Origin of the sequence: Mesorhizobium sp. B2-1-8, assembly GCF_006442545.2 — a bacterium.
Taxonomy (GTDB): Bacteria; Pseudomonadota; Alphaproteobacteria; order Rhizobiales; family Rhizobiaceae; genus Mesorhizobium.
On the sequence record NZ_CP083953.1, the window covers coordinates 112,790 to 228,132 of the forward strand.

At 59.9% G+C, this 115,343-nt stretch carries 88 protein-coding genes and 10 pseudogenes (2 of these 98 running past the window's edge); 55 read left to right on the forward strand and 43 right to left on the reverse strand.

The annotated features are described in order from the left end of the window. The 8 genes from FJ970_RS31705 to FJ970_RS31740 form a co-directional block, all read right to left on the reverse strand. Positions 1-1,093 carry the 5' portion of a hypothetical protein gene (locus FJ970_RS31705; RefSeq protein ID WP_140764335.1) on the reverse strand. The gene continues 296 nt to the left of window position 1, outside the view, so 1,093 of the gene's 1,389 nt are visible here — the first part of the coding sequence; it begins with the start codon at positions 1,091-1,093; the stop codon falls past the left edge of the window. A gap of 621 nt (positions 1,094-1,714) precedes the next feature. Then, positions 1,715-2,728 carry an FAD:protein FMN transferase gene (locus FJ970_RS31710; protein WP_140764332.1) on the reverse strand — a complete coding sequence of 338 codons (1,014 nt, stop codon included), beginning with the start codon at positions 2,726-2,728 and terminating at the stop codon, positions 1,715-1,717. 44 nt (positions 2,729-2,772) lie between these two features. Continuing rightward, positions 2,773-3,348: a nitrous oxide reductase accessory protein NosL gene (locus FJ970_RS31715; protein ID WP_140764329.1), complete on the reverse strand. Its 576-nt coding sequence runs from the start codon at positions 3,346-3,348 to the stop codon at positions 2,773-2,775. Further along, the gene (locus FJ970_RS31720) at positions 3,345-4,175 is read right to left on the reverse strand and encodes an ABC transporter permease (RefSeq protein ID WP_140764326.1); all 831 of its coding nucleotides are present in this window, start codon (positions 4,173-4,175) and stop codon (positions 3,345-3,347) included. Before FJ970_RS31720 ends, FJ970_RS31715 begins: the two co-directional genes overlap by 4 nt. After that, a complete protein-coding gene (locus FJ970_RS31725; protein WP_140764323.1) occupies positions 4,172-5,080 on the reverse strand; it encodes an ABC transporter ATP-binding protein in 909 nt (302 codons plus the stop codon). The genes FJ970_RS31720 and FJ970_RS31725 overlap by 4 nt, the downstream gene beginning before the upstream one ends. Next, positions 5,077-6,351, reverse strand: coding sequence for a nitrous oxide reductase family maturation protein NosD (locus FJ970_RS31730; protein ID WP_140764320.1), 1,275 nt, complete (start codon positions 6,349-6,351; stop codon positions 5,077-5,079). Before FJ970_RS31730 ends, FJ970_RS31725 begins: the two co-directional genes overlap by 4 nt. Beyond that, positions 6,348-8,270 (reverse strand): TAT-dependent nitrous-oxide reductase, encoded by a 1,923-nt coding sequence (nosZ, locus tag FJ970_RS31735; protein WP_140764317.1) that lies wholly within the window; start codon positions 8,268-8,270, stop codon positions 6,348-6,350. The genes FJ970_RS31730 and nosZ overlap by 4 nt, the downstream gene beginning before the upstream one ends. Then, complete coding sequence (locus tag FJ970_RS31740; RefSeq protein WP_140764314.1) at positions 8,267-10,546, reverse strand: NosR/NirI family protein; 2,280 nt, start codon at positions 10,544-10,546, stop codon at positions 8,267-8,269. Before FJ970_RS31740 ends, nosZ begins: the two co-directional genes overlap by 4 nt. A 189-nt stretch (positions 10,547-10,735) precedes the next feature. On the opposite strand from FJ970_RS31740, the gene FJ970_RS31745 reads away from it, so the two are divergent. Continuing rightward, a complete protein-coding gene (locus tag FJ970_RS31745; RefSeq protein WP_140764312.1) occupies positions 10,736-11,659 on the forward strand; it encodes a ferritin-like domain-containing protein in 924 nt (307 codons plus the stop codon). A 135-nt stretch (positions 11,660-11,794) separates the two neighbouring features. Here FJ970_RS31745 and FJ970_RS31750 read toward each other — a convergent pair whose 3' ends face one another. Further along, complete coding sequence (locus tag FJ970_RS31750; RefSeq protein ID WP_140764309.1) at positions 11,795-12,238, reverse strand: pseudoazurin; 444 nt, start codon at positions 12,236-12,238, stop codon at positions 11,795-11,797. A 295-nt stretch (positions 12,239-12,533) separates the two neighbouring features. Here FJ970_RS31750 and hemN point away from each other — a divergent pair, with 295 nt between their 5' ends. Then, complete coding sequence (gene hemN, locus FJ970_RS31755) at positions 12,534-13,886, forward strand: oxygen-independent coproporphyrinogen III oxidase (RefSeq protein ID WP_140764307.1); 1,353 nt, start codon at positions 12,534-12,536, stop codon at positions 13,884-13,886. Positions 13,887-14,111: 225 nt separating this feature from the next. Here the strand turns inward: hemN and FJ970_RS31760 are convergent, their stop codons facing one another. After that, the gene (locus FJ970_RS31760) at positions 14,112-14,279 is read right to left on the reverse strand and encodes a hypothetical protein (RefSeq protein ID WP_181178796.1); all 168 of its coding nucleotides are present in this window, start codon (positions 14,277-14,279) and stop codon (positions 14,112-14,114) included. Between the two features lie 312 nt (positions 14,280-14,591). Here FJ970_RS31760 and FJ970_RS31765 point away from each other — a divergent pair. Both FJ970_RS31765 and FJ970_RS34005 read left to right on the forward strand, forming a co-directional pair. Beyond that, positions 14,592-15,481, forward strand: a pseudogene (locus tag FJ970_RS31765) (DUF1173 family protein). A gap of 244 nt (positions 15,482-15,725) precedes the next feature. Then, positions 15,726-16,107 (forward strand): annotated as a pseudogene (locus tag FJ970_RS34005) (hypothetical protein). Positions 16,108-16,419: 312 nt separating this feature from the next. Here FJ970_RS34005 and FJ970_RS31770 read toward each other — a convergent pair. Next, positions 16,420-16,527 (reverse strand): annotated as a pseudogene (locus FJ970_RS31770) (IS6 family transposase); the annotation flags it as partial. Positions 16,528-16,939: 412 nt separating this feature from the next. Here FJ970_RS31770 and FJ970_RS31775 point away from each other — a divergent pair. Then, positions 16,940-17,401 (forward strand): hypothetical protein, encoded by a 462-nt coding sequence (locus tag FJ970_RS31775; RefSeq protein WP_181178795.1) that lies wholly within the window; start codon positions 16,940-16,942, stop codon positions 17,399-17,401. Positions 17,402-18,255: 854 nt separating this feature from the next. Here FJ970_RS31775 and FJ970_RS31780 read toward each other — a convergent pair. The 10 genes and pseudogenes from FJ970_RS31780 to FJ970_RS34010 form a co-directional block, all read right to left on the reverse strand. Further along, a pseudogene (locus FJ970_RS31780) lies at positions 18,256-18,714 on the reverse strand (hypothetical protein). Between the two features lie 59 nt (positions 18,715-18,773). Then, entirely contained in the window at positions 18,774-20,921 is a 2,148-nt protein-coding gene (locus tag FJ970_RS31785; protein WP_140764302.1) for a ParB/RepB/Spo0J family partition protein, read from the reverse strand. A gap of 752 nt (positions 20,922-21,673) precedes the next feature. Then, entirely contained in the window at positions 21,674-23,329 is a 1,656-nt protein-coding gene (pgm, locus tag FJ970_RS31790; protein WP_140764367.1) for a phosphoglucomutase (alpha-D-glucose-1,6-bisphosphate-dependent), read from the reverse strand. Positions 23,330-23,345: 16 nt separating this feature from the next. Continuing rightward, complete coding sequence (gene tkt, locus FJ970_RS31795; RefSeq protein WP_140764298.1) at positions 23,346-25,457, reverse strand: transketolase; 2,112 nt, start codon at positions 25,455-25,457, stop codon at positions 23,346-23,348. A 106-nt stretch (positions 25,458-25,563) separates the two neighbouring features. Further along, a complete protein-coding gene (pgi, locus tag FJ970_RS31800; protein ID WP_140764295.1) occupies positions 25,564-27,219 on the reverse strand; it encodes a glucose-6-phosphate isomerase in 1,656 nt (551 codons plus the stop codon). After that, positions 27,219-28,316, reverse strand: a complete 1,098-nt coding sequence (gene tal, locus FJ970_RS31805) for a transaldolase (protein WP_140764364.1) — start codon at positions 28,314-28,316, stop codon at positions 27,219-27,221. The genes pgi and tal overlap by 1 nt, the downstream gene beginning before the upstream one ends. 63 nt (positions 28,317-28,379) lie before the next feature. Then, positions 28,380-28,625, reverse strand: coding sequence for a DUF982 domain-containing protein (locus FJ970_RS31810; RefSeq protein WP_140764293.1), 246 nt, complete (start codon positions 28,623-28,625; stop codon positions 28,380-28,382). A 422-nt stretch (positions 28,626-29,047) separates the two neighbouring features. Next, positions 29,048-29,923 carry a polysaccharide deacetylase family protein gene (locus FJ970_RS31815; protein ID WP_181178794.1) on the reverse strand — a complete coding sequence of 292 codons (876 nt, stop codon included), beginning with the start codon at positions 29,921-29,923 and terminating at the stop codon, positions 29,048-29,050. 455 nt (positions 29,924-30,378) lie between these two features. Further along, the gene (locus tag FJ970_RS31820) at positions 30,379-31,575 is read right to left on the reverse strand and encodes a DUF932 domain-containing protein (RefSeq protein WP_140764287.1); all 1,197 of its coding nucleotides are present in this window, start codon (positions 31,573-31,575) and stop codon (positions 30,379-30,381) included. A 316-nt stretch (positions 31,576-31,891) separates the two neighbouring features. Further along, positions 31,892-32,071 (reverse strand): DUF982 domain-containing protein, encoded by a 180-nt coding sequence (locus tag FJ970_RS34010; RefSeq protein ID WP_246682502.1) that lies wholly within the window; start codon positions 32,069-32,071, stop codon positions 31,892-31,894. A 273-nt stretch (positions 32,072-32,344) separates the two neighbouring features. Between FJ970_RS34010 and FJ970_RS31830 the strand changes: the two genes are divergently transcribed. Next, entirely contained in the window at positions 32,345-33,043 is a 699-nt protein-coding gene (locus FJ970_RS31830; protein WP_227792332.1) for a DUF309 domain-containing protein, read from the forward strand. Positions 33,044-33,323: 280 nt separating this feature from the next. Then, the gene (locus FJ970_RS31835; protein ID WP_140764278.1) at positions 33,324-33,788 is read left to right on the forward strand and encodes a MucR family transcriptional regulator; all 465 of its coding nucleotides are present in this window, start codon (positions 33,324-33,326) and stop codon (positions 33,786-33,788) included. Between the two features lie 136 nt (positions 33,789-33,924). On the opposite strand, the gene FJ970_RS31840 is transcribed toward FJ970_RS31835, so the two are convergent. From FJ970_RS31840 to FJ970_RS31860, 3 genes are all read right to left on the reverse strand, one after another. Further along, on the reverse strand, positions 33,925-34,122 hold the full coding sequence (locus tag FJ970_RS31840; protein WP_140764275.1) for a cold-shock protein: 198 nt from the start codon (positions 34,120-34,122) through the stop codon (positions 33,925-33,927). Between the two features lie 480 nt (positions 34,123-34,602). Continuing rightward, positions 34,603-37,029 (reverse strand): EAL domain-containing protein, encoded by a 2,427-nt coding sequence (locus tag FJ970_RS31845; protein WP_227792334.1) that lies wholly within the window; start codon positions 37,027-37,029, stop codon positions 34,603-34,605. A gap of 612 nt (positions 37,030-37,641) precedes the next feature. After that, on the reverse strand, positions 37,642-38,082 hold the full coding sequence (locus FJ970_RS31860) for a hypothetical protein (RefSeq protein ID WP_140765785.1): 441 nt from the start codon (positions 38,080-38,082) through the stop codon (positions 37,642-37,644). 83 nt (positions 38,083-38,165) lie between these two features. Between FJ970_RS31860 and FJ970_RS31865 the strand changes: the two genes are divergently transcribed. The 14 genes and pseudogenes from FJ970_RS31865 to FJ970_RS31930 all read left to right on the forward strand — a co-directional run bounded on the left by FJ970_RS31865 (position 38,166) and on the right by FJ970_RS31930 (position 51,000). Next, positions 38,166-38,636: a hypothetical protein gene (locus FJ970_RS31865; RefSeq protein WP_140765787.1), complete on the forward strand. Its 471-nt coding sequence runs from the start codon at positions 38,166-38,168 to the stop codon at positions 38,634-38,636. A 22-nt stretch (positions 38,637-38,658) separates the two neighbouring features. Next, entirely contained in the window at positions 38,659-39,051 is a 393-nt protein-coding gene (locus tag FJ970_RS31870) for a hypothetical protein (protein WP_140765789.1), read from the forward strand. After that, on the forward strand, positions 39,018-39,536 hold the full coding sequence (locus tag FJ970_RS31875; protein WP_140765791.1) for a hypothetical protein: 519 nt from the start codon (positions 39,018-39,020) through the stop codon (positions 39,534-39,536). Before FJ970_RS31870 ends, FJ970_RS31875 begins: the two co-directional genes overlap by 34 nt. Then, positions 39,511-39,993 carry a hypothetical protein gene (locus FJ970_RS31880; protein ID WP_181178852.1) on the forward strand — a complete coding sequence of 161 codons (483 nt, stop codon included), beginning with the start codon at positions 39,511-39,513 and terminating at the stop codon, positions 39,991-39,993. Before FJ970_RS31875 ends, FJ970_RS31880 begins: the two co-directional genes overlap by 26 nt. A 9-nt stretch (positions 39,994-40,002) precedes the next feature. Continuing rightward, positions 40,003-40,316, forward strand: a pseudogene (locus tag FJ970_RS31885) (Tn3 family transposase); the annotation flags it as partial. A 143-nt stretch (positions 40,317-40,459) separates the two neighbouring features. Further along, positions 40,460-40,621 (forward strand): annotated as a pseudogene (locus FJ970_RS31890) (IS1595 family transposase); the annotation flags it as partial. A 1,270-nt stretch (positions 40,622-41,891) separates the two neighbouring features. After that, positions 41,892-43,598 carry a DNA polymerase/3'-5' exonuclease PolX gene (locus tag FJ970_RS31895; protein ID WP_140765795.1) on the forward strand — a complete coding sequence of 569 codons (1,707 nt, stop codon included), beginning with the start codon at positions 41,892-41,894 and terminating at the stop codon, positions 43,596-43,598. A 944-nt stretch (positions 43,599-44,542) separates the two neighbouring features. Beyond that, positions 44,543-44,896 carry a DUF982 domain-containing protein gene (locus FJ970_RS31900; RefSeq protein ID WP_140765797.1) on the forward strand — a complete coding sequence of 118 codons (354 nt, stop codon included), beginning with the start codon at positions 44,543-44,545 and terminating at the stop codon, positions 44,894-44,896. Then, positions 44,811-45,185, forward strand: coding sequence for a response regulator (locus FJ970_RS31905; protein ID WP_140765799.1), 375 nt, complete (start codon positions 44,811-44,813; stop codon positions 45,183-45,185). Before FJ970_RS31900 ends, FJ970_RS31905 begins: the two co-directional genes overlap by 86 nt. Before the next feature lie 554 nt (positions 45,186-45,739). Beyond that, entirely contained in the window at positions 45,740-46,420 is a 681-nt protein-coding gene (locus FJ970_RS31910) for a GGDEF domain-containing protein (RefSeq protein WP_227792353.1), read from the forward strand. A gap of 240 nt (positions 46,421-46,660) precedes the next feature. Further along, positions 46,661-46,948 (forward strand): PilZ domain-containing protein, encoded by a 288-nt coding sequence (locus FJ970_RS31915; protein ID WP_140765805.1) that lies wholly within the window; start codon positions 46,661-46,663, stop codon positions 46,946-46,948. 520 nt (positions 46,949-47,468) lie between these two features. After that, complete coding sequence (locus tag FJ970_RS31920) at positions 47,469-47,774, forward strand: hypothetical protein (protein WP_227792336.1); 306 nt, start codon at positions 47,469-47,471, stop codon at positions 47,772-47,774. 291 nt (positions 47,775-48,065) lie between these two features. Then, a complete protein-coding gene (locus FJ970_RS31925; RefSeq protein ID WP_227792338.1) occupies positions 48,066-48,569 on the forward strand; it encodes a hypothetical protein in 504 nt (167 codons plus the stop codon). A gap of 2,221 nt (positions 48,570-50,790) precedes the next feature. Then, complete coding sequence (locus FJ970_RS31930; protein ID WP_140762517.1) at positions 50,791-51,000, forward strand: DUF768 domain-containing protein; 210 nt, start codon at positions 50,791-50,793, stop codon at positions 50,998-51,000. 164 nt (positions 51,001-51,164) lie between these two features. On the opposite strand, the gene repC is transcribed toward FJ970_RS31930, so the two are convergent. The 4 genes and pseudogenes from repC to FJ970_RS34015 form a co-directional block, all read right to left on the reverse strand. Further along, positions 51,165-52,370 carry a plasmid replication protein RepC gene (gene repC, locus FJ970_RS31935; RefSeq protein ID WP_140762514.1) on the reverse strand — a complete coding sequence of 402 codons (1,206 nt, stop codon included), beginning with the start codon at positions 52,368-52,370 and terminating at the stop codon, positions 51,165-51,167. A 154-nt stretch (positions 52,371-52,524) separates the two neighbouring features. Next, positions 52,525-53,556 carry a plasmid partitioning protein RepB gene (gene repB, locus FJ970_RS31940; protein ID WP_140762512.1) on the reverse strand — a complete coding sequence of 344 codons (1,032 nt, stop codon included), beginning with the start codon at positions 53,554-53,556 and terminating at the stop codon, positions 52,525-52,527. Next, a complete protein-coding gene (gene repA, locus FJ970_RS31945) occupies positions 53,553-54,734 on the reverse strand; it encodes a plasmid partitioning protein RepA (RefSeq protein ID WP_140762510.1) in 1,182 nt (393 codons plus the stop codon). The genes repB and repA overlap by 4 nt, the downstream gene beginning before the upstream one ends. A 1,213-nt stretch (positions 54,735-55,947) precedes the next feature. Beyond that, positions 55,948-56,640: pseudogene (locus tag FJ970_RS34015) on the reverse strand (transposase). 45 nt (positions 56,641-56,685) lie between these two features. Between FJ970_RS34015 and FJ970_RS31960 the strand changes: the two are divergent. The 4 genes from FJ970_RS31960 to FJ970_RS31975 all read left to right on the forward strand — a co-directional run bounded on the left by FJ970_RS31960 (position 56,686) and on the right by FJ970_RS31975 (position 58,527). Then, positions 56,686-57,075 (forward strand): MbcA/ParS/Xre antitoxin family protein, encoded by a 390-nt coding sequence (locus tag FJ970_RS31960; protein WP_140762508.1) that lies wholly within the window; start codon positions 56,686-56,688, stop codon positions 57,073-57,075. Continuing rightward, positions 57,072-57,584 carry an RES family NAD+ phosphorylase gene (locus FJ970_RS31965; protein WP_140762506.1) on the forward strand — a complete coding sequence of 171 codons (513 nt, stop codon included), beginning with the start codon at positions 57,072-57,074 and terminating at the stop codon, positions 57,582-57,584. Before FJ970_RS31960 ends, FJ970_RS31965 begins: the two co-directional genes overlap by 4 nt. A 308-nt stretch (positions 57,585-57,892) precedes the next feature. Beyond that, positions 57,893-58,126, forward strand: a complete 234-nt coding sequence (locus FJ970_RS31970) for an AbrB/MazE/SpoVT family DNA-binding domain-containing protein (RefSeq protein ID WP_140762504.1) — start codon at positions 57,893-57,895, stop codon at positions 58,124-58,126. Beyond that, on the forward strand, positions 58,123-58,527 hold the full coding sequence (locus FJ970_RS31975) for a type II toxin-antitoxin system VapC family toxin (protein ID WP_140762502.1): 405 nt from the start codon (positions 58,123-58,125) through the stop codon (positions 58,525-58,527). Before FJ970_RS31970 ends, FJ970_RS31975 begins: the two co-directional genes overlap by 4 nt. 57 nt (positions 58,528-58,584) lie before the next feature. On the opposite strand, the gene FJ970_RS31980 is transcribed toward FJ970_RS31975, so the two are convergent. Beyond that, on the reverse strand, positions 58,585-59,838 hold the full coding sequence (locus tag FJ970_RS31980) for a site-specific integrase (RefSeq protein WP_181178739.1): 1,254 nt from the start codon (positions 59,836-59,838) through the stop codon (positions 58,585-58,587). A 275-nt stretch (positions 59,839-60,113) separates the two neighbouring features. Between FJ970_RS31980 and FJ970_RS31985 the strand changes: the two genes are divergently transcribed. Then, entirely contained in the window at positions 60,114-61,067 is a 954-nt protein-coding gene (locus tag FJ970_RS31985) for a DUF1403 family protein (RefSeq protein ID WP_140762499.1), read from the forward strand. Between the two features lie 2 nt (positions 61,068-61,069). Next, entirely contained in the window at positions 61,070-61,768 is a 699-nt protein-coding gene (scpB, locus tag FJ970_RS31990) for an SMC-Scp complex subunit ScpB (protein ID WP_140762497.1), read from the forward strand. 41 nt (positions 61,769-61,809) lie between these two features. Here scpB (FJ970_RS31990) and FJ970_RS31995 read toward each other — a convergent pair whose 3' ends face one another. The 5 genes from FJ970_RS31995 to FJ970_RS32015 form a co-directional block, all read right to left on the reverse strand. Beyond that, entirely contained in the window at positions 61,810-62,334 is a 525-nt protein-coding gene (locus FJ970_RS31995) for an RES family NAD+ phosphorylase (RefSeq protein WP_140762495.1), read from the reverse strand. Then, positions 62,331-62,711, reverse strand: coding sequence for a DUF2384 domain-containing protein (locus FJ970_RS32000; protein WP_140762493.1), 381 nt, complete (start codon positions 62,709-62,711; stop codon positions 62,331-62,333). The genes FJ970_RS31995 and FJ970_RS32000 overlap by 4 nt, the downstream gene beginning before the upstream one ends. A gap of 286 nt (positions 62,712-62,997) precedes the next feature. After that, entirely contained in the window at positions 62,998-63,720 is a 723-nt protein-coding gene (locus tag FJ970_RS32005) for a toll/interleukin-1 receptor domain-containing protein (protein ID WP_140762491.1), read from the reverse strand. Between the two features lie 784 nt (positions 63,721-64,504). Then, positions 64,505-65,314, reverse strand: a complete 810-nt coding sequence (locus FJ970_RS32010; RefSeq protein WP_140762489.1) for a hypothetical protein — start codon at positions 65,312-65,314, stop codon at positions 64,505-64,507. Next, positions 65,314-65,559: a hypothetical protein gene (locus FJ970_RS32015; RefSeq protein WP_140762487.1), complete on the reverse strand. Its 246-nt coding sequence runs from the start codon at positions 65,557-65,559 to the stop codon at positions 65,314-65,316. Before FJ970_RS32015 ends, FJ970_RS32010 begins: the two co-directional genes overlap by 1 nt. 307 nt (positions 65,560-65,866) lie before the next feature. Between FJ970_RS32015 and FJ970_RS32020 the strand changes: the two genes are divergently transcribed. From FJ970_RS32020 to FJ970_RS32035, 4 genes and pseudogenes are all read left to right on the forward strand, one after another. Then, on the forward strand, positions 65,867-66,562 hold the full coding sequence (locus FJ970_RS32020) for a hypothetical protein (protein WP_140762485.1): 696 nt from the start codon (positions 65,867-65,869) through the stop codon (positions 66,560-66,562). Further along, on the forward strand, positions 66,559-68,556 hold the full coding sequence (locus FJ970_RS32025) for an ATP-binding protein (protein WP_210243065.1): 1,998 nt from the start codon (positions 66,559-66,561) through the stop codon (positions 68,554-68,556). The genes FJ970_RS32020 and FJ970_RS32025 overlap by 4 nt, the downstream gene beginning before the upstream one ends. A 10-nt stretch (positions 68,557-68,566) precedes the next feature. Next, positions 68,567-70,456 (forward strand): hypothetical protein, encoded by a 1,890-nt coding sequence (locus FJ970_RS32030; RefSeq protein ID WP_210243064.1) that lies wholly within the window; start codon positions 68,567-68,569, stop codon positions 70,454-70,456. 465 nt (positions 70,457-70,921) lie between these two features. Beyond that, positions 70,922-71,145, forward strand: a pseudogene (locus tag FJ970_RS32035) (ISNCY family transposase); the annotation flags it as partial. A 202-nt stretch (positions 71,146-71,347) separates the two neighbouring features. Here the strand turns inward: FJ970_RS32035 and FJ970_RS34020 are convergent. Next, positions 71,348-71,461, reverse strand: a complete 114-nt coding sequence (locus tag FJ970_RS34020) for a hypothetical protein (RefSeq protein WP_181178738.1) — start codon at positions 71,459-71,461, stop codon at positions 71,348-71,350. Positions 71,462-71,709: 248 nt separating this feature from the next. Continuing rightward, positions 71,710-72,447 carry a hypothetical protein gene (locus FJ970_RS34025; protein WP_415752070.1) on the reverse strand — a complete coding sequence of 246 codons (738 nt, stop codon included), beginning with the start codon at positions 72,445-72,447 and terminating at the stop codon, positions 71,710-71,712. Between FJ970_RS34025 and tnpB the strand changes: the two genes are divergently transcribed. Together tnpB and tnpC are read left to right on the forward strand one after the other, a co-directional pair. Further along, complete coding sequence (gene tnpB / locus FJ970_RS32055; protein WP_415752064.1) at positions 72,337-72,609, forward strand: IS66 family insertion sequence element accessory protein TnpB; 273 nt, start codon at positions 72,337-72,339, stop codon at positions 72,607-72,609. The genes FJ970_RS34025 and tnpB overlap by 111 nt on opposite strands. Positions 72,610-72,653: 44 nt before the next feature. Continuing rightward, a protein-coding gene (tnpC, locus tag FJ970_RS32060) for an IS66 family transposase (RefSeq protein WP_140762478.1) occupies positions 72,654-74,341 on the forward strand; the annotation gives its coding sequence in 2 pieces (ribosomal slippage) (positions 72,654-73,284 and positions 73,284-74,341; 1,689 coding nt in all). 64 nt (positions 74,342-74,405) lie between these two features. Here tnpC and FJ970_RS32065 read toward each other — a convergent pair. Continuing rightward, a pseudogene (locus FJ970_RS32065) lies at positions 74,406-74,675 on the reverse strand (ISNCY family transposase); the annotation flags it as partial. 322 nt (positions 74,676-74,997) lie between these two features. On the opposite strand from FJ970_RS32065, the gene FJ970_RS32070 reads away from it, so the two are divergent. The 8 genes from FJ970_RS32070 (at position 74,998) to FJ970_RS32105 (ending at position 85,093) form a co-directional block, all read left to right on the forward strand. Next, a complete protein-coding gene (locus FJ970_RS32070) occupies positions 74,998-76,323 on the forward strand; it encodes a CapA family protein (RefSeq protein WP_140762475.1) in 1,326 nt (441 codons plus the stop codon). A gap of 458 nt (positions 76,324-76,781) precedes the next feature. Then, entirely contained in the window at positions 76,782-77,819 is a 1,038-nt protein-coding gene (locus tag FJ970_RS32075) for a transporter substrate-binding domain-containing protein (RefSeq protein WP_140762472.1), read from the forward strand. A gap of 46 nt (positions 77,820-77,865) precedes the next feature. Continuing rightward, entirely contained in the window at positions 77,866-79,074 is a 1,209-nt protein-coding gene (locus FJ970_RS32080) for an ABC transporter permease subunit (protein WP_140762469.1), read from the forward strand. After that, positions 79,074-80,045, forward strand: a complete 972-nt coding sequence (locus FJ970_RS32085; RefSeq protein WP_140762466.1) for an amino acid ABC transporter permease — start codon at positions 79,074-79,076, stop codon at positions 80,043-80,045. Before FJ970_RS32080 ends, FJ970_RS32085 begins: the two co-directional genes overlap by 1 nt. Further along, positions 80,045-80,827: an amino acid ABC transporter ATP-binding protein gene (locus FJ970_RS32090; RefSeq protein ID WP_140762463.1), complete on the forward strand. Its 783-nt coding sequence runs from the start codon at positions 80,045-80,047 to the stop codon at positions 80,825-80,827. The genes FJ970_RS32085 and FJ970_RS32090 overlap by 1 nt, the downstream gene beginning before the upstream one ends. A gap of 226 nt (positions 80,828-81,053) precedes the next feature. Beyond that, positions 81,054-82,025 (forward strand): asparaginase, encoded by a 972-nt coding sequence (locus FJ970_RS32095; RefSeq protein WP_140762459.1) that lies wholly within the window; start codon positions 81,054-81,056, stop codon positions 82,023-82,025. 124 nt (positions 82,026-82,149) lie between these two features. Next, complete coding sequence (locus FJ970_RS32100) at positions 82,150-83,604, forward strand: M20/M25/M40 family metallo-hydrolase (RefSeq protein WP_140762456.1); 1,455 nt, start codon at positions 82,150-82,152, stop codon at positions 83,602-83,604. 115 nt (positions 83,605-83,719) lie between these two features. Next, positions 83,720-85,093, forward strand: coding sequence for an amidohydrolase family protein (locus tag FJ970_RS32105; RefSeq protein ID WP_140762453.1), 1,374 nt, complete (start codon positions 83,720-83,722; stop codon positions 85,091-85,093). A 191-nt stretch (positions 85,094-85,284) separates the two neighbouring features. On the opposite strand, the gene FJ970_RS32110 is transcribed toward FJ970_RS32105, so the two are convergent. Further along, positions 85,285-86,076 (reverse strand): IclR family transcriptional regulator, encoded by a 792-nt coding sequence (locus tag FJ970_RS32110; protein ID WP_140762450.1) that lies wholly within the window; start codon positions 86,074-86,076, stop codon positions 85,285-85,287. A 494-nt stretch (positions 86,077-86,570) separates the two neighbouring features. On the opposite strand from FJ970_RS32110, the gene FJ970_RS32115 reads away from it, so the two are divergent. The 7 genes from FJ970_RS32115 (at position 86,571) to scpB (FJ970_RS32145) (ending at position 96,615) form a co-directional block, all read left to right on the forward strand. After that, entirely contained in the window at positions 86,571-87,734 is a 1,164-nt protein-coding gene (locus tag FJ970_RS32115) for an aminotransferase class V-fold PLP-dependent enzyme (protein WP_140762447.1), read from the forward strand. A gap of 191 nt (positions 87,735-87,925) precedes the next feature. Continuing rightward, complete coding sequence (locus tag FJ970_RS32120) at positions 87,926-89,350, forward strand: aspartate ammonia-lyase (RefSeq protein ID WP_140762444.1); 1,425 nt, start codon at positions 87,926-87,928, stop codon at positions 89,348-89,350. A 58-nt stretch (positions 89,351-89,408) separates the two neighbouring features. After that, complete coding sequence (locus FJ970_RS32125) at positions 89,409-90,536, forward strand: S-(hydroxymethyl)glutathione dehydrogenase/class III alcohol dehydrogenase (RefSeq protein WP_140762441.1); 1,128 nt, start codon at positions 89,409-89,411, stop codon at positions 90,534-90,536. A gap of 66 nt (positions 90,537-90,602) precedes the next feature. After that, positions 90,603-91,172, forward strand: a complete 570-nt coding sequence (gfa, locus tag FJ970_RS32130; protein WP_140762438.1) for an S-(hydroxymethyl)glutathione synthase — start codon at positions 90,603-90,605, stop codon at positions 91,170-91,172. A gap of 738 nt (positions 91,173-91,910) precedes the next feature. Further along, positions 91,911-94,886, forward strand: coding sequence for a Tn3 family transposase (locus tag FJ970_RS32135; RefSeq protein WP_140762435.1), 2,976 nt, complete (start codon positions 91,911-91,913; stop codon positions 94,884-94,886). A gap of 74 nt (positions 94,887-94,960) precedes the next feature. Next, positions 94,961-95,914 carry a DUF1403 family protein gene (locus FJ970_RS32140; protein WP_140762522.1) on the forward strand — a complete coding sequence of 318 codons (954 nt, stop codon included), beginning with the start codon at positions 94,961-94,963 and terminating at the stop codon, positions 95,912-95,914. Between the two features lie 2 nt (positions 95,915-95,916). After that, positions 95,917-96,615, forward strand: coding sequence for an SMC-Scp complex subunit ScpB (gene scpB, locus FJ970_RS32145; protein ID WP_140762433.1), 699 nt, complete (start codon positions 95,917-95,919; stop codon positions 96,613-96,615). 10 nt (positions 96,616-96,625) lie between these two features. Here the strand turns inward: scpB (FJ970_RS32145) and FJ970_RS32150 are convergent, their stop codons facing one another. Further along, positions 96,626-99,910: a UvrD-helicase domain-containing protein gene (locus FJ970_RS32150; RefSeq protein WP_140762430.1), complete on the reverse strand. Its 3,285-nt coding sequence runs from the start codon at positions 99,908-99,910 to the stop codon at positions 96,626-96,628. Then, entirely contained in the window at positions 99,907-102,609 is a 2,703-nt protein-coding gene (locus FJ970_RS32155; RefSeq protein WP_140762427.1) for a PD-(D/E)XK nuclease family protein, read from the reverse strand. The genes FJ970_RS32150 and FJ970_RS32155 overlap by 4 nt, the downstream gene beginning before the upstream one ends. A 95-nt stretch (positions 102,610-102,704) precedes the next feature. Between FJ970_RS32155 and FJ970_RS34030 the strand changes: the two genes are divergently transcribed. Continuing rightward, the gene (locus tag FJ970_RS34030; RefSeq protein ID WP_415752065.1) at positions 102,705-103,085 is read left to right on the forward strand and encodes a DUF2813 domain-containing protein; all 381 of its coding nucleotides are present in this window, start codon (positions 102,705-102,707) and stop codon (positions 103,083-103,085) included. Positions 103,086-103,313: 228 nt separating this feature from the next. Here FJ970_RS34030 and FJ970_RS32165 read toward each other — a convergent pair whose 3' ends face one another. From FJ970_RS32165 to FJ970_RS32175, 3 genes and pseudogenes are all read right to left on the reverse strand, one after another. Beyond that, entirely contained in the window at positions 103,314-104,144 is an 831-nt protein-coding gene (locus FJ970_RS32165; RefSeq protein ID WP_140762424.1) for a hypothetical protein, read from the reverse strand. Positions 104,145-104,158: 14 nt separating this feature from the next. Next, a pseudogene (locus FJ970_RS32170) lies at positions 104,159-105,075 on the reverse strand (nucleotidyl transferase AbiEii/AbiGii toxin family protein). Then, entirely contained in the window at positions 105,065-105,883 is an 819-nt protein-coding gene (locus FJ970_RS32175) for a type IV toxin-antitoxin system AbiEi family antitoxin (protein ID WP_181178736.1), read from the reverse strand. The pseudogene FJ970_RS32170 and the gene FJ970_RS32175 overlap by 11 nt, the downstream one beginning before the upstream one ends. 261 nt (positions 105,884-106,144) lie before the next feature. Here FJ970_RS32175 and FJ970_RS32180 point away from each other — a divergent pair, with 261 nt between their 5' ends. From FJ970_RS32180 to FJ970_RS32205, 6 genes are all read left to right on the forward strand, one after another. Continuing rightward, the gene (locus FJ970_RS32180) at positions 106,145-108,706 is read left to right on the forward strand and encodes an SIR2 family protein (protein ID WP_140762418.1); all 2,562 of its coding nucleotides are present in this window, start codon (positions 106,145-106,147) and stop codon (positions 108,704-108,706) included. Continuing rightward, positions 108,672-110,174 carry a hypothetical protein gene (locus tag FJ970_RS32185; protein WP_227792340.1) on the forward strand — a complete coding sequence of 501 codons (1,503 nt, stop codon included), beginning with the start codon at positions 108,672-108,674 and terminating at the stop codon, positions 110,172-110,174. Before FJ970_RS32180 ends, FJ970_RS32185 begins: the two co-directional genes overlap by 35 nt. A gap of 250 nt (positions 110,175-110,424) precedes the next feature. Further along, entirely contained in the window at positions 110,425-111,027 is a 603-nt protein-coding gene (locus FJ970_RS32190) for a restriction endonuclease subunit S (protein ID WP_140761701.1), read from the forward strand. 35 nt (positions 111,028-111,062) lie between these two features. Continuing rightward, positions 111,063-112,580: a type I restriction-modification system subunit M gene (locus FJ970_RS32195; RefSeq protein ID WP_140761704.1), complete on the forward strand. Its 1,518-nt coding sequence runs from the start codon at positions 111,063-111,065 to the stop codon at positions 112,578-112,580. After that, positions 112,573-113,829 carry a restriction endonuclease subunit S gene (locus FJ970_RS32200; protein ID WP_140761707.1) on the forward strand — a complete coding sequence of 419 codons (1,257 nt, stop codon included), beginning with the start codon at positions 112,573-112,575 and terminating at the stop codon, positions 113,827-113,829. Before FJ970_RS32195 ends, FJ970_RS32200 begins: the two co-directional genes overlap by 8 nt. Continuing rightward, positions 113,822-115,343 carry the 5' portion of a DUF6119 family protein gene (locus FJ970_RS32205; RefSeq protein ID WP_140761710.1) on the forward strand. The gene runs 146 nt beyond the window's last position, so the window shows 1,522 of its 1,668 coding nt (coding positions 1-1,522); it begins with the start codon at positions 113,822-113,824; the stop codon falls past the right edge of the window. Before FJ970_RS32200 ends, FJ970_RS32205 begins: the two co-directional genes overlap by 8 nt.

Below are 115,343 nucleotides of genomic sequence, written 5' to 3' on the forward strand. Positions count from 1 at the left end.
TCTTGCCCATGACCGGACCGAAACATTCCAGCCAAGTCAGGAACGGTACTATCTTATAGAGTTGCGACAGCCCAAGTCCGGTCAGCCAGCCGAAGGCGACGAGATAGAGCAGCGCGCCGAGGTGTCGTTCCAGTGTTCCAGTCTCAAGAAGAGCAAGGAGCAGCAGCCCCGACAATGCGAGCGCAAAAAAGGCCCCTTGAGCTGCGCGGCTGTTCAACTCGATGGTGCGACGCTTGCGGTGGCGGTAGAAGAAGCCGAGATCGAAGCCATAGATGATGACGCAAGCCATCCCGAACACGACCGCCAGCAATGGGGTCTGGTTGGTTGCCTCCCGGAGGCCTGCTTTTTCCACGAGGGCGGCGATTGGCGAGGCGAGCGCCGTCAGCGCCAGCGCGGCAACCCCGCCCCACCAGACTGCACGGCTGCTAGCGCGCTCCCTGTCCGGCGACAGCATGAACATCGGCAATAGCCGATAGGAGACGCCGAGCGCGGTGAAACTTAACCACCCGCCAAGCCCCATGGCGATATGGACGGGAAGCGCTTGCGTTCGGAAGTCGATCTCTGCCAGCGCTGGAAGAAAGCCCGAAAGCAGCAGCGCGAAGAGCCCACCGAGCAGCGCCGTGACGAGGACACATGTCAGGCCCACGGCGACGAAACGCGCTGGAAGCGGCAGGCCGCCACCCCACAGCGAGGCGCCGAGCACTCCGGCGACCATCAGGAAGCCGGCGGGAAGAAGCGTGCCTGCGAGGGCAAGCAAGGATATGCCCGTCTCGAACACGCCCGCCAGTTGCAGGAACCCCGCCAGGAGAAGAGCGAGCCCAGCCAAAAGACATATCAGGGCCGGCAACACCAGCCGTTCCCAGCGCAGCGGCCGTGCGACAAGCACCGGGACGAATTGAAACAGGGCGCCACACATCAGCAAGCTGAGCCACCCGATAGTCACCATATGCACAAGGACCAGCGTTTCAGGCGCCTGCGCCGCCACTGCGGGGAAGCCGTAACCCGCGACCATCAACACTTGGGCCGCGACAAGAAAAACCAGCGCCGCGGTGAAATACGACATCGTCCAGCGCGAAAGCGCAGTGCCCATCATGGCCATTTCCTCTCAGCGACTTCCAGACTCGGGGGCGCATCAGAACCGTCGAAGCTTCGCCAGGGATGCTCCAGAGAACAGGTTTTGACACCATCGACCATAGAAGACTCCTCCTGAACGAGGGGACGCGCGCCAAAAAAACGGCAGCTGAACCCAAAGCTAAGCCGGCGCGGCTCGCCGGACTTTGTCGAAGCGCAAACTTGTTTGCAGAGCACTGACTGTTCGATGTCCAGCCAGGCCGCTGAGATACTGGCGTGAGGCCCTTTCCTCCCCTTGTGGCCGAAGCTGCTCATTATGTACTCTGGACGAGAGTAAATGCGAGCTTGCGGCCCGGGAATGCGCCGGCTCCAGGTGACGTGGAACCCGTTGCACATCCTGGTCAGGTCTCGGAGGATTCGCTCCAAAACCGCGCCGAGTTAGTCGGGCGATCGGCATCCTCTGTTGTTGATCCAATTGTAGGAACCAAGAATATTTAATGCGCGGATACACAGCCCGGCGGCGATCTGCCCGAGATCAGTACAGCCAACGTCAAACAGGCATGGAACTGCGCCGGCGCAGGTCGAGCGACCTGTGGAGGCTTGGCTGCAGGCGGCGAATTCCGCTCCGCGAACCCGCCTTGGCCTAGGCGCTCCGGTCGATGACGCGTCCGTCAGGAAGCACGAAATAAGCCCGCGTCGCTCCGGCGTTGGCGAGAGCTTGAGAAGCGCGGTCTATCGGCATGAGGGAGAGGGCGGTCGAAAGCGCGTCGGCGCAGGCCGCGGTTGGCGCGATGACGGAGACGCTGAGATAGCGATTCGCACACGAACCCGTCGCGGGATCAAAGATGTGATTGAACCTCCCTGCGGCATCGAATTGAGTCCCGTAGCCGCCTGATGTGGAGATGGCTTGGTTGTCGAGAGCAAGTTTTGCAATGAGGCGATTCTCGGCGCGCGGATCCTTTATCCCGATCGACCAGGGCCGACCCTCGGGGTGGGCATCGAGAGCACGTGTTTCTCCCATATCGACGAGTGTGTGGGTAACCCCACGGGCGCGTAGCAGCTCGGCGACCCGATCGGTGATGTAGCCCTGGGCGATCCCATTCAGAGTCAGCCCCATGCCGGACCGCCCGAATGCCACTTTCCCTGCGTTGACCGTCACTTGTTGGTAGCCGCATTTGGCCGCGGCACCTCTGATGTCCGCCAGTGACGGTCCGTTTGGGTCGGCGTTCTCCACGCTGAAATGCTTCGCGTACAGCGTCCAGAGCGGCTGCACCGTCGGGTCGAAGGCGCCGTCGGTTGCGCGAGCATAGCGCTCGGTCGTCCCCAGAAGCTCGACGAGTTCCTGCGGCGGATCGGCGAGTTCGCCATCGCGGTTCAACCTGGATAGAGCGGAGGTGTCATCGTAGAGGCTGAACACACGCTCCAGTCGATGCACCTCGGCGACCGCATCCGCGATAAGGCGCTCGGCCTCAGCGGCATCGGGATGATATAGCTGCAGCGAGGCATCGGCGCCGAGTGCGACACCGCGCCATTCGTGGAACAGCGGCGATGCCTGGCCCGGCCGCGCGAAACCGGTTCCAAGCGCCGCAAGGCCCAGGCCTGTCACGGCGCCGCTGATATGGATGAAGCGGCGTCGGGTTATCTGGCTGGCCAGCATGCCCTCCTGTTTCAGCCCGTCGCGCAGGATTGTTGAAGGCTTTGTCATTGCTTCACCGCAGGTTTAGGCAAAATGGAATCCTCGGCCGAGACGTCGAGGCCGTGACTGCTCTCGTCGCTGTCCAGGATGTAGTTCTCCGGGATGTCATCGAAGCGCACGATGGTACCGCCGTGGGCAGCTATGAATGACCGGGCGGCCTTTTCATCGGAGAAGGGCACCGCTTCCTTGCCGCCCATGCCGGCGTTGTAGTCACTGCCGAGCGCGTACCATGCCTCATGCGCCTCCACCCAGGCTCCGGCCTCGGGGCGCTCCCAGTTCCTGGCCTTCGCCATGTCGTTGACATAGATAGCGACAACGTCCTTTGGCTCACCCGGGAGAATCGAAAAGGCGACGGCATCGCGAACAGACGAGAACCAAAGCGGCTCGGATTTGCCGACACGGAAAGCCTGCGCCTTCGGACCGCCGTGTTCTAGCAGGCCCATCGAACAGAAGTAGGCGACAGATGTGGCCGTCGGCTCCTGCGGTGGCGGCTTGGGCAGGCTGGCGATGTCCTGATTGCAGCCGGCAAGCAGGATGAAGAGGGCAGCGACCAGTGCGCCGAGAAAAGTTGCGCGTATCATGGCTCTTTCCTTGAGAAGACGAAGGCGGCGAGGGCGAGTGGCACGGCCACCCAGGCCGCCAGCGCGGTCAGCAGCACGGCCCGGCCGAACTGCATCTGCTCGGCAAGGCCGGCCATCCCGGCGAACAGGCTGGTTTTAGACAGCCCAGCAAGATTGAGGAGCCGGAAGATGTCCGCGGGATCAAGGAGCAGCAGCCAGTTGAAGGAGGCGGCGCTGATTGTCCTGCCCTGATCCGCGACGAGCAGGCCGAGGAGCGCCATGTCGTAGAGAAGGACCAGAACCAGCCAGATGCCGATGGCGAGGCCTGCCGCGGTCGCACGCTCGCGCACAGTCGCGCTGATCAAGTATCCGAGAGCGACGAAGACCGCGCCGAGCAGGATTGATGAGCAGACCATCCGCGCGAAGCTGCCGAGGCTGTCGGGATCGAACTCGCCGGCCGCCAGGGCGAGTGCTGCTCCGGCGGCACCGTAGCCGACCACGGTCGCGACCGTCAGGATCGAGAGGTGCCCGAGGAACTTGCCGAAGAGAATCTGCCAGCGCGACAGGGGATAGGAGAGAAGAAGCAGAAGCGTGCCGCGATCTCGCTCCCCGACGATTGCGTCATGCGACAGGAGGAGCGCGATGAGGGGAACCAGGAAAATCGTCAGGCTCGACAGGCTGACGACCGTGACTTCGAGCGGGCTTGCGCCGACCACGCCTGTGGGGGCGCTACCGACAAACGCAAGCGTCAGCGCCAGGCCGGCCATCAGCAGGACGGCGCCAAGGGCCCAGCGGTTGCGCAGGCCGTCGCGTATCTCGCGGCCGGCAATCGTTGCTATGGCATTCATTCAGCGGCCTCCCGTGTAAGCTCGTCGCAAAGATCGACCAATGTCGGCGGCATCACTTCGATGTCGGAAACGCCTTCCAGGAGCGAGACGCTGCGGATCGCCTCCATCTTGCCATCGTCGGCGCAGGTGAGCTCGAAGCGCAGCTCGTCGAGCCACTGCACGGCGCGCCGGGCGGTGAATTCCCGCGCCGCACTCCCCTCGGCAATTCGCACCCGAATCCGAAGCGGCAGGTCCGCCAGGCGGCGGAGTTCCGGAAGCGCGCCGCATGCAACCATACGTCCGGTCTTCATGATGGCGATGCGGTCGGCCTGCTCGATGTCGCTGAGCGCGTGCGAGGAAAGCAGCAGCGTCGCTCCGGCACCGCGTAGCTCCGCCATGACGTCGTAGAACATCTGGCGCGACTCGATGTCGAGGCCGGTTGTCGGCTCGTCGAGGAACAGGACGCGCGGCTCGCCAAGAAGCGCCTGCGCCAATCCGAGGCGCTGTCGCATGCCTTTCGAATAGGTGCCGACGCGGCGGCATGCGGCGGCGGCGAGCCCCACCCGTTCCAGGAGCTGGTCGGCGATGCCGAGCGGCACCTGCTTGAGACGGCCATAGAAACGCAGCACCTCGCGGCCAGTCATGGCCGGAGAGAAGGCGACGTTCTCGGGCAGGAAGCCGATCCTGCGCCGGAATGCCATGGCCTGGCGACCAGCCGGGTTCTCGCCGAGCAGCGTGACGCGTCCGGCGGTTGGCGTGAGCAGGCCGAGAGCCATCTTGACCAGCGTGCTCTTGCCGGCTCCGTTGTGCCCGACTATCGCAACGCACTCGCCGGGCGCGACCGAGAGGTCCACGTCGCGGACGACATAGGCGTCCCCATATCGCTTGGACACGCCCTCCATGAATATCGTTGGTGACAAGGTCATGGCTTCACCTCCAGCGCTGGCGGGATGGGCGCCATCAGCGGCGCGCTGTCGATGACGCCGCCGGGATGGAGCGCGGGGAATTCCGTTTGGGCCCAGCGGATGACCTGCACGGCCGGGCTGTTGATGAGGAGTTTGGCCGTCGGATAGGTCCACACGACCTTGTCGAAGATGTCGTTCGGGCGGTAGGCCGTATCGGCGATGCCGTCGCCATTCAAGTCGAAACCCGGATTGTCGCTCCAGTAGTTGCCGCGCCCGTCCGCAGACCAGTCGAGCGACCGTGTCCCCACGTAAACGACCTGCGAGCGGTTATGAACAAAGGCATTGCCGGTCATCCGGTTGCGCTCCGAACCCGCGGTGAAATGAATGCCGACAGCGCAGCCCTCGAACCAGTTGTCGGCGAACAGGTTCTTGTTGGCGTTGTAGATGAAGACGCACTGGTCGCTGCGCCGCACGACATTGTCTCTGATATCCGCGTCGTTGGCGTAGTTGAGCAGAAGGCCGTGATCGCCATCGTCTTCCGACAGGTTGCGGCGGATCACCAAGCGGCTCGAATACATGATGACGTAGCCGTCATGGTTGCCGCGCGAGACGTTGTCGCTGACCTCGCTGTCGTTCGTGTACATGTAGTGGACGGCGAAGCGGACGTTCTCGATACGGTTGCCGCGAAAGACGTTGTTGCGGCTGGCGTTGGTGAAAATGCCGTCACGTCCGCCAGTGATGTAGTTGCCGATCACCTGCGCCCCCGGCGCGTTCCAGACATAGACGCCGTTGCCGAGCTCGTTGGTCCTCAGGTCCGTTCGTCCGACGATGCGGTTGTTCCGCACGATCGCGTTCGCGGCGCCGTGAACATAGACGCCGACCAGGCTGTTCTCGATCCGGCTGTCCTCGATGATTGCGCCCGCGGCGTCGTCTTCGAGGAAGACCGCCGCGTCCATAGGATCGTCGATGCCGGAATTCCGTATCGTGAGGCCGCGCATGACGACGTTCGGGGCAACCACCTCGACGGTGCGGCCCCGACCCTGCCCGTCGAGCACGGCGCCTGACTCGCCCTCGATCGTGAGAGCGTGGTCGATCCTAATCGGGCCCTGGTACACGCCGGCGGCGAGCCTCAGCGTATCGCCGGAATGCGACGCGGCGATCGCCTGGCGAAGGCCGTCCCCCCCCGCAGGGACGGCGAGGGTTTCTGCCCGCCCCGCCCCTGGGAGGAGGAAGGCGCAGGCGGCGACGAGGGCCGCCGCAACTGCGCTCCTGCTATGCCGGTGCCGGATCATGCCGGCTGCGGCTCCACGATCATGCGCCCGGCCATTTCCATATGCAGGGCATGGCAGAACCATTGGCAATAGTACCAGTGGACGCCTGGACGATCGGCGACGAAGGTCACGGACGCGGTCTGCTGTGGCCCGATCTCCATTGCAACGCCGTGGCGCACCATGGTGAAGCCATGGGTCAAATCCTCGACATCGTCCATGTTGGTCACGGTGATGGTGACCTCGTCACCCTGCTTCACCGTGAACTTGTCGAGGCTGTAGGCCGGCGCGACCGAGTGCATGTAGACGCGCACCTTGTTGCCGTCGCGGATGACGTCGGCGGCTTCCTCGAGCTTGACGCCGTCCTTCGCCGCCTGCTGGCGCGCATCCTCCCACATCGGGTCGTCGCGCTTCCAGATGATCTCGGGCCGGACCTTCGAGCGATGGACCAGGCAGATGTCGTGCGGTTCCGCGAAGCTCGGGCCGTCATGGACCAGGCGCATCTCGTCGCCCGAGATGTCGATCAGCTGATCATTCTCCGGATGCAGTGGTCCGACCGGCAGGAAGCGGTCCTTGGAGAACTTGTTGAGCGACATCAGCCATTTGCCGTCCGCCTCCTTGGTCTCGCCCATGGAGGTGTGGTTGTGGCCCGGCTGATAGTGGACATCGATTTTCTGGATGATCGGGTCGACCTTGGCACCGCCGTAAGCCTGGATCGCCTTATCGAGGTTCCACTTCACGACCTGACTGTCGAGGAACAGCGTGGTGTAGGCGTTGCCCTTGCCGTCGAATGCCGTGTGGAGCGGTCCGAGCCCCAGCTCAGGCTCGGCGACGACGACGTCGCGCGGCTTGATCTTGTCGTCGAACAGGTCGTCGAAGCGGCGTACGTCGAGAAGCGTGACGGTCGGCGAGAGCTTGCCGGCGATCGCGATATGGATGCCGTCGGGCGCTGTGTTGCAGCCATGTGGATTATTGCCGGCCGGGACGTAGCGCGTGTAACGCGAGCCGTGCCGCCCGTCCACCACACGCACGCCGTTGATCTCCTTGTAGTCGCCTTTCTTGATAGCATCCTCGATGCGCTTGATGTTGAAGACCACCACCCAGTCCTGGTCCGCGGACGTCATGTCGGCGAGCGTAACGCCCCGCTCCGAGTTGTAGCAGGTCGAGAAAGCGTACTTGCCCTGATAGTCGGCGTCGGTGTTGTCGAGATTGCCGTCGACCAGTACCTGCCAGGCGATTTTCATGGTATCGCCGTCGATCGCCGTGAAGACCGACCAGTACTGCTTGGGATCGTCGAGGATCTTGCCGTCGTTCGGGATCGGGATGATGTGCTCGCTGTTGGCGAACACGTATCCGGTCCGCGGATACTTCTGCGGGCGCAGCCCGTGAATGTCCGATGCATTAGGAACCTCGATGATCTTGTCGCACTTCATCACGTCGCAACGGATGCGTGCGACCCGGCAATTGGCCTTGTCGTTGACGAACAGGTAGCGCCCATCATACGTGCCGTCCGTGAACGACATGTGCGGGTGGTGCAGATCACCGTTGTGGTAGACGCCGCCGCGCGTGGCAAGGAATGCCTGCGTGGTCGGCATCAAGCCTTCCGTCAGCACCTTGCGGCTCTCGTTCGTGATTCCCCAGCCGGTTGCGCTGCAACGGTTGAAGACCGGAATGCGCATGATTTCACGCATGGAGGGCAGACCGATGATGCGCACCTCACCGCACTGGCCGCTCGAGCTGAAACCGTAGTATTCGTCCAGGTCGCCCGGCCGGATTTCGCTTGTGGCCTCCTTGGCGTTGGCAGGCCTGGTGAATCCGGCAACGCCAACGGCTCCGCCGCCGGCTGCGCTGGCCAGGCCGGCCAATATGGCAGCCTTGCCGCTTCCCGTCAGAAGCTTGCGGCGGCTTACTCCCGGTTCCTCCGGCCTATCATCGTTGTTCATTGGTTCTCTCCTTCTGTTGACGCGGCCTGGCTGGCCGCAGGTTTCCGTTCCACGGATGGCTCGCGACCGTTGACGGTCACCAGGACCCTCGGTTTGCGCTTTGTCTCCGGCAGCATGGACGGTGACTGCAGGGCCAGGAACTTCTCGCGCTTGATGCGCTTCTGGATCACCACCGGACAGCGTTGGTCGTCGTGGTAGAGCACCTGGCAGTTGAGGCACTGGATGCATTCGTTGGGATTGATCGTCCCCTCCGGATGAATCGCCTGTACGGGGCAATCGTTCGCGCAGCGTTGGCAGGGCGAGCCGCATTCCTTGTAACGCTTCAGCCAATCGAACATGCGCACACGGGCCGGGATAGCCAGGGCGCCGCCGAGCGGGCAGAGGTAACGGCAGTAGAAGCGTTCGATGAAAAGTCCCGGCGCAAGGCAGCCGACGGCGAACAGGACGAACCACCACTCGCGCGCGAAATGCAGGATGATCGCGGTCTTGAAGGGCTCCACTTCGGCCGCTTCCTCGGCAAGGCCGAGCGAGCCGAAGGAAAGGCCGAAAAGCGCGAGGAAGATGATGTATTTGAACGGCCACAGGCGCTGATTGAGCCAGAACGGCACGCGGATTTGCGGAATATGCGCCCAGCGCGCCAGCCGGTTCGTCCACTCCTGCAGCGCGCCGAACGGGCAGAGCCAGCCGCAATAGGCGCCGCGGCCCCAGAACAGCAGCGCCGCAGCGACTGCCGCCCACAGGATGAAGATCAGCGGGTCTCGCAAGAAATAGTCCCAGCGGAAATCGCCGCGCAGCGAGTTGAAGAATGTGAGGATGTTCACGACCGATAGCTGCGCGTGCTCGTACCAGCCGAGCCAGAGAAGCGTGAAGGCGAGGTAGCCAAGCCGGATGCGCTCGTAGGCGCGCGGCCATTTGACGAGGAAATCCTGGAAGAAGAAGATGCCGGTGAGCACGCCGATTGCGACGAGCATGATGGCGATGTCGAACATCCGCGCTTGCCACATCCGCTGCCAGAGCGGCGGCTCGTCGTCCGCCGCTGCCGTGGTTAGCACGGTCGCCGATGTCGGTGCGGCCGCTGCCAACGGCGTGGCCGTCGTCGGCGACGAAACGGGTGCGGTCAGGTACTTGTCGGGGGCTGAGTAGTCGAGCCCAGTCGTGACGAACGCCTTGTCGAGCGCGCCGGTCGCACGTTGCACCAGAAGCTGGAACCGCCATGGCGCGCCAGGATCGAGGTTCGACCCGTCGGGCGTGACGAAGATGCCGATCTCGGGGAAGTCCGGCGCGCCTTCTGCGGCCAACGCGCCGATCCGCCGATAGTTGCGATCGCGAAACCGTATGCTGCTTTCGCTCTGGATCATCTCGATGCGATCGAAGATGCCGCCACGCACATAGCCGGAGCCGCGAAAGGAATAGGGTCCGTCGCCGGCAACGAGGATCGCCTGCTGGCCGGGCTTCAGATCCTGGCGAAGGCGATCGTATTCGGCATCGCCGAGCATCGAGCGCCCAACCGTCGGCACGCTTGCCAGCGCAACATAGACATCGACAAATGGGGCATTCGGGTCCCCGTCCTGCGGACGGGCGATCGCCGCGGCATTGCCCGTCTGCTGGAACAGGTCGTTGAGTTCCTTGTTCGTGATTGCAAGCCTGCGGACCGATCCGTCGCCGAGCAGGGCCTGCCAGGTTTCGACAGCGCCTTTGGTCTGATCGATCGAGCGGTGGGCCGGCTGAGCCGCGACATTTGCGGCGCCCTTGTCCAGGCCGCGCGACCGCGCGATTTTGATTGCCGACTGCGTCATGCTGTCGGCGATAACCATCATGGTCACCGTCGCGCCACTGACTATGTCGACAGGTGTGCGGCTCGCCTCGACCGGGTCGAGGACACGCCGTCCGACGAAACCGTCGATGTAATGGTCGATTTTGGCTTGAGGGATGCCGACCAAAACAATTGGCTCGTGATGCTCGACGAGCTTTGCGCCCGTGACCTTGGCGTCGAGGTCGATTCCGACAACGATATTGATAGGTTTGCCGGAATAGCCGGTTGCATCGACAACATCGTTGGTGAGGAAGACGTAGCCGACGAGGTAACCGCCCTTGAGCAGCTGCGCTGCGGGCGGATTGCCCTCGACGTCGCCGAAGCGATCGGCGCCAGGATCGATGTCGGACACATTGACCCTGCTCAGGAATTCGCCGAGTCGCCCCGCCGCCCTCGCCTCGTCGGCCAGCCATAGAATAGACAAGAGCAGCAGAAGGATGGCCGCAAGAAGCTGATGCGGCATCGGTTTCCGCCCGAATTCGATATATCGTTTCATTATCGCTGCCGGTCGTGGACATCTGAGGCCCAGTCGACGGTGACCGGGCAGGCGCTATCCTTGGACCGAGCGCAGGAACCACTCTTTGATCCAGCGCAATGAAGAACCATTTGGAATTGACGTTAATTTGTCCGTCCATCGCGGAGGCGAACATCCATGAGGCGGCTGAACGAAGAACCCAGAGCGCGACCGCGCGATGTCCTTGCACTTCTTGGTCTGGCCATGACCATGGAAGAAGCGTCTGCGCGGCGCTACGTCGAGCTGGCGACGCGTATGGAAAAGCTGGGCGCAATGGAGATGGCGGGCGCTTTCCATGCGCTCATCGAAGAGCAGAGCGACCATATCGAAGAAATCGTCCGCCGTGCCAATCAGTTGACGGGCGCATCGCCGCCGGCACTTGCCGATCCGCGCGGGTTGCCTTCCGAAATCGCCCGATCGTGGGACGAGGCGGAGGCGAGCGCGCTGCTCAGCCCGTACCGGATCCTTGGCGTTGCGGTGGACAACGAGATGCTGGCTTTCGCCTTCTATTCTTATGTCGCAGCGCAAAGCAACGATGCGACAGTCCGGGCGACGGCGGAGTGGCTCGCCGGAAAGGCGCTCGATCACGCGGCAACACTGCGTGCCGAACGGCGTCGCGCCTATCGACGCGAAGGCGCCGGGCGAGCCCGCGACGAGAGGCCGATGCTTGATGCCTCCTCTCTGCCGGAGTTCGCGCGACAGAGTCGACGACTGGAATCGCGTGCCGCAGCCTTCCACCGACGGATTGCTTCACGGCTTACCGCTTTGGGTGAGGATGCGGCGTCGAAAACGGTCGCCGAGGTTGCCGAGCGGGAGAGCGCGGCCGGGGTTGAAGGCGCCAACGAGACTGATGAGGCAGCGACAGTGGACCTAGCGCATGCTGCCACGCCGTCGCCGCTTCTGCGCTCGGCGCTCGGTGAGGCCGAACGGCTGCACCAGGCCTATCTCGACCTCGCCGATCACACGCGCGACGAACAGGTGCTGGTCGCCGCCCAGCAGGCCGCGGATCGAACCATGCAGAGCCTGGCCGCCATCGCAGCGCGGTGGCACCTGTTCCGCTGATGCTGCGGGCACCAATTCTGGAAGCGGGTGCGTTCAAACCTAACTTGGCATCCCGCTCCATCTGTTTGAATAAGCCGCATTTTTTGCAACGTCAGCAAATACCCGCCTGGCTGAAAAAATTCCCGGCGGGGCGTACTATTGACCGATCTGCTTGAACAGATCGTCGAAAACCTTCTTGGCCTTGCCGGCCTGATTGACCGACTCAGCTGCCTTCAGATTGCTGCTTGGATCGCCGACCACGACAAGCGCGACCATGCCCATGCCATAGTGGGGATTGCACTTGACTCCGTAGACGCCGGGCTTGGTGAACGTGACGGTGAGATCCTTGTTCATCTGCCCTTTGAACGGCTCGGCACCTTCCGGCAGCATACCGGGAATCGATTCGACATCGTGCCCCTTGTCCTTGGCGACGAAATGGACCGTGTCGCCGGGCGCTATTTTGAGGAAGGATGGTTCGAGCTGAAACATGCCGTGCTTGCCCATGTTCAACGTGGAGACCTCGAATTCGGCGGCATTCGCAGCGCCGGCCCACGTTAGAACAGCGGCGGCGATGAACGGTATAAGTTTGAACGAGCGCATTTCTTCTGATTCCCTGTTTGATGTGGATAACGAACTTTGCGTGTGGCCGGCTGTCTATCAGCCGTATCCGTCACGAACTTTGCGCCAGGACAAACACGCTCCTGAAAATGTGGCTTCGCCTCGATAGCCAACGACCCTCAAATCGAGCGCAACGGCTTCCCACTCAGTCGTCACCCCGCTCGATGGGGTGCGTTCTGAAGAAACGAAAGAGCGTGTGTGACTTTGGCATATCGCAAAGAAGCGCGGATCGTCGCCGGCTAGAGTGCTTCCAGCAGCACCGAGCAGGAGAACTCCATTGCAAGCCTCAATCCTGGCGAAATACGGCGAGGCACGCCTGCCCCGCTATACCAGCTACCCAACGGCACCGAGTTTCTCCTCGGCGGTCGGCGCCCACGAATATGGAGACTGGCTGGAGAACCTGCCGGCCGGCGATCCGGTATCGCTGTACCTGCACATTCCGTTCTGCCGCTCGATGTGCTGGTATTGCGGTTGCCATACGACGATAACCCGGCAGGACCGCCCGATCCTCGACTATCTCGACGTCCTGCGTGAGGAAATCGAAATGGTAGCCGCTCGGGCTCGCGGCCGCTTGCCGGTGGGGGAAGTGCATTTCGGCGGCGGCACGCCGACCATCATCTCCCCGGCGGAATTCCTCGCGCTGATGGCGCTTATGCGGGAGCACTTCGCGTTCTCCGACACGACCGGGACCGCCGTCGAGATCGATCCACGCGGGCTTACCGCCGAGATGGCCCATGCGCTGGGCGCCGCAGGTGTCAGCCGCGCAAGCCTTGGCGTCCAGAGCTTCGATCCCGTGGTGCAGAAGGCCATCAACCGCATCCAGAGCAAGGCGCAGACCGCCGAGGCCACCGACCGTCTGCGCAGCGCAGGCGTCGGCGGCATCAATTTCGACCTGATTTATGGCCTGCCGCATCAGACGGTGCAGTCTTGCGTCGAGACGGCCAGTGCGGCAATCGCCATGCTTCCGGATCGCCTGGCCGTGTTTGGCTACGCACACATCCCAACGTTCAAGAAGCACCAGCGGATGATCGATGAAACCAGTCTGCCCGATACCGCGGCACGCAACGAACAGGCTAGAGCGATCGCCGAGACGCTGGTCGCGGCAGGCTACAGGCAAATCGGCCTCGACCACTTCGCGCTGCCTGGAGACGATCTCGTCCAGGCGCAGGAAGCGGGAAGGCTGAGACGCAATTTCCAAGGCTACACCACGGACAATTGCGACACGCTGATCGGCTTCGGCGCTTCGGCAATCGGCCGCACGAAGAACGGCTATGTGCAGAACGAGGTGGCACCGGGCCTCTACGCCCAACAGATCGCCTCCGGACGTCTGGCGACCACCAAGGGTTACCGCTTGACCGAAGAGGACAGGGTCCGTGGCGAGATCATAGAACGACTGATGTGCGATTTCAGCGCCGACATTGCGGCAATCCGCAACGCTCACGGCTTTGAGCCGTCGCGACTTCTCGGCAGCAAGGAGAAGCTGGCGGAACTCGAGCGCGACGGCGTGCTCGACGTTCGGGATAGCGTGGTCCACGTCAACCAGGAGTATCGCTTCGTCGTCAGGGCGGTCGCTGCGGTCTTCGATGCCTATCTTGACCAGTCCAAATGCGCACACGGCAAGGCAGCATAACGCGCGGGAAGGCGATCGAAACTGCCTGAAAACCTGCAATTCGCGACAGCAGGCCGCATCGACACAAGGTTCCGCGATGACCACAGAACCAGCCGTCGTTCAGAGGTGTGCAAACTCACCCTGAGTTCGTCGATCGAGAGGGACGAGCCGGCAACGAATGCCAGCTCTCCCATCCGGCGATCGGCGACCACGAGCGAGCCGGCAACGAGCAGCAGACTTCTTTCTCTACACGAAAGCCATCACGACCACGCCACCCAGGACAATTAGGGCGAGCCCAGCGATAAGCATGGGCAGCAACGTGTTGTCCGCCTTTGCGCCGCTCGCTGCTTCGGTGCTGAACACAAGGCTTGGCCATTCTTCGATCACTTCTTCACTCTCGGCATCTATTTTCATTTTCGCCTCATTTCGCGCTCTCGCCTGCCTGGCGTCGCAACGGCAGCGGGGCCACTCGTCGCTCGAAGAGCGCCTCGCGTCGCGTGGACATCTTCCGTCTTCAACCTCGATCGACGTCGATGGAGAGAAGGTGCGGGACATCAAGCGTCTAGTCTTTGCGCTGGCGCAAATTGAACCGAGATAGTTCAGAGCGCGAGGCAGATCACAGAACTCCCGGGGGTGGGAGCGTCACGAAGCAGCAACGCCGCCTGAAAGCTCACGTGGGCTCTGTCGCTGGCGGTGGGTGCCCGCGTGCCGAGGGGAGCGGCCGGCATGGCGGCGCTAGAGCTGGATTTCAGCCTGTCGAAGACCGGGAACCGGGCAGCGTCCATGCCTGCTGGCCAGAACTCCGCCAGCGTGGCCGGAGATCCCAGGAGGATGTCACTGCGTGGCCTCCTTCACTATCTCTGGCACGAGGCCGAATTGACGGTCTGGACATCCAGATGGGCCGGCAAGCGAGATTGGTGGAACGTCCGCTGGCACCTCATCGAGGCGGCCGGGCAAATGACAGTGAGAGGCGGAGCGCTTTCGGACATCCTGTTCGTCCCCGAGCCGTTCCGGGCCGAGAACAAGGAAGCGATCGAACAGCGTCGCAACGCGGTTCTTGGTACAGCACTTCCGCCAAAATCCGGACCGCGGAAGTTGCTGCTCCTCGTAGGTGAGGTGAAGGAGATCGTGTCTGCTCGATCGGGTCAGAAACTTGTCGTCAGGCCTTCATCATGGACGACGCAATGCATCGGCGTTTGCAGGCACGCTTCGAGAGAGAATTGTCGCTGTGGGGAGCGGAGGCGAGCTCACATCTCATGGCTATCGCGACGTTCGGACTGAATTCGGCCGGCCTCGCCATTGTCGAGGAGATCGCGTTGATGGTCGTGTCCGAGAACTGGATTCCTTACGAGACGGTCCCTGAAAAGTGGCTCATCGACGCGCTTGCCCGTCTTCGTGAGAAGAGCGTGAAGGGATTGCGCTACGACCTGCAACCCGACCTGCCGATTGCCAACGCCTTGCTTCAGAACAGGCAGGAGCCGATCGCGCTCTTTGTAGTTCCAGCCGGAGCGGACGAAGCGTTCGAGGTTTCACTGGAGGATATGATCGCGAACCGGCCGGAGATGGGTGCCTGGACCTGGCGGGTCGGTGACGAGGAGATGCCGGCCCTTCCATAGGGCTGGCGACGACATCTCAGATTTGCATCAATGTCGTGAACCGGTGGAGGTCATCGATTCAGACCATGCGTTGGACAAGCATCTCCCGCCGGTCCTTTGTGTGGCTGCGACAGGGAAGCCGACATCGATGTGCGCGAGAGACGCAAGCAGGATGGCCGACGTTGCGGTTTCAGCTAAAGCAGCAGACTTGTGAATGTTCCGCATTAGCTATTGCTAATCGCCGTGGATGGCGCACTGTCGCTGGATGGTGGCTGGGCACGTCGAAATGGTTCTCTTCGAGCAGTCGATCGCCAGCACCGATGGCATCCAGCGTCCGTTTTCCGACAGGGTGATAGATGCGGCTGAGAAAACCGCGGGATCTGTCCTGTTCGATGTCCGCGTAGATGGTGACACCTACATTCAGCGAATGGCCGCAATAGGGTATGGTGAAGCGGACGCGGCACGTAGTCGTGCTCGAGAAGAGCGGCCACCTAAGATGCGCCTCGGTGAACGGCGACGCATCAACTTTGCTGGCGACCTTAGCTACTTGGGAATCGTCTCCCTTGAGCGAGCATGTGCAAGCGAAGTATCACGGGACTGCACTGGTCCTGCTAGCAAAGCTTCGCAATTCCGGCCACCTGAAGTAATCAGAACCTACGCCTCAATCTAGCTCTGGGGAGTGCCGTTGGCGGCCATCACACGCAGGGCCACCTGCTCCTTTACTGGATCCACATCAGCCCAACCCGCACACGCAAAGCTCAGCCTCGGCGATGCTCTGCGCGTCGCCCGTCTCGCGGCGTTGACCAAACCCCTTCACCGCCGGTCTTGTTCCACGGCGTCTGCGCCTCGGACGCTTGTCGGCGTCGACCCGGGACACCAAGCCAGCGGCGTGGTCGAGTGCGCCTCATGGTGCGCTCTTCCGTCGGTAGCGGCTGCTTACGAAGGGTCCCCATCGTTGCCAGCGGCGAGAACCTCACGACCCAGCGGTGGATTGTAGAATGATCGACGTGAATGCCGCGCTCAGCCATCATCTCTTCCAGATCGCGCAAGCTGAGATTGTACGCCAGACCCGTTCATATCGCAGGGCTACAGCGTGCAATGACTTGCGCCGTGCGGTTTCGTCTCCCCAGCTGATTGCCAATACAGGCCTCCGGCGGATGCAACCGATCGCCATCGAGACGGGCCACGCGCATCTTGCAAGTGACGGCGCTCAATTTAAGGAACGCCGGTTGGCCGGGGCCATCATGCCTTCCGACTCGGATTCTGGTGAGTCCGTTCGGAAGACAATAAAAAACTGAAACCAGAAGCGATACTCAGGCGTGTCGCCATCGCAGTTCGCCGCCAGAGCGCCCCAAGCGATCGCCGTGACTGCCAAATCGCCCCATAGCGCTTTCGCGGTCGGCGATTTCGACAACGGACCGATCGCCAAGAACCGCGTCGGTCTCTGCTATCTCGCGGCGAAAAGGAGATCCCTCGAGGATGATCGGCGAACGATCGGTCAGCTTTTTCACGCTGCGCCTCCATCAGCCTCGGTCAAGACACGCAAGCCGTCCCCTCCCGCTTTCGAAGAGGTGCCGGCTGGAGCATGTCGTTTGGAAACATCTGCTCAGGAACCAGCCGCTGGCTAATGCGGATAACATCATCGAGTGCCGAGCGGATTTGCGGCCAGGGAAACTCGGCACCATCTTCAGAGACCAACCCTTCCCTAAGCACAGCATCAAGCTTCGCCGCCACACCGGCAAGGCAAACGGCGGGGGTTTTGGACAACGTCTCAAGGAGGTCCTCCGCCTGGTCGCCAGATTCAAGCTCGGCCTGCAATGCCGCCGAGTAGCCAATTTCCCGGTCGGCGGCGTCCCAGCGCGCCTGATGATCCGCAAAATCGGTTTCAGCCTTCGCGTGCTTTCCTGTGTCTTCCAGACCAAGATCGAGAGTGCTTCGTGAAGAGCCTCAAGTGAATGCAGCGTCACGATCTCACCATCGGAAAGCTGGATGGTCGCGCAAGGAAAGCCAACTGTCTCGACGAGTTTCCGCTCCAAGCGCTGCTGCTGATGGCACAGCCGTTCAGTCCGGTCGTGGGCCGCCTGCCATTTGCGCCACACCGCCACCGCGGGATCGGCGGGTTGGTCCTTTTCAAAATCGCTGGCGGCAAACGCTGTTGGCTGCCGTCCCGCAATTGCAATTGCCGTTCCTGCAAGCAGCGTCCTCCGGGTGACGAAAGGCAAAGTCGTGCTATTGTCGGAATCACCCATGATCCGAGCTCCCAGAAGCTTAGGTTGTGGGCAGGCCGATCAGAGTGTTCGCGCACGCGGATCGGTCTCCGCACGTACGATGCAAGTGCAACGCACGTGCATCCCTTATGGACCATTCCGACGCCCAGTTCAAGCCGCAAAGCGAAAATGACAAAGAAGCCATTCACGACGCGTTTGGATCCATCTGTGCTAGCTTTGGCCGAACAACTCGCAGCAACCGAACGTCGCTCGGTTACCGCTGTCATTGAGCTCGCATTGATCGAGTATGCGGAACGTCGTGGCGTTAAGGCGCGAGACGTCGAACACGGCGGATAACTAACATCGCGAAGCACATCGCCCGAAATGGGCCGACAGAGGACTGGCAGGTTCAGGCTGCGGATCTTCAAAGAGCGGACATTGCGGTAGGCCCGGACACTGTCGCGGCATGACCCCAACCTGTCACTGTTGACACCGTCGGGTCATTCGAAAGCTGACCTTTAATCGGGACCGGCACCTCTCACCCATCGCTATCGACCGGTTCGCGCGCAAAGCAATCTTCCAGTCCGGTCACTCGCTGATCCCGTCGGCCTCCTCGAGATAGGCGCGGCCGTAGGATTTGCCGGCAAGCCAGCGCTTGGCCGCCTCGGAGTTTTCGGCCAGATGCAGAAGCTCCGGTCTGTCGCCGAGGGCCTGCAGCACGCGGACCATGCCGATTTTGGGGCGCTCGACGATTTCGAACCGCAGGTCGCTCTCGACGGACCAGGTGCGTCTGATCGAGACGACGATGATGCCGCCCTACCCGAAATCACCCTCAAGCAGAGTGAAGTACGCGGGCGAGGAGTAGGTCGTGTGCGTTCGCGGTGGTTCCTTCTTGACCAGACGGCCGACGCCGTTGCGGCTCTCCCAAGCGGCGAGCTTTTTGGTGAAGCGCGACGGTGATTTCGCCGCGCCGTCCGAGTAGCGGATGGCGCTCCCCAAAGGGGCGGATTCGTAGATGATATGTTGCGGACATGCGAATTTCTCCATCTTGGAAAACAGAATGGGCCCGGCGCAGGTGCCGGGCCTGATACGGAGCGGGAGGCCAACTATTCGGCGGCCTGGAGGTGGTCCGTCTCGTCGCCGTCGGTCACCGGCTCGCCGGAGGACGGATCCGCATCGTCGGCGAGAAAGGCCGGCAGTTCGGCGGCATCGCTATCGAGCGCCGCCTCATCCGGCATCTCGCCGGCGAGGGCGTCGACAGCATCGTCAGCCACTTCGTCAACATCGAGGCGCAGCGGCTCGGGCAGCCAGTTCGATCCTTCGAGAAGACGGGCGGCTTCACGCGCCATCATGTCCTTCTTCATGTGGTCGATCAGCTGCGCGGAGTCCGCGCCACGGGCTTCGCGGACAGCCTGCAGAATCCGCGCCTTGGTAAGGCGCCCAAGGAACTCGACCGTGGGCGTCCAGCCGGCGTCGACCATATCGAACTGCAGCGAACGGCCGAGCACGTCTGCATGCTCGAGCGCCCGCGGCCGCCTGTTCCATGGTTCGACCACCGCGTTGAGGGCCAACGAGACGCAATGCGCGAACAGCGCCTTGCGACTTGCCTCGTCGAGGCCGAGAAGGAAGTCCCACAGGCCATCCGCCTCATCGGGAAGATCGCGGTCCCAAGCTTCGTGCCGCTCCGCGATCTCCTTGGCCCAGGACGTCTCGGCAAGACCGTCGACCTGGGAGAAGCTGCCGCTCTTCAGGCTGATTTCCAGGCAGGTGTCCGGCGCGAAGCGATAAAAGATCTGCAGCAGAAAGGCGTGGAGTGCCGCGAGGAAGGCGATGTCGACGTCACCGGCGAGCGCGTTGCGCAGTGCCAGCGTCCGCTGTGCCGTCAGATCGAAGACGAGCCGGTCAGGCAGCGGCTTGATGCCATCGTCCTCGCCGTCATCGCCGGAACTGTCATCCACCGGCTTGCCGTTCACGACAACACCATGGCCATCGTCGTCACCATTGGATCGGGTTTCGCCCTCGGCGTCGCCTTCCTCGCGCTCATCGCCATCGCCGGTCTCGGTCAGCGGCTCATCCTCTGACCGCACAAAACCGGCGTCGACCTGGAGCTTGCCGTTCGCGGCAAGCGTCACGAACACACCGGCAATGGTCTTCTGGGCTGGATCGTGGCTTTGAGGACGATCGTCGATCGCATCGAGTTCGGCCCCCAGCTGGTGGAGCTTCGCCTCGATTGCCTGGTCGGCGTCCTCGGCCGCGGCATAGTCCGCATCGAGCTTGTCGTATTCCGCCTTCAGCGCATCGTAGCGTTCGATCTCCTCGGCGCTGAGCTCCTGGGCCTCGGCGTAGATGCGCCGCAGGCCGGAGGTGTGGCCATAGGGAAAGCTGATCGCGGCCTCGACCCACTTCCAGCCTTCGGCGCGGATCGCCTCGGCATCAACCTTTAGCCTGTCGAAGACCAGCTGCTCGAGAAGTGCCGCATCCTGGAACCAGCCGCCGGAGTCCTGCTCGAACAGGTCGCGCAGGATGACGCCGCCCGCGGCCTCATAAGCTTCCGCGCCGACATAGATGGCCCGGCGATCGTCGGCCCGGACCGTGGTCTCCGTCAGCAGGCGCCTGATGTAGTAGGGTTCCTGCGTGTGCGAGCCGGAGATCCGTTCCCAGACCTGCTCCTGGCGCGCGTGGTCGTCCGAGATCGAGAACGCCATGATCTGTTCGAGCCGGATTTCGTCTTTCTCGTAGAGCTCGAGCAGTTTTGGCGACACCGATGCCAGCCGCAGGCGCTGCCTCACCGTCGCCGGCGACACGAAGAAGCGGGCGCCGATCTCGTCGGGATCGAGACCCTGATCGCTGAGCGCCTTGAAGGCCCGGAACTGGTCGAGGGGATGCAGGTCGGCGCGGCGCAGGTTTTCGGCAAGCGAGTCTTCTTCGGCCGAGGTCTCCTGCCTGCGGTTTACGACACAGGGGATCGGCTCATTCTTCGCCAGGCGCTTCTGCTTGATGAGTATGCCAAGTGCGAGATAACGCCGGCCGCCGGCGGGCACCTCGAACGTGCCGGTCTCCTCGCCCTCGCCGTCGAGTATGGGACGGACGTTCAAGCTCTGGATCAGCTTTCGCCGTCCGATGTCTTCGGCGAGCTGCTCAATCGACAAGCCGTCCTTGATACGCCGGACATTCTTTTGTGACAGCACCAGCTTGTCATAGGGGATGTTCTCCGCGGCGTTCATCGCGATCTTTTGAATGGCGTTCTTAGCCATGGTCAGGTTCTCCGTGACGGGGGGCCCGGGGCCTCTCCCCGAACCTCCAAGCCCGTCAGGAACCCTCCCCTCCCCCCTCTACCTCCAGGCCTCGCGCCAGCGCCATCCACCTGCCGCAACGATTGATGATGGGTCGGGATAAGGAGCGCTGCTCTGGTTCGGCTCGCGGATTTCAAGGCGGCCGAGCCGCCGAGGGCCTGCAAGGACGTTGGCGCGGTCCATCGGACATATGGATCAGCGCCTGCCGGTCGACGGTGACGGACTGGCTCGTGTTGCGCACCCCCCGCAACCAGCAGAGCTTGCCGGCAACATTGGCGCCGTGGCAGATCGGTTATGAGCATCTAGCCGAGCTAGCGGTCTTCGAGGAAAGACGCGCAGCGCGGAGCCTTCCCCCAACACATATTGGCGGGTCCGTAGCTTCCGCAACTACGCTGACTACGCCTTGACAGTGCCCTTCCGGCTTGGCTTTGCCCGCCCCGGGAGCTAGGCGCGCAGCAGGTGTGCACGATAATGTGCACCTAAACAGTCTGGTGGCGGTGCCACCGGCGGATCATCGCAGACTGTCCCCTCGCAGCAGGCAAGCATGTAGTGCACATTCTCGGACCGTCACATGTCGACGAGGCGCATCTGACACCTGGCGCCGTCGTTCGCGACGATGCCACGGTCCTATATCCCGCCGAATTCGTTGCCGAGCCTGCTGCCAAATGCGGGATGCTGCAAGCTGCGCCGGACCAGACCTGCCGCCCGCCAGTTCAGGTCTTTCCGGCTCCACCAAGCGCCTGGTCGACGATCGTTTGCGCCTCGGCCAGGATGGCGCGCAGATGGTCCTGTCCCCGAAAACTCTCTGCGTAGATCTTGTAGATAGCCTCGGTGCCTGACGGGCGCGCGGCAAACCAGCCGTTTTCCGTGGCCACCTTGACGCCGCCGATTTCCGCATTGTTGCCCGGTGCGCGGCTGAGCACCGACTGGATCGGCTCGCCAGCCAGGGTCTTAGACTTGATCTGCTGCGGCGAGAGCTTCGACAGCTTGTCCTTTTGTGCCGCAGTTGCGGCAGCCTGGAGCCGGTCGGCGACCGGTTCGCCGAATTCTTTTGTCAGATCGTGATAGACCTCGCCTGGATCCCGGCCCGTTCTCGCCGTGATCTCCGCCGATAACAGCGCCGGGACGATGCCATCCTTGTCGGTCGTCCAGACGGCGCCGTTGCGGCGCATGAACGTCGCTCCAGCACTTTCCTCGCCGCAAAAACCCAGCGAGCCGTTCTGAAGCCCCTCGGCGAACCATTTGAAGCCGACCGGGACTTCATACAACCTGCGCTTCAGCCTGGCGCTGACGCGATCGATCATCTGGCTGCTCACCACCGTTTTTCCAATGGCGGCGTCCTTGCGCCATTCAGGGCGATGCTGGAACAGGTAGTCGATTGCTACCGACAAATAATGATTGGGGGGCAGCAGCCCCGCTTGGCGCGTGACGATGCCGTGTCGGTCGTGATCGGTGTCGCACGCGAAAGCGATGTCGAATTGGTCCTTCAGGCTGATCAGGCCTTGCATGGCGTAGGATGACGACGGGTCCATGCGGATCTGGCCATCCCAATCGACCGTCATGAAGCGAAAGGTCGGATCGACCTGCCGATTGACGATGGTCAGGTCGAGTTTGTAGCGCTCGGCAATGGCGGGCCAGTAGTGGACTCCTGCGCCGCCGAGCGGGTCGACGCCCATGCGGACATGGGCGCCGCGAATGGCGTCCATGTCGATCACGTTGCCGAGATCGTTGACGTAAGCGTTCAGGAAATCGTGGGCATGGGTTGTCGGCGCATGGAGGGCTTTCTCGAACGGCATCCGCCGCACGTCTTTCAGGCTGCTGCCAAGCAGATCATTGGCCTGTTTTTCGATCCAGCCAGTGACGTCGGTATCGGCCGGCCCGCCATTGGGCGGATTGTACTTGAAGCCTCCGTCGCCGGGCGGGTTGTGCGACGGCGTGATGACGATGCCATCCGCGAGCCCGGTCTTGCGGCCCTTGTTGTAACTGAGGATTGCATGGGAAACGGCCGGGGTGGGCGTATATTCGCCACCCGCCGCCATCAAAACCTCCGCACCGTTCGCGGCGAGCACCTCAAGGGCGCTCGCAAAGGCGGGCTCCGAAAGCGCATGGGTGTCGATGCCGACAAATATGGGGCCGTGGATGCCCTGTCGCTTGCGGTACAGGCAAATGGCCTGGCTGATTGCCAGAACATGTGCTTGGTTGAATGTTCTCTCGAACGCCGATCCGCGATGCCCGGATGTCCCGAATGCCACCCGCTGCAAGGCGATGGAAGGGTCCGGCGTCTGGCTGTAGTAGGCCGTGACGAGCTTGGCTACATTGACCAGTATGTCGGGCGGGGCCGGCTTTCCGGCCAAGGCGCTGATGGTCATGGTCATGCTGGTCGCCTCATTCGGTTCGGGCAATCCCGACTTGTTTGATTGACCGGCGGCCAGCAATTTGCCCCTTGGCAGCCGCAACGACGTGGGCCGGCTCGAATCCGAAGTGTTCTGCTACAACTTTCGACGGCGCCGACAGGCCGAAACTATGCAGAGCGAGGATGGCGCCGTCGAAGCCGGCATAGCGTTCCCATCCGAAACCGGATGCTTCCTCCACCGCCACGCGGGCGGTTATCGTTGGCGGCAGGACAGTGTCGCGATACTCCTTTGGTTGGCTTTCGAACAATTCCCATGACGGCATGCTGACGACGCGTGTCTTGATGCCCTCCGCCTTCAGCTGTTCATAGGCCGTCACGCAGAGCGCGACCTCGCTGCCGGTCGCCAGCAGCAAGACGTCGGGTCTGCCGTCGGGAGCATCGGCCAGCACATAAGCGCCCTGCGCCACACCACTTGCGTTCGCATAGGTCGAGCGATCGAGCGTCGGCACTGCCTGTCGCGTCAGCACGAGGCAGACAGGCCTTTCCTTGAGATGCATGATGGTTTTCCATGCCTCCACGACTTCATTCGCATCTGCGGGGCGCAGCACGACCATGCCGGGCATGGCGCGGAATGAGGCAAGCTGCTCGATGGGCTGGTGGGTTGGCCCATCCTCGCCGAGACTGATGGAATCATGGGTCCAGATGGAGATGAGCGGCAATTCCATCATCGAACTCAGCCTCAGCGCCGCGCGGCAGTAGTCGGTGAAGATCAGGAAGCTGGAGACGAACGGCCGCAGCTTCGACAAGCTCATGCCGTTGCCGATGGCGCACATGGCATGTTCGCGCAGGCCGAAGTGGAAATTTCGTCCGCGGTAGCTGACGGCCTGTTCACCCGCTTGCGCCTGAAAGTCGCCGGCAAATTCAAATTCGAGGTTCGTTTTGGTTGATGGCGATAGGTCTGCCGCGCCACCCAGCAGCCATGGCATGTGTTTCGCAATGGCGTTCAACACCTGGCCGGAGGAGTCGCGCGTCGCGAGGCCCTTTGCATCGGCTGCGAAGGCGGGCAGCGCGGCGTCCCACCCCGCGGGAACTTCGCGTCGCCGCATCTGGTCGATCTGCTCGGCCAGGTCGGGATATTGCTTCCGGTAAGCCGAAAACAATTTCCGCCAGGCCGCATGAGCGGCGCGCCCGCGCTTGCCCATATGTGCGCGGAAATGCGCCACGACCTCCTCTGGAACCTTGAAATTGGCGTTCGGATCCCAGCCGTAGAATTCCTTCGTCAGCCGAACTTCTTCGGCCCCCAGTGGCTCTCCGTGAGCTTTGTTCGTATCGTGCTTGTGCGGCGCGCCATAACCGATATGGCTTTGAACGATGATGAGCGTTGGGCGGTCATGCGTATCGATGAATTTCTGATAAGCGCTACCCAGCAACACCAGATCATTTGCATCGCTTACCCGCTCGACATGCCATCCGTACGCGATGAAGCGGGTTGCCACGTCTTCGCTGAATGTAAGGCCAGTCGGCCCCTCGATGGTGACGTGATTGTCGTCGTAAATCCAGCAGAGGTTCGACAACTTAAGGTGTCCCGCCAGCGATGCCGCCTCGTTGCTGAGCCCCTCCATCATGTCGCCGTCGCTGCACAGGGCGTAGATGTTGTGCGAGAACAGATCATAGTCGGGTCGATTGTAGGTGGCGGCCAGCCACCGTTGCGCAATTGCCATGCCGACGCTTGTCGCCGCCCCTTGTCCGAGTGGACCCGTGGTGGTTTCCACGCCTGACGTCCAGCCATATTCGGGATGCCCCGTGCAATGGCTGCCAGCCTGGCGAAAACTCTTCAGATCGTCCAACGTGACGGCAAGTCGATCGCCCGATGGATAGCTCGCGCCCTTTGCCTTGACGCCGCAAAGATGAAGCAGGCTGTAGAGCAGGGCGCACGCATGACCGGCCGACATCACGAAACGGTCGCGGTTGGGCCAATCGGGGTCGCCAGGGTCGTAGCAAAGGAAGCGCTGCCACAGGCAATAAGCCATCGGGGCAGCGTCCAGCGGCGTTCCGGGATGGCCGGATTTTGCTTTCTGAACCGCGTCAATGGAAAGCATTCGCAGCGTGTTGATGCTGATCTGGTCGAGTGACACCTGCTTCATTGGGAATCCTTTGATCGGATTTATGCGACCCGATTTTCCAGGTGCTGGCTGGGCCGGGCTGCGGTTTGGTAAGGTCGCCGCCAGAGGAGCGGCCGGCTCACTGCCTTTACCTCTTTCGTTTCCGGAATCGGCGATAGCGCTCGATCAAAGTGTTGGTCGAGCTGTCATGTTGGAGGTGCCGAGTTTCGGAGGCTTCCAGCTCCGGAATTGTTTTTTCGGCCAATGCCTTGCCCAGCTCAACACCCCATTGGTCAAATGAATCGATGTTCCAGATGACGCCTTGCGTGAAGACGCTGTGCTCGTAGAGCGCCACCAGGCTGCCGAGAGTTTTTGGGGTGAGGCGCTCGGCAAGCAAGGTATTGGTCGGGCGGTTACCTTCGAAGGTGCGGTGCGGAACCAGCCAATCCGCGGTCCCTTCGGCCTTGGCCTCCGCTGGCGTCTTGCCGAAAGCCAGCGCCTCGGTCTGCGCGAACAAGTTTGCCATCAGGAGGTCGTGATGACGGCCAAGCGGATTCAATGCCTGACAAAACCCGATGAAGTCGCACGGAACCAGCTTGGTGCCTTGATGAATGAGTTGGTAGAATGAATGCTGGCCGTTGGTGCCAGGTTCGCCCCAATAGATCGGCCCTGTCTGGTAATCGACTTTCGTGCCGCCAAGGGTGACGTGCTTGCCGTTGCTTTCCATCGTCAGTTGCTGGAGATAGGCAGGAAAGCGCTTCAGATATTGCTCATAGGGTAGTATCGCGACCGTCTGCGCCTCGAAGAAATTATTATACCAAACTGCGAGCAGGCCCATCAGCGCCGGCAGGTTCTCACCGAGCGGCGCGGTGCGGAAGTGGTGGTCCATGTCATGGAAGCCCGACAGCATCGCCTGGAAATTTTCCGCCCCGATGGCGAGCATGGTGGACAGCCCAATCGCAGAATCCATCGAATAGCGGCCGCCGTCCCAATCCCACATGCCAAACATCTGATTGGTGTCGATGCCGAATTCAGCGACCCCTTCGGCATTGGCCGAGACGGCGACAAAATGCAGGGCCACTGCCTGCTCGTCGCCCAGCTTGCGCAGGATCCATTCCCGTGCGGTGTGGGCGTTGGTCAGCGTTTCCAACGTCCTGAACGTCTTCGAGCAGATGATGAACAGCGTTTCTTCAGGATTCAGATCCCGCGTCGCTTCCACGAAGTCGGTACCGTCGATGTTCGAGATGAAGCGGAAAATCATGTCGCGCCGGCCGTAGTGGCGCAGCGCTTCATAGGCCATGACCGGCCCGAGGTCCGAGCCGCCGATGCCGATGTTGATGATGTTGCGTATCGGCAGGCCGGAATGGCCGCGCCACGCGCCGCTGTGAATCCTGTCCGTGAGATCGGCCATCTTGCCGAGCACCGCGTGAACTTCCGGCACGACATCGATACCGTCGACTAAAATTTGCTCGCCGGCAGGCGCGCGCAGCGCCACGTGAAGCACCGCGCGCTGCTCAGTGACATTGATCTTCTGACCGCTGAACATCGCTTCGATGCGCTCGCGCAGCTGGCAAGCCTCGGCGAGTTGAATGAGAAGCTGGACGGTCTCAGCCGTGATGCGGTTTTTCGAATAATCGAGATAAATTCCGCAGGCGTCGATGGCGAAACGCTTGCCACGCTCGCGATCGTCGGCGAACAGCTGCCGCAGATGCAAAGGGCGCACTTCCTGGCAGTGCGTCAGCAACGCCTTCCATGCCGGAAGTTCCGTGAGCGGCAATGTCCTGGTCGCGAGAGGCGCGGTCATCATCCGCCGGCCGAACCGTGGCGATGTAACTGCTCGCTCTTCGACGCAATCACCGCCATCAGATCGGTCCATGATTTGGTGAAGGATTGGGCGCCTTCCAACTGGAGCTGCGCGGCAAGCGCCTGAATGTCGACGCCGGCTTTTGCGAAGTCGGCAAGCACGGTTTCGCTTTTGCCACCGTCCTCCCGCATGACGCCGTTCACCTTCCCCTCTTTCGAAAATGCATGGAGCGTCTTCTCCGGCATGGTGTTGATGGTGTCCGGTGCGGCGAGCGCTTCAATGTAATATGATTGCGGAAGCTGCGGATCCTTGGTCCCGGTGCTCGCCCAAAGCAGGCGCTGGGAAAGTGCGCCGGCATCGGCCAGCTTGCGCCATTCGGCAGAGGCAAGCCGCTCCCGGTAGGCTTTATAGACTTGCCCGGAAATGGCGATGCCGAGGCGGTTCCGCAGCGCTGGGCCAACCTTGTCCATTACCGCCTTATCCCAGCGGCTGACGAAGATCGAGGCGACCGAGGCGGTCTTGGGGTCGAGCCCGGCGTTGATCCGGCGCTGAATGCCTCGGCAATACGCGTCGGCTGCCGCTATGTACTGCTCGCACGAAAACAGCAGCGTCACATTCACGGGGACGCCGGCGAAGATCGATTCCTCGATGGCCTCGACGCCTGCGGGTGTGCCCGGGATCTTGATAAAGAGATTGGAGCAGTGCGCCTGCGCGTGCAACCGCTTGGCGGCCTCGACAGTGGCGCCGGCGTCGTTAGCCAGCAAAGGCGACACTTCCAGCGAAACCCAGCCATCGATGCCGGCCGTCGCTTCATGGACCGGGCCGAACAATGCTGCGGCCTGCGTCAGGTCTTCCAGCGCCAATTCGAAGAATTGCTGCTCGCCCGCTTTCCCTCCTCTGGCTTTACGATGAAGGGCCTCGTCATAAGCAGTGCTGTTTCTAATAGCCTCATCGAAGATCGTTGGGTTCGACGTCAATCCAGTCACCGAAAAGTCGGTGCAATAGCGCTGGAGGGTGCCGCTGCTCAACAGATCGCGCGTGATGTTGTCCAACCAGAGGCTTTGGCCGAGTTGATGCAATCGGGTTGTTGCGTTCATGGCGACCTCGCTAGTGGGCGGGAAGTGATGCACCCCGGCCAGTCTCATATGCGGCGAGCAAATTCACTCGACCAATATGCGTGCTTCCCGCGCTGCGTCGACGAACGCATCTCTCGCGACATCGGGCGAAACGCTGCCGTTCAAGGCCTGTTGGCATGCTCGCTTCGCAGATCGGTGCTTAGCGCTACCACCGGCGCGCCAACGGTCGTTAAGAAGGTCAAAAGCCTGTCGAGCGTTGGTCAGGTTTCGAATGTCCCCGGTTATGCCGGTGGCAACGGATATCGGCTTGGAAAACCACGCATCATACATGGGGCGGGCCGCCTCGAACTGGCTGAACTCCCACAACGCGCCTTGTCGGGTGAAGTTTCATCGACAGGGATCACCCTTGCGTGAGCCCAAGCAGTGTGAATAGCAGCGGCGCGTTTGGGAGCGGTCAAACCCGGCCCGCCTGGCCAAGTCTCTTCTCCGCGACGCGACATTGAAAACAATCAAGCTGAGCAGACGCTTGATTGCGTAATAGGCGTCATGAAAACATGATCCTGTGCAGAAAACGTTCCATTGCAGAGAGTCTTGCGATTAACTGCAAAACGACACAACCATATCGATGAACGCCGGGACCTTGCGTCTAAAGTAGCGCCGAGGCGTTCACTCAGCAGGTGATATACATCTGGAAACAAAAGCCGGCGCCGCCTTGGGGTGATAGTTTCTCAAGCGGACATCTATCGGGCGGTCTAAGCAACGATTCTCATGGTTTCGCGGAAGGCGCGCATTCCGACTAAGTCAATGCCAGCGGCATTGAGCAGCTCCTGCACTTGCCCGGATCGGAAGACGTCGTATTCGCCGAGACGAGTTGCGGCATCATCGGAATACAGGGCGATGTCACCGGGTGCAGTGAAGTGGAACCCGCCCCAATTGAGACCGGGGGCAGCCCGGTTAAAGATATCGGCATAGGTCGCGTGATCGGGCGCGAAGTTGCCAAACGGAGTGGTGAGGAAACGCTGGAAATCCGGGTTGCCACGAGCGGCTAGACGCTCAAAATAAGGCGTGTAGTCGAAATCTCGCGGTGCCATGTTGTTTACGTCGCGTGACAGAATGACTGGAAGCTGGAAGGCCTCGCCTAGGCGCAGATAAAGATCAACGAATGCGGGCTGCCATACGGTCCCCATATGCGCGTCGAGATGTGTGACGTCCACTCCCGCTGCCAAGGCCGTTTCGACCTGAGCGCGCAACTCTGTCTCCACCGCAGTGAGGTCCGCATGAACGGCCTCGGTAACGCTCCCCCACATGAACCCGTCTCGATCGGTAAGGCCATTGGGATGGACTCCTGTGAGTGGTCGCCAGCGGAAGCGCGAAAATTCGGCGGTCAATGTCAGGTGTACACCCACATCAAGGTCCGGCCGATCCCGGCAGATGGCCGCCATCTCGGGAAACCACGGGCAGGGAACCATGACCGAACCCGAGGTGACAACCCCTAAGTCGAATAGCTCGACGAATGCCTTGTTGCCACTATGACTGGCCCCCAGATCATCATGATGGACGACCAGATGTCTCACTGGAGCTGCGTCGTCCTTTGTTTGATTGTCAGGGGCGCCAATGCCAAACGTCATTCTCGATCCTCTATGCCGGGCGGCCGCACGGGCCATTTTGCCAATTTATCAGCCTAGGGGAACCCCTTAGCTGGGTGATCGGCATAACCTGCCGCCTTCATCGGAGGCTTGCCAGCGTATCGGATGGGGGGGCGCCCGCAACGGGGCGTAGGAAAGGCAGTTCGACTGTCTAGGTTTGGTTCGCGACCAACGCATTGCCGTGGACCTTGCACCGGCGGGGACGTGCCCTGCGTGTGGTTGTGCCGCCGGCGAGGATGTGCTCGGCAAAATCTTATGAGCGAAAGTTCGTCCGTCGGCTTGCTCCGCGACGGGCGACCGGATGCTTCTTGCGGCACCTCATCCGTCCCGAAAAAAGCGCCGTCCTCGTGCTTCGAAGGACGGCGCTGGGATTGATGCAGATGGCGAACCGGACGTGAGGTCAGTAACGAGAGTTTTCGTTGCCGGCCTCCGCAGGATCAGGCGGCGAAATCGAGAAGCTTCTTGGCCTTGCCTTCCATGTCCAGGCGAACATCCTGATGCGCCTTGTCGCGCGCGATCCGCGTGATGCCCTGTACGAAGTCGAAAATCGATTCCGGGGGCCGGCCTTCCTCCAGCAGCACGGTATCGATGATCTTCGTGGTCTCGGACTTTGAGAAGCCGCGCTTGCGCAGGAAGCTCTGGCGATCTTCGTCGTCCCGAGCGACGATCCGTTGCCGGGCCGCCTTGATGCCGTTGACGAACGGCATGGGCGAGGAATCGGCGAACTGGATCAGCGCCGGCTCGGCTTCCAGGGCGAAACGCGAGGCGGCATACTTTGAATGGCGGATGGTGACTTCCTCGAAATCTTCAACGCCCCACAGATTGCGGTTCTGACACACGGCGCGCAGATAGAAGCTGGCGATGCCGAGGGTGCGGGCTCCGACTTCGGAATTCCAGCAATAGAAACCGCGAAAATAGCGATCCGGTTCCCCATTCGGCAGCCGCCCGGCCTCGATCGGGTTCAAGTCATCGACGAGGAACAAAAAGACATCGCGATCAGACGCGTAGAGCGTCGTGGTGTCGCTGGAGATGTCGACGTTCGGATTGTAGATCCCCGTCGACCAGTCGAGCACACCTGGCACCTTCCAGCGCGTATCCCCGGTGCCATTGCCGGCAATCTTCTGCACGGCCTCGACCAGCTCATGGTCGAAAATCCTCCCGTAGTCGGGACCGGTCACCGCTCGCAACTCGAGGCGACCGTTTTGGATTTCGAGTGTCTTTACCTGCTCTGCCCGCTGCGAATTCAGCCCGTACTGGAGATTGATGGCGGCGAGCGGGGCCGGGAGCTGGCGCAGGTATGCAGCCGGTGCGCCGACCAGACTGGCAAGCTGACCAAAACTCCAATGCGTGGGGGCAACGGGTGCCTCGGCATCGGGCAGCATGAGTAGGAGGCGTTCCGCGTCGTCGCGGCTAGCTTCGACGCGGATCCGTTCGCTTTCGACAATGCGCGTGCGGCTGCGCTGCGATCGCGCCCTTACCGATTTCCGGAGGTCGGTGAGGGACAGGTAGCGCTCGTCGGCCGGTCGGTTGAACCACTCCGACGACACGCGGCCGACGCACTGGCCGCGGCTCACATCCACCTTGTAGCCTGCACGCGCGTTCCGCGTCGGTGCCTGAATTTCCATCTGTACCATGGGTTTGCTCCACGGCGGACGCCGGGAGCCTCTCTCCCGGACCTTCATCCGCCAACCGCAACCCCGCCTGCCCTCTTCCTCTGCTGGCCGCACCGTCGCCTATCGAAGCGCCGCCTACGCGCTTGCTTCCGCGCTGCCCCCGAAGAGCGGTCCCAGAAAACTGATGATACTCGTCGGCGAGGTCAAGGAATTCGGCCCGGCTCGGAGCGGCCACAATGCCGACATTGCCAGTTCGGCAGGACCGGCTGCCCCACACATAAAGTATCTTTGACGGCGATGCCGAGAGGGACGAGATTCATGAGCGCCGTCATAGCTCTCAATCGCCACGCAAAATCTTTGCTTCGAGCGCGGCAGCGACGAAAGCACGCCGAGCGGATGTTGGATGAGCCTCTCCACGCAATACGCGCAGACAGGCGTCCATCGCTGTCTTGCTCTTCTCAGTCTGACGATCGAGATGTCGCAGCAAGATATTGGACGCGTCATTGATGTCGAACACCACACGCTCCGAGCTGTGGCGACTGATCTGGACAACGACTGGCCTTTCAAATCTGCTCGAGCCGGTCATCACTCCCCCTCTAGACCCAGCGGCGAAAGCCTCGCTCGCACATATTTCCTCAGCCGAACGATTCGGCTGCATCCCCGACTGCTAAGCTTGATCGCTAAGCAGCGGTGGTCATGAACGCTGTCTGGTTAATGTCTGGTGGCGTGGGATTTGGCTAGCTCAATTTCTGAGAATGTGCCTTGGGGCAGTCTCGCACAGTGGAAGCCTATGCCTGCACTTTTCCGCTGCCCGCCGCGACCCACTCCATACCGGCGGCCAGGTCGTCCCACGGTATGCTATACGGCTTTGATGGCTATTGGTTCGATGTTGCGCCGGCGCTGGCTGCCGGAAAAGACCTTTCCGCTCTATGCGTATCTGCCGGGCAGGCAACCGCATCCCGTGCGCGATCCCGCGGGACATAGCTACAACAGCGAAGCCATGCCGTTGGCGGCAAAGGCGCCGCTGGATTCAGACATATTCCTCTGGGGTCTCGACCTCTTCAACCACGGCTATTACTGGGAAGCCCATGAGGCATGGGAAGGGCTGTGGCAAGTTGCAGGCCGAGGCGTTCCGCTTCGGACGCTCTTCAAGGGATTGATCCTGTTATCGGCAGCCGGCGTGAAGATCCGCGAGGGCAAGCACGTGGCAGCGATACGTCATGCCGGACGCGCCGCGGCGCTCCTTCGTCGGCTGAACACGGCGGATCATACCTTCGAGCGCTCGCTCGGCATGTCGCCCGCAGGGCTCGCCGACCACGCAGAAGCCGCGGTACGGACCCCGGCAGCCTTGCAGGCGACAGTGCTCGGTCAGCCCCAACCCGTGTTTGACTTCATTCTCGGACCGAGCTCCGGCCACAGGCCAAACGGTTCGCAAAAAAGAAGAAACGGTCGTCCGCAGAAGACGCCAGGAATAGACCGGGCTCGTTGAGCCAACGTCACTGGCGAGCGAGGAATGCCAGGTTTCATTCACTGGCCGTATTTTCGTGTAGCGCGGAATTTCGTTACGTTATTTCGGAGTTACAAAGCTCAAGATCGCATGGCTGCACATCGGTTCCGGCGCCCGGCAGCCGAAACGATTTCCATGCCGACGCCTATCAGCGATAGCTTATGGCGATACTTAAGCTGCTGAGACATTTATTGCCTTCAGCCACAACCATCACTATATACCGAGACTTCCCCTGCCCCCTTCAAACGACCTGGAGAATTTCATGACAGAAGAACCCGACCACAAGCTCGATGCCCTCATCGAGCTTACCGCCGAGGTCGTCTCAGCCTATGTCTCGAACAATCCGGTTCCAGTGGGGGATCTCTCTGCCCTGATCGGCCAAGTACATGCGGCGCTGAAAGGAACGGCCGGCAGCGCTTCCGCAGAACAGCCGCAGGTTCTCAAGCCTGCTGTCCCGATCAAAAAGTCCGTGATGGCGGACTACATCATCTGCCTTGACGATGGGAAGAAGTTCAAATCGCTCAAGCGCCATCTGTCGACCCACTACGGGCTGACGCCGGACGAGTACCGCGCCAAATGGGGCCTGCCGGCGGATTATCCGATGGTCGCGCCAAATTACGCCGCTGCGCGCTCGGCGTTGGCCAAGACGATGGGGCTCGGCCGCAAACCGAAAGAGCCGGAAAAGCCGGCGCCGGCGAAGCGGACGAGCAAGAAGGTCGCAGCCTGACTTTATCTCTCGAGGGTCGTGCGGGAGCGCGGCTGCTATCGGCATGATCTGCTCAGAATGTGAAAGATAAGGCGGAAGACCAACCTCCGCCTTATCTCGCGTATCATTCCCCTCTTGCTGGGACGCAGGAGAAAATTTAGCCGGCTTTACTGAGGTTGCCGGCAGAGGACTTGCCATTCGATCTCATAGTTGACTTCTGACCTTCATTCAGAGTCGAGAGGCCCGCGCGTTCGACAGCGGAAACGTGGACGAAAACATCCTGACCGCCGTTGTCAGGCTGAATAAATCCAAATCCCTTGGTGCTGTTGAACCACTTCACCGTTCCAGTAGCCATATGCGTATCCTGTATACCATTGCAAATTGGGCCGGCGGTTTGGCCATTCCGTTTTTGGGTAGTGTCTCAGTTTGAATTGCGAAAACGCCTATTCTGTTTGATGAGGTGCGCAAACGCCTTAGAGGAAAGCATGGAGGCCACTCATGTCGGTGTGCGCCCGCGAACTGTTCGACAGCTACGTCGCGAACAGCCTCAACCATCCGAACCTGAAAGGCTTTGGGGTTGGAACCCATGTGTTCAGTCTTGCCTGTTTGGCAAGCGAGGCTCACATCCAATAGCGAAGGTCATCGCAGAAGCCGGCCCGATCGCTGCTGCACTTACAAAGCGGGTTGTCTAACGATGCCGGCGGCGCGGGATCTTCGCAGGAGCAAGGCAATTTCGTCCGAGGGAGGCGAGGACCAAATGTGGCTACTCAATCTCCAGGTCCACGCTAACCCGAGGCGCCCGGCGCCCCCGACTTTTTTATGCTCCCGTTCCGGCCTAGGCCGCGCTGCTCTTGACCACGTGCAATTCGTGCTTGTTTGGCCGTCGGGGAGCGGCTGACGAGTCTTCACCGCTTGTATGATGGACGAACTCGGCTATCGGGCAAGGCCGGCCGAGAAGATAACCCTGCATGGCGTCACAGGCTTCTGCACGCAGAAAATCTAACTCTGCGTCGGTTTCGACGCCCTCCGCCAGAACCGGCAGGTTGAGGCCCCGAGCGAGACCGAAGACGGCGCGCAGAACTGCGGCGGCCTCATCGCTCGCATCCACAGAATGCACCAGGGACTGGTCCACCTTGATCTTGTCAAACGGGAACGCCCGCAGGTTCGATAAAGAAGAGTAGCCAGTGCCAAAATCATCCATCGCGATCTGGACACCAAGGATTTTGAGCTTGTTGAGCACTGCGAGCGCTCGGCCAATATCCTTGATCAGCGATGATTCTGTAATCTCCAACTCAAGTCGGGATGGATCCAGACCCGTTTCCTTCAGTATCTCTTCCACCAGTTCCGGAAGATTCCCGCCATGGAGTTGTACGGCCGAGACGTTGACGCTGATCGCTAACGGTTGTTCCCATGACGCCGCTTCGGTGCAGGCGGTGCGCAGCACCCATTCACCGATCTTCAGAATGGCGCCGCATTCTTCCGCGATCGGAATGAACACCGCCGGGGATACGGCGCCCTTGGTGTTGTGATCCCAACGAAGCAAGGCTTCGAAGCCGTAGACCTTGTTTGATGGAAGCTTTGCCTGCGGCTGGTAGACGAGGCGGAACTCGTTGCGCGAGATTGCAAGACGAATGTCGTGTTCCATCTGGCGTCGGTCGCGCAGATGCTCACCCATGGCCGGCGCAAAGAAGCGATACACGCCACGCCCTTCCGCCTTAGCCTCATAAAGCGCGGCGTCTGCATGGCTTAGAAGCGTCGCGCGATCAGGCGCATCATTCGGGAATACAGCGATGCCGATGCTTGTGCCGAGCGTGACCCCGGCGGGCAGAATCATCCCTCCTCCGTCGCTAAACGCCTCCAGGATGGCTTCAGCGGTTCGCGTTGCATAAGCGGGGCTCGGCAGGCCCGGAATGATCACCGCGAACTCGTCGCCCCCAAGGCGCGCGAACATGTATTGTGGCTTGAGAATACTTTTGATCTTCTCGGCAACCAATTGAAGCACCTCGTCGCCGACGAGGTGACCGAAGAGATCGTTGATATCCTTGAAGCGATCGAGATCCAGGAAGAGGACGGCAAAGCAGCGGTCGGCGCCACGATGCGCCACGAACTCAGCGTCCAGCCTCTCGTTGAAGCTTCTGCGATTTGGCAGACCGGTCAGGGGATCGTGGTTGGCGAGGAAGTGAATCTCCTCCTCGGCCCGCTTGCGACCGCGGATGTCGCGCACTGCAAGAACCTTGTGTGGCTTGCCGCTAAAGACGATGCTGCGGCGGATCAACTCCACCGGTATCGTGGTGCCGTTCGTCGCCCAAAGCCCCGCCTCCAGTGGCTTCCGTTCCGTGTTAACGAGTTCGTCCTGCGACAGCGTGGGGAAGAAAGAAGCGAGCGAGCGGCCGACCACTTCCGATCTGTCGACGCCGGCAAGTGCGGCGAAGCTTTTATTGGCTGCAACAATCCCGGCCTCGTTGCACACAACCAGCCCCTCGACGGTGGCGTCTGCCAGTTCCTGCATACGCGCAGTCTCACCCGCGCGGCGAAGGTCTCGCAGATCGAGGCCGAGACCGACAAGGGCTAAAAGGATGATGACAGTCGAAGCGAGCGCCACACCGATCGCCATCCATTCGGCAGGCAGCGCCGAGGCCGAAACCACAACACGCGGATCAGGTATGATCGCTGCCGCGGCCATCGCCGTGAAATGGTGGCTGCAGATCGCAATTGTCAGCACCAGGGCGCCGAGCGCCTTCCACCTGACGTTGTTTTCCCGAAGCGCGACCGGCAATGCAGCGGCGCCGAACATACCGCCGAGGAGGATGGAGGCGGCAACGAGCGGCGGATCCCAGTCGATGCGGCCGGCGATCTCGAACGCGGCCATGCCGGTATAATGCATAACGGCGATCCCGCCGCCCACGATGGCGCCGCCAATCCAGCGGCCATGCTGCACGCGTGGTGAGATGCCAATGGAAAGGCCAGTTCCCGTCAAAATGATAGCCGCGACCAGTGAGACGATCGTCAAGGCGATGTTGTAGCCGCTCGGCACCGCGGGCTGGAAGGCCAGCAGCATGGCGATGAAATGGGTAGCCCAGATGCCGAAGCCGGTGGCGACGGCAGCGACCGCGAGCCAGAACCGTTGCATCGCAAATTCGCTGCGCCGGACATGATGGAGAAGATTAACCGCAGCGAAGCAGGCCAGTGCGCAAACGAAGGCCGCTAGCGCAACCAGACGCAAATCATGCTCCGTTGCAATGCAGGTGTAGACCTTCAGCATGCTTTTTTCTCGAAGCCCGCACACACTTGCAAGAAAAATGCGCTTGAGTAATGAATAAGTGCTTAAACTGCTTGCGCACTGTTTAAGAAATGATTTGTTGTTGCTATAAATAGCTCATCTGACCAGCAGCGACGATGCTTCTCATGCAGGCGGGCGTGGCAGACGCTCCAAGGCGGTGTCTGAGGCCGGGCGCCGCGACCGGCGACGGCTATGGCGAGAAGAACCCGCGCCGGCTGCGCAACGGCTACCGCGACCGCGACTGGGAGGCACGGCGGGGACCGTCGAGCTGCGCATCCGAAGCTGAGGAAAGGCCATGCCGGATAGGGCGGCCACACTGACGCGCCACCGCACCGCATCCGATCTCTTCCCCTCGTGGGGATCGTCTGCGTCACTGCGTCAGCGCGGTGTCCGAGGGCCGCTTGTTGAAGTCGCATTTGCCGGTGACGTTGTAGAAGAAGTCGGCGTTGGTGACAGGCGCCGGGACCGCGTTGCCGCCGTCTTCCCAGGCCTGATAGGCTGTCGCGCCGCAAGGGATCGCCGAAGATGTCGACGGGCTGGCCGGTGGCGGTCTCGGTCAGGTTGGTTGCGCTCAACCCGCTATAGAGCCGGGCGCTATCCAGTCGCCCGCAAAGCTTCTGACGAGTAGAACATTCCTCCAAGAGCCTTGCGGCTTGAAAGCGTCCTGTTTTTCGCGAGATCGAGAAAGTCATAGATGAAATACGGGGCGTGGAACCGATCAGCGCCACTGCTTTTTCCGCTAATCCGGGCCACGCGGGCAAAGAATGCGGCAGAAAAGATTGAAGTCTGCATTGGCTGCTGGCGCGATTGGCGCGGCCTCGGTAGGTGGCAGTGGGAAGGGCGGCGGCGGTGGCTAGTTTGCAAGCCGGACCGGAGGCGGGCAGATTTCGTCTGGAAATGTCGAGTTTTTAATTTTCCCACCGGGAAAATATCAAATTTCCCGGGCGAAGTATTATTTATAATTCTTTTCTGGATTTCCGGAAACAACCGGCTACTACCGCCGGGTTCATTCAGGATGGCGTTCCGTTTCTTCATTTAAGTTTACGCTAATTTAACCATGCTAAAGCGATGATGACCCAATATTAACTCCGGCAGTCCGATTTAATAGGAGGGTCTCGATGACGTTGTTCCGCACCGCTTTTGGTGCAGCCTTGCTGGTCGCGTGCCTCGACCACGGCGCGATGGCCACAACGCAGAACGTCATCTTCAACGGCACGGTCACCGCGACCTGCACGCTCGTTGTCGGCTCCAACGGCACGATGACGGTAAGCCCCGACCTCCAGTCCCTGAGCTCGCACAACAGCGGCGGTTCGGCTGGAACGGTCACGCTCACCACCACCGGAGGTGTTTCGCTGAGCGTCGATCCGGTGACCCTCACCACCGTGCCGGCCGCCGACAGCACCGCCACCACCTGGACACCGACCTATTTGGCCAGCGGCGCCCACACGATCGCAGAAACGGGGGCGTCCACCGCCCTGGCCATCCCTGGCGCCGACCTGGTCTCGGTCCATCTCGCCGGCACAAAGGGCGGCAGCAATCGCTTCGCCTCAGGAAACTATCAGGCAACGGTAACGCTGCGCTGCGAATGACGTCCCCGCAAAGGAGGGGTCCTTGAAACATATTTTCAACCTGGCGACGGCGCTGGCCGTTGGACTGATGCCCATTGCCGCCGGCGCCCAGTCGATGTCGCCGATGCGTGGTGAGGTCAACAGTTTCACCGATGCCTTCGCGGTCCGTGTGTTCCCCGCCAATCCCTACGGCCAGAAGATCAAGGTCGAAATCCACGTCTACGATCAGGATTTTCAACCGGTGGACGCCAGAATCTCTCCGAGCGTCTTCCAACTGGGCTCGCAGGCCTCCCGTCCTGTCCTTGTGGTCGTGCCCTTCGGCGGCGCTGCCGAGCGTAAAGTGCGTATCTGTACCGAGAGCATCCCTTTCCCCAATGAACAGACGCAGATAAGGGCACAGATATGCGGAAGGTTTTTTGGGCACCGCAAGTCCTGACAGTCGCGTTTGCGGCAATGTGGACGGGGATCTCTCCGGTTCTGGCCGAGGATGTCTACAACCTCAATCAGAACGAGAGCGGCTTCAATCTGCCCGGCGTGACCTTGCCCCAGGGCCAGGACGAAGTTCACGCTTCCGACGGCACGACCTGCCGATCGGCCGTCTCCGGCAGCGGCGCCTATCTCGACCTCGGCGTTATCAGAGGCAACAACCAGTCGAACAACGACGTCGCCACCTACGGCCGCGTGGTGATCCCGATCGGTCGCACGCCGAAGCGTGTCGATTGCAGCCGCCTCTATGAGCTTGAGGTCGAGCGCCTGCAACTGGAGCTGAAACTGCTCAAGATGGGCCTCGGCGGCGACGGCCAGACCGGGAGCGTGACCGCCAGCGCTCCCGCTCCCGTGGCCGCATCACCCGGATGGGCCAATGAAGGCTGGAGCATCAGGACCGGAACCGGCGATGGCAAGAAAAAGAAGAAGAAATAGCCCCGCGCTGCTTGTGATAGCTGCACTTGCCGGCTTCTGCCTTCCGGCGCAGGGGGCGATCATCGGCACCTGCACCGTCATGGTCGGGGCATCGGGGACGATGACCGCAAATCCGGCCATCGGCATACTGAGCTCCAAGCAGGCAGGCGGATCGAGCGCCAGTGCCACCGTGGTGGCAAGCTCCACGCTGTGCTCATTGTTCAACTTGCTGGACTGTTATTCGGTTTCGGCGCCGGCGCCTTTGGCATTCTCGTCCGCGCCGAGCGGCGGCGGCACCAACGTGACCTTCGTCTCGGTCTTCCGGCTCGATGGCTCGGGCGTCGACAACAATGGGGGCGTGCCGCAAAGGGTCGTCAACGGCACCCACGCCATGCAGGTCGACCTCACTGCCACCAAATTGAGCGGCATCTTCCCGGCCGGCAACTATCAGGGCATCGTCACCGTGCTGTGCGAGTGAGGCGGCAAATCGCGCTCTAGCTTTCTCCACGAGCGTGGTGAAATCCGTGACCGATCGTTCGAAAGCCAGGCGTTCCGCGCCTCCGGCCTCAATCTCGTCGTCAGCGCGATCGTACACTGGAACACGGTTTATTTCGAGCGGGCCGTCACCCACTCACGCAAAATGCATCGTGAGGTTCCGGATCACCTGCTCAAGCACGTATCGCCGCTGAGCTGGGAACAAATCAATCTGACCGGCATCTACACCTGGGAATGCAGAACATCAGATGCCTGAAGGCTTCCGGTCGGTCAGGCTTCCGGCTCGGTTACGTTAGGCCCGCATGACGTTCATGCTCCGTTCGACCTTAGCGTGTCGGGCCTTTATCAACGAAAGACAGCAATCCCCTTGCTGCACACGGTGTTTCATGGGATTCTTTGGACCTGATCCGAAGGAGATGAGAATGCCTGAAGCGATGCTCGCCGCTCTTTCCAGTAAGGGCTTGTCCTCTGTCCGGCTCGCCGAGATCCTTGGAGTGAGCCAGCCGACGGCCTGGCGGATGGGTCACGCACTGCGGCTAATGGTGGCGCGGGAAAACATGCTCGACGGCACGGTTGAGATCGACCATTTCCATCTCGGTGGAAGAAAGCGGACCCCAATCCACCAATGCATGGTCGGGGCTGAGCGCTTCCGCAGGCGGATTGAACGGCGTTAACGCCGGCGCAGGTGCCTCCTTCGGCGGTTCAAGCGCCGCGCCTCTGAGAATCGTCCATTAAAAGATCGCGCTGACCTCGCTGGGAACATTACCCAGGTTGACACCGGCACGGTGAAAGAATGGCTGAGCCTTTGAGACGGCAAGTTTCCAATGAGTGAACGAGGTCTCCGTTGACCAACTACCCGGCTGCCATAGTTTCGATTAAGCGACCCCAGTCATTGTAAGAGGAAAAGCTCATCGATTCCGCGCTCTGGATAGCATTTGTTGGAACGGTCATCCTAATGTAGATGCCACCGGGGCCAGATAGTATCTTGGTGACGGCGCGAGGCATTGGACAGGGGCGCGCGACCGCGCTGTTCACCGTTCTTGGCATGACAGTTGGCGCGGGGATGGTGCAACTGCCGCTAATCGCTTGGGGATTTCCTCGCTCGTGAGCGCATCCCACCTCGCATTCAAAATGCTGCAATGGGCGGGAGCCGCCTATCTCGTTTGGCTCGGACTACGGCTAGCGTTCACCTCATCCGCTACGACCGGCCTGGCAGGTGGGAGATGTGACACCGCTCGCCGCCGCGCGGGAGGGCATGATTGCCAATCTGGTAAACCCCTGCTGGTAAACCCCTGGCCGATCGCCTTCATGGTCGCGTTCCTGCCTCAGTTGTCGATCCGCATGGGACTCAGTGACGTTGCAGCTTTTGCTCCTAGGGGCGACCCAGAAGATGACGGGCGTTTTGGTCTTAGGAACTTACGCCTTGGCGTCCGGCACACTTGGCGCGTGGATAATGAAGCGGCCTCGCGTACGGCTCTGGCAGCAGCGGATCGCAGGCCTATTCATCATTGGCCTTGGATTTCGAATGGCTTTTGGCGGCGGAGCTAGCCGTTAACACGCACGACTACCTCTTTCGGCGAGGCCGATGATGCGGCGATCTCCCGCGTTGGACGCCATGAGATGGTCGCGCGGTGCTCCGGTCGCGGCGCCGATTACTTGGGCGGAGATGGAGACGCTTGATGCGCCATCGGATTTCCACGTCGGCGATGCTCCTGAATTGACGAAACGCGCAACCAGCAAATTTCTGGTGGGATGGGGTCGAGCCGACCAATCATTGCCAAGTCTGAAGCCCCGCTCCGCGAAAGGCAGCAAGGCTGGGTCAAGGGGTTCGCTGCCTTGGCCTGATGGAACCTGCGAAGATCGGCCCCGTTTGCCTCAACCATGGCAAAAACCGATGCGCGGACAGTCGCCAGCCTCCTAAGGGAATACGGACATCGCACGGCGCTGCGCGGTGACAACGCCTATCGCACAAAAGCATATCTGCGCGCCGCCGATAGTCTGGCTGCGTTGTCGCAGCCGCTCGACCGGATCATCGCCGCCGGCGCCCTCACCAGAATCCCGGGGATCGGCGACGCGATCGCGGACATTGTGCGCAAGCTCTATGAAACGGGCACGCACCCACGCCTTGAGGAACTGCGCGAGGAGGTCCCGGCGGGGGTGATGGAGCTTTTTGCCATACCAGGGCTTCGGCCCGACAAGATACTGAAGCTTCATCAGGCGCTCGGCGTGAACTCGTTGGCTGAGCTCGAAGCCGCCGCAAAGGCAGATCGCATCCGGCCAGTCAAAGGCCTCGGTGCTTCGCTTCAGACAAAAATCCTGCAAAACCTGGCTATCGCTCGAAGCGGCGAAACACAGCTACACCTCCACAAGGCCGCGGCTCTCCTTGAGCATGCCGTCATTTCCGTGAAGCAAGAGCATCCAGAGTTTTCGCGCGTGGAAATTGCCGGTGATTTCCGGCGCGGTTGCGAACTTGTTGCCGACCTCGCGCTGGTAGCGCTGGGGAAGAAGCCGACCGAAATCGAGCGGTCCAGCCTCCAGCTTGTCGTCACGGATAAGAAGCACTTTGGCGCCAGCCTACTCGAAGCAACCGGATCGGCGGCCCATCTTGAGCAGTTGAAGATGTATGCGACCGAGAGAGGGTTCGCCCTCAAACCCAACGGGCTCTATCACGGGAGAAAGCTGATCGCGGCAGGGACAGAGAAGGAAATCTACGAAGCGTTGGACCTACAGTTCATCGAACCCGAACTGCGCGAAGGCAGGGACGAGATTGAGCGGGCAGCGAGGCAGCAGTTACCTCCTCTTGTCCGGGACGAAGATCTGCGTGGCATCCTGCATTCTCACACGACCGCATCCGATGGCACCGAGACGCTCGAGGCAATGGCTGAAGCGACCCGCAAGCGTGGGTTCGAGTACTATGGTGTCGCCGACCATTCGCAATCGGCCCACTACGCGGGCGGGCTCACGCTGCGAGAGATTGCTGAACAGCACCGCGAAGCCGATCGGCTAAACAAGAAGTATGGTGGAGAATTCCGTATCCTGAAGGGCATCGAGGCAGACATCCTGGTCGATGGCTCGCTTGATTATCCGGACCACGTCTTGAAGCAGTTCGATTTCGTTGTCGCGAGCGTGCACAGCCGCTTCAACTTGCCCAAGAAAGAGCAGACGGACCGTATCATTGAGGCAATCGCCAATCCCCTCACGACAATCATCGGCCACATGACCGGCCGCCAGTTGTTGCGTCGTCCCGGCTACGATGTCGACGTCGACAAGGTCATCAGAGCGTGCGCGAAATATGGCGTCGCTGTCGAAATCAATGCGCATCCGTGGCGGCTCGATCTCGACTGGCGGTGGCATCAGAAGGCACTCGACTACGGCTGCATCTTCAGCATTAATCCGGACGCTCATTCAATCCGCGAACTCGACCACATGCATTGGGGGGTCGAGATGGCCCGCAAGGGAGGTGTCCCAAGGACACGGGTTCTCAATGCGATGGGATCGGCGGCTCTGCTTGCGAAGCTTTCAGAGCGCAAGTCCGATTCCAGAAACGGCGGAAAGTGCCCCTCGCCTGCCCGGAAAGCTGTCGGATGAGGATCGAGATCCTGGGGCCGTAAACAGGTAACGGTGCTCGGGCGAGTCGCTGTGGTTTTCCCTACCAGCGCCGCAACGCGAACAAGGGACCTTACGATGCACCATCTCTGCAGCGATCGCCAGGCCCTTACCGAGGCCTTGCGCGTCAGACCGGCTATGCCGGCGGCCGGGCCGGGGATAACGGGATCTCGGGAGGATCCGATCGGAGCCTGCGATCCAGAACTTGTTGTAGGCGGTGACATGACAGGCATTCGCGCGCGGTCTTTTTCGCGCACCACGGTCCCACGCGGGCGCGGGATGATGAGGGTACGGGGGGGCGGGGCGCGTGCCAGTTATCCGATCACCCGCTCAGAATTTTCTACCAAACATTCCTCTGCTTTGGTACGATTCCGGCTCTTGATTTTTTCAAGAAGTGGCGCACGAATCGAGGCTTGGGGGAGGAAGACGACCATGGGTGCTCAGACATCCCGTCTGCCGTCACACACCGCTCAGGACGTCATCAGTGCAGTGTTGAAGGACGCCCCCGTGGGCAGTGTGGTCTCCGTTAAGGCAACCCTCGAAGCTGTTCGTAGGGAGTGTCCTCAGCTAACCAAGACGGACTGTGAGCTGATCGAGTTGATGATCAGTATAGCAACCATGGATGACGTGTTCCTGGTGTTCGATCTTCACGAGGAAAGGGTGGAACTCTCAGGGCCAACCCAAGTTAGGCCTAATGGTTTCAGGAAAGCATCGAGCATGGCTGCTGCTCATCAGGTCGAGGGTCTTTCGGAAACAGCTCCCGGGGGTCCTGGGTCTGCCCGTAGAACCAACCCTGACCCATTGCCGACCCTGTTGGATGACCTCGACAAGGCCGAGGCCGCCAAAGAACTTGCGTCCAAAAGGAAGCCGCCATCTCCCTCCATTGGTTCACCCCCCCGATCACGATAAGGACCACCGAGCCAGGCATGCGGTTCAACGTCAGCAATGCTGAGGCTGCCGCCGCAGAACTTCTGAAGTGGACCAAACGTGGCTCTGAGTGGCACCGTGCAGTGAGCGTTTGCATGGCCGCTCTGGCCGACTTGGCGACACCCCAGGAAGCCCGAAGGTGCTTCAGCCTGGCTGCCAACGAGGAGGGTGTCCTGCTCTCCGAGTATTTGTCGGATAAATGGAACCAACCCACACTCCAACCGTTGCGGGCGGTGGTGGGATGGGTCTCCAACGGTCTGATCTGGCATGACATCAACAGTTGTCCTCCTAGTGGAAGACGAGGGCGTAGTTCTTATCGACGTCGAGCATTCACTCATGGAGGCCGGCTTTGACGTGGTCACCGCAATGAACGGATCGGCTGCTATACAGGCCTTTGATCGGGACCCCGAGCCCATCCGAGCACTCGTGTCGGACATCAGGCTTGGGGCCGGTCCAACCGGGTGGGAGGTGGCCCGTCACATGCGTAGCGTCAACCCCGATCTGCCGGTGATCTACATGAGCGGCGATGGCGCAGATGATTGGGCATCACAAGGGGTGCCAAACAGTATCATGATCTCGAAGCCGTTCGTCATGGCCCAGATCATCACTGCGGTGGCCGCCTTGCTCAATCGGACAGCATGAGAGTTGGTTGCGAGTGATATGTCGCTTGGACTAAAGACTGCGCCCCAGCGAGGGAATCGGCCGAGCCGGCAGTGTCTTACATCGAGAGCGGCGGCACCCCGAGAAATCGATCACTAACCGTCTAATCGCTAGGCGGTGAGATCGTTCCACTATGGTACACGCTATTCTCGTCGCACTGGGCTGCCCAAGAGGCCCGAGCGCGGTCACTCACTTCGAGATAAGCCATATCGATTAAATAGGTGAGCAGGCGCTCCCCATCTGCATGAGTCACTTGCCGGAGCTCGCGCAACATCGCCTGCGCGAACCTCAAGTTATCCAACTTGCTGGGCAGCCCCATCGCCCTAAGCCTCCCCTTCACGATATTAGAGAAAACTTAAGTAAAAAGCTATCCCGCTATTGCGGTCAGCTGAGAAGGTGTTGCATGGGCGGACGCCTGTGAGACACGAGACACGAGCGGTTAACCATTGGCTCAAATTATTCATGCCGCGTAATCTTTCGGTAGTTCGCGGCCAGGACAATGTTTCGATATCAACGCCGAAAGCACCGTGGTCGCCATGTGGCAACCTCTCCTTGGAAACCTTGCCCTTGCCGCAGTCATGCTGGTGGCAGCAGTCATGCTGGTGGCGTGGTGTTCGGTCGGTGATTTCGTCCCCCGGAAAGGCCGACGGCACCAACAGCTCTTGTTCGGCGTCGTAATGACCGCCGGCACAACCGGCTCGATGATGATGGCGTTCGAAGCGTCTCCCGGCGTTTACAGCCTGCGCCAGCGGCGGCTCGTTCGATATAGAGACCTTATCCTGCTGGCGGTCGCGGCGGCGCCGAGCGGCTCCCTGATCGTTCTGAAGGAGGTGAACGACAATTTCGGTCATGCCGCAGTAGACGTCCCGCTGGTTGAAGTCTCACGGCGTCTGGAGAAGGCGATCAGGCGAGGCGATCTGGCCGCACGACTTGGTGGCCATGAGTTCGGAGTGCTGATGTACGGCAATACCGACGGAACCGGCGATGTCAGCTTGGTGACCCGGATCATGAAGAACCTGGCGCAACCGTTGAAGATCGACGATGTTACGCTGCTTCCGGGCGGCGATCGGCTACACCATTTTTCCCAAGGACGAAGCGGACCCGGAAGGCTGCTCAAGAACGCCGACCGGGCACTTTATCAGGCCAAGGCGAAGGGCCGAGATAGTTGGAAGGCGTATGAACCTGAAGCGGCTGCGGTCGCAATGAGGCACAGGTAAGCTGCGTGGATCGAATGCCCTCAAAGCGCCTTCCGTTGGAATACGCTGCCATCATCGCGATGATCGCATTTGCGGTATGGCTCACGGCCAGAATTGAACGACCATAATACGCAGTTCAAGCAGAGGTCATCGAGTGGGGGGCGGCCAGCTTAGGCTTTTGGTAGTCTTCTTCATGGGCATTCCGCCGGTTGGCTAGTTTGTTTAGTTTATTGTGGGCGGGGTGACCTAACGGAGGTCACAATGGTTGACGAAGCCGGGAATCGCCGCGAACGGCGGCAGCGAGTGCTGAAAGGCGCGGCGATCATCAACGGCGTCACGAACTCAGAAATCAGTTGCACGATTCGGAACCAGAACAGCGGCGGCGCTGAACTTAACGTATCCGTGGAAGCGCGTGTGCCTGAACGGTTCGTCCTTTACGTGCCAACCGACGGTGTTGCCTATCAAGCTGTCCTGCGGTGGCGCAGGAATGACCGGATCGGCGTCCAATTTACTGGAACGTCGCCGAAGCCTCGTCTTCACTACGGCTGAAGTTCCCGCGCGGATGGCCAAACCGGAAGCGCAACCCTGGTCGGCTATTTCGACAAATTTGAAAGTTATAATACTGAGACGAGAAACTATAGCGCCGGAAGTTCCTCGCTGTTCTGAAACCAAGTGACGCCTTAGCACGTACTAATGTGAGCCGCTAGCGTAGCGCTTGTTGCGCGTTAGTCAACCACAGGAGAGTGTCATGGCTAGTATCTTCGCGAGAACCGCCAAAGCATTGGCGAGTGGTGTGATCATTGCAGTTCTGTGTGTCCCCGCAAACTCCGGTGGAATCGGCGTAGGCGCCGGCGCGTCTGTTGGCGGGAGCGGCGGCGCTAATGCTGGGGCTGGGGCTTCTATCGGTGGCTCGGGTGGCGTGAATGCCGGACTAGGCGCGTCAGCCGGCGGCTCGAGTGATGCGAACGCTGGACTCGGTGCTTCGGTTGGCGGATCAAGCGGCTCCACCGCTGGTCTCGGAGCCTCGGTTGACGGGTCCAATGGGATAAACGCCGGCGCCGGGACGACAATGGGCGCAGCCAGCGCCGTCACGGCAGGCGTGGGCGCGACAGTAGGCGACACCAGTGGGATCGGCGTTAGCGTCGGCAGTGGCATCGATCCGGGCGTCGGGGTTGGGATCGGAACCAATCCAAGCAGCCTAAGTATTCCCACGGCCCCCACCAGCCCGACCAGTCCCAAGTTAGCCAGCGTCGTCGCCGACATGTCGGGTGCAAAGTTGGCTCGGATGAAGAAGCGCTGCGCTGACGTGCTCAGCAGTCAAGAGACTTATGATCGCGATCTGCGCCAGCTCTGCCTGCTGATAGCCCGTCGCTAATCGGCCCCGCCGGAACGGAAGTGCGAACCAGCCACGAGGCAGGTGTTACACGATGGCGCTGGTCGTCACCGACATGCTGCGCGATTTCGCCGATCTTTGAGGCGACTGGAACCAACTATGGCGCGGGGGATTTCTCGGAGGAACTGCAGTTGTTGGAGTCGAGCACGCGCTGGGGGAGTTTGCTGAAGCACCCACCAGCCCACAGACCCTGGGTATGTGAGCAGCGCCTGAGTTAGTTGAGTTCTCTTGACGCAACGGGCAGCTGAGATGCCTTCGCGGACTGGAGAGCACATGAAACGCGAAGCCGAGGTTCGCCATAGATCGGAAGAGGTGGATGACAATGTGTTGGGGGACGTCGTCATGGCTCTCCATCGTCGTGTCAAGATCAGCCATGACTTCGATATCCCTTACATTGCAGGCTACAGCATTGATCGACGCACGGTCTACATTGACCGTCACCTGCCACGCACGATGCCGTGGAAGGGTCAAAGAGTGAGGCTGTCCCCTTTCTTGCTGACCCATGAAATTATCGAAAAGGCGCTGCTGGATGAACTTAGGCTGCACTATCTACATGCCCATCAAATCGCGCTACGTGCCGAGCGCGATGCAGTCATGGCCGCAGGCGTCCCCTGGCAAAGATATCAGTCGTTGATGAAGCTCAACGAGAAGCCGATAGACCAAGAGAAGCTCAGGAAGGTGCCTCCCGACCTCGATCTTACACCCTATCGGGACCTGCAGGATTTCGCCGTGCTTGATCGGTTGGTCAAAACCCAGAGCGCCCAGGATAAGTCGTAGTCTGCGCACGTCGCGCGGAGGGTCTGGGAAAATCGCGGCAGAGCGCCGGCACATCGGTGCGCACAACGACACCTGCGACAAAAGCCGATCTCAATCGGCTCAGGACCTATCGCTTATAAGGCAGAAAAGGGCGGCGGCTGCATGCAGATTGCCCAGAGGAAGGTGTGGGCAGTCGTTGGATAGCGAATGGCGATTCGCCTCCAATCCTCAGTTCGTGTGAAACTTTGCGGCTCGGCCCGACGGGTGTGTCTCGCGAGCGCCCTCGCCGGCGAAAGCTTTTCTTGCCGGGGAGGTTGGTTAATGCTTTCTTGCTGCCGAACCTTGGGGACGGCGCTTATGGCGAATGCCAAATACCATGTCGCGAAGAACGCAGACCGTTGGAACGTCCGTTACGACGGCCAGGATTATCCTTATGAGTCCCACGGCTCCGCAGTTCTAGCTGCGGTCAAAGCGGCGATACGCGCTACCGAACAAGGCCACGAGGCGGAAGTTCTAGTCCAAGGCGTCGACGGTAAATGGCGTACCGAATGGCCTGACACTAAACAGGGGAGCCGCTCCCGCTCTTTTGGCCAATCCAGTAATTTGAATTTGCAGTCCGGAGCAGCGAGCATATTGCGGCCAATAAAAACCGCCTCATCTGGCGGGTTGCCGGCGCAAGTTGCGACCGGGCAATCAACAGCATAGTGCAACTGTGCCGTGATGCTGGCTGCGATCCATTACCAAGCGCTCCAGCTCCTACGCAGCCAACCGCGAGGCAGCGGTGCTCATGCGCGGCGGCGGGCCAACTACAACTGTGTGGCAGGGTAGATGTGCTTGAGCAGGCCGAGACGCCTCCTCTGTTTGAATGACGCCGCGCCGGCAACGACAATGCTAGCTTCGTGTAAGCTGGCGATGTCCCCCCTTACCCCCCCGCCAGTCAGGCTCGGCGATGAGCCCCCCTCAACCGCCGGGCCCACTACTACGTCGTACATGCCGACATGCCGAGTAGCTCGTACGTGTCAAAAGCCCCGGTGCTGACCAAAGCACCGGGGCTTTTCCTTTGTGGACCCCGATGGCTGGCGTTCTTTTGGGACGATGGTGAGCTTTGGCGCGTGGGCTTCCGAAAGATCTTGGCGGCTTCATCTGTCGTGATACCGCACTTGCGAGCATAGTAGGCGGCTTCCGTTTTCAAGCTCGCCTCTCCATCGGGATTTCAGTCACCTACTTTGCTTTGTGCTTGGCCTTCTTCCCCATAGGATGAATCACCACAAAAATGATGCGCCCCGAATAAAGCGGCGTGGCGATTGTTCCGTCCGTTACTTTCTAATGACCCAATCCAGCAAGACTGCGTCAACGCACTCGCACCCGGTGAGCTCGAAGATGAGGCTCCTAGCCAGGTTGCGCCATTCACACTCGGGCACGTCAGTTTCCGAGACCAAATTTCGAAATACAGACCGGACAATGTCTGCATGGAACGCGGACACTCGGTGCTTCTCAGCCTCCCTGGGCGCCTCGTCCGCCTTGCGCTGGCGTAACCGCTTTAGAAGGTCGCGTGATGCTGCGATTGCACGGCGGGATTGGTCTAGATCGCGACGAATTGAGGCGATGTCACTTAAAGAGCGACGCTGCGAGACGAAGCTGGCGTCTATCATCGCACGCGCGACGTCTGTACGGCTTTCGATCATAGCTACCTCCCAATAGCTACAATTTTAACCAGTCGAATCTAATGCGGTGCTCAGAAGGATTCAAATGTCGGTTTGATACCGAGAAAGGCAGCCTTTCGCCAAGCAGACCGCCGGCCGCGGACTGGGACGCGATATGCCGCGCCTCCGCACCGGCCAAACCGACCCTCCCAGGTCCGCCGCGAGGTCACAACATAGGACCGCGGCCACGCCGTCAATCGATGGAGCCGATCTCGCCAGCGTATGTGGCGTTTCAGGACGCCCGTTCTGGCACCCATCTTGCATGACCATTTCATCTTGGGAGAGGGATGGAATGAGTTTATTTAATCGCCTGCTCGACAAGGATCTGACCCTGCAATGTCCAAGCTGCAGAGCCAAGCTGGTTAGGAAGGGCTCCTGGGTCAAGTCCGTCGCGATATTCACATGCGAACGATGCGGTGAGAAGGTACGGCTCTCTTACAGCGAGAAGCTTGAGATTTTTAGGCGGGGCGCCTCCAACTGACTGGGCCGGACTTAAGCGGAACCTAGTACCTCCCGGCGTCTCATGCCGGATTGAGCACATGGGGCATCAACTTTTTTTAACGCTAGCGAATAACGTTCCTGAGACGACCCACGCGGATGTCATCTCAGTTGACGAACTGACCCACAAGCTCATCGCCGGCGCCAAGGCCCTCGGCATCAAGCGGAGCGAAATCGATGAGGAGGTGGACAGCATCTACCGCACAATCCTCGACGCGATTGTGCACTTCGATCCTGGTCTGCCCGAGTGACGTGTCAGCTTGACTCGTTCCCACTGCGTTCCCATTTTGGTCTTCCCCCGACGGAACTAAGCCGGCCCCATCGGCCGGCCTGCGCACACGCCACTGTCGATCGTTGTCGACGTAATGAAGGCAATTGCGCATCGCCTGCACACCGTCTGTGGGATTGGCGATCGTCATCCTGCCATCCTCGCCGTTACGCCATTCGCCTTCAGTGCCGCCATCAGCATCGGCCCGACCGAAAACGCCCCCGCCCTCGCCTTGTCAGTCAGCACGCGCAGATAGCCGCCGGCGGAATTGATGTGCTGAGCACGTTGCAGGATACAGGCAATCACGATCGCAGCGGTTTCCTGGCCCATCGCATGGCAGGCCTCCTCATATGCAGATGGCGAGACACCAAGGTAACCCCGCACCTGGGCGGCGGTGATCATGAGATCGCGCCAGTTGCTGATCCCGTCGACGGCATAGTCCACAATTTCCGGGCAGGCTTTCAGCACAAGCCCAAGCGGAAAGGCCTTCAGGGGCTCTGCGGTTCTCGTCCTTGGCTCGGCCGGCGCCCCGCTTTTCTCTAAAGCAGGTTCAAATTCAAAAATAGAGTCGGTATTTGAATCAGATTGCTGCCGCTCGTTTTGAGAGTCATTGCCGCTCGGAATCGCGGATTTCATATGATTGTCCAGCAGCTTAGTCACTTCCTCGTGTAATTCCGCGAGATCCGAGACAATCGGCTCGAGCTCGGCAATGCAGGCTCGGCGCGGAATTGCCCCCACAACGCCGCGGAAGCGCTTCCACAGGCCTCCCCAGTGGCCAGGGACGTCTTCGTCAAGAGCCGCCTCTATCAGCTTGTGGATGTCGCGGCGGTGCAAGGTGACCCGCTCCCGCATAAGCCTGAGCGCCCTGTTGTCGGCGCGAACACGCTCGGCGGCCGCCTCGAACTCGTAAGCACGGGCCAGCAGCGGTGCCAGGGAGAAGCCAAATGCTTCCTCGATCTCCCCTCCTCTGCCCTTGCGGGCGTAACGCTTGCCGTTCGGGCTATCCCGACGGATGATCAGCCCGCAGTCCACAAGAGCCGCCAGGTGGCGCCTGAGCGTGGCATCAGGCATTCCGTGCGCTCTGAGCGACAGCTGAGCGTTCGAGGGAAAGACGATGAGGTCGTTTTCCTCACTCAACTCACTGTCAGGATAGAACGATAACAACGCATTCAGGACGGCCAGAGCACGATCGCCGATGCCGACGATGCTCTTGCCTTCGCAGAGATTGCGGTAGATCTGCCACTTGTCGACGACCCTGCCCTTGGGGATTTCACGTGAATCGTTTTGCGCTGCCAGCATGGCAAGCGACATCGGCCGCCGCCCAAAGGGCGTCGTTGCAATACCCGTCTCCATTTTCTTTCACCCTCGATTAGGCAAAAGAAATCTGCTCGCCAAAACGACGCCAATGACTCTTGACAGTGATTCGTGGAGATGCGATTCTCGGAGTGCTTAGTTCAGAGAGAGGCTTCCACGGCTTGCCGTTCGGGGGCCTTTTTCTTTTGCGGTTTCAGACTCCTTGTTTCGTGGTGGACTTCCGAAAGGCCTCAAACAGGTCGTCCAGTTGTCCGGCGATAAACGCTGCGAAACGCGATCCTTCGGCCTCTCCCACGGCAATCATGGTAGTTTTTCCGTTGTCTTTGAGGCTGACGCTGACCGTTTTATCTGGAGCAGCCCAGGATTTCATAGCAATCATGGGCTTTGATGGCTTCGTCGGAGCCGCAGGTCCTTTAATCGGATTGGTATCCGACGGCAGCGTCTCAAGCAGCATGATGAATCTGTCATCGGACGTTGCCTCGCGGAATTTGTTTTTGTGAGTAAGATCGAAGGCTTTCGCGAGTGAGCCGTCGACGGAATAGCGGTTTGAGAATTCCTGCCATCGTCCTCGACCAATCCCGGGGGCTTTACCAATCGATTGCAGTATCTCCTTGTCGACCGAGGAGGCGATTTTGATCATCTCGGAGACGTGCGATTTTCCGGTCGACAACGAAGCGCAGATGGTATCCCGTTTGTATCCTGCTTCCTGTTGCGCAAGCGCAAAAGCGCATTTTTCGATGTATGAAAGATCCTCTCGAGCTGTGTTTTCTTCCCCTTGGAAAATGACTGCTTGTTCATCAGTCAGATCGCGGACGGCCGCTTTGAACCCGATCCCAAGCTGCTTAGCTGCCGCTAGCCTTCTGCGACCATAGACGATTTGAAACTCGCCATCCTTGCCTTGTACTGGTCGAACCAATCCGGGCACAATTTGACCGCGCTCCCGCATGGATTCTGTGATTTCAGCAATGGCGGAAATCTCGTAAGCGTCATCATACCGATCGGTGATAGATGACGGCCGTATTTTGTCGGGATCGAGTTCAATGATTTGTTCGCCTGACTTCAATAACTTGTCGGCGATATCGCTACGCTCTTGCATTTGGCGAACACCAGCCGCTACCTTCATCAGGTGTGGGGATGACGTGCGACGGCTGAGGCCCTCCTCCGAATCCTCCCCAAGTTGCCCCAAAACAGCAGCAAACATGCCCTTAGAATCTTTGCGGCTCACTGTTCACGCCTCCATGCCGTTGTGATGAGGCTTTCTATTTCCGCGTTCGCGGCATTGATCGATTCGATTGCACGATCATAGGTTTTAGGTGCGGAGAACCTCGATCGTTGCACTTCGTAGAGGCTCTGCTTCCAAGTGAGAGCGTCGGCAACCGCAGTTGATTTGGAGACTGAATTCAGAAGTAGATCCTCGCCAAAAACTTGACGCATTAGGGCCTGCATGTTGGCTTGCGGGTGGTCGTTCGCCTCAAATTTGGTGATGAGGAACTTGGCGAAATCCCAACGCGCACCTGCACCAGCCTCATCCAGGATTTGCATATAAGACGCGGCCAGCTCCAAAAACTTGCCTGTGGAATCGACATCGAGCATGTGAGCCGGAACTGGGATGAGGACCCCGGTGGCGGCCGTGAGCGAGGAAAGCGTCAGGAAATTGAGTGACGGCGCGCAGTCGAGAAGCACGATGTCGTAGCGATCAACGATCTGTTCTAGCGCCTGTGACACTCGAAGAAGGAAACTCGTTCCACCGCTCTTGCGCATCTCAAGGGTAACGGCGGTTTCGAATTCTGTCAGCTCAAGACCGGCGCAGATGACGTCGAATCCGATGACATGTGTCTGATGCACAATTTTTTCTGTTGGCACCGGATCATCAAACCGGATCGCCGAGTAAAGCGTGTCACCTTCTCGGTAGTCAAATCCGGGTAATGCTCCTTGCAGACTGGTTAACGAGGCCTGAGGATCCATGTCGACTGCGAGAACGCGATACCCACGAAGTGCCAGCCAGTGACCCAAGTGAATAGTGGTCGCTGTCTTGGACGATCCGCCTTTGAAGTTGGTGATCGCGATGATCTGGCAATCTTCGCCATCAACGCGACGAGGATTGATCCACTTCTTTCGCGCCTTTTCCGCCAGATGCATCCGAAGCTCAAGCACCTGCCCCACGGAATATAGGCGCTTTCCGGTGGTTGTTGTTTCTGGCTCGGGTCCCTGCCCTTTCAAGGAAACCTGTCTTATGTAAGCTTCGGTCACCCCCAGCAATGCCGCCACTTCGGTCGAAGTGAATTTGCGCATCGTACGAACCGCGTCAGGAGGATACTGAGCCAGCGAAAGATTGTTGAGTGCCTTCTCGAGTTTCGTCGAAAAGGTATTCATGAATTGAAGGCTACTTAGATGCCGCGTCACCCAGATTCTCCTCTTGCACCCAGCCACAATGATAGCGACTGTGGTTAACAAGCCGTTAACGCCACGCCAACTACGCCAACTTTTCGAATTACGCGGTTTTTCCGTTACTGGGCTTATGCCCGATTCGGAGTATTCGGGCAAATGGACGCACGGGCAGTTCCCAGCTGGGAACTTTTCGTGATCGCTGGCTTCCTGTACCTCAAAGTTGCACTCGACGTCGGTGTCTCTGTTGGCCTCTAGCTTCCCGCGTTCGGCGGCGAGCGACCTACAACAGCGCAGGCAGCTTTCGGCGCCCGGAGAGACCCCCACATTGGCGCGTCGGCGAAATTCCCCGTTGTGACGCCAGGCGCGGAGCTCGCGCAGTTATTCGCGTCGGCAACGATCGGTTATGTTATGGTGCCGGCCATGCCACGCTCTTCCGATGTCCCTTCGTGATCGCCCCGCCAGGCTGGCCAGTTAGGCGCCCCACAGCCCCCTTCCCGCCACGAGGCATTCTTTCCCGGGCCGAGAGGTTCCCGCGAATGGCAATTCAATGGCTAGGATTTGTCGCCCCAGCCGTCACATGCGATTTGCCAGCAATCGACACCGTTTGGCACGTGGGCGCCCTGTCCACGCGCACCCTCCTCCGGTGCGTCGACGATGAGGCAAGCAAGAGGCTGCTGCAGTCGCCAGGCAACTTCCCTCTGTGTCTAGTCCAAGTGTTGGCGAAGGATCCTGATGACGTATCGAGAACCAAACTTCTCGCACAACTCGTCCGCCCGTACTTTGAGTTCCCAGCTGGGAACAGTCTTCCAGTTGGAGGCTTGCACGGCGCCACCTAGACACCATCAACTTTATGGTTGGGCATGTGGCCCTCGGGTGGGTTGGCGCTTCCACAGTCACCCGCGGCTGGGGACGAACCGGACCCTACAATCCTTAATTAGATTCTCATGTTCCGCGTCAAGTTGAAGGCAAGAAGGCTCACCTGCTTGGCAGGTTAGCGCAGCAATCGGATCGGCCGAAGCCGCACAGGGCTGGGGGGTGAGCTCAGAGACGACGGTTGATCAGACTCTCATCCGCGGGTTGGGCACCGGCCTTCCGTGTCTTCGTCTCGGGGCTGTCCTCGGTCTAGAAGGCGGACGTCAAGCGCATCGGCTCGGCCACATAACTTGCGACGGAGTTCCCCACCGTGGCCCCACCCCCAGCACTGCGCAGCGGGTTGGGTCGAGACCGGCTATGACGGCGCGACCTCCCGGCCGATCCCACAAGAAGGCGGCCATCTCGCGTGCGATCGCCGCCACGACCACCGGCGGCTTCTTGCCGGCGGCGCTGAGGCGGCAATAGCGGGCGCAAAGCCAGACCTGCCCCTTCCAGGCAAAGTTGCGGACAGCCTTGGGCAACCCTCGACCCGGGCCCTCAGGGCCTCGCTGATCCTGGCGGGGTAGCGGCAAGTCCATGCCGCGTCGACCAGGGCGCGGCGGGCGCGTCGATTGCCGGCGAGCGTACGGCTCGACCGGCGAACCGTGTCCCGGTTGACCGTTCCCCCGGGACAAGGCCGAGAAAGGCCTTCAACTGCGGCGGCGTATCGAAGCCTCGGTCGAACGCCCGACCGCGTTGCGTATTGTGCCAGGTCAGCGACGACAGGCAGCACTCGATGGTCGACGCCGACTTGTGTCGCTTGCCGATGCCGAGGCCTGGGCCGTGATGTAGAGGCCGACGTGGGTCTGGTGGCTGCGGATCAAATCGCTGACGCCGGCACCGGGCTCAAAAGATGCTTCTAGCTGGCGGTATAGGCGCGACGGGTGTTTGCCGAACTCGCTGCTTCGACATAAGCGCGCGCACGGTCAGCTTGATCCGCGTGCGTGCTAGGGCGGTGACGCTTGAATGGTTCGGTCCTAAGCTTGAAAGGTGCCGAGAACTGCCATATCTTTTGCACAAGAAATATGACTCTCAATATGGTAGGATGAATTCTGTGGCCCATGCACTCAAGATCCCCGAGCAGAATGGACCTCTCATCTTGTCCTATATGGACCGGAATGGGAAGATTGCGATCGAGCAGGTCGCGGACGGTTTTGGCATGTCCAAGGGTCAGTTGGCCCAGACCGCCGGTCTTGCTCGCGAGACCCTTTATCGCTCAGAGCGCAGCGCTGCGGTTAAGACACAGGGGCGTCTGCGGGAAATGCTTGAGATCATCAGTCGTGTGACGGATTGGGCGGGCGGCAAGGAGCAGGCGATGGCTTGGTATCGAGCTCAGCCGCTTCCTGCATTTGGCGGACGCACTGCTGAAGCGCTGGTGAAGGAAGGCAAGGCCGCTGCGGTCCGTGATTATCTCGATCACATGGCCGTTGGTGGTTTCACTTGAGGTTCGTTGGAACCTGCTACCGCGCACACGATCCAAGTTGGGCATTCAAGCCGACTTCCGGCGAAGGGGCGGCGATCAGAGGTGCGCGATTTAATCCCAAGGGCGTGCCAGCGCTCTATTTGGCGCTGACCATCATGACAGCGGTCAAGGAAGCCAACCAGGGGTTCGCGCACCGGATCGATCCTTGCGTGCTGTGTTCCTATGAGATCGACTGCGATGACATCACGGATCTGACGACGGACGAGGCGAAGGGAGAATCTTCTATCGCGCTCGTGGACATGGCCTGCGCCTGGGCGACGGCGCTCAGCGACGGAGAGCGCCCGGCGTCTTGGTCCGTCTATGACCGGCTGCGATCCCAGGGTATTGCCGGCATTCTGGTGCCGAGCTTTGCACCAGGCGCCGAAACAGACGATCGCAACCTCGTGCTTTGGGACTGGGGTCCGTCATCGCCGCATAAGGTGACGGTGTTCGACCCGAGTGGACGATTGCCGAAAGACCAGTTGTCCTAGCGGTAGGGCTCGGTGGCGAACAGCTGTTGGACTTTCGGCGCGCATGCCAATTTGGTGCCGGCCTGACTGAGTAAGGGGGAGGAGCCTTCTTCTACAATCCGTTCGCCTTGATGAAATTGACGCGGAACCGATCGCGCGGGCCCTGGTCTTCGCGCGTCATACGCCTTTCGTCAGGTCGCCACCGGCGCCGGCGGCGAGTGCCGTGCGTATAGGCCGCTGCGCTCTTTGGTGATTTCGATTAGCTTGGGATTGAAATTTAACGTCTGAGGTAATACCTTCTGTAGATCCGGTATTACAAAGGTGCAAACATGGCTACGACAGTCACAGCCAAGGGCCAGGTGACCATCCCGAAGCCCGTCCGCGATTTTCTCGGTATTATTCCCGGCAGCAAAGTTGATTTCCACCGTGCGGCCGATGGTAGTGTCGTGCTGGCGCGCTCTGACAAAAAGCAGCCCGCGAGTCGCTTCGCAAAATTGCGGGGTCATGCCGGCAAGGGGCTCGACACCAATGCGATCATGGCATTGACGCGTGGCGAAGCGTGACGCTGGTCGACACCAACGTTCTGCTCGACCTTGTCACCGATGATCCGAAGTGGGCGGATTGGTCGATCGGTCAGCTTGAGGCGGCGAGCCTCGATGGGCCTCTACTGATCAACGACGCAGTCTATGCCGAGCTTGCCGTTCGATATGAGCGCATTGAGGATCTCGACGCGTTTGTCGATGAGGCGGGTCTCGACCTCGCTCCGATGCCGCGCGCTGCCCTGTTTCTTGCTGGAAAGGTATTCACGCAATATCGCAAGTCGGGCGGATCGCGCACCGGCGTGCTACCCGACTTCTTCATCGGCGCCCATGCCGCCGTCAACGGGCTGCCGCTGCTGACCCGCGACATCGGCCGCTATCGCACCTATTTTCCATCATTGAAACTGATAACCCCGAACCGCTGAGCTAACCGTCCGGACGGACGGTCTTGTGGTCGGGCAGGGGAGGGGGCCAAATTGTCCCTACAGTCCGCTTGCCTTGGTGAGATTGACACGGAAGCGATCGCGTCTGCGCTGATATTTGCGGGTCATTTCGGCCGAGGCATGGCCAAGCTGCTTCTGCACATAGCGTTCGTCGACCTCGGCCGAGGAGGCCAGGCCGGCGCGCAGCGAGTGGCCGGCAAACATCATGCCGCGCTGGCCTTCCGGCAGATCGCCACGCACGCCGGCGGCGAGCGCGGTGCGCTTGACAAGGCGGGCGACCTCCTGATCGTTGAGCCGATCGGCTCCGATTTTTTTGCCTTGCCCTGTCACTCTTCGGAAGAGCGGCCCGTGTCCGATGCGTGCTAGCTTGAGCCAGGTCTGCACCGCCACGACCGGGCAGCTCGCATCGGACGAGCCGCGCCCAACTTCGACCTCGCGCCAGCCAGTCTTGCCGCGCAAGGTGACCAGAACGCCCTTGTCGGGGAAGAATTCGACCCAGCCGCGGCCGTCTTCGGTCTGGTCGCGCGAAACATCGAGGCCGACGATTTCCGAGCGGCGCAGGCCGCCGGCAAAACCGAGCAGCAGCATGGCCCGGTCCCGCAGGCCGCGCAACGTGCCGCGGTCGAGCGTTTCCAGCATGGCGATCAGATCCTCGGGCAACACCGCCTCCTTCTGCCGGGGTGGGGCGGCGTGAGTGTTGCGGATGCCGGCCATGACGGTGGCGATGTGGCGGTCCTTCCTGTCGAGCGGCTGGCCGCGCTGCGCATAGTTCCAGGTCAGCGAGGAGAGCCGGCGCTCGATCGTCGACACCGAGTTTGGCTTCTTGTCCCCGGTTGCCTTTCCGGAGGCTTGAGCCGTGATGTAGAGGCCGACCAGCTGCGGATCGGGCGGCAACACGTCGAGATGCTGCCGGCGGGCCCAGGCGCAAAAATGCTTCCAGTCGGACGCGTAGGCGCGGCGGGTGTTGGCGGAGCTCGCCGCCTCGACATAGTCGCGCGCGCGATCGGCCAGTGCGTCGAGATGCGCCGGCGGGCGCTCGGTCGAGACGACCGGAAGGGGAGGGGGTGAGGGGTGGTCGGCATCGCCGGCGGAAAGCCAACGATTTGGCTTTCCGAACTCCGAACGGTGAGCGTCCGGTTCGCCTTCAGGCGAATCGGAAGGTCCGGTGGACCTTTCGAAGGATGGCGAACGCCCGAAGGGCTGGGAGCCATAGCGGAGGGCATCGGCCTCTTCCGCCGCCGGCTCTTGTGGCGCGCGGCCCATCTCCAGGACGACGTCGATGATGTCGGGCATGTCGTCGACGAACGTGGCGTCGGGCTCGGCCGAGCCTGCAGCCACGTTCTGGTTGACACGTTCCCGATCGACAGGCGGCGCCATTTCCTGTGGTCGAGCGGAGCCGCGCCGAGTACGTTTTTGCGGGTTTTGAGCGACGTGAGAGGCCATTTCTCCTATAAAGAACAAAACGACTGATAATGCAACATTATCATTCATTTTGCTGCGCCGACACGCTGTGCGTTTCGGGCTGAAATTGATGGCGCAAAGCGCACGCGCGATTTACCCTCGAAAGCATGATTCGCCTCGATCCCGCGACCGCCAGCTCCTCTGCGCCGCCATCTGTTCCGGCCTGGGCGCTCGCAAGCGCCGGCGCGCCGAGCGATGGCGACGCCGCCTTCCGGGCCGGCGCCGCACTGGGTGCCCTCGATACGATCGCCCGCGCGCAAGCCAGTTGGGCCGGGGCTTGGCGGCAGCGGCTGGCGCTCCGCTGTGCGGCCGCCAGCATGCGGCTCGCCGGCCGCGCCGAGGATGAGGCCGCCTTGCGCGATGCCTGGCATTTGCGTCCCTCAGGTGCTGATCCCGGTCCCGCCGGCGCCGTTTTTAGCGCCTGGCGGCAGTTGGCCATGCAGCCGCCCGCCGCTACGCCCGACCGGCTCGAGAACATACTCGACCAGCTTGGGTTCCATTGGGACGGCGATGCGCTCGCCGACCTTTGCACGCAGATCGAAAAACTCGCGGTATCGCAGCGGTCGGCGCCGTTCGTCGCCGCGGCGATCGCCGCCCGCGTCGTCGCCATGCGGCCCGATGCCGAGCTTTTTGCCTGGTGGCTCGCCGACTTGGTGCTGGCGCAAAGCTTGCGCTGGCCGCGGCCGTTGCCGCTGCTCATGACCCAGGTTTTTTCGCCAGCCTCCCGCGCTGAAGTTGGCGGCAAAAGAATTCGGCCGGGCGAAAAAAGTTTCGAGCGTGCGGTCTGCGTCGCCCTGGTCCAAGCGGCGGCGGAGGCCTGCCGGCTGGCGGCCGAGTTGTCGCGCCGCGCCGAAAAACTCCTGGCGGTGGCGCCGAAACTGCGCGCCAAGGGCGCTGGCGATGTGATTGTTTTGCTGCTGAATGAAGATGCCGTTTCCGGCTCGCTCGTGACAAAGAACCTGTCGCGGTTTGCGGCGCGGCGCCTGTTCGAACGGCTGCAACAGCTCGAGGCGGTGCGCGAGCTTTCGGGGCGCACCAGCTTCCGGCTTTTTGGACTTTAGCGATGAGCGAAGCGTCCGCCCGCCGCAAGCCGAACGGCCAGCCGGCTTTGCTGGACACGGAACTGGACCACCTGCCGCCGGAGCTGCGCTGGCGCGAATGGATGGGCCGCGTCGAAGCGGTGATCTTTGCGGCAAATGAACCGGTGACACGGAGTGTGCTGGCGCGGGTGGTGGGAAAGAACTGCAACGTCGAGCTGATCATCGACGACATCCGCACCGAGCTCGCCGGCCGCCCTTACGAACTGGTCGCGGTCGCCGGCGGTTGGCAGCACCGGACCAAAAAGGCTTTTGGCGACGCCATCCGCAGTGCATTTGGCACAGCCGGGCAGGAGGCGAAAGAATTATCGCAGGCGGAGGCCCTCGTGCTGATGTGCATTGCCTATTTCCAGCCGATCACCCGGGGCGAGTTGTCAAGCTTCTTCGGCAAGGAGGTGTCGCGCGATCTGATCGGCGTGCTGCGCGCGCAGGAGCTGATCGCGTCGGGACCGCGCTCGCCGCAGCCGGGCGCGCCTTATACCTATGTGACGACCAAAAACTTTCTCTCGCAATTCGGGCTCGACACGCTGCGCCAGCTGCCGGATTTCGAGGCGCTCGAGGACGCCGGCCTGCTGTCGAAGGAAAAGCTGCTCGCCGGCGGGATTCTAGCCGGGTTGGCTAATGCGGACGGCGAGAGTGATGTCGTTGAGGACCAGGACCCCTGAGCGGACCGTTGTCGCGTTGCGACTATGGAGACAGACGTAACTCAGGACCAGGACGATTGGTCTTGCGGCAACCGGTGATCGGGATCGTGAACCTCGACATGATCGCCGTCGACAAGATTGGCCGAAAAGACCACCAGGTTGGTGCCGCCGGCATGACGCAGCGACGGAAACAGGATGCCGCGCAGCCCGGTCGTGATGACCGTGTCCGCGAGCTTCCACGATGGCGGCATCTTCTTGTCGATGCGAGCGATGTGGCGCCAGGCACAATCCCATTCCTGCCAGGCGTCGTCCCAGACGTCCGGGTCGAATCCCTGCGACAGATCGGCGACTTCGGCAAGCGTGATCTTGTAGGCGGCAAGGGTGGCTGGCGGAACAATGCTGGCGCCCTGCCTGTATTCATCGAGCGCTGTCTGCGGCGAACGGGACAGATAGAGCGCCTCTACGCCCGGCCGATTGAAGCGCCCGCCATCGATCGCCGCGCCCGCACCGCTGGTGGGCAGGAAAGCCCATTTGGGAGTCAGATAGCGATGGAAGATTTCGTCCGGCCCGACGCGAGTGACCTTCACCCGCGCGCCCCGTTCTCGAGATCGCGGATGAAGGCCAGGACTGCTTCGACCTGGCTATCGGCGACGAGCTCGGCCGCCGTGCGATGGCCATAGTCGGCGATCGGTTCGTTGCGATACCAGTAGATCGCCTTGTCCACGTCGCCGGTGAGTTCCGTCGCGGCCGAGATCACCTTCACCATTTCGCGCATCCGACCCTGCAAGCGCTCCGATGACGGATTACGAAGCGTGTTGCGGTGGACGCCGGTCAACTGGGCCAAATTGGCAACCTTCACGCCCAGCGCCTCCGACAGGCGCTTCGGCGAGATATAGGGTGTGCGCGGCTCCTGCAGGCTATCGACAAAGCCCGAGATAACCGTGGAAGGTGCTGCGTGGGTCATGACAATTCTCCGACCTTTCGTACGCACAATATATGCACATTTCAACGCATAGCAAGTGAACAGTGTCCTGATGCCATCCAGCGCACTGCATGTCCTTCCCCATCCTCGTAGCGGATGCGGCAGCAATGCGCCTGTAATCGGGCATTAAGGCTCGGAGATGGAGCCCGCGAAAGCAGACACTCGCTTTCGAATTTGTCGAAGTGTAGGAGGAAGCCAAGTCGCCACAGAAAACCTGCGGTATTCGCCGAAAAACATCGTTCAGCCTTCGGTTTGAAACCCGGCGCGACTAAGTAGCGACCAGTTCGGCGATTTTGGCCGCGACTTCCGCCATCGACTCTTCGGCAGTGCTCAGCCCGGCTCGGGAGGCGAGCAGGAGGCTGACTTGCTCAAGCTCTTCATAGGTCGTTCCGTGAACAACCGGGACGAGCCGCTCACGCCGGAGGAGCGCCGAAAGCTCTTTGTCTGCGATGCCTTCTGAAGGGAGGCGTCGCAACATAGCGGGGGTCACCAAAACGATACCGACGCGCGAATTCACCAAGCCCTTGTCGATCGCCCGCATCATCGGCACCCCGAGGCCAAGGTCCTTCTCGCTGAACCACACGCGGACACCGCGCGCTTCGAGCAGATCATGCAGTTCTTTGGCGGAGCCCTGCCTGTCATCCCACGCGTGACAGAGAAACACGTCTCGAAGGTCAGGCTGCGAGGCCGCTAGGTTCTCCACGTTTTCTCGAACCGGCGTGAGCGCCTGCACTTGTTCAGGCGTGTACCACACAGCCGAACCTGCTCCCGACCAGCGTGGCTTTGCGGTGCGGCGCCCCGACCCGACACTGCTCCGACCGCTGCTGCTTCCTGAGGAGTATGAAGGGGACGAGTATGATCCGTGGCTGCTGTAGCCGCCGCCATACCCGCCGTAACCGCTGAAGCGGCTATAGCGACTCCCGCATGCAGGACAGTCGGCTGCGGCGGCCGATGAGCGATGGCCCCTTACTGGTGCAGTGCATCTAGCCATGCCTTTTCATCTCCTTCACCACTCCGCCAGCTCGCGGATCTGGGATGCGCTTTGTGGCCCATTCAAATCGACTGGTAAGTTGCGTCACGAACGTCGAAGACAAGCAATGCCTCACGCCTTACGCCGTCGATATCTCGGACGGACGGATGGCACAGATGTTCTTTGAAGCCATATCCGATTCTGAAGTCTCGACCAATCTTGGAACGTTGACCACAGCCTCAGCTCCATCCGACGTTTTTCCTGTAGATAATCAATTGCTTCTCTTTCGAACGAGCCAAGTAATTTTCTCCTATACCAGACCGCTAGATACGGTCTTCGCCCGCAGCCCCAGGAGCCGACGTCGCCAGCGTCGGCCGTAGGATGGCGGCCGAGCGCAGGCTTGTCGGCTGGCGCTCCCCGCCGCACTGAGGATGCACAGGTTTCACGGCCTCAATGGAAGCGCCCCGGCCGCAACAAACCTGCCCTGATCCAAGCTTCCACCGCGGCTTGCAGAGCGAGGCATCCTGTCCGAGATGCGGCGCTGAGCATCGCCCAGCCGCAGTTGCTATCGGCTGACATCGGACCCTTCCATCCTGACACGAATGCGCAAACCGGCGTGTTGAGGTTTGATCGTGTTGCGTCACCGTTTCGATAGCCTTCGGAGCAAATGGAGAGTTCGCCACGACCAGGATCAACCACCACGCCTTGCTGTTCCACTCCGCCAGCGCAGTCGTCGCCTCGACGCTTGCGGCGACTGCACTCGGCGGCTGCGCTGTCAGCCGTGCCGATCATCAATGAACGTCCGTCACACACATCCCGGTCGACAGGACCGCGTCGCCGCCATTACAGCGGGATCGAATGATCCGGAAGCCGGAAACAACTCGCCGGAGAGCTTCTCCTTCAGCTGGTTCAGTCTATCCAGGTTCGCGTTGAGGTCATCGGGCACCTCCTTTAGGCCGCGCGCCAGTACGCACGCGATCACTAGGCCGTAATCGAGACAAGCGACCAGCATCCGCAGCGTCTCGGTGTTCTCGGCATCGTAGATGCCCGTCAGGTTGACGATCACGTAGTCACCTTCGTCCTTCGGCGGATTGATGTGACGGTAGATCGATTTCGGGTTCGGGTGGGCGCCATGGTCGATGGCCTCGTCGTAGGCCTCCATTATCCACTTCTCGAATCTAGGCGGGAAGGTCCCGGCATCGATCCGGGCCGCAGCTTCTTTCACAGCAGAAGTGAAGGCCCTGCGGCTTTTCTTCAGCGCTTCCGGGCTGGCGTGGCGATCTGACCAGACCTTTTCCAAGTCCTCGTCATCCTTCATCAGGTATGCGTAGCAGGCTGCCTCCAGCGCCGTCCGGAACAAGGGAAACGTGGCTGCGGCATGGCCTGACAGCGCCATCCTCACGGCCGCGGTCCAAGTCATGAATGAATGCATCGACAGGAAGGCCTGATGGGGTGACATCTTCATGTCTTCCACCGTCCAGAGCTCACTCTGAAAAAAGCGGTAGTACTCCTCGATGGCAGCGACGAGCGGCGTCTCCGACGCCAGCAGCTTGCGCGTGGTATCGTCGCCAAGCGCGACATAGTCGCGAAGCGTGTGTTCGAGCAGAAACTTCATTACGCCTTGCCGTCCTTGTGGAAGGCCGTGTTGAATCGCCACGACGCCCAGGCGATGCCTCCCGCCGACGCCAGGGTAGACAGCGACAGCAGTTGGTAGGCGACCGCGATCTTCTCACCGCAGCCGGAGTCTCCGCAGGCCGCTTCAACGGCCTCGTAGAGCGTGGAGAGCTGCCCTTGAAGCAGCCACAGTACGAAGAAGAACACGCAGGTCGGAATGACCTTCGCCCAGTTGACGCGCCCCATGCCGTGCCCCTTCCGTTGCTCGGCGCGACCATGACCGAAACGCGGCCAAAAAATCGCACCACTGAATAATTGGTGCGCGTATCATAGCGCCGAAACGGCCAGTAGCACGAACTCTGTTTCCGATTAGCGTTGTTCCGCGTCGGCAGCTATTCAGAGTCAACGCCGAGAAGCCGACAGTCTGGAACCGGCCACTCCCGGTTGCGAGCGGTCATGCCAAAATCCATAGGTGTTGCTCACTCGGCGAATATTCGCGAATGTTATCCGGACTGACATACATTCGGTCTATGTAGGGGGGTGGTTGGCGGACATGGACTTGCTTGAAGATGGTGTAGGCGAAGCGGGGTCGGTGAATACGACCGCCGCTGCTACTTCCGCAGGTGCTAGATACCGTGACGCCCTGCGGCTGCTCTTCATACTGGTGGCTGGCGCCAACGATGCCGACGAGCCTACGGGAGACACCGCGAAAGTCTTCAGGGCCGAAAAGCGGTTAATGGCTATGGATTTCCTGGTACGCTATCCGGACTATCTGGCTGATGCGCTGCTGGACATGGTCGAAGCCGAGGCGGATGTGGACCTTCTAGAGAAGGTCGAAGGCATTTTCGAAGCTGACGAACCTTCCGTCAGGCTCGTACGCATGGTCCGGTGGAAACGGGGCGCTTACGAGAACATCGAGGATGCCCTTTCCCTGCTGAGCTACTACGGACTCGTCCAGTCGATGCAGCTCAAAGGCGAGGACGGCAAGGTACGTCGCTATGAATACCTGATCTCCTCGAAGGCCGTCGCTTTCCTAGACAAGTGTGTGACCGACCATCCGACCTTGGCGTGGTACCGGGACCGGATGGCTCTGGTGATGCGGGTGGCGTCCGGCAAGAGCGGTTCGGAGCTCAAGGACTGGCAATATGAGCATCCCACCTACGGCCAAACACTTCACGGCGATCTCATCCCGAGCATTCGTGGGGAAGTCGAGAAACGCCTGCATGAGATTTCGGAGAAGCTGAAATGAGCAAGTCCGCTCCAATCCAATCCACCGAGGGTGGCTGGCTCCGCGCCATCGCGGAACGTTCCGCCGTCGAGGAGAGCGTCGCCAAGTCCGTCCTCCAAAAATACAACATCCAGGCCCAGACTACGCCGCCCCGGGCCAAGTCCTTGCGGTTCAAAAGCATCCGTGTCGCAGGTACGCGTGCCGAATCCGACCGTGACGGGCCGTTTGATGAGACTTGGGACAATCTCGGCACTGGCTTGTTCGCGGTAATGTCGGACCGCAATCTCCGCGGCAAGTCCTCGATCCTGAACCTACTCTACGCCGCCATCAGGGGGGAGTTCCGGGGAAGGGTCAAAGCAGACGTGTGGAAGTGGCTGGAAATCATCGACGTTACTTATGAGATCGACAGCATTCTCCACCGTACAGAATTGCGGAAGGATGTCGGAGAGGAGGACCCGGTAAAAGCGACTGCCCGCCTCAGCCGTTCGGGCGGCGACGGGAACTGGGTGGCGCTCTACGAGGGTGAGGGCGGCGAGGGGCTGAAGTCCCAAACCGAGCAGCTGATGATGGCTGAACTGACCTTCCCGCCTATCTATGCACACAATTCCAACACGGGTGGTCATGCCCATGGCTGGCCGCTGATCTCGTCGGCATTGTTTCTGTCGAGTTCCACCAACGCCAAGGCGCTTTTTGGCGACGTCATGATCGACGGCATCCCGCTGCGCCTACTGCAACTGTTCATCGGGTTGCCATGGGTCTCGACCTATAGCGCGGCGCTCACGGCGCAGAAGGAGGTTGAGGAATCCCGCTCCGCCCGTCCGGACAGGTCTGCCTTGGACAAGGAGCTTGCGAAGAGATTGGAGGCGGTCGAAGGCAAGCTCGAAACCGCGAAGACCAGCGCGACGAAGGTAGACGGTCGCGCTGGGAAGCGGATCGAACTGGACGAATTGGACGACCGGGTGCTCACGCTACGTGAGGTGGCGGAATCCGCACGCCTGGCTTTCGAAGCGGCTGACCTGTCGATGAAGAAGGTTTCGGAAAGCTTCGATGATGCCCGGCGGAGGGTGAAGCAATTAGAGGACGAGCAGTCAGCCGGCTATTCGTTCCGCAAGCTCAGCCCGTCGTGCTGCCCGGCCTGCGAGGCGTCGTACAAGGACGTCGTGGCCGCCGCTGAGCCAGCCGGGGACGGTAGCATTTGCCTCCTTTGCAAGAACGATATCCCTCAACACACGGACGATTTCGAGGACGATCGCATCCAGCTGGCGAAAGACGAGGTCGACGCACTCGACACGTCACTGAAAGTGGCTAGGGCCAAGCAAAAGGCCGCGGACAAATCGGCCAAGGATGCCGTAGTCGAGCTGCGGAAGGCGAAGGAACGGTTTTCCGCGCTGCAGCTGGACCTTGCCGTTAAGGTCCCTGATCCGGAGCTGGAGATCGTCCAACTCGAAGCGCAGGCAGCTCAACTTCGCGACCTCATGGGTGATGGAACCGAAGCTGCAAGCACGGAGGGCAATACCGACGATGCGGTCAAGATTCTTCGTGCCGCCACGGAGGTCACCAAGGAACTGATGACTGATAAACAGTCTGAAGTCCTAAAGCAGATCTCGCAATCGGTGATGGTCTTGGCCCAGAAGTTCGGCATGCCCAACGTAACTGAGATGCAGCTGGATAACGGGGGCCGCCTCAAGGTCAAGCAGGGTGGAGCTACCGAATGGTTCAGTAACCTGACCATGGGTGAGCGGCTGCGCATCAAGATCGCCATGGCGCTCGCTGCGGTGGAGGTTGCAAGGGAACGGGGCCATGGCCGCCATCCCGGATTGATGGTGATCGACTCGCCCGCGTCCGAGGAGGTCGTGGACAAGGACTTCGAGGCGATGCTCGATAGCGTGTCAACGGCGGCCTCGGAGATGGGCGATGTGCAGATAATCATCGGCACGACAGCGCGTCCTTCCGTGGAAGCTGTTGTGCCTATCGAGCATAGACTGCACGCTAAGGGCGACGACTACGTTTTCTAGCCGGTGGGGCATGGAATATCTTATCGAATTGCTGCAGGCCGATGCTGGCGGATCCAGTGATCCGGGCACCATGTCGGCGGACCGACTGCTCTCTGCGGTCCGGGAGCTGGCGCCCGGTGTGGACCGGGCCGATGGCTTCTGCTGGCTGTGCCGATGGATATCCGAAACCTCCGTCCAGTCCGTACTAGTAGAGATGCTGGCGTGGACGGACGACGCGCCGGCATTGGCCGAGATGGTCGATTGTCTGGAAATGATCGAGATCCCGGTCGGGTTCGCAAGGCCGGCTTGGGACGGTCTCTGTTCCCACTTCGAGGATCGGAGCAAACATCCATGGGGGCGTTCCCACGCTCTCAGGGGGGCGATGCTTCTCGCGCAGGAAAACGCGGTGCTTGTGCGGAGGCTACAGGCCAGCATCCTCGACGTGTCGATGGACGATGATCCGCAATTCCTGCGTCACGTCGCCAAGGTGGCTGGCGCAATTCTACGTCGTTATCATGATGCGGATTTCAGGTCGCTTCTCGAACAATTGGCGACGCTGGATGTGGCCGCGGACGAGGCGTCAATGGAAATCGGGTTGGCCGAGCTGCGCGAAGGGCTGGCCGCGCCCACCGGGGACGCACTTTGGTCGGCCCTTGGGTCTGCCCAAAACTGGTTCGAACGATCCCTCGACAATAGCGAGCACCGTCCGGATGCAAAGCTCTACAAGCTTTGCACGACCTTCCTGCTGACAGTGCGGGATGACGGGCTCCGGGCCGAAATGAAGGAGCGTCTGCCCGAACTGGAAACTGCGGCCATCGAGTATACGGCGTTCGCACAGGCGCGCCACGCGTCCCATTCATGGCTGGCAGTGTCCTCGAAGGAACGGTTTCATTGGCTGTCCATGGCGACGAAATTAGCGGCTCTGGCGCACTCCCTGAGCAAAGAAGTCTGGTTGAACGTTGCACTCGTGATCGAGGACGAGCTGCTGTCGATTTTCTATCCTGGCAGCGAGGTTTTTGGTCGACCATCCACACCCGGCCTTGATGCGTCCATGCAAGACGCCACCATTCGCGGGCTGCGCGAACGCAGGTACTACCTGCAAGCGCTGGACGAGTGGTTGCAGGTTAACACCGACCACGGGAAAGCCGGCGCTGTCGTCGAGCTGCGCGAGACCCTCAAGGGGACGATGGAGGACACGCTCTATCGCCGCCCTTTCGACGCCACGACCACTAGCCGGCTGGTCGAGGTACTAGAAGATGCCGGCTTCAGCGAAGCCGTGGCCCAGATGGGTGTTTCGGAACTCCGCATGCATGCCGACGCCAACGTTCTGGTCGCCCAACTTTGGCAACAGGTAATCGAGCAGTTTTCAGCACAGCCGGACTATTCGAGCTTCCTCGACGCGCGGATGCTCGTGGAGTCGCTGGTCGGCCTATTGCTGAAATTTTTGGACGCCCGGTCGAACATCGGTGTCAGCACCGATCCTGCTGCCTCCTATTTATTCGTGAGAAGCGGCAAGCTCCCGGTGGAGCATGACCTGCAGCTGGATTTTCTGAAGTTCCTGCAGACCGGGGGAGCGCCCACCTTCCAGGCCGAGGCGCGTGACCGCGGTGGTGGTCGCGCCGACATCGACGTTCAATTCCGCGGCGTGAAGACGATCGTTGAGGTCAAGAAGGACGGCAACGTTCCAGACAACGCAGCCTTGTCCAAGCGCTACGCCGGACAGGCGACTGGCTACCTCACGACTGGCGTCCGCTTTGGATTTCTCCTGGTCCTCGATCTCACGGACAGGAAAGGGCACCAGCAGCATATTTCGGAGCGGATAACCGTAGAGCGAAAAACGCCCGCTGGATCTGATACCGAGTACCTGATCGTCGTCGCGCGAGTTCAAGCACTGCGGAAGACGCCGCACGACCTCAAGTGATGTGACATGGCAAAAGTTGTTCCGAGCAGCTCCGCTACAAACCGGCTGTTTAGGTCTATGGCGTCGCGCCTGTCGATTTATCTGACAGCCGCGCACCAAGATATGAAACGAAAATAAGGAGGATGGCGCGATGACCGAACGCAACTTGAGACGTTAAGCGCCGAAGCCAAGGCCGACATTCTGTAACCGAGAAGCTCGACCACATCGCTCTGATCGGCGCGATTGCCCTATTGCGCTGCTTGGGAGGGCGTCGGATCGCCAGCTTCTGCTCGGCCGTCCAGGAGCGGCGCCTCCGCTGTCGGCCGGCATCCGTCGGCAGCGACAGAGCCGCGGGCGTGCTCGCTTCCACCCTCGACGGCTGCTCCATAGCCAGATATTTCATTGCTAAGCGTCCACTTAAAATCTAAGCGGACACTAACGCCACAAGGTACGCGTCAGTAGGCGGCCTTCAGCGTATGCGTACGGCCCAAATGCGCCCTGCTCGTCTTCATCGACGATGCGACCGGCAAGCTGCTTCATCTGCGCTTTGCCGGCTCCGAGAACACGTTCGACTACTTTCATGCGGCAAAGGCGTATCTGCGGGAATGGGGCAAGCCGCTTGCGTTTACAGCGACAAGCATGGCGTTTTCCGAGCGACCCATGGTTCCGAGAAGGATAGAAGCAGCGGCCTGACACAGTTCGGCCGGGCTCAGGGTGATAGATGCGTTCGCCTTTCCCGCTGATGTTGCCCTTAATGTTGCAACCGGATTGACCAACGAGGGGCGCGAGCGGAAGTATCATCGGATGATCTCCACTGCATAAGGCCGGATGACATTGAGGCCATCGCCGGCCGAATATCCGATGTGGCTGCCACAGGTATCAGGCATAGCAGACCAATTATCGGCAAAGCCATTACTTCAGTCCCAGGTCGACGCCGCTCTTGGTGCTGACATAGCCGATCCGGTTTTTCAGCCAGCATTCATTCTTCTTCCGGACGTACGCGAAGGCCCTGCATTGGCTCTCCATCTCGCAGGCAACGTAGCAGCTGATGAAATTGGTGTTCCGATCCGGCTGTAATCGCCGCCGGTCATGTCGCGGCCGGATCTGATGATGAACGTCGAGAAGATGACGCTGCCCGCGATGTTGCTTTGAACGCTCGCCACGGCATCAACATTGCGGACGAGGATCTTCGCATCGTTCTTCAGGAAGCAGAAAGGGGCTTTCCTGTTGTAGGTCGTGGCCTTGCATGACAGATCGTCCTGACAGGCGCTTTCTCACTGGGCTTCCGAAACCTCCTTCAATGTCGCGTGGTCGTAGCCCATGACATCGTAGCTATCGGCAGGGCTGAATGAGCGAAATGCCGGATGAGGCATCGTTCTCGACACGGTCGGCTTATCCGAGCTCTCTGTTTCGGTCACGGTTGTGGGCGCACCGTGACAGAGAACCTGCACGACGGCCGGAACGGCTTTGTCCGACAGATCGGCTGTGGATAGCGGCTTGTCATCGCTCGTCGGATCGATGGCGTCGAACTGGATATTCCGGCTTTGCAGGAACAGTTCGACCACGTTTGACCGGATAGCGAAATTGACGTTCTGCGGCGCTATGCCCGTTGCATCAGTGAATTTTGTGCCGAGTACGGCGGTGGAGACGCCGACAATTGATCCCCACTGATCTAGGACCGGGCCATCCGAAGTGTCGGCTACCAGCCAGGCGGTGTCTGCCGGTGGCCGGATAGAAATCGTCGGTGCCAACGGCCGGCGTGTGATCGTTGACCGCACAGTCGACGTAAGTGTCCTGATGCGGATCTTGCAGGGCCTGGAAATGCTGCGATGATCCCGACAGAAGGCGTGCGTGTGTGGTTGGCGACGGGCTACACCGATATGAGATCTGGCTTTCCATCGCTGGCGCTCCGGGTGCAGGAGGTCCTCAAACACAATCCCCTTGGGGGCAACCTGTTTTGCTTCAGGGGGAAACGCGGAAATTTGTTGAAGGTCATCTGGCATGATGGCCAAGGAGCATGCTTGTTCACAAAAAGACTTGAGCGCGGACACTTCATATGGCCGACAGTTGAGGGTGGAGCTGTTACAGTATCTCCTGCGCAACTGAGTTATCTATTGTCCGGAATAGACTGGCGCAACCCTCAGGAAACATGGCGACCAACCCGGGTTGGGTAGCATTTTTTAGTTGAAAATACAATGGAATATGATTCAATCGGCGCATGAATTCGAAGCCGGTTGATCTTCCCTCGGATCTTGCCAGCGCCTACGTGGCGCTGCTTGCCGAGCGTGAGGCGCTGCTGGCTGAGCGCGATGTGGCTGTGGCGGATGCTGCCAACTGGCAGGCTGAAGCCGCCAACGCGCAGGCCATGCTGTCCGACAACGAGGCGCTGATCGCGCACCTCGAGCTGCGCATCGAGAAGCTGAAACGCGAACTGTACGGGCAGCGCTCCGAGCGCACGGCACGGCTGATCGAGCAGCTGGAATTGGAGCTCGAGGAACTCGTCACCTCGGCGACCGAGGATGAGCTTGCCGCGCAGGCCGCGGCGGCGAAGACGCAGAATATCCGCCCCTTCATGCGCAAGCGACCGGTGCGCAAGCCATGGCCGGAAGACATCGAACACGAGCGCGTCGTCATCGATCCTCCGACTGCCTGCGCCTGCTGCGGCGGATCCCGGCTGTCCAAGCTGGGCGAGGATGTGAACAAGACGCTGGAGGAGGTTCCGCGCCGCTTCAAAGTGATCGAGACGGGGCGGGAGAAATTTACCTGCCGTGACTGTGAGGCGATCAGCCAGCCGCCGGCGCCGTTCCATGCCACTCCGCGCGGCTTCATCGGCCCTCATCTGCTGGCGAGATCCTGTTCGACAAGTTCGGCATGCATAGTCCCCTCAACCGTCAGAGCACCCGGTTCAAATGCGAGGGCATCGAGCTTTCGACCTCGACGCTGGCCGATCAGGTCGGGTTTGGTACGTTTGCCCTCATGCCGGTCTTTGATCTGATCGAGGCGCATGTCTTCGCGGCCGAGCGCCTTTTTGGCGACGACACCACCATTCCCATCCAGGCCAAAGACAAATGCACGACCGGGCGAATATGGACGTACGTGTGCGATGACCGGCCCTACGGCGGAGCGGCAGCGCCGGCGGCCATATACTATGCGTCGAGCGACCGCCGCGGCGAGCATCCGCAGAAACATCTGGCCGGGTATGGCGGCATTCTGCAGAGCGATTGCTACAATGGCTTCGAGCCGCTCAGCGTCGCCGAAAAGAAAGCGGTGCCGATCACCTTTGCTTTTTGCCATGCGCATGCGCGGCGCAAATTCTTTGAACTGGCCGATATCCAGAAAGGTGCCGGGGATCACAAACGGAGAGGCAAGCCGATCTCTCCGATCGCCTTGGAGGCGGTCCAGCGGTACGACGCGCTGTCCGCGATCGAGCGCCAGATCAATGGATTGAGCGCCGAAGAGCGACTGGCCGCGCGGCAGGAAAAGAGCAAGCCGCTGTTCGATGGCATGCACGAGTGGCTGAAGCGGGAGCGCACCACGCTCAGCAGATCCTCCGAGGTCATCGAGCCGATCGATTACATGCTGAAGCGCTGGGATGGCTTTGCCCGTTTCCTGGATGATGGCCGGATTTGTCTCACCAATAACGCCGCCGAGCGCGCGCTCAGAGGTATCACATTGGGAAGGCGAAATTGGACCTTCGCCGGTTCCCAGCGTGGGGCTGATCGAGCCGCCATCATGCTCTCCGTCATCACGACTTGCCGCCTCAACGAGGTTGACCCAAAGGTGTGGCTCGCCGATGTGTTCGCCCGCATCGCCGATCTTCCCGTCTCCCGCCTGCACGAACTGCTTCCGTGGACGTGGAAGAGGCTGCGTGAGGCCAAAAAGGCCCCGGATCAGCACATCGCCTGAGCGACAGCTTCACCATACATCAGCCAGGGCGCCTGCGCGCGAGCCAATTCTGCGGCCTTCCTCGTATGGATACTTTGGGCCCACGGTTCTCGAACCACCAGTGATGCGAGCCGTCGATCTGCACCATCTCGCCCAAGCAGTCTCGTCGCCCGCGCGGCTGATGCAGCCGCTGCTTGCGTTCACGGCGCGACGTCCAGATTCCAGCCTCCGTCATCCACTTGCGGAGCGTCTCCTTGCTGACCGCGAGCTGATGCCGTTCGATCAGCTTCTCGCGGGCAAGCGTTGGACCGAAGTCGATGTAGTGTTCGCGGATCAGCTGAAGCACGAAGTCGCGAACAGGCTTCCATCTGCTCAGGCTGCCGGCGAGGCGACTTCGCGCTGTATGACGCTCATGCTCCGTCCGACCTTAGCGTGCCTGGAAAGACAAATCTTGTTCAGCCTCTGCAAGGGCTTCAAATTCTCGAAAAACGAAATATTTATACGCCTTTTTCGATAATGTTCCATGGACGGACGATCGCATTTGTGGTGTTTTGAACGCTATCTTCTTGAGGCGCAACGAGCACGGTTACAGTGCGTGAGACCGGCCGACGTCGCTTTGCGGACAAGATGTGTCAAGCACCCTAACTCGTTCGATAGCGAGCGATCAGAGGCCAAGGATGGATGAAATTTTGCCTAGCCTGCCTGCCACTCCTTATAAATTCTATAGACCGGACGCGCATCTGATTGGGATCGCGGCTGGAGGCGCGTTGCTCGTCGACTATTGGAACGCGCCGCTTCCAGGTGCCGCTACGGACGGTGCTGAATTTGGTTTTCGTGACGAGGTTTACTGGTTTTATAAAAGTGCCCGGCCAATCACTAAGCCGGAGGAGGGCGCTCGTGATCTGTTAAATCGTCGGGATAATTCTGTCGTCTCGTTGCCTCGCGGCTTTGAGAAGGAGTGCACCGTTTCAATGGGTGTCGCTGGCGATCTGATTCAAGCCGAAGGCCTTGAGCAATCGAAAAATGTGCTGTTTTCAACTGTTGCCGACGTTCTTTTTGAGAAAGACATTTCATTTGCAAACTATGAATCCGTCGTTGCGCAAGACGAGGTGGCTAAGGAAGCCTTAGGCGACGGTCGCTCATTCACCATGTGCTGCTCAAAGGAGCAATATTCGACGTTAACGCAGCATAACGGTGAACATTTTACCGTTCTCAACACCGCAAACAATCACACGTTTGACCTTGATCTCGCCGGCTTGGAAACGACACAGAAGCTGCTTGAGCAAGATGGCATCGTCAATGTTGGCACGCCCCGAAATGTTGAAGAACACGGCCGCGGAACCATTCTGACAAGCAAGGGGATCAAAATTGGGTTCGTTTCTGCCACTTTCGGTATCCGGAGGTTCAAGCTACCGCCGCACGAAAGGCATCGTATTCACGTCGCGAAACTCTGCTCCAAATATGTAGCTCCCGAGCTAGAACTCTTGAAACGCCAGATAACGGACTGCAAAGCGCAAGGCTGCGATTTCATCGTGGGCTCACTTCATTGGGGTTGGGAGTTCGAGTTTTTCCCTCGAGAAAGCCAGATCAAGGCGGCCCACGCGGTGGTCGAGGCGGGAATAGATCTCCTCCTAGGTCATCACCCCCACGTCATCCAACCGGTCGAGTTTTACCCTACCGTGCGTGATCCAAAGCGGATAGCCGTGATCGCCTATTCTCTTGGGAGCACTACGTTCGGATGGTTCACCGCGCCGCACATGATGTTGAGTTTGATGCTAAACGTCGAGCTAGCGAAAGGCACTCTGGACGGCGCGCCCCACACCTACATCTCGGCAGCAAAGCCTGTTCCGGTGTTCCGGCATCATTTCATGGAAGCCGGCAAGCTACTCATGCGCATCGAGAAACTGGCTGATCACGTGTCTCCCTTAGGCAAGATGCCGCCTTCGGTACAGAAAATGAATGAATATGCGAAGCTAGTCCTGGGTGACTCTTACGCCCGATAGGCTGATGCCTCACGTGCAGCCATGCCCGACCTCGGCGGAATGAGAGCCGCCAGGGCGGCGAGGAGCTGCCCGGGACCTCACCTATTAGGTCGATGGCCGTGCGCCACCTTCTAGGTGAGGCCACTCGCGTTTCCTGGCAATAGCATCCCATGCGCGCCGTTCCCATCTCCGGGCGCCAGCAAGCGCACACCGCCGTCGCGATCTACACCCTGTAAATTGCCGTCTGATAGAGGCGCGGCCAAGGAAGTTTAGCGCTTTGCGCGACCGCCACAACAACTCGTGGGCGCCATCCGCTAAGGAAAGTCGCATAAATTCTCAAAAAATGAAAAGATAAATATCCATTATTGATAAGCCGTATAGACAATCCGCAGGGCCTGTGACTTTCTTGAGAGGCACTTTGAAGTCGCCTTGCAGTGCGACTCAAGACTGGCCAATCAATCAGAACCAGGGGAATTCACATGCGTCTAATATCCTCTATTGCTTACCTCTCGGCCGCGCTCGCCCTCGCCGGAGCATCAGCCACATCGGCACACGCTTCTGTGCTCGACAACGTCAAACAGCGCGACGTGCTCAATTGCGGGACTGACAACACCACCCCGGGGTTCGGCTATCTCAATCCGAAAACCTCGAAGATGGAGGGAGTGGACGTTGATCTGTGCCGTGCTACTGCGGCCGCCGTGCTCGGCGACCCAAACAAAGTCAACTTCGTGGTGGTCACAGACAAGAGCCGCTTCAATGCCGTTCAGACGGGCCAAGTAGACATCGTCTACGCACATACCTCGGTGTTTGCATCCCGTGCAGCGGCACTTGCCGTCGACTTTCTTCCCGCTTACTTTTTCGACGGTGGCGGTGTGATGGTAACGGCAGCGTCCGGTGTGAAATCGTTCAACGATCTCTCCGGCGCAGCAATCTGCACCACACAAGGGTCCGGCAGCGAAGCGACGATTGCCCAGGAGGTTAAGGCTCGCAACATCACGAACACGAAGATTCTGACATTTGACAGCAGCGAGAAGCTTTTCTCCGCACTGACCAGCGGGCGGTGCAATGCCATGTTCACCGACAAGTCGGCGCTTGCCGCGTGGCGCGGCAGCTCACAGAAGCCCGCCGACTACATTATTCTACCCGAAACTCTGGGGGCCGCTCCATTCGCTGGTATTGTCGTTCAGAACGATCCGGAGTGGCGAAAGCTGATGACCTGGACATTGTATGCATTGTTTCAGGCAGAGGACTGGGGCATCACCAGTGCGAACCTGAGCGAGTTGCAGAAATCGGCTGATCCCTCAGTTCAAAAGTTCTTGGGCGTAAATGGCGGGTTTGGCGCGGACTTCCATGTTTCGGACAGCTTTGTCTCCGATATGATCAAAGGCGTCGGCAATTACGGCGAGATCTATGATCGGTCACTGGGACCGAAGACACCGCTCTATCTCGAGCGCGACAAGACACCAAACGCGCTCTCGAAAAATGGCGGGCTTTTGTACTCGATCCTGTGGCTCTGAACGTCGCATCGGAATGCCACACGTTTTTGCTTAGGGCCGTAAGCTGATGAACAACCTTACGCAAATGCGGCTTGAGCCGGTTGCGCCGCCGTCCGAGTGGCGGCGGCGGGCCGCGCGTATCCGCCACAAAGTGATCCACGCCAGCGTGGTCATTGCCGCACTTGCAATCGTGGCCCTCGCGGGGGTTGCGATCCAGGAGAGTCTTGCAGAGCGCGGGATCTCCTTCAGTTTTGGCTACCTTTCGCGGCCTTCGCAGTTCAACGTCAGTGAGGGTTTTGCAACTGCCTGGCAGGGTTGGTGGCCCGCATTTGCTGATGTCAGCTCTGCATCTACGAACCTGCAGATGCTCACCGCAGGCTTGTTCAACTCGATCAAAGTGGCGCTACTAGCAATCATTTTCTCCACGATCATCGGAGTGGTCTTCGGTGTTGCTCGTCTGTCGACGAACTGGCTGGTGAGACAACTCGCTTTCATCGTGGTGGAGTTCGTCCGCAATACTCCCCTGCTCATACAGGTGGTGTTCTGGTACTTTGCGGTTTTCCTACGGCTGGCGCCGGTCACAGACGCCGCGAACGTCGAGAAATGGTTTGTCTTCGGTCAATCCGGCCTGTTTTTGCCGTCGCCCCACCTATCGGAAGGGGCGGAGCCAGTCTCAGTGGTTCTGGTTGTCCTGGCCATAGGGTTGATGCTGGTCGCCTGTTCGCCACGTCTGTCATCTGGTCGTCGTTGGGTGCTGCTTGGTGCAGGTATCGTGGCTGCTGGTGCGGGCTTCGCGACCGGATTCGGCATGGATCTGGCGCTGCCTGTTATCGGGCGCTTTGGCGCCACCGGCGGAATACAGCTCTCCCCCGAGATGTCAGCAATCCTGATCGCCATCATCGTCAACAGCTCGGCCTATATCGCAGAAATTGTTCGTGGCGCGATCGAAGGATTGCCCAAGGGTCAGTGGGAGGCCGCCGCTGCGGTCGGACTATCCCGCAGAGATACGGTCCGGGATGTCATCCTTCCCCAGGTTTTCAGAATTATTCTGCCGTCTCTTGCGAACCGGTATATCAGCTTGACTAAGGATACGTCCCTCGGCATCGCGATCGGCTTTCCCGATCTCTTCAACGTAAGTGGAACGGTGGCCAACCAAACGGGGCACAGTCTCGAGACAGTCTTGCTCGTCATGGCGATCTATCTGCTGCTCAGTTGGGTGATCAGCGCCTTCGTTAACTTCATGAATAGCCGGGTCGTTCTGGAGGGGGCGCGATAATGGGAAAATCGTACCTGTGGATTCGGCGTAACCTGTTTGCGGGTGCTGTTGATTCAATATTGACGGTACTCGTCCTCGCGCTAGTCGCCTGGTTGACAGCACGCTTTCTCGGATGGGCGATTTGGGACGCCCGGTGGCTGGGGATCTACGAGAGCCGACGCCTTCTGCTGGTTGGCCTTTATCCGCCGGAAGAGACATGGCGAACCTGGTTCATGCTGGCCATTCTTTGCACTGCAACTGGTGCCGTGATGTTGCCCAGATTGCGCCGTTTCGCCGTTGCTATTCTGCTGGCAGCTTGCGCGGCCGCTGTCCTTGTTTTGGCTCCCCCTGGGCTTGATCGTTGGGGCGGGCTACTGCTCAGCCTGATGCTGGCCATCGTTGTCTCAGCTGCGTCCTTGCCGCTTGGGATCCTTCTTGCGTTTGGCCGGACCAGCCGCAACCCAAGCCTGAGTGCTTGCTGCGCTGGCTATATCGAAGTGATGCGGTCTGTTCCGCTGATCCTTGTTGTCTATTGGATCTGGATCACTGTGCCGCTGTTCTTGCCCGACACCTCGCTCTCTTCTCTCGTGCGAGGGATGATCGGCTACACCGTATTCAATGCCGCTTATGTTGCCGAGTTCGTACGCAGCGGCATTCAGGCCGTACCCCGAGGGCAGCGAGAAGCGGCTCTGTCGCTGGGGATGTCAAGCTGGACAGTTTCAACCGAGATCGTGTTGCCGCAAGCCGTCCGGGTCGTGCAGCCTGCTCTGGTCGGCAACGTGCTCGATGTTTTCAACGGTGCGACACTTGTATTCATCATTGGACTGACTGACTTCCTGCGAGCTGGGCAGATGATCCTGGCGGATCCAGCCTCCAGCGGCGCAATAAACGAAGTATATGTTTTCATGTTTGCGGTATACTTTGTGATCGGATCTGCAATTACTTTTGGGGCGCGGCGGATGGAAGCTCACATGAAGAGGAGTGCTCGTTAATGCTGACGCAATCTGGTGAATCCAACTCGACGATCGTGACGTTTGCCAACGTCAATAAATTCTACGGTTCATTCCAGGCGCTGTCGAACATCAGCCTCGCTGTGACAGCGGGTGAAGTGGTGGTCCTTATCGGTGCCAGCGGCTCCGGCAAGTCTACGCTCATCCGGTGTGTCAATGGCCTGGAGACGCATGAAAACGGTTCCCTGGTAGTCGACGGGTTTTCGATGCCAACGACGGAAGATCTGGATTTTGGGGGTGCCAAAGCACTGCATAAGATCAGGCGTGGAGTGGGAATGGTCTTCCAACAATTCAACCTTTTTCCACACAAGACGGTGCTGGAAAACATCACACTTGCCCCCATCCGCGTTCGCCGCAAATCGCGTAAGGATGCGGAGGCCGTCGGCTTACGGCTGCTAGAGCGTGTCGGGCTGCGAGACCAGGCGCATAAATATCCTGGACAGTTGTCCGGCGGACAGCAACAGCGTGTGGCTATCGCTCGATCGTTGGCGATGGAGCCCCACCTAATGTTGTTTGACGAACCTACATCAGCACTGGACCCCGAGTTGGTCGGAGAGGTGCTCGACGTCATGCGTGAACTGCTCAATGAGGGCATGACCATGATGATCGTCACGCATGAAATGGCTTTTGCGCGCGAGGTCGCTGATCGTGTCATCTATATGGATCGGGGAGCCATCGTAGAAGTTGGCCAGCCGGACCAAATTTTCGATGAACCCAGAAACGAGCGCACGCGGACTTTCTTGTCGCGTGTTTTGAAGCACTAAGAACGAGCGCCAAGACGCCGCCACACGGTTCAAGGTTTCGCTTCCTGCCAGCTTGCAATGCGGTCTTGAAGCGGGATTGGCATGGTCGAGAAGCTCGGGTTCAAGCGGTTGCGCCTCAAGCAGCGACCCTTGGCCACTCATTAATGCAGGCTTCGGCTGCCATTTGGTTTCTGATCGGTCAGTTCACATCGCTCTGTGCTGGAGCAGACGCAAGGGAAGGAGAGCAATGGAAACGCACACTGGAAATGTCCTTGTTCTGGCCACAGGTGGTTCAATCGCGCAGACCTCGCCTGATGACCCGACATTGACCGGCGATGCGTTGCTGGAGGCCATTCCCGAACTGCGAGACAAGTTCGGAATTCTCGTGGAGCAGATGGCTCAGGTGTCCAGTCCTGACATCACAGCGGAACACTGGCTGGAACTGGCAATCCGCATCAATAAGGCGGCCGCAGATGACCAGATCCAAGGCATCGTTGTCACCCATGGCACCGATACGTTGGAGGAGACCGCCTTTTTCTTAAATCTCATTGTAAAGAGCGACAAGCCTGTTGTCATCGTCGGAGCTATGCGCAGGCCCTATGCGCTCGGCGCAGATGGAGCGGCCAACCTTCACGACGCGGTCGCGACAGCCAGTTGTCGAGAGGCTAGGGGTAGGGGCGTTCTCGTCGTCCTGAATTCTGAAATTCATCCGGCGCGAGATGTCACAAAGACTACCTTTAGTCTCGACGCTTTCAAATCGCGTGATTTTGGACCGCTTGGCCAAATGGCAAATGGCCGGCCGATTTTCTACCGGAGGTCGGAACGCAAGCACACCCTGCGCAGCGCCTTCCCATCCGACTTGTGCCGTCTACCTCGCGTCGCGATTGTCTACAGCCACGCCGGGGTGACGCCTGACGTACTCGAAGCGGCGGCGGCGTCCGGATATGAAGGCATCGTTTGGGCCGGAACTGGTAGCGGGAGCCTTCCTAAGGCAATCAGGCCGGCAGCCACAGCGGTTGTTAACAATGGATTGGCATTTGTGCGCGCTTCGCGCGTGAACTGCGGCTACATCAAGCGAAACGATGAGGTTGACGACGACGCGCTTGGGTTCATCACCGCGGATTCCCTCAACCCGCAAAAAGCGCGCATCCTGTTGATGCTTTCCCTTACCCAGACAAACGACCCAGTAAAGATCCAAAGGTTTTTCGATACCCATTGAACACAGCCATCATGCCGGAGCGGCAAGACGATGATCGTCGCTGCGTCGCATGCGCTACGACGGGGTCAGAGCGGACTAAAGGAAACATTGCCGCCTCCTGTGCCTCTACAAAAAGGAATCTTACATGGCATTGAAGAAACAGTCATTCGCTGCGGATCTGCCGGAGGCAAAGCGGCTGCTTCTGGAGCGCGTTTTGAGCTGCGCGGACGCGAATATAGAACCCAGTCTACACCGGCTATTTCGCTTTTTGCGCATACCGTCGGTATCGTGCGATCCGCTCTGTTCCCCGCAGTGCCAAGAGGCGGCGTCATGGCTGGCAACCGAGTTGGAGGACATCGGATTTGACGCATCTGTCCGACAAACGACCGGCCACCCGGTCGTTGTTGCGCATCGCAAACAAGTGATCGGCCCGCACGTTTTGTTCTACGGCCACTATGATGTCCAACCCGTAGAGCCACTCGATAAATGGGACGCAGATCCATTTGACCCACAGCTGAAGGTGCACCCCAACGGCGACACCCAGATCGTCGCCCGCGGCGCCTCGGACGACAAGGGCCAGCTTCTAACCTTCGTCGAAGCGTGCCGCGCGTGGAAAACTGTCACAGGCGGTCTTCCTATCAGTGTTTCCATGTTCTTCGAAGGGGAGGAAGAGAGCGGCAGCCCCAGTATGGATGAATTTTTGAATCAAGCTGGCGGAGAGCTGCGCGCAGACATCATGTTGCTTTGCGACACCTATCTCTGGAATGACGCGGTTCCGGCAATTACAGTCATGTTCCGAGGTTTGCTCGAAGAGGAAGTCGAAATAACCTGTGCCAAACGCGATTTGCATTCGGGGGCCTACGGCAACGCTGCTCGCAACCCGATCCAAGTCCTGGCCGAACTGATCGGCAGCTTGAGAGGTCAGGGCGGGGAAGTGGCAATCGAGGGGTTCTATGACGACGTCAAAGAACCCGGTGAAGAACTCAAGTCCGAGCTAAAAAAGCTCCATTTCGATGCCGACAAGTTCCTACAGACCGTAGGCCTGTCGCAGTCTGCCGGCGATCGGGCGTATTCCGTTCTGGAGCAGGTTTGGACTCGCCCGTCATGCGAGATCAACGGAATTGCAGGTGGGTACCATGGGGAGGGCTTGAAAACGATCATCCCGTCGAAGGCCCACGCTAAGATATCTTTCAGGCTGGTCCCTGGCCAGGATCCGGAAAAAATCCAAGCGAAGTTTCACGAGCACATTCGCGCCAGAATGCCGGCCGATTGCAGCGTGAAGGTCACCGGACTCGGTAGCAGCAAAGCATCTGTTGTCCCGTCGAACAGCGAATACCTTCGGTGCGCCCGCGCTGCTCTGAAAGATGAGTGGAATTGTGAATCCGTGCTGATCGGTAGCGGCGGCTCAATTCCTATCGTCAGCGTCATGCAAAGTCGATTTGGCCTCAATGCCCTGCCGATCGGCTTCGCGCGCTCGGATAATCGCCACCACAGCCCGAACGAGAAATACGATCTCTCCAGTTTTCACAAGGGCATCCGGTCATGGATCAGGATACTGGCCCGGCTTTCTAGTGGCGAGAGCACCAGCTCGGAACTCTAAACCGAATTCAGGTGCCGATAAGCACCTGTTTGACGAAAACACACCAAATTCGAACCACCTGGTGGAATCCTGTGCGGCGGATGAACGACCTCCCCAATGATCATTGGAGAAAGAAATGAACAGCAAAGCATCTCACGATCTGGACCATCTGGGTCCCTTTCTTTCAAAGCAACACCCTGAATTTCTGAAAATTTTCGAGGCGGTCAATGAGCTGCCGATTGACGATGCGCATTGCCATCTCGTCACCGACCGTGAACCAGCCATGGCGCCAAAGCGGTTCCTGGAACGCATGTCCTTGGCAGCGATGGACACTGTGCCGGCATATTTCCCCCCAGGTGTCTACGACAAATGGCTTAGTGGCGACGCAGCCGTACGGCATGATCTCAACAAGCAGTTTGGTATCCAGGAAAAGATCGACGGGATTATAGGAGACATCTCACAGAGCATTTTTGTCAAATTTCTCGTCAAGGAGATGGCTCAATTTCTGAGCTGCGAGCCAAATCTCGAGGCCGTTATCGAAGCTAGGAACGATCGAGCGAGAAATTACTGGGGGTATGTCGGTACTCTGCTCCAGGACGTCAAATACGAAAATGTCATGGTCGATACCGGATATTGCGAAGGCGCTTCGGTGGAGGAGATCAACCGATATGACGAGGAGATTAGACCCTGCAGAATGAACCGGCTCGCCCGGATCGAGATGGTCCAGAAGGAGCTTTTTCCTCTTGATATTCCGTTCGACGAATACGAGCAGCGATACAAAGCTCGTCTGTCAGAATTGCTGGACGGCAATGGCAACTACGGAAAGAAATCCTATGGAATGAAGTCTTACCTTCTTCCCTACATCGGATTGATCGAACCTCTTCACGATCGGGAGACTGCTCGGGCATCCTGGCAGGCGCTAAGGGAATCCTACCACGAGATTCCTGCCATGGACCGCCAGTCCGAATACAACCTATCTAAGGACCTCCGTCGATACAATTTTACGCTTGCTCTTGAAGAATGCCTCACCCGAGATATTCCCATGCAGATCCACACGGGTGACGGCGAGGCTCCATCTGTAATCCTTCGCAACCAGGACCCTTTCTACCTTGAAGAAGTGTGTCGATTTGATCGCGACGGCGTGATGCGGATGCCGAAAATTATCCCCCTTCATGCGGGTTATCCCTCGGTCGGAAAGGCAGCGTGGCTGAGTCATATTTATCCCAACTGCTACTTCGAACTATCGATCATGACGCCGTTTGTGCATCAGAATCTGTTTCAGCGGTACATGCAGGTGATGGAAGCCGTTCCGCTTTCTAAGATCCTATACGCCAGCGACGCGTTTCACGTTCCTGAACTCTATTGGCTGGCCGGCCGCTGGGGCAAGCGATACCTTGCCAAGGCGCTTACCGAGTATGTAGTGGGAGGAAGCTTGGACTTCGATGAAGCAATTGAGGGAGCAAGGATGATTCTTTATAAGAACAACAGATCCTTGTACAAACTTGGCTAAGCTCCCCCGGCCGGATCGAGCATATCAGCGTATTTGCAGCGGCATTCGCCCCTGGATGGTCAATAGGGTGGCTTGTGAAATGAAAACGTGCGCCAGGAGCAGGTGTTGCTCGACGGCTGCACCGCCATCTATGCAGTGGTAGGAGCTGAACCGGCCCATGCTCTAAAACCGAATTCATCGGCGATTGCTGGTCACTCGCCCTCTTCTGCGGTGAAATCGCCATTTGCCTCGAGTATCGTCTCGGATAGAAGCTTGGCCGCTCGGACCAAGGGCTCGCGGAAGTGCTCGAGGTCGTCAAAGCTGACACGGGCGACAGGAACGGACACTCCAAGGCAGGCGATCAATGTGCCACCAGGCGCAAGGATCGGGACAGCGCAACCAACGACCCCCTTCACAAACTCTTCGTTAGTGCGAGCCCATCCGTTTTTCCGCGTCTCCTCCAAGACCTGAAGAAGGGTTTCGGGATCGGTTATAGTCTGATCTGTATGCCGCTCCAGATGCAATTCCCGAACGAGCTTTTCGCGAGGCTTCGCCGGGAGCATGCTCAAGTAGATCTTGCCGGTGGACGTGCAGTAAAGCGGAGCACTGTGGCCGGGATCGAATTGTAGGCTTTGAGGCGCCTTCACTCGAACGCTGTCGACATAGACAACGGCATTGTTGCGGGCTATCCCAATCTCGCACTGCTCCCCGATCTCTGCGGCGACATTTTGTAGAACGGCATGGCGCCGTGCCGTTCGGAAGGCTGATCCGATGGTCTTGCCCGCCAATACGACAAGATTGTTCCCCACCACGAACCGTTTCGTCCCCGCTGCGCGCTGGAGTAGCCCCCGCGATTCGAGATTGCTGATCAATCGGTGAGCGGTTGGCAAAGGCAGGTCGAGGTTCTTACCGATGTCTGCCACTGTGACAGCCTTGATTTGTGTTGCGACAAAATCGAGAATTGAGAATGCTCGATCGAGTGGACCATCGCTGTTAATACTCATTACTAACTCGTCTTGGATTGACCGATCAAAAAACGGAAACAAGGGTTCCGGATTTCGATCATAGCAGCGATGGATTGGCATGAGAATGCTAGATGAGGGATCGAATCGCGGTCGATGAGGTCTTCAGCCGCCCCAGTGGTCTTGCGCCCGACTTTTTCCCTTTTGGCATTACGAGCAATTTCCGAGCGATGTAAGTCGCGATACGGCTTGGAAGCGCTTCGCCTGTGGCGTCTCCTCGGTCAATTCGTCCGAGGGAAAGAGCCGCAAGGCGGTGCCGTCTTTAGCGTTCTCTCAAATTTCGGAATAAATAAAACCAAATAACGATATCCTAGCATAGACCGAAACGCCGTTTCGAATATGCTGCGTCCACCACTGCTGCATTGGCAATTGCTTCGATCAGTGTGCGAGGTGCCTAGGGGGCAGTTCAGTTTTCGCCCGGGTTTGAAAGTGCCTGGCTCCGCTGATCGCGTGGCTGGCAGTCGGAGATTTAGACAATGCAGTACTACGACGTTGAGGCGGTAAGGAAGCTGTTCCCTGTCGTCGAGAAAATGACCTACCTCGACTCTGGCTTCCAGACGCCGATGTCGACGCCGGTCAAGCAGGCCCTCGAGGCTTTTGTCACCGAAAGCTACGAGACAGCAGGACCGAAATCCGTCTGGATTGAGCGCATGGAGGCGACGCGGTGTAAAGTCGCGAGCCTACTGAATGCGGCCCCAGAGGAAATCGCCTTCACCAAGAATACGTCCGAAGCAATGAACATTGCTGCGAACGCGCTGCCCCTCAAGGCCGGGGACAATGTCCTGCTGATCCATGGAGACCATCCGAACAACGCCTATGCGTTTTTGAATCTGAAGAAAAAGGGCATCGGGGTTCGCTTCATTGCAATGACGGACGTCGTCAACGCCGAAAGCTTCCGCTCCCATGTTGACGCGAACACCAAAGCGATCTCGATGTCGTATGTAACCTTCCATGCAGGTCATCGCTTCGACATTGAAAGCGTCGGCGCCCTCTGCAAGGAAATGAACCTGTATTTTGTGGTCGATATTATGCAGGCGGTCGGCGTCGTTCCGATCGATGCGAAAAAGGTAGGCGCCACATTTATCGGCTGCGGCACGCACAAAGGGCTGCTTGTCCCGCAGGGATTGGGCATGCTCTATTGGGATCGCACGCGAACCGAGTTGGAGCCGGCCTATCTTGCCGCGATCAGTCTGCGAAACCCCCCGTCCGATTTTATCGCTCGACCGGACGATATGGCAGTGGCTCCCACTGCCAGCAGATTTGAAATCGGAAACTTCAATCTATCGGCCATTCATGCGCTGGACGCCGCGCTCGACCTGATTGCTCAAATTGGAATTGATAACATTCAAGCTCATTGCTTTGCTCTGGGCGACAGACTCATTCACGGGCTCGATGCGCTCGATGTCGAGCTTGTCGGCCCGCGCGATCACGCTCTTCGCGCGCCTCACATTTATGTGGCTGCACTGCCAGCAGATCAGTGGATGGACTACTTCGCATCTGTCGATGTGCGCGTTTCGCCCGAGCGCGATGGCATTCGGATTTCGCTTGGGATGTTCAACAATGCTTCGGACATTGACCGACTTCTGGAGGTGATCAGAACTCGCAGCCGGGCAACCGGCCGGTCGCCGCAGGCTGCCTGATTTTCGTCACGCGCGGCGCTGATTGCGGGGGGGCATACGTTCATGTGCTTTCGACCAGTCGAAACACGCTTTTCATCGGCTGAAAACGGAAGTGGCCGGTGTTCTACGACGGCACCTTCGCATTCAATCAGTCGCGAAAGCGCTGCGAACTGCGATATTCCCACGTTCATTCACGAAGAGTGAGGTGCATCTTGTCGAACGCTCCCGAAATTGAGCGCATTGAGAAAGACCCGCTTGGACCTGTAAGCATCCCTGTTGATGCCTACTATGGCCCGCAGACTGCGCGGGGCATCGCCAACTTCCCCATTTCGGGAATTAGAATCAGCCACTTTCCGAATTTCATCAAAGCGCTCGCCTTGGTGAAAATGGCAGCGGCGCGCGCCAACGCCGCGCTCGGCGATCTCGACAGAGAAAAGGCCGATGTCATCTGCCAAGTCTGCCAGGAAATCGCCGCGGGCAGGCACCCTGGCGAATTCCCGCTCGATGTGTTTCAGGGCGGCGCTGGCACCTCTACCAATATGAACATCAACGAAGTCATCGCTAACCGCGGCCTGGAAATCATGGGGCTGCCACGGGGAAAGTACGAGAAGCTTCATCCCAATAACGACGTGAACCTCGCTCAGTCGACAAACGACGTTTACCCAACTGCCATTCGCCTTGCGATCCTCCTTTCCCGCGGGGCATTGCAGCGAGCTTTGGAACAGCTCGCTGGCGAACTGGAGGCCAAGGCCGAGCAGTTTGGCGATGTTATCAAGCTTGGCCGGACCCAGTTGCAGGACGCGGTTCCGATGACCTTGGGGCAAGAGTTTCAGGCGTTCGCAACCACGCTGCGCGAGGATGTGGCGCGCCTTGGTGAAATCAGCACGTTCTTTCACGCAGTGAACCTCGGGGGAACGGCGATTGGCACGGGCATCAATACGAATCCCGATTATCAATCCGCAGCGGTCGCCGAACTGCGATCGATTTCAGGCGTGCCAGTCGTCTCGGCCGGCAACCTGATCGAAGCCTGCTGGGATACCGGCGCCTTCGTGCTCTTCTCTGGAATGTTGAAGCGAACGGCGACGAAACTCTCGAAGATCTGCAACGATCTGCGGCTGCTATCCAGCGGCCCGCGGGGCGGTCTCAACGAAATCAATCTGCCAGCACTTCAGCCCGGCTCCTCGATCATGCCCGGAAAAGTCAATCCCGTTGTCCCGGAGGTGGTCAATCAGGTCGCCTTCCAGATCATCGGCTACGATCTCACCATAACGCTTGCCTCTGAAGCTGGGCAGCTGCAGTTGAACGTGATGGAGCCGGTCATCGCCTACAACATCCTGCACTCGCTGGAGCTTCTGACCAATGCCGTCGACGTGCTGCGCACGAAATGCGTCGTGGGCATTACCGCCAATGCTGAGACGTGCCGCAGACATCTCGAAGCCAGCACTGCGGTTGCAACCGCCCTCACGCCAGCGATCGGCTATGAGCGTGCAGCCGAGCTTGCGAAGGAGGTCTTGGTTTCCGGTAAAACCATCCGCGAGGTCCTTGCCGAGCAGCCGGACCTATCGGAGGATCTAATCGCGCAGACGGCCGATCCGCACCTTTTGACCCGGCCAACGCGATCACGGCTGGCATCGTAAACAGCAGGCGGAAAATTGTTGCGAGGCGGCAGATTCGCCCAAGCAAGAGGAACAAGTGATGGACGTTCGCGCAGCAGTGGCTACGGAGGCCGGCAAGCCTCTCGAGATCATGACCGTTCAACTTGAGGGACCGCGCGACGGCGAGGTGCTGATCGAGATCAAGGCGACCGGCATCTGCCACACCGATGAATTCACGCTGTCGGGCGCCGATCCCGAAGGCATCTTCCCGGCCATTCTCGGCCATGAGGGCGCCGGCGTCGTCGTCGACGTCGGCAAGGGCGTCACCTCGGTCAAGAAGGGCGACCACGTCATTCCGCTCTATACGCCCGAATGCCGGCAGTGCCCGTCCTGCCTGTCCAGAAAGACCAATTTGTGCACCGCCATCCGCGCCACGCAAGGCCAGGGCCTGATGCCGGACGGCTCGTCGCGCTTTTCGATCGGCAAGGACAAGATCTTCCATTACATGGGCTGCTCGACCTTCTCCAATTTCACCGTGCTGCCCGAGATCGCGGTGGCCAAGGTCAATCCCGACGCCCCCTTCGACAAGATCTGCTACATCGGCTGCGGCGTCACCACCGGCATCGGCGCCGTCATCAACACCGCCAAGGTCGAGCAAGGTGCTACATCAGTGGTCTTCGGCCTCGGCGGCATTGGCCTCAACGTCATCCAGGGCCTGAAGCTTGCCGGCGCCGACATGATCATCGGCGTCGATTTGAACAACGACAAGAAGGAATGGGGCGAGCGCTTCGGAATGACACATTTCGTCAATCCGAAGGAGATCGAGGGCGACATCGTCCCCCACCTCGTCAACATGACCAAGCGCGGTGCCGACCAGATCGGCGGCGCCGACTACACGTTCGACTGCACCGGCAATACCAAGGTGATGCGCCAGGCGCTGGAGGCTTCGCATCGCGGTTGGGGCAAGTCGGTCGTCATCGGCGTCGCCGGCGCCGGCCAGGAGATTTCGACACGGCCTTTCCAGTTGGTCACCGGCCGCAGTTGGATGGGCACTGCCTTCGGCGGCGCACGCGGTCGCACAGACGTGCCGAAGATCGTCGACTGGTACATGGACGGCAAGATCCAGATCGACCCGATGATCACCCACACGCTGAAGCTCGAGGACATCAACAGGGGATTCGACCTCATGCATGAGGGCAAGTCGATCCGGAGTGTCGTGCTTTACTGAAGACGGCCACACGCCGCCAGCCAACCGGCCAGCGACCTCTGTGGTGAAACATGGGAGGAAGTAAGAATGGCGGAGAAACTGCATCCGAAAATCGACAATGGCCTGCCCAGGGAAAGCGCAAGCTTTGCCGGCGGCACGTTGGTCTGCGCCTGTACAAGCAACCCGGTCAAGGTGAGGGTCAAGGGCCAGATCGCCCACAACCACGCCTGCGGCTGCACCAAATGCTGGAAGCCCGAAGGTGCTGTATTCTCGGTGGTGGCGGTTGCCGGCACCGGCGATGTCACCGTCACCGAGAACGGCGACAAGCTGAAGGTGGTCGACCCGTCAGCGCTGATCCAGCGTCATGCCTGCACCCAATGCGGCGTCCACATGCACGGACCGGTCGAGCGCGACCATCCGTTCAAGGGCCTGTCCTTCATCCATCCCGAGCGTTTCGAGGAGGATGGCTGGTCGCCTCCGGGCTTCACCGCCTTCGTCTCCTCGATCATCGAATCCGGTGTCGACCCGAGCCGCATGGACGGCATTCGCGGCAGGCTGAAGACAATTGGCCTGGAGCCCTATGACTGCCTCAACCCCGGCCTGATGGATTATATCGCCACCTGGACGGCCAAGAAGTCCGGCGCCTTGCCGGCCTGAACAATTAGGAGATCTGGGATCCGGATAACCGGCTGAACAGTTGGTTCGGGAAAATAGGGCCGCTAGGAGCTCCGGGCGGCCCTGATCCCGGCGGGCGGACAGATTCAGTTCAGCGAGAAGTGCCTTGCTGTGTTCATCCTCTATGCCCCGTGTTGCATAAAGGGGAGACCGGAGTTACGTGCCGAGCAACCGTCACAACGCGTCTCTAAAGACCTCACTTCGACGGGAGAAAGCCCGCTCCCGGAAGAACGAGGGCATCAGTTGCCATGGTGTGACAGGTCGGGTTCCGGGCACAGTCGTGAGACGGACTTTACTCTCCGATCGCCAGGCTTACTGTCTGACACCTGCTCGCGGCAGAGATCTACTTGAAAGCCATCGATTTGGTCAAGGTAAGCGGTCTCGTCTCCACCACATAAGATCGAGCCGCGATGCTCAACGAGCAAAGCAAATGCAGAAACACTGTTTGTGCCTGCGCTACGATGAACCGTGCCCGGCCTGATGCGCTCTGAAAGCATTGATCAAATGCGGCTCTGGCGAACAGCAAGCCTCGCTTTTGAAATGCCATGAACGAGCCTGCTAGGGGTCGGAACAAGAACTGTTCCCGCAGACACGCTAAGACCGAACGAAGCACGAACGCGCGTGATAGATCTGTAGATGAAGCTGCCGACCGGTTGAAAGCATTCGGCTGATGGCGACCAATTTCCCCTTGAAGTCGGTGTGTGCCAAGGGAGAACGCGAGTGGGTAGAAGAAAGCTTATCAGCTCAAAGGAAGCGGCGATACTCCTGGGTATAGCGACGAACGAGGATGGCCTAATCCGTCACTTTACACTGGACCCGGTAGATCGTTTGCAATGCGAGCTCCGCCGCCGACCGCAGAACAAGCTGGGCTTCGCGGTGCAACTCTGCACAATCCGCCAAACGGGACGGCTCTTGTGGGATGACGAGCAGCCACCCGCGGCTGTGATCAACTATCTTGCGGATCAGCTCGGTATCGACGCGCGCCTCTACGCTTTCTATGCACATCGAGTACAGACGCGTTTCGATCACAGCCGGTCTTTGATGGCTTACCTCGGTCTGAGGACTGCCTCCAGAGACGATCGCCGCGCGGCCCTTGTGGCTGCAATCGATGCGGCGGCCGATGGCGATCACGGGTTGCCGATCGCGACAGCAGTCATTGCCGAGTTCCGGAAACGAAACGCGCTCCTTCCCTCGCTGCATTCGATCGAGAAGATTGGCCTCGGCGGTCGCGCGATAGCTCGCCGACGAGCTGAGAAAGAACTCGTCGAAGGTATCCCGCCCGATCGGCTTACATCATTGGACAGGCTGTTGGAGGTTGATCCGGTGATCGGCCAGACGCGATTTCATTGGCTGCGATCCGCGCCAGAAGCTCCAGGTGCGTCAAACCTGGTCGGGCTGACCGAACGTATTGCCTTCCTGCGCACGCTGGAAATCGATTCGAAACTGCAGATGCGCATATCGTCCGGACGGTGGGACCAGATGATCAGTGAGGGTAACGCCACGCCGGCATGGCTGGCCAACGACTTCAATGCGAGTCGCCGGCAGGCTTTGATCGTCGCGCAGGTCATCAAGCTCGGCCAGAAGCTCACCGACGATGCAGTGTCGATGTTCATCAGGTTGATGGGTCGGCTGTTCTCGCAAGCCAACAACCGCAAGAAGCAGCGGCACATGGATTGCAGGCCGGATACCGCCAAAGCGCTGCGCATGTTCCTTGACACGATCACAGCCCTGCAGTCCGCGAACGACTATGGCCGGAACGCACTGGAGGTTCTCGATCAGGAAGTTGGATGGCACCGGCTGCTGCGGATCAAGCCTGAGCTCCAGTCAATGGTTGAGGATAATGAGGCGTCGCCCTTGGCCTTGGCGGGTGAGCAATACGCGACCGTAAGCAAATATGCGGGCTCGTTTCTGCAGGCGTTCACGTTCCAATCGGCGCGGCGACACGATCCGCTTCTTGCGGCAATTTCTCTGCTGAAACGGCTCTATGCCGAGAAGCGGCGGACACTTCCGGATCGCGTCCCGGTGACCCACCTCAGACAAGCTGATCGACGGCTCATCCTTGGGCAGGAGAAGCCGGATCGGCGTCTCTATGAAATCGCAACGCTCGCGGCTTTACGAGATCGACTTCGGTCGGCGGACATATGGGTCGACGGCAGTCGATCCTTCCGACCAATCGATGAGCATCTGATGCCGCGGTCAACGTTCACCACAATGAAGGAGCAGGATCGGCTCGGACTTGGCGTTCAGGGTGACGGTGCGGCCTGGCTCGCGGAAGCGCGACAGATGCTCGACTTCAACCTGAAGCGGCTGGCGCATAGAGCACGATCCGGAAAGCTCGAAGGTGTTCGTCTGGAAGCAGCCACGTTGATCGTCACGCCAATCGCTGGTGAGGTGCCCGTGGAAGCTGAGGATCTTAACGCCGAGATCAGTGAACTCTATCCGTTGATCGAGGTGCCGGACCTCCTGAGGGAAGTGCATGAATGGACCGGCTTTGCGGATTGCTTCACGCATGTTCGCACGGGTGACACTCCGAGGAACGTCTCGGCCATGCTGGCTGGCGTACTGGCCGATGCGACCAACCTCGGTCCGAAACGGATGGCCAGCGCGTCCAAGGGCATCAGCGCTCACCAGATCAGCTGGATGCGCACCTTCCACGCCCGGTCAGAGACCTACCGCGCAGCCCAGGCCTGCGTGACGGACGCACACACCCGCCATCCGCATTCTCGACTTTGGGGCAACGGAACAACCGCATCGTCCGATGGTCAATTCTTTCGCGCGACCGACCGAGCCGCAAAGCGCGGCGACATCAATCTGCATTACGGCAGCGAACCCGGATCCAAATTCTACAGCCACCTTTCCGATCAGTATGGCTACTTCAGCATTCTGCCCATCAGTCCGACTGAAAGCGAGGCTGCCTATGTGCTCGATGGGCTATTCGATCAGGACACGGCCCTCGAAATAGAGGAGCACTTCACCGACACCGGCGGTGCCAGCGATCACGTCTTTGGGCTGTTCGCTCTGATCGGCAAGCGGTTCGCACCGCGATTGCGCAACCTCAAGGACCGGAAGTTCCATACATTCGAGAAAGGCGATGCATATCCGGCGCTGTCCAACCACATCGGGGCGCCGATCAACACCACTCTGATTCTCGACCATTGGGACGATCTACTTCATCTGGCGGCGTCGATCACGACGCGAACCGTCGTGCCGTCTACGATCCTGAAGAAGCTCTCGGCGTCGCCGAAGGAAAGCCAACTTGCCAGAGCTTTACGTGAACTCGGTAGGATCGAGCGATCTCTGTTCATGATCGAGTGGTACTCGAGTCCAGCATTGCGGCGGCGTTGCCAGGCTGGCCTCAACAAGGGTGAGGCGGCGCATAAGCTGAAGCGCGCTGTCTTCTTCCACGAGCGTGGTGAAATCCGTGACCGATCGTTCGAAAGCCAGGCGTTCCGCGCCTCCGGCCTCAATCTCGTCGTCAGCGCGATCGTACACTGGAACACGGTCTATATCGAGCGGGCCGTCACCCACTTACGCAAAATGCATCGTGAGATTCCGGATCACCTGCTCAAGCACGTATCTCCGCTGAGCTGGGAACACATCAATCTGACCGGCATCTACACCTGGGATGCAGAACATCAGATGCCTGAAGGCTTCCGGTCGCTCAGGCTTCCGGCTCGGTTACGTCAGGCCGCATGACGTTCATGCTTCGTTCGACCTTAGCGTGTCGCTGGGAACAGTTCTTGTTCCGACCCCATTTTACTCTCCAACTCATGATTCGCCTCGATCCCGCGACCGCCAGCTCAGTCGCCACGCCGCCCAGCGTCCCGGCCTGGGCGCTCGCCGCCGGCGCGCTCAGCGATGCCGACGCCGCCTTCCGGGCCGGCGCCGCCCTGGGTGCGCTCGACAGCCTCGCCCGAGCGCAACCTGCCTGGGCCGGCGCCTGGCGCCAGCGGCTGGCGCTAAAATGCGCCGGCGCCAGCATGCGGCTCGCCGGCCGTGCCGAGGACGAAGCCGCGCTGCGTGACACCTGGCACTTGCGCCCGGCCGGCGCCGATCCCGGCCCCGCCGGCGCCATTTTGGGCGCCTGGCGGCAGTTGGCCGCGCAGCCGCCCGTCGTCAGCGCCGAACGGCTGGCGAAGGTGGTCGAGCTGCTCGGACTCGCCTGGGGCGATGAGGCTCTCGTCGATCTGTGCGCGGCGATCGACGACCAGGCCCGCGGCGGCCGGCCGGCGCCGTTCGCCGCCGCGGCAATCGCCACTCACATCGTCGCCATGCGGCCCGACGCCGAGCTGTTGGCCTGGTGGCTGGCCGACCTGGTGCTGGCGCAAAGTTTTCGGTGGCCGCGGCCGCTGCCGCTGTTGATGGCCCAAGCTTTTGGCGCGGCGTTTCGCGCCGAAGACGGCGGCAGGAGAAGAAAACCGGGCGAAAAGAATTTTGAGCGGGCGGTCTGCGTTGCGCTGGTTCAAGCGGCGGCGGAGGCCTGCCGGCTGGCCAGCGAACTGTCGCGCCGCGCCGAAAAACTCCTGGCGGTGGCGCCGAAACTGCGCGCGAAAGGCGCCGGCGACGTGATTATTTTGCTCCTGAATGAAGATGCCGTTTCCGGCTCGCTTGTGACAAAGAACCTGTCGCGCTTTGCGGCGCGCCGCCTGTTTGAACGGTTGCAACAGCTCGATGCCGTGCGCGAGCTTTCCGGCCGCACCACTTTTCGGCTGTTTGGGTTGTAGCCATGAGCGAAGCGTCCGCCCGTCGCAAGCCGAACGAACAGCCTGTGCTGCTCGATACGGAACTGGACCACCTCCCGCCGGAGCTGCGCTGGCGCGAATGGATGGGCCGCGTCGAAGCGGTGATCTTTGCCGCCAGCGAACCGGTGACACGGAGTGTCCTCGCGCGGGTGGTGGGAAGAAACTGCAACATCGAGCTGATCATCGACGACATCCGCACCGAGCTCGCCGGCCGCCCCTACGAGCTGGTCGCGGTCGCCGGCGCCTGGCAGCACCGGACCAAAAAGGTTTTTGGCGACGTCATCCACGCCGCCTTCGGGACAGCCGTGGGGCAGGGGACAAAAGAACTGTCGCAGGCGGAGGCGCTCGTGCTGATGTGCATCGCCTATTTCCAGCCGATCACCCGTGGGGAGCTGTCGAGCTTCTTCGGCAAGGAGGTGTCCCGCGATCTGATCGGCGTGCTGCGCGCGCAGGCGCTGATCGCCTCGGGGCCGCGCAGCCCGCAGCCGGGTGCGCCCTATACCTATGTGACGACCAAGAATTTTCTCTCGCAGTTCGGGCTCGACACGCTGCGCCAGCTACCGGATTTCGAGGCGCTTGAGGACGCCGGGCTGCTGTCGAAGGAAAAGCTGCTCGCTGGTGATATCATCCCAGCGTTTGCAGATATCGGCGATGATGGCGGCAGCGCCGCTCTCGATAAATAGATCATCCCCATCACTGACGGACGATCCACGCGATCTCGCCGCTTGTCAGATAGACGATTCCGCCGCGCATGGCGCCGGTCGCAGACAGGTAGTCACGCAGCTGCTGCACATGTGCTTCGCGCACAGCAGGTGTGGGATCGACGTCGGATTTCCAATCGATGGCAGCGTCGACACGGTCTTCGATGATCGCCAAAGCGTCGGCCCGCCCGGCAATAAGGTTCACCTCGTCGCGCCCCCAGATTGCCATCTCGGGCACAAGGTGAGGCCGCAGTTCGGCAATCTGCGGCAAAGCGAGCCCGCGGAGCGCTGCTGCTCCCATCTCATTAGGATCGGGCTGAGGTTCATCGTCATTTACGCCGGTCACCAATTGATCGAGCAGTTCGCGAGCGCGGTTAACGCTTGCGCCGAGTTCTCCCGCAAGCTCGCCGGTAAGAAGCTCTTCCATCAGCTTGTGAAGGATGACGCCGCGGCGGGCTCCGGCACCGACCACCTCGAAATGCTCAATGTGGCTCTCCAAAGTTACGACGCCCTCGAGAGGGTCGCCGAGTCGATCGGCATCGTGTTCGCTGGGCCGGCGCCATACGATTGGTGGCGCGCTTTCCTCGACGCAACGTTGCTCGGCGACAAAAATATCGGAGGACTGCTCGTTGGGCACAGACGCCGCTGCCGGCATTTCGCGCTGCGCCAATGAAGTAAAGTTCAGCTCAGGAATGTTTAGCTGGCGCAGATCTATTGAGCTGAACCAGGAATCCTTGGACGCCTGAGGGATGTGGGGGAGGATCAGGAGATCCCGTGCCCGTGTGCACGCCACGTACCAGATACGCTCACGTTGATTGGCATCCTCCAGGCTTTCCGCGGCGCGCGCTGCAGCCAGCTCCAGCGGCGCGACGCCCCCCAGCATCCAGTGCAAGGTGTTGTCGGATTGCCGATGCACGAACTGATCCGGCCGGTAGAGTTCGGTCGTCGAATTGACCGGAATGACGATTGGCCACTCCAACCCCTTAGCGCTATGAATGGTGACGATCTCGACGGCATCCTCGGCAGCATCGATGCGTCCTTCCTGCGCCCGAGCCTTGCGCTCCCAATCTTCCTGCAGATCGCGAATGAAAGCGCGCAGACCAGCGATCGAGTAGCCGCGCGCTCTCTCAATCAATGCGTCGAGGTTGACAAGCGCGCGGGCATTCCTGTTGCGATGTCGCGCTGCCATGATCACGCGAACATTCAGGCGTTCGATGGCCTCCGCCAAAATCAGGCTTGGGGTCACGATCGAGGCGCGCCGACGAAGCCGCTGCAATTCGACGAGAATATCTCTGGCGACACCATGCTGCACGAGCTCGGGATCCGTCCGCACAGTGAAAAAGCGTTGGCCGTCGTCTTGCTCGACAAGGGCTGAGGTGATGTCCAGCAGTTCCTGTTCGCTCAGGCCCACCAGCGGCCCTCGCATCAGCGCGCCAAAGGCCAGCGTGTCGGAGGAATCCGCCAGGACCCGTAGCAACGCCAGAATGTCCTGCGTTTCCTGCCGCCGCATCAGAGTCTGGCCGGCTTGCGAGGATACCGCGAGGCCGCGCTGCTCAAGCGCACGCTCGTAACGCCACAGCTCCGTGTGTCCCGGAGAGAGCAGCGCGATGTCGCCGGCCCGCAGCGGAGTGGATGTCTTGTCCGCACGTTTTATCGACACATTGCCGATCAAGGTGGCGCAAATGTCGGCAACGCGCTCGGCTTCGGTCTCGCGAAACATTTCCGCGTAGATGCGACCCTCGGTAGCCACCTCGACGGTGAAGCGGGCGACGCAGGGAAGCGGGTGCGACGCTTCGAAGAGGGTGGGGGCGAGCGCGACATATCGGGGCTGCGAGGGCTTGGCAAAGACCGGCTCGAAGCAGGCGTTGACATGCTCGATGATCGGTTTCAGCGATCGGAAATTAGCGGTGATCTCAAGCACCGCACCATGATCCTGGCCGTCGATCAGCTGGCGGCAGAGTTCGTAGGCTTCGATGTCGGCGCCGCGAAAGCGATAGATCGCCTGTTTCGGATCGCCGACGAGGAAGAGCGCTCCGGACCGTAGCTCCGACTTCTCCCATTGTCCTGGCCGCGCTTGGGCCGCGGCGATCGAGAACAGGATCTCGTTCTGGATGCCGTCGGTGTCCTGGAACTCATCGACCAGGATATAGCGATAGCGCTGGCCGATGGCCTGGCGCACCTCGTCATGGGCGCGGACCAGCGAGCGGACGTGAATCAACAGATCGTCGAAATCCAGGATGGCGGCAGCGCGCTTGCGCGCCTGATAGCTTTCCAGCAACTGGTCGAGGGAGGTCGACAGCAAGCACACCAACGTGCTGGCGATATGACCGACGAGCTCGCTCCAGGCGGTGACGACGATTTCATAAAGCTCCCGGCCATCCTTTGAACCGACATCATTGCGGTGAGCGCCGAAGCCCCGCGCAGCCTCATCGTAGGTTTTCAGCTGCAGGCCTTTGCGCTCGAAGAGACGGCCGGTTCCCGGATCGCAGAGGCGCCACAGGGCTCGGAAACTCTCTTTGCTTGCGAGGCAGTCATGATATCGCTGCGCAAGCTCGCGCAATTCGTGCGCGATGTCGGAAAGCCATTTGTCGGGTTCGGCGCTCACCTGCCACCGGTCGAAATCGTCGACCGCCTGGACGAAATCAATGTCGGGCCGCGCGCCGGCGGACGGAAGGATCGGTTGGGCGTCGGGATGCTTGCGCCGAAGGTTCGCGAGTTCACGGATGAGATCCACCACCTGAAGCGGAATCTCTTCCGCCAATACGACAATCGGGTCGCCTTCCGCGGCATCGGCCGCGAGCCGATGCGAAAACCACGCCGACAGCTCCGCCATGAATAGATTGTCGGCGACGGTGGCATCGACCACACGGGCGCCGGGGTCGAGTCCGGCCTGGACGCCATGGCTGCGGATGACCGACTGGCAAAATCCGTGAATTGTCGTCGCCGTGAGCTCGTCGAGCCGGGGAAAGGCGACGATAAGCGCCTTGCGCTGCTGCTCCGAAAGGCCCTGCGGAAGAACCGCCTCAAGGAACGCGGGAACATCGCCTGCCAGCAGCTTATCGACCGTTTCCCTGATCCGGCGCGCGAGCTGGCTCGCGGCGAGCTCGGTAAAGGTGATGGCGGCGATCTCGCCAGGGTGGCGCCCGGCCGCCAGCATCATCGCCACACGACCGGCCATCAGGGAGGTCTTGCCCGTTCCCGCGGCCGCTTCGACCAACAGGATCGAGGAAAAATCGGTCATGGCCCGGCAACGGGCCTCCTGATCGGCGAGCGTCATGTCGAGGCACTCCAGAGCTTGTTGAGCGGCTGGTTGGCTGCCCGGAACTCTGAAGCCTTGCGGCGCAGATAAGTCTCGCGATCGGAAGGAAGCGCGAGGCGCATATCGTCGTAATCGGCGTCCTGCTCCCAACGCGGCGCGATCCGGCCGCTGCGCAGGATTGTCATGGCCGCCGACAGATAACCCGCCGCCTCACCAACCACCGCATCGAGCTCGTCGCCCTTGAGCTCGAAGATTGCCGGATCGTCGGCGAGATAGACTAGGCGCGCCACCACGGTCCTGACCTCAGGCAGCAGCGCACGGGCGGCGATCGCATAAAGCACGCGCTGCAGCTCTCGCCCCTGGCCCAACGCAATGCGGTGATGTCTCGGAGGCGGCTTCGCGCTCTTGTAGTCGGTTATCCGAGCGCCGTCGCCGGTGGCGCGAATATCAAGCCGATCCATGCGGCCGCCGAACACCAGACCAGTCTGCTCGATCGGGACCGTGCTCGTCGTGTCCCACGGCGCGCCTTCCCTGGCGCCGCCGCCTTGCCCGAACGGCACCTCCGTCCAACTGCGCGTATCGGATCTGACCTGATCATCGGCGGCGAGGCCTCTGGCAGTGCGACGCGCGGCCTCGCTCACCGTATGCCGCCACAGGATGGGTGGCGGAACGGAACGCTGTAGTGGCCATGCGTGCAGGATCGCCGTCGACGCATCAGCGATCGCGGCTTCGATCTCATCGGCGCTGGCGCGCGCAAATCCCGGCGTCGGCTCGAGCGCTATGATCGCGCCGCTGATCAGCTCATGAACCAGTTCGCCAAATGAGGCCGCACCGAGCTGCAGCGGGTCGGATTGGAACCGGACAGAGCGCCAGCCCAGAGCGTAGCGCCAGACGAACCCGAGCGGATCTCGCAACAGCCTCTGGAGCGATGTCGTCGACTGTACCCGTGTCAAGGCTCTCTCAATCGCCGGATGGTTTGCTCCTGAGAGGCCGTCATGCGGCGTCAACTCCGAAGGCCGTTGCCAGTTCCGCCAGCAAAGCTGCCTCTGGCGAACATGGGCGAGTTGGCCGGCATCGCGGGGTCTTGCCAACAGCCTATCCGCTTCGCTGAAAGCGTGCTCCGGGATTCGATCCCGCTTGTGCACGATCTCGCCGGAAGGCCAGAGGGAGCTGGGTGACAGAACGCCGCCCTTGGGGTTGCGCAGCGAGCGCGACAGAACGAGTTGCTCCCCGGTATGCGCCTGAATAATTTCGAAATGGCGCCGATCGCGCTCGGCGGCACCCAAAGGATGAAGCTTGCGGCGGTCGAGCAAATGATGCGGAAGCAGCGGATCGTCGTTTTCCGAGCGCGGCCAGGACCGGCTGGTGAGGCCAAGCAGGCGGGTGAACGGCCGCGGACAGGCGGCCAATTGCGACGCCTGGCACCAGACGACGCTGTTGGCTGGGTCAAGCTGGTCGGAGACACGCAGAGCTTGCAACGACAGGCCGATGGCTTGCGCCGGCGCGCTTCGCAACGCCTCCTCCCACATCGCCAGGCTTGCGCCGCTCAGCAACCGCGTGCCGGCCTCTCCCGCCACCTCTGCTCCGCGCGCGAGAAGCTCTAGAATGGGAAGCAAGATCCGCTCGGCCAGCTCGGCGTCAGCGCGCCGCAGCCGGGCCGCGGCCAGCACCGCTCGCCACTGGTCGAGGCTGCGCAAGCCTGCGCCTCGCGGAATTGCGGCGAACCAGTCCGGCGGAAGCAACCCAGCGAATGGGCGCGCCGGCAGGCGTCGGAGCAAGCGCCAGATGCGTTCTTGATTGAGACCGTTTCCAAGGATATCGGCCAGCGCTGCACAGGCTTGGCCCTCCGTCGTGCTTAAAGCGGGCACGCCGTGGGAGAAATGCAACGGCAACCCGGCGCTTCTCGCATAAGCCAGAAAATCATCGTCCCAGTCCTGTGTTGAAGTCGCCGCGATCGCGATGTCCTGCGCTTGTACCTTTCCGGTCGCCAGCAACTGCCGGATCCAGCGCAGCGCTTCGATAACCTCCGACTTCGGGTCCGCGCTCGCCTCGGCGGATGCACGGACCGGAGTAGTCGCCGCCTTTCTTTGGATCGGTCCTCTAAACCATGCGTGCTCGACAGGCGCCGGCAGTTCCCAGGTGAGGTCGGTGACGCGAGCGAGCTCATTGAGAAGAGGCCGCCAAAGCGGATCGACGTCCACCACTCCCGAAAGCGTGACCGGACCCAGCAGGCTACGCGCACGATCGATCCGCCTGTTGGCTGCATCACGAAGATCGCGCGGCAGCATATGCGCGGGTGGGATGTGATCGCGAACGTAGGTCTCGAGGCGATGAAGGTCATCAAACCTCGGCGCCTCGCCCGCCATTGAGGACAGATCGAGATCCGCCCGCCAGGCGCTATCCAAAGCATGGAGAACGGCACGTGGCATCCCTGGCAGCCTGGCGACCGTTCCGATGTCGCCAAAGCTCACGGACGCGAGCGCCGCCTGGATGGCCGGATAGAGAACGTCCGTGCCGGCCGGCGTGGCGAAGCCGCCGACCAAACGCGCCGCAAGCAGAGGCAGGGTGAATATCTCGCGGCCTATTGCTCCCTCTCGCGCCGCGGCGGCGCGGGCGCTGCGCAGCGCCAGCATGCCGTCGACGACGTGAGCAGAGCGAATAGGCATCGGGTTTTCGTGTTGTTGTTCCAACAGGGCACTGTGATCGCCCAAGATCACCGGCTATTGAAGCTTAAGCAAAGAAAAACTTCGGGCGTTGGGGACGGAAATGCAGCATCAGGAATTTTAGGAACTTCCAGTCGATCGACGTCGCGCTGGCCGGCAATGTCGTGCTGCTCGGAGAGAACCGGGTCGGCAAGAGCAATCTGCTCTTCGCCATCCAGCTCATCCTCGATCTGACCCTGCCCGATTCGGCACGGCAACTGAAGCTCACCGATTTCTGGGATGGCGGGCCGGCCGACCATACCGCGCCCATCGAGGTGCATCTGGAAATCTCCGATTTCGCCACGGACATGGCGCTGACCGCTTCGTATAGGAAACTTGGAAACGATCGATATCGCTGCCATACAATTGAACACTCTAAATTGTCACGAGACGGCGAGATCTCTCTCGGATTTTGCTGCATAGGAGAGGCACCCCCAGACTTCCAAGCTGGCTATGCGGGTTCGATTCCCGTCACCCGCTCCACATTTTGAATCAATGGGTTAGAACCACATTTATCCCTTTTCGAGACCGATTTTCGAGGGTTTTCGGACGAAAATCGAACCCTCGGAAACCCGCAGAAATCCGCCATTGTCTGAATCGGTCTTTTTCGGTCTGTGGCTCGTTTGTGGCTCGTTTTCAGCGCGTTCGATGGCGGTGGCTTGTGGTGCTTGGGCCGGGCTGCTAGCGCCCCCGTACCTGCTGCCGACAAGACTTCGCGGTTATTCTTGGACGCCCCGACTCATCCGATAATGCTCAGTCATGAGAAATGTCACATAGCTGCGGATCAGGTTACAATAGAGGCGCCCTTCATCGACATTAATCGTGATGCCGCTCTTAAGATCAACGCCATGCCTGACCCCGCCGCCTGTTGGTGACGAAAGGTAGCCGTGTAGCGTCGTGAGCCACGCAAGAACCTGCTCGATTGTTTGTCCCTTCTTCTTGTTCCGGAGTTCCTGCGCGATCTTGTTGAAGTATTTTTCTTCGATCGTGGCACTGCCGGTGCTAAGGCCTTTGAAAGCTGTCACAACCGACTCCATCAGCCACAGAATCTCCTGGACAGCCTGCCGCGGATGCCCTTCGGCGAGCAGCTTCTCGGATTGATTGAGCGATTTCTGCACAATGTCCTGCGCCTGTTCATCAAGCGACTGATAGCGCTCGGGTACAGCGATTGGTTGGTGAAGGCCGACGGCGATCAGGTCCGGCGGCCTGATTTCGTAACCGACGCCGTGCTCACTTAGAATGCGATTCATGCGGCCAACATCAGGGACCGCGATGTCTTCGCTGCGCAACGCCTCACACCCCTCGTAAAAGGCTTCGATGAATAGCGGCGCATTCTCTGCTGTCCGCCACATGAAATCGTCCAGGTCGGATTCTGCCCAGCTTTCGGAAGAGCTACTGCCGGACGCCCCGAAATATCCTTTGAAATGTTCGAGCAGTCGCCAGCGGCTGCCTTGAGCCACGACCTTGCCGATGAGGGTGTCAAACTCACGCACCGCTTCCGGCGGCATGGGGCCGGGTGTGTCGAAGCGCCAGGAAGCCTCCATTTTCATTGTTCGGTTCTCCTTCAGGTAAAAAGCTTTTCAAGCTCTTCCCTGTGAGCCTTATGCTTCTCAGAATTCTCAGCGCTCAGTTTTTTCAGGTTTAGCAGCTTCCAGCGCACGGCGGGAAGCTCTGCGGCCTGCGGCAGACCGATGGCTTCGAAATCCGGCGCGCCATCGTGAAGGGTCGTCAAGAATCGGTGTGTGTTGGCATTGAGGCGCGCGCGGATGTCGGCGAGCAGCCGGCCTCTGGTTTCCGCGAGCTCTTCGAGAGTGATCGGAATTGTTGTCATGCCGACGAACTCACGAGCAAACGGTTCATCCAGTTTGCTCAGGCTCGGTGAAAGCAACTCGTGCGCCGGTCGTGGAGAGCTGGCTATATAGACCAGAAACGTGCGGAACAGCGCATCGGTGAATCCCTCATTCTCATAAAGCAGCTTCACGTCAAACAGATCGCGTGGGTGCTGACGATCGACCGCTGCATGAAGCTTGCCGCCGAACAGGTCTTCAAACGATACGACCTGGATGGATGCGAAACCGAACTCTTCTTCGACAGCGGGTGACACCGCGCGGCGCTCAGGATCATGCACAACCCCGCGCGTGACAGGTGAGGTCTCGATCTTGATTTCGGCGCCCTCCAGCCGCGCCTTGATGCGGGTGGCGCCGCCGCCGCCGCCCTCTATGCGGCGGGCATCGAGTCGCGGGATGCCGCGACGAGCGGCGGCGACAATCCGATCGAGGGTTTGTCAATGTCCGCCAGACTTTCCGCGCGATCCCGCACCGGCAGGTAGGTCAGGTCGATATCGACCGAGAGGCGCGGCATGTCGCGGTAGAAAAGGTTGATAGCGGCTCCGCCCTTCAGCGCGAACACTTCCTCTTGCGCAATGAAGGGGAGCAAGCGCACCAGCAGAGCAACCTGTCCAGCATAGGCGTCACGGGCCATCGGCAGCTCCTTTTGGCGTTTCGGCGAACTCTGGCGGAACCATGATGCGATAGCGAGGATGTATCCTTCCCCCTTTCACAAGGGCGCGGTCGCCTGTTCCCAGATTGAAATCGTCAGTATTGAGACGCTCGCGCCAGGCATGTTTGTGACGGTCGGCGAACACGAAGAACAGGCGCTTCACCTTGATGCTGCTGCAACTCTGCAGCAAGGTGGCAAGGCGGCGGGGACTCAGCGTGGTGAGTCCCTCAAACACCAAATCGAGATTGTGGAAGCTTTCGTTCGCAGGCAGTTCTTCGAGCGCTTCCAGGATTGCGCGTTCGGGCGAGGACAGGCGGAGCGCCCAGCCCCAGGGCAGCGTTGCAGTGCTGCCGGATTTGTTGTCGGCAAGACCGAGGGTCGGTTCGCCGAACAGCGAGAGACTGCGTGTTGTGAGCGGCGCGTCCAGTTGAAGGCGCGGTAGCCAGCTGGGGATGTCGTTGCCGTAGAGCCAGACAGGGGCGGGGCTGCCGAGTGGAAGATAATGGCGGTAGCCCTGCAGGCCGAGGGCCGTAGTGCCGCCAGCGTGCACCTTGTGGTTCATGATGTGCTGGAGAGAGAGCAGACAGGTCTGCCAGTCGAGGGGGACCGATTGCGGTGCCGGACGGCGAAAAACACCGCGTGCGAGGCGCTGCAGCCAGCCGCTTTCTATATATTTGCGCGTCAGGAAACGGCTGACGCCATGGGCGTCCAGCCAATGGGCATCCACGATAAAGCCGGCCGGGACGGCTTCGAGGACTCTCTTTAGCCTTTCTTCGCGTGGTGCGCTCATGGTACACATAATAGCACATTTTTAAAGGGACAGGCTAGTGCTCTTTGAGCGATGTTCCTTATGGGTACTTAAAGGGCACGAAAAGGCTGCTACCTAAAGAGATTCGGGCCGGCCCGTCAGGCTGTTCGCTGTCGCGCCGTCACCTTTGTGAGGCCACGGATGCCCCTAGACGAGCTGGGCCTCTGGAATGTGGATGATAATTTGTGCGATATGGGAATCAAAGAACAAATAGGGTACGCTTACTGCAGGAGTGACATGTCCATGAGTGGCAACGCCGAAGCTGTCAGTGTGCTTGGTCAACTATTGAGGCCGTCGGACGACCCGCCGCCGCTTCTGTTGCTCGGAGCGGGTGCATCGTTTCGCTCAGGCGTCCCTATGGCGGCAGAGTCCGTCAAGCAGATCGCGCGCCGTGTTTACTCTGAGCAGGTCCTAAAAGGCGCACGGCCGCCTGAGCGCGTTAGGCCGACAGAATGGGAAGTTTGGCTGCAAGCGTTTCCGTGGTTCATTCAGGGCAACGACCGGCTTGCAGAGAATTTCCCCCTGGTCGTTGAGCACCTGCTCCGGCCCGCTGAATTCCGCAAGCGCGTCATTCTCGACATTCTGAAACCGGTTAACGGGATCAGCCGAGGCTACAAGGTCGTGTCGGAACTGGTGATGCGCGGCCTCATCAACACGATTTTCACAACGAATTTCGACACGTGTCTGGTGGACGCCCTAAAGGAGCGGCAGCCGCATATCCGTCACATACACGAAGTCAACCGCGGGCCGGGTGACTTTGCCCAGTTCAACGTCTTCAACAAATGCCAGGTAGTCTGGCTTCACGGACGCGCCGAACAATATGCCGACAAGAATGCCACTGACGAAATTGGCGCACTTGATCCCGCGCTCACGGACCTCATCCGTCCCCTCACGCACGGTGCGCCTCTTATTGTCGTCGGCTTCCGTGGCTCAGAGCCATCCATCATGGACGGTGTGTTCGGGCAGAACACCGAAGGCCGTCTCGATTTTCCGCGCGGCGTCTACTGGTGCATTCGGCACGGTGAAACCCCGCACCCGCATGTTGAAGCACTGGCCCGTCGGCTCGGTCCGAATTTCCGGCTGCTGCAAATCGATGGTTTTGACGAGCTCTTTGATGAACTGGACAATGAGGTCGCTGGCCAGGAACGGTATTCCGCCCGCCCGGAGGATTCCGCTCCGGCAGAGCATCTGGCGGCCTATGATGAACGCATCGTTCCCGGGGCGTCGATCGACGATCTCGACCTCGACCTCGCGCTCTCGGTCCTGCGCGAATATTGCGTGAAACTGAAACGCGCGCCCATTACCAGTGAGTCCCTCACGACCCTGATGAAAGAACAGGGTCTGATAATCCCGGGTGACGGCGGCCTCGGCATTACGGCGGGCGCCTTGCTTCTATTTGGCAAGAGCACGCAGCAATTCTTCCCCCATGCCGTTGTGGCGGTGACCGAGGCTGGGAAGAAGCGGGAGGTCTATGACGGCAACCTCATCGGCCAGCATAAGCAACTGCTTGCCAAGATCGAGTCAGGTGACGTCAATCCCGTTCTCAAGGTGAAGAAGCAGCGGCAGCATGATGAGCGGCCAGCCTATCCCCCGCGCGCGCTTGTCGAGCTGCTGGTCAACATGCTCGTGCATCGGGACTATGCCATACATGAGCCTGCGACGATCGAAATCCGGCCGGGTGCCGAGATCGTCTTCAGCAATCCCGGCGGCCTGACCCAGAGGCTGGCGGGACGCTTGACGCTTGATAACGATGGCCGGTTCAACCCGACCGAGACCCTCACCGACACCCGAAATCCCTCATTGTGCGATGTGTTCTTCGGCCTCAGCGCGATGGAGCGAGAGGGCACCGGCCTTATTGAAGTCAGGGACCTGATGGGTGCGTCTGGCGGGGGAACGGCGTTCTATCACCGTCACGGATGCTTTGAAGCCATCGTCGAGCGCGCCACGAGCGCTGCGGGTTCAGATACGGTAGCGCGGTCGGATGTGCCAACTGGCATCTATATCCTGAACGTACTTCCGTTCAGCGTGCTGCCCGAACGAGTATCGATCGTCCAGCTTCGAAAGCCCTTGCGCGAACGCCCGGCGGGTTTCGACCTGTCGGAGTGCGGGACCTTCGTCGATCGTGGCACCGAGCTTTGGAGTTTTGTGCCCTTGCCGCTGCTCCTGACCATCCTCGGACCGATGGCCGACGAAGCATCGAGTGCCTGGATTCCCCGTTCGGAGATCGAAGCCGACCCTGACCAGCGCCGTGTGTTGTCATGGCTTTTGCGAAAGCACTGGGAACGCTACGTCAGCGGGTTTGCGGATCAGGGTCTGATGCTTGAGGAAGGAAAGCGAAAGAACCGCGCCTACTTCCAGGGGCGAGACGGGCAAAGCAGGACGTTTGTCTGGAATAGTCCGCAGCGCCGGAACATCAAGCGCGACGTTGCCAAAAAGCGGGGCGACGGCCCAAAGACATGGTTCGAAAATGAAGGGTTTTCCTTCGAGATTGTAGAGCTAGGCGGGCAGTGGTGTGTCCGGATAAAGCCCTTCTACATGTTCACGGGCCGTAACGGCAAAACGCCATTGCCGTCATTCACGCGCACGGCGAAGGCAACCAGCCGTATGAAGTTTGACCGCAACAAGAATGTCGAGGCCGACCTTCTGTTCTGGAGCCGGCTCTTGGGCAAGAGCGCGGAAACGATCAACATTGGAAACCGGCATGTCGACGATCTGATCCTGGAATCGTCGTTCCTAACGGTAGAGGTGCCCGAGATCGGGCTCGTGAAAGATGACGTTAAAGATCAAGATCGAATGCCTGCCTGAGCCAGAGCTGGTTTTTGGCGGCAACAAGCAAGGGGTCGACCCGCGCCGTGTGATGGCGGCGGCTGGACCCGTCGACACCGCGTCGATGCGGGACGTGCGCACTGCGCTTATCGGCCCCATGGACGAGATGGCCGCCGCACGCCAATGGCTTTTGCGCTTCAATGGCATGTCGGTCGCGCGCGAGCGTAACGCCCGCCGGTACCGCGACTGGCCGGGAGCAGCCCAGGCGCTCGGGGTCAACTTTGTCATTGAGGACCGTTTCGTTCGTCCGCTCGATGGTGAGCGGCTTTCCCATGCGATGGGCCGCGCGTCTCCAACGGAAAGGTTCGAGGAACTGCTCGATCTTTTCGATTCCAAGATTCAGACCCTTTTTGGCGACACACGCCCCGACTGTATCGTTGTGTGCCTGCCCGAGGAGCTCGCCGACCTCCGCATAAGCAATCCCAGGCTCTCAATTCAGGAGCGTAACGCTCTTGAGAGGCTACAGCGGGAGGAGGAGCAGGATCAGTTGTTACTGTTCCAGCCAACGCCGGAAGAAGCCAAGGCGGCAGAGGACCTGAGAACCCAAGCTGAAGATCTTCTGTTCAGGACCTTTTACAGAGCCCTGAAAGCTAAGATCATGACGCACCAGAACCCGGTTCCTATACAGGTTCTGCGCCGCGACACATACATGCGTCCAGATGATGTTGGCCAAAGTTTTGCGACGCGCGCGTGGAACCTCGCGACATCTCTGTTTTACAAGGCAGGTCATGAGCCCTGGAGACCGGCCGATCTGCCTGCCAACACCTGCTTCATCGGCATATCGTTCCATCATCTCAAGCGGCGCGAGGGGGATGTCGTCTACGCGAGCGTGGCTCAAGCGTTCTCGAACGAAATTGAACCCTTTGTACTGAAGGGCGCCACGGTTCCCCACGAACAGAGACGCAACCGCCAGCCTTATCTGAGCGCCGCGCAGGCGGGCGACATGATGAAGGATGTGCTCGACAAGTACGAAGCGATCGCCGGCGTGCTGCCTTCGCGCGTGGTGGTTCACAAGACCAGCACATACGAGCCTGAGGAGGCGGCTGGCTTCAGGAACGCAGCCGAATTGCGGGTGCCAGTTTGCGACCTGGTCTGGATCAGGCCTACGGCCTTCCGCCTGATCCGCAAAGGAATGCAAGAGCCCTGGCGCGGCACGCTCTGTACAATCGGAAATGATTCTTATCTCTACACGAGCGGCTACGTGCCGTGGTGGGATGAATATCCCGGCCCGCATATTCCGGCCCCCCTGCAGATTGGGTCCTGCGGGCCCACCGATATCCGCCAGCGCGCCAGTGAGATTCTGGCTCTTACAAAGATGAATTGGAACTCGAGCGAGGGTATCGGACGGCATCCGATATCGATTTCCTTTGCGCGTAAGGTCGGCATGCTTATGACCGAGCTCTCTGACAATCAGGTGCCGAACCCGTCATATCGGTTTCATACCTGATTGGGGCTCGTAACGATCCTCCGCGCGAAGAGGCTCCGGAACACACATCGCCAGCAGGGCGGCAGCCCGTCCGCTGTCTCGCCGTCGCCTGCCTGCAGTGAGGCGATGGACGGCCCATACCAAGCCGCGCCCCGGCAAACGGGTGAAGCTGGCTCCTCAGTCTGTAGGCGCTTCTACAGCATAAAATACCGGTTGACAGCCGGTGGGTTGGGTGGGCAACATGTCTGTAGAAAGGCCTACAGACATGCAAATGGCGATGCGCCAGATTTCAGAGATACAGATGGGGTTCACCGCCCGGGAGCGGCTTGAGGCTAGCGCTTCCGGTACGCCCATCTTACAGTTGCGCGATCTGCAACCGGACGGAACAGTGAATGCCTCGCAGATAATCAAATGCGAGTTGGGCAGTGTGGCTCCCCGCTACCTTGTCAGCGACGGAGATATCGTCTTCCGCTCACGCGGAGACAAAAACACGGCCGCCACCGTGGAAGGGTTGGAATCAGCGTCCGTCGCCGTTCTGCCGCTGGTCATTATCCGTCCTGACGGCGCGCTCGTAGACCCGCGCTACCTCGCCTGGTTCATCAATTCCGATTGGGCTCAGGGATATTTCGACAAGGCGGCACAGGGCACAAAACTGCGGATGATCTCGCGCGGCGACCTTGAAAACCTGCCGGTCGATCTCCCCGATCTCGCGACGCAGCGCAGGATCGTAGAAGTGGATGCGCTCGCCGCCGAAGAGCGCCGGCTCACGCTGCGCTTACTGGAAATCCGGCAGCGGCTACTAACATCGACGCTTCGCAGCCTCGCCCGGAATGACCAGCGAAGCGGCCCCGGCAACAAACAGAATCACCAATAACGCGGCTTTCGCTGCACACCAAACCGGAGGGAAAAATGACCGATCAGCTTACCCAGCAACAAGTGAATCAGACCGCATGGGCGGCCTGCGACACATTCCGAGGCGTCGTCGATGCCGGGCAGTACAAGGACTACATCCTGGTGATGCTGTTCCTGAAGTATATTTCCGACAACTGGAATGACCATCTGGAGTCATATCGCAAGCAGTTTGGTGGTGACGAAACCCGCATTCGCCGTCGGCTGGAACGCGAGCGGTTTGTTCTGCCCGAGGGCGCGAGCTTTTACGACCTGTATGCGAAGCGCAACGAAGCCAATATCGGCGAGCTTATCAATATCGCATTGGAGCGGATCGAGGACGCCAACCGCGCCAAGTTGGAAGGTGTGTTCCGGAACATCGATTTCAACTCAGAATCCAATCTCGGCCGGGTGAAAGACCGGAACCGCCGGCTCAAGAATGTTCTTGAGGATTTCGCGAAGCCTGCCCTCGACTTGCGGCCCTCACGGGTCACCGAAGACATCATCGGCGAGTGCTACATCTATCTGATTTCACGCTTTGCATCGGATGCAGGAAAGAAGGCAGGCGAATTCTATACGCCTGTTGCCGTGTCTCGCTTGCTGGCGAAATTGGCGGCACCCAAAGCTGGAGACACAATCTGCGATCCGGCCTGTGGCTCCGGTTCGCTTTTGATCCGCGCTGCGGAAGAGGTGGGTTCGGATAATTTCGCGCTGTTCGGGCAGGAGGTTAATGGCGCGACATGGGCACTCTCGCGCATGAATATGTTTCTGCACGCCAAGGACTCTGCGCGCATTGAGTGGTGCGACACATTGAACAGCCCAACGCTCATCGAAGGCGACCACTTGATAAAGTTCGATGTTGTCGTCGCTAACCCACCATTCTCTCTGGACAAGTGGGGTGCAGAGCACGCAGCGAACGACCAGTACAACCGCTTCTGGCGGGGGGTTCCGCCGAAGTCGAAAGGTGACTACGGATTCATCACCCACATGATTGAAATAGCCAAGCGGCAGAGCGGGCGGGTCGCCGTCATTGTTCCGCATGGCGTGCTGTTCCGTGGTGGCGCAGAAGGTGCGATCCGCAAGAAACTGATCGAGGAAAACCTTCTCGACGCTGTCGTGGGCCTGCCGGCTAACCTGTTCACTACAACGGGCATTCCTGTGGCCATACTTGTGTTTGATCGCTCGCGCGAAGAAGGCGGGGAGAATGCCGCGCGTAAGGACGTACTCTTCATCGACGCGAGCAAGGAGTTTACGCCGGGTAAGACCCAGAACGTGATGGACAGCGCGCATACAAACAAAATTTTGGAGGTTTACCGTAGTAGATCGGTGATCGAAAGATATTCGCATCTCGCCGACACAGGCGAACTAGCGCTGAATGACTACAACCTCAACATCCCGCGCTATGTCGATACCTTTGAAGCTGACGAAGAAATCGATGTCGCCCTACTGCAAAGAGAGATCAATCAAATCGAAAATGAACTTGTAGAGGTGCGCGGCCGCATGTCCGGACATCTGAAGGAGCTTGGCGTAGATGTCTAAACATGAATCGATTCTGCAAACGGACGAAGCCCGCGCCGTGCAGGAGGCCTCCCGCGCGATACCTAGCGGCTGGACGCAATGCAGTTTTGCTGACCTTGTCGATTTTCGCAATGGCATGAACTTCACGCAGGCGTCTAGGGGGAAAAAGATCAAGGTAATCGGTGTCGGAGATTTTCTGGACAATGAAGTTTTGTCCGATTTTTCAAATACGAAAAGCACGACGTTGAACGGAGAAATAAATGAGGATGATCTTCTAGTTAACAATGATCTATTGTTTGTCCGATCTAACGGCAACAAGGCACTGATTGGGCGATGTGTTTTGGTCCAGGATGTATCCGAGCCGTTGTCATTCTCAGGATTTACAATTCGCGCTCGGGTCAAAACCGAGGATGTTGACCACAGTTATTTGTCGAAGCTGGTGCGCTCCCCTATGTTCAAGGAACACTTGCATCGTCTAGGGGGTGGATCAAGTATAAGCAATTTAAATCAGGACATCTTGGCGAAGTTTGTGTTCGAACTTCCTCCAATTCACGAGCAGCGCAAGATAGCGGACATATTGCGGGCGTGGGACGCGGCACTGGAGAAAACATCGCAGTTGATTGAGCTTCGCCGGAGGCAATATCTCGGGCTTCGCGATCAAATAATCGATTGGAAATCGGCAAAAAGGTCGAGCATTCAGGACTTCTTGTCACCCGTCTCGCGACCGGTTGAGAAGCCCGATGGTCCGTATCGCGCGCTTAGTGTCCGCAGTCACGGCAAAGGCTCGTACACACGTGAGGTTGAGAATCCTGATTCGGTCGACATGGACACCCTTTTTGTGGCCCGGGCAGGCGATATCATCGTCAACATTACATTTGCCTGGGAGGGTGCAATTGCGTTGGTTCCCACCGAGCAGGACAATTGCTTGGTGTCACATCGCTTCCCCACATTTGTTCCAATAGCGGGAAAAGCAAGCTCACGGTACTTGCGGCATGTTCTGACTACACCGCGTTTTTTCTATTTATTGGGCTTGGTGTCACCTGGAGGCGCAGGACGGAACCGCGTTCTAAATAAGAAAGACTTTCTTGAACTGGAGGTGCCGTTTCCTTCCTACGAACGTCAGGAGATTATTGCGCGCGTCTTAGATGACACTGAGATAGCTATCAATGCGGAGGTCAAATACCGAGACGCGCTCGCCTCCCAAAAGCGCGGATTGATGAAGAAACTTCTCACCGGCGAGTGGCGCGTTCGGGAGGCGGCCTTTGCCTAAGCACAAGACCACTCGCACCCTTAACCTGCGGCTTCTGCGGAAGGGGCGGACACCGGAAACGGCTTTTTCGGCCAGCTTCGCCCCGGACGAGGAGCGTGCGCTTGAGCAGCGTCCTTGGGACGGGGTTGAGGGGGCGTCTCTTTATATCGGCCAGGTGTACGCCAACCCTCCGAGATGGACCGGTTTTCTTCAGGGAGGAAGCGCCGATCTGCCGACTGATATGCTTACCAGCGGTGCGGGCGCAGTTCTGTTTGTACCGGTGAAAGACCGGATGGCGGCGGTGTGTTTCGGACATGTCCATATCGCGCTGAATGACGATGCCTTCGAGCGCCAGTTTGGCCTGAAAGTCACGCTGAACACGGTGCCGCGTGGGAACTTGCGAACGCTTGACCTGGCGACACCGGATGCCGTGACGTTTCAAAAACGCGTTCAGGCCAGTAAGGACAGCGACCTGCAGGAATTCGGCGTCGATATGCTGCGTGACCTGGCGCGGGTTGCCGGTGGGACGCCGACGAATCCTGCCTTTGCGCGGTTTATTGCGGGTAAGGACGCTCTGTCGATCACATGCGCGGTCGAGCCTGGAGACATTCAGGCCAAATGCGCGGAGATTGTCGAAGCGTATGGAAAAATCGACTACCGCAAGGAGTTCTCCTGGATCGACAATATGCGCGTCGTTCGCGAGAAGGATCTAATCGCGCACTTGGACGCCAGGCTCTTTCAGGCCATTGCTGATCTTCGCGCTGGCAAGGCATCTGACCTGCACATGGCGCCGCCGGAAATTGTCAACTACACCGAAGGCAGCGAGCTTCACTACAACGGCTTCGGCAGCCACGGAACAACGTTCCACAGCCTCTCAATTGAGGACTACATCGCCGAACTTGAGCGGTGCGACTTTGATGGCGAAATGGCCGATGTCAAAGACAAGCACCGCATCAAAGCCAAGGGAGAGGACGAGGAGGAGTTCTCCGAGAAGTGGCGTCTCTACGACTGCTTCGTATTCGAGACGTCGTTGGGCGCTGGAGCGACGGAGAAGCACTACGTCCTCTTTGCCGGGGATTGGTATTGCGTCGAAAAGCAATTCAAAAAGCAAATTGACGATTTTTTCGATGCCGCCGAGAAGGTCACCATCATCGGTGCTACGACCTGCAAGAATGAAGAGGCGCTGATCGCGGATACGCATGCTAATCGCGCCGATCTGCTGAAGCTTGACCAGGAAAAGATCAATCCCGCCGGAGTCCGCTATGGGAATCTGGAACCGTGCGACTTCTTTTCGGGCAATAAGGAATTCATCCACCTGAAGGATGGGCATTCCTCGGGACCAATCAGTCACCTGTGGTCTCAGGGCGTCGTCAGCGCTGAAGCGCTGGTGAGCGATGCCGATTTCAGAAAAAAGCTGCGGTCCAAGGTCCGGAGCTTCGGCAGGGGCTTTGAGGCGCACCTTCCGAAAAGCGGCGAGAAACTTGTCCGCGACGACTACAAGGTCGTTTTCGGAATTATGAGAAAACCGTACGCCG

What these genes read in the sequence shown, in the direction of transcription:
- FJ970_RS32105 (WP_140762453.1), top strand. Translation starts at nt 83,720, where the DNA reads ATGAACAGCAAAGCATCTCACGATCTGGACCATCTGGGTCCCTTTCTT.
- FJ970_RS31920 (WP_227792336.1), top strand. Translation starts at nt 47,469, where the DNA reads ATGGGCGCAGCCAGCGCCGTCACGGCAGGCGTGGGCGCGACAGTAGGC.
- FJ970_RS31775 (WP_181178795.1), top strand. Translation starts at nt 16,940, where the DNA reads ATGATCGGCGAACGATCGGTCAGCTTTTTCACGCTGCGCCTCCATCAG.
- FJ970_RS31865 (WP_140765787.1), top strand. Translation starts at nt 38,166, where the DNA reads ATGACGTTGTTCCGCACCGCTTTTGGTGCAGCCTTGCTGGTCGCGTGC.
- FJ970_RS32110 (WP_140762450.1), bottom strand. Translation starts at nt 86,076, where the DNA reads ATGAGTATTAACAGCGATGGTCCACTCGATCGAGCATTCTCAATTCTC.
- FJ970_RS31910 (WP_227792353.1), top strand. Translation starts at nt 45,740, where the DNA reads ATGTGGCAACCTCTCCTTGGAAACCTTGCCCTTGCCGCAGTCATGCTG.
- FJ970_RS31720 (WP_140764326.1), bottom strand. Translation starts at nt 4,175, where the DNA reads ATGAATGCCATAGCAACGATTGCCGGCCGCGAGATACGCGACGGCCTG.
- FJ970_RS32030 (WP_210243064.1), top strand. Translation starts at nt 68,567, where the DNA reads ATGGAATATCTTATCGAATTGCTGCAGGCCGATGCTGGCGGATCCAGT.
- FJ970_RS32025 (WP_210243065.1), top strand. Translation starts at nt 66,559, where the DNA reads ATGAGCAAGTCCGCTCCAATCCAATCCACCGAGGGTGGCTGGCTCCGC.
- FJ970_RS32185 (WP_227792340.1), top strand. Translation starts at nt 108,672, where the DNA reads ATGACGTTAAAGATCAAGATCGAATGCCTGCCTGAGCCAGAGCTGGTT.
- FJ970_RS32015 (WP_140762487.1), bottom strand. Translation starts at nt 65,559, where the DNA reads ATGGGGCGCGTCAACTGGGCGAAGGTCATTCCGACCTGCGTGTTCTTC.
- tal (WP_140764364.1), bottom strand. Translation starts at nt 28,316, where the DNA reads ATGAACGCAACAACCCGATTGCATCAACTCGGCCAAAGCCTCTGGTTG.
- FJ970_RS32125 (WP_140762441.1), top strand. Translation starts at nt 89,409, where the DNA reads ATGGACGTTCGCGCAGCAGTGGCTACGGAGGCCGGCAAGCCTCTCGAG.
- FJ970_RS32095 (WP_140762459.1), top strand. Translation starts at nt 81,054, where the DNA reads ATGGAAACGCACACTGGAAATGTCCTTGTTCTGGCCACAGGTGGTTCA.
- FJ970_RS32090 (WP_140762463.1), top strand. Translation starts at nt 80,045, where the DNA reads ATGCTGACGCAATCTGGTGAATCCAACTCGACGATCGTGACGTTTGCC.
- FJ970_RS31815 (WP_181178794.1), bottom strand. Translation starts at nt 29,923, where the DNA reads ATGACGTTTGGCATTGGCGCCCCTGACAATCAAACAAAGGACGACGCA.
- FJ970_RS32180 (WP_140762418.1), top strand. Translation starts at nt 106,145, where the DNA reads ATGAGTGGCAACGCCGAAGCTGTCAGTGTGCTTGGTCAACTATTGAGG.
- FJ970_RS31750 (WP_140764309.1), bottom strand. Translation starts at nt 12,238, where the DNA reads ATGCGCTCGTTCAAACTTATACCGTTCATCGCCGCCGCTGTTCTAACG.
- FJ970_RS31915 (WP_140765805.1), top strand. Translation starts at nt 46,661, where the DNA reads ATGGTTGACGAAGCCGGGAATCGCCGCGAACGGCGGCAGCGAGTGCTG.
- FJ970_RS31730 (WP_140764320.1), bottom strand. Translation starts at nt 6,351, where the DNA reads ATGATCCGGCACCGGCATAGCAGGAGCGCAGTTGCGGCGGCCCTCGTC.
- FJ970_RS32190 (WP_140761701.1), top strand. Translation starts at nt 110,425, where the DNA reads ATGGCGATGCGCCAGATTTCAGAGATACAGATGGGGTTCACCGCCCGG.
- FJ970_RS31860 (WP_140765785.1), bottom strand. Translation starts at nt 38,082, where the DNA reads ATGAAGAAACGGAACGCCATCCTGAATGAACCCGGCGGTAGTAGCCGG.
- FJ970_RS31970 (WP_140762504.1), top strand. Translation starts at nt 57,893, where the DNA reads ATGGCTACGACAGTCACAGCCAAGGGCCAGGTGACCATCCCGAAGCCC.
- gfa (WP_140762438.1), top strand. Translation starts at nt 90,603, where the DNA reads ATGGCGGAGAAACTGCATCCGAAAATCGACAATGGCCTGCCCAGGGAA.
- FJ970_RS31740 (WP_140764314.1), bottom strand. Translation starts at nt 10,546, where the DNA reads ATGCCGCATCAGCTTCTTGCGGCCATCCTTCTGCTGCTCTTGTCTATT.
- FJ970_RS32150 (WP_140762430.1), bottom strand. Translation starts at nt 99,910, where the DNA reads ATGACGCTCGCCGATCAGGAGGCCCGTTGCCGGGCCATGACCGATTTT.
- FJ970_RS31930 (WP_140762517.1), top strand. Translation starts at nt 50,791, where the DNA reads ATGGGGCATCAACTTTTTTTAACGCTAGCGAATAACGTTCCTGAGACG.
- FJ970_RS31880 (WP_181178852.1), top strand. Translation starts at nt 39,511, where the DNA reads ATGGCAAGAAAAAGAAGAAGAAATAGCCCCGCGCTGCTTGTGATAGCT.
- FJ970_RS31820 (WP_140764287.1), bottom strand. Translation starts at nt 31,575, where the DNA reads ATGGTACAGATGGAAATTCAGGCACCGACGCGGAACGCGCGTGCAGGC.
- FJ970_RS31845 (WP_227792334.1), bottom strand. Translation starts at nt 37,029, where the DNA reads ATGCTGAAGGTCTACACCTGCATTGCAACGGAGCATGATTTGCGTCTG.
- FJ970_RS32140 (WP_140762522.1), top strand. Translation starts at nt 94,961, where the DNA reads ATGATTCGCCTCGATCCCGCGACCGCCAGCTCAGTCGCCACGCCGCCC.
- FJ970_RS32070 (WP_140762475.1), top strand. Translation starts at nt 74,998, where the DNA reads ATGGATGAAATTTTGCCTAGCCTGCCTGCCACTCCTTATAAATTCTAT.
- FJ970_RS32075 (WP_140762472.1), top strand. Translation starts at nt 76,782, where the DNA reads ATGCGTCTAATATCCTCTATTGCTTACCTCTCGGCCGCGCTCGCCCTC.
- FJ970_RS31725 (WP_140764323.1), bottom strand. Translation starts at nt 5,080, where the DNA reads ATGACCTTGTCACCAACGATATTCATGGAGGGCGTGTCCAAGCGATAT.
- FJ970_RS32165 (WP_140762424.1), bottom strand. Translation starts at nt 104,144, where the DNA reads ATGAAAATGGAGGCTTCCTGGCGCTTCGACACACCCGGCCCCATGCCG.
- FJ970_RS31900 (WP_140765797.1), top strand. Translation starts at nt 44,543, where the DNA reads ATGCGGTTCAACGTCAGCAATGCTGAGGCTGCCGCCGCAGAACTTCTG.
- FJ970_RS31895 (WP_140765795.1), top strand. Translation starts at nt 41,892, where the DNA reads ATGGCAAAAACCGATGCGCGGACAGTCGCCAGCCTCCTAAGGGAATAC.
- FJ970_RS31840 (WP_140764275.1), bottom strand. Translation starts at nt 34,122, where the DNA reads ATGGCTACTGGAACGGTGAAGTGGTTCAACAGCACCAAGGGATTTGGA.
- FJ970_RS32175 (WP_181178736.1), bottom strand. Translation starts at nt 105,883, where the DNA reads ATGAGCGCACCACGCGAAGAAAGGCTAAAGAGAGTCCTCGAAGCCGTC.
- FJ970_RS32005 (WP_140762491.1), bottom strand. Translation starts at nt 63,720, where the DNA reads ATGGCTAGATGCACTGCACCAGTAAGGGGCCATCGCTCATCGGCCGCC.
- FJ970_RS31810 (WP_140764293.1), bottom strand. Translation starts at nt 28,625, where the DNA reads ATGTATGATGCGTGGTTTTCCAAGCCGATATCCGTTGCCACCGGCATA.
- FJ970_RS31835 (WP_140764278.1), top strand. Translation starts at nt 33,324, where the DNA reads ATGACAGAAGAACCCGACCACAAGCTCGATGCCCTCATCGAGCTTACC.
- FJ970_RS34020 (WP_181178738.1), bottom strand. Translation starts at nt 71,461, where the DNA reads ATGGAGAGCCAATGCAGGGCCTTCGCGTACGTCCGGAAGAAGAATGAA.
- FJ970_RS31715 (WP_140764329.1), bottom strand. Translation starts at nt 3,348, where the DNA reads ATGATACGCGCAACTTTTCTCGGCGCACTGGTCGCTGCCCTCTTCATC.
- FJ970_RS31760 (WP_181178796.1), bottom strand. Translation starts at nt 14,279, where the DNA reads ATGAAAATAGATGCCGAGAGTGAAGAAGTGATCGAAGAATGGCCAAGC.
- scpB (WP_140762433.1), top strand. Translation starts at nt 95,917, where the DNA reads ATGAGCGAAGCGTCCGCCCGTCGCAAGCCGAACGAACAGCCTGTGCTG.
- FJ970_RS31710 (WP_140764332.1), bottom strand. Translation starts at nt 2,728, where the DNA reads ATGCTGGCCAGCCAGATAACCCGACGCCGCTTCATCCATATCAGCGGC.
- FJ970_RS31905 (WP_140765799.1), top strand. Translation starts at nt 44,811, where the DNA reads ATGACATCAACAGTTGTCCTCCTAGTGGAAGACGAGGGCGTAGTTCTT.
- FJ970_RS31925 (WP_227792338.1), top strand. Translation starts at nt 48,066, where the DNA reads ATGAAACGCGAAGCCGAGGTTCGCCATAGATCGGAAGAGGTGGATGAC.
- FJ970_RS32010 (WP_140762489.1), bottom strand. Translation starts at nt 65,314, where the DNA reads ATGAAGTTTCTGCTCGAACACACGCTTCGCGACTATGTCGCGCTTGGC.
- FJ970_RS31830 (WP_227792332.1), top strand. Translation starts at nt 32,345, where the DNA reads ATGCCTGCACTTTTCCGCTGCCCGCCGCGACCCACTCCATACCGGCGG.
- FJ970_RS32020 (WP_140762485.1), top strand. Translation starts at nt 65,867, where the DNA reads ATGGACTTGCTTGAAGATGGTGTAGGCGAAGCGGGGTCGGTGAATACG.
- pgm (WP_140764367.1), bottom strand. Translation starts at nt 23,329, where the DNA reads ATGACCATCAGCGCCTTGGCCGGAAAGCCGGCCCCGCCCGACATACTG.
- repC (WP_140762514.1), bottom strand. Translation starts at nt 52,370, where the DNA reads ATGGAGACGGGTATTGCAACGACGCCCTTTGGGCGGCGGCCGATGTCG.
- FJ970_RS31980 (WP_181178739.1), bottom strand. Translation starts at nt 59,838, where the DNA reads ATGCCCGACATCATCGACGTCGTCCTGGAGATGGGCCGCGCGCCACAA.
- FJ970_RS32080 (WP_140762469.1), top strand. Translation starts at nt 77,866, where the DNA reads ATGAACAACCTTACGCAAATGCGGCTTGAGCCGGTTGCGCCGCCGTCC.
- scpB (WP_140762497.1), top strand. Translation starts at nt 61,070, where the DNA reads ATGAGCGAAGCGTCCGCCCGCCGCAAGCCGAACGGCCAGCCGGCTTTG.
- FJ970_RS32195 (WP_140761704.1), top strand. Translation starts at nt 111,063, where the DNA reads ATGACCGATCAGCTTACCCAGCAACAAGTGAATCAGACCGCATGGGCG.
- FJ970_RS31875 (WP_140765791.1), top strand. Translation starts at nt 39,018, where the DNA reads ATGCGGAAGGTTTTTTGGGCACCGCAAGTCCTGACAGTCGCGTTTGCG.
- nosZ (WP_140764317.1), bottom strand. Translation starts at nt 8,270, where the DNA reads ATGAACAACGATGATAGGCCGGAGGAACCGGGAGTAAGCCGCCGCAAG.
- FJ970_RS32000 (WP_140762493.1), bottom strand. Translation starts at nt 62,711, where the DNA reads ATGACCCACGCAGCACCTTCCACGGTTATCTCGGGCTTTGTCGATAGC.
- FJ970_RS31745 (WP_140764312.1), top strand. Translation starts at nt 10,736, where the DNA reads ATGAGGCGGCTGAACGAAGAACCCAGAGCGCGACCGCGCGATGTCCTT.
- FJ970_RS32200 (WP_140761707.1), top strand. Translation starts at nt 112,573, where the DNA reads ATGTCTAAACATGAATCGATTCTGCAAACGGACGAAGCCCGCGCCGTG.
- FJ970_RS31985 (WP_140762499.1), top strand. Translation starts at nt 60,114, where the DNA reads ATGATTCGCCTCGATCCCGCGACCGCCAGCTCCTCTGCGCCGCCATCT.
- FJ970_RS32115 (WP_140762447.1), top strand. Translation starts at nt 86,571, where the DNA reads ATGCAGTACTACGACGTTGAGGCGGTAAGGAAGCTGTTCCCTGTCGTC.
- tkt (WP_140764298.1), bottom strand. Translation starts at nt 25,457, where the DNA reads ATGAAGCAGGTGTCACTCGACCAGATCAGCATCAACACGCTGCGAATG.
- pgi (WP_140764295.1), bottom strand. Translation starts at nt 27,219, where the DNA reads ATGACCGCGCCTCTCGCGACCAGGACATTGCCGCTCACGGAACTTCCG.
- FJ970_RS32085 (WP_140762466.1), top strand. Translation starts at nt 79,074, where the DNA reads ATGGGAAAATCGTACCTGTGGATTCGGCGTAACCTGTTTGCGGGTGCT.
- FJ970_RS31785 (WP_140764302.1), bottom strand. Translation starts at nt 20,921, where the DNA reads ATGGCTAAGAACGCCATTCAAAAGATCGCGATGAACGCCGCGGAGAAC.
- FJ970_RS32100 (WP_140762456.1), top strand. Translation starts at nt 82,150, where the DNA reads ATGGCATTGAAGAAACAGTCATTCGCTGCGGATCTGCCGGAGGCAAAG.